Genomic DNA, 106050 nt, shown 5'->3' on the forward strand with positions numbered 1-106050 from the left:
CCCGAACTCGCCCAGACCGGCTCCTCCTCCACCAACACCTTCCTCGCCGCCTCCTCCGCCCTCCTCCTCGCCCTCGGGGCCGGCGCCCTGATCGCCGTCCGTCGACTCCGCCGCCAGCACTGACCTGCGATCGTCGGCACCGAGCGGACCCCGGCGCCGACGGTCGAAAGATTCTCGGAACCCGCCTGCAACCCCCGGCGGGGATGCACGTCCATACAGATGAAGGCACGGAGAGCGAGACCGGCAGAGCCGGGGGGCGCTTCCGCTCGTGAAGCAGCGGAGCCGGTCGTCTTCACCCACACACCACCAGCACGACGACTTTGGGGAGTCACGTCATGCGCACGTCCGTTATCACCCGTTTCGCGAAGAACGACCGCGCCTTCTCCGGCCGCCGCCGCATCGCCACCCTCGCCGCCACCGTCGTCCTCGCCGGCGGCGTCCAGCTCCTCACCACCGACACCGCCTGGGCCTGCGGGGACTCCGACAAGGCCCCGGTCACCGCCCAGGCGAAGCCGTCCGCCGCGGACGAGGAGGACCGGTCCGTCGAGCTGCACGGCCAGGGCACCAACGCCACCTTCCTCAAGGCCCCCGGCACGCTCACCGTCGGCGGCCCCAAGACGGAGTTCGACGTCCAGTTCTTCAACGGGACCGGTGCCGACTACCACCGGATCTTCCCCGGCATCGCGTTCTTCAACACGAACGGGGCCACCCCGAAGCCCTCGCAGGTCACCGCCGAGGTCATGGCGAACGGCACCTGGCAGCGCGTGAAGCTGGCGAACGGCTGCGACCCGGCGATCGGCGGCTCCCTCCCGTCCGCGGGCGGGCCGCTCGCCGACGGCCACGCCGTCCGCTACCGCTTCCGGGTCGGGCTCTCCGCCGACGTGGCCACGGGCATCGACGGGCTCCAGGTCACCGTCAAGCCCAGCGAGGGCCGGGGCGTGAGCACCGACGTCAAGGTGGTGCACCCGGCGGCGCCCGCCAAGCCGACCACCCCGGCCAAGCCCGCGCCCACCAAGGACACCAAGCCGGCCCCGGCCAAGCCCGCCGCCGAGCAGACCAAGGACACCGCCCCCGCCGCCCCTGCCCCGAAGCCGACCACCCCCTCCGCCGCCCCGGCCACCACCGCCCCCGCCGGCACCCCCGAACTCGCCCAGACCGGCTCCTCCTCCACCAACACCTTCCTCGCCGCCTCCTCCGCCCTCCTCCTCGCCCTCGGAGCGGGCGCCCTGATCGCCGTGCGCCGCCTCCGCCGCCAGCACTGACCTGCGATCGTCGGCACCGAGCGGACCCCGGCGCCGACGGTCGAAAGATTCTCGAAACCGCCTGCAACCCCCGGCGGGGATGCACGTCCATACAGATGAAGGCACGGAGAGCGAGACCGGCGGAGCCGGGGGGCGCTTCCGCTCGTGAAGCAGCGGAGCCGGTCGTCTTCACCCACACACCACCAGCACGACGACTTTGGGGAGTCACGTCATGCGCACGTCCGTTATCACCCGTTTCGCGAAGAACGACCGCGCCTTCTCCGGCCGCCGCCGCATCGCCACCCTCGCCGCCACCGTCGTCCTCGCCGGCGGCGTCCAGCTCCTCACCACCGACACCGCCTGGGCCGCCGGGAACGGCGGCACCGCCGCCGGCGCGCCCACCGCGACCGCTCGGCAGGCCACCGCGGACCACCACGGGTCGTACAAGGCCGGGTTCCACATGACCCCGGACGGCCAGACCATCATCGCGGGCGGCCCCAAGGTCGAGATCGGCGTCGCCGTCACCAACTTCACCGGCGCTCCCTACCAGAACGTCTCCGCGATGCTCGCGCTGTTCAACCCGAACTCCGGCACCGGCCTGCGGATCGAGGACCTGACGGTCGAGGTCGCCTCCGCAGGAGGCTGGAAGCCGGTCAAGCTGCGGCACTACGGCGACTCGACGCTGTTCACCGTCGAGTCCCCGGCGACGACCACCCCGCGCCTGGAGGACGGCCGGGCCGCGAACTTCATGTTCCGGGTGGGGCTCTCCGCGAAGGCGCCCAAGGACCTGACCGAGCTCGGGGTCGGCACCATCGCCAAGGCCCCCGGGTTCCCGGCCGACGGCACCGGCGACGCCAACCACACCTTCCAGGTAGCACGGTCCACCGCCCCCGGCACCAAGCCGACCACCCCGGCCAAGCCCAAGCCCACCCCCACCAAGGACACCAAGCCGGCCCCGGCCAAGCCCGCCGCCGAGCAGACCAAGGACACCGCCGCGGCCGCCCCGGCCCCGAAGCCGACCACCCCCACCACCGCCCCGGCCACCACCGCCCCCGCCGGCACCCCCGAACTCGCCCAGACCGGCTCCTCCTCCACCAACACCTTCCTCGCCGCCTCCTCCGCCCTGCTCCTCGCCCTCGGAGCGGGCGTCCTGATCGCCGTCCGTCGACTCCGTCCCCAGCGCTAGTCGAACGGGCGGTCACGCCGAAGGGGCCCTCCTCCGCACGGCGGTGCGGAGGAGGGCCCCTTCTTCGGTGCTACCGGGCTGTCAGCCCCAGGTGATCAGGCGCTTCGGGCGCTCCAGCAGCGCGGCCACGTCGGCCAGCACCTTGGAGCCCAGCTCCCCGTCCACCAGGCGGTGGTCGAAGGAGAGCGCGAGCGTGGTCACCTGACGCGGGACCACCTTGCCCTTGTGCACCCACGGCAGTTCCCGGACCGCGCCGAAGGCCAGGATGGCGGCCTCGCCCGGGTTGAGGATCGGGGTGCCGGTGTCGACGCCGAAGACGCCGACGTTGGTGATGGTGATCGTCCCGCCCTGCATGTCGGCCGGCGAGGTCTTGCCCTGACGGGCGGTCTCGACCAGCTCGCCGAGCGACGTGGCCAGCCCCGAGAGGGTCCTGGAGCCAGCGTCCTTGATGTTCGGGACGATCAGGCCGCGCGGGGTGGCCGCGGCGATGCCGAGGTTCACCTGGCCCTTGAGGACGATCTCCTGGGCCGCCTCGTCCCACTGGGCGTTGATCCCGGGGTGCCGCTTGATCGCGGTGAGCAGCGCCTTGGCGACGATCAGCAGCGGGCTGACCCGGACGTCCCGGCCCAGCTCGCCGCTCTCCTTGAGCCGGCGGACGAACTTCATCGTGCGGGTCACGTCGACCTGCACGAACTCGGTGACGTGCGGGGCGGTGAAGGCCGAGGCCACCATCGCCTGCGCGGTCGCCTTGCGGACGCCCTTGATCGGCACCCGGACGTCGCCCGCGCCGGACACCGGCGCCTGCGGCGCGGCCGGCTCGGCCACGGCGGTCTCGGCCACCGGCGCCACCGGGGCCGCCGGAGCGGCCTGGGCGGCGGCGTGGGCGTGCACGTCCTCGCGGGTGATCACGCCGTCCCGGCCGGTCGGGGTGACCGCGCGCAGGTCGACGCCGAGGTCCTTGGCCAGCTTGCGCACCGGCGGCTTGGCCAACGGCCGCTCCCCGGACGGTACTTCGGCGACCGGGGCCGGGGCCGCGGGCGCCGGTGCGGCGACCGGGGCCGGGGCGGCGGCCGGAGCCGGCCTGGTCGCGGCGACCTTGGTGGTGGTCGTCCGCCGGGCCCGGCGCTGGCTGCCGCCGGTGCGCGGGCCGTACCCGACCAGCACCTCGCGCCGCTCGGGCTCGGGCTCCTCGGCGGGAGCCGGAACCGGCGCCTGGGCCGGTGCCGCGGCGGGGGCGGCCGGAGCCGCGGCACCCGCCTCCCCGGCGACCGCGATCGAGATGATCACGGTGCCGACGTCGACCGTCGCGCCCTCGGGGAAGTGCAGCGTCTCGACCACCCCGTTGAACGGGATGGGCAGCTCCACGGCCGCCTTGGCGGTCTCCACCTCGCAGACGACCTGCCCGTCGGTGACGGTGTCACCGGGCTTGACGTACCAGCTGAGGATCTCGGCCTCGGTGAGGCCCTCGCCCACATCGGGCATCTTGAACTCGCGGAGCGAGCGAACTTCGGTGGTCATCTTCGCTCCCCGGAGTCAGTACGCGAGCGCGCGGTCGACGGCGTCGAGCACGCGGTCCAGGTCGGGGAGGAAGGCCTCCTCGACCCGGGACGGCGGGTACGGCGCGTGGTAGCCGCCGACCCGCAGCACGGGTGCCTCCAGGTGGTAGAAGCACTTCTCGGTGAGCCGGGCGGCCAGTTCGGCGCCCATGCCCAGGAAGACCGGTGCCTCGTGCACCACGACGGCCCGACCGGTGCGCTTGACCGACGCCTCCAGGGCGGCGAAGTCCACCGGGGAGAGCGAGCGCAGGTCGACGACCTCCAGCCGGCGGCCGTCCTCCTCGGCGGCCGCGGCGGCCTCCAGGCAGACCTTGACCATCGGCCCGTACGCGATCAGCGTCAGGTCGGTGCCGGGCCGGACGACCCGGGCCTCGTGCAGGCCCAGGTCGGCGGCGTCGCCGACCTCGCCCTTGTCCCAGTAGCGGCGCTTGGGCTCCAGGAAGACGACCGGGTCATCGGACTCGATCGACTGCCGCAGCATCCAGTGCGCGTCGTGCGCGCTGGACGGGGTGACCACGCGCAGACCGGCGGTGTGCGCGAAGTACGCCTCGTGCGACTCGCTGTGGTGCTCGACCGCGCCGATGCCGCCCGCGTAGGGGATGCGGATGGTGACCGGCATCTTGACGTGCCCGAGCGCGCGGGCGTGCATCTTCGCCAGCTGGGAGACGATCTGGTCGAAGGCCGGGTAGACGAAGCCGTCGAACTGGATCTCCACCACCGGGCGGTAGCCGCGCAGCGCCAGGCCGATCGCGGTGCCGACGATGCCGGACTCGGCCAGCGGGGAGTCGATCACCCGGTCCTCGCCGAAGTCCTTCTGCAGGCCGTCGGTGATCCGGAAGACGCCGCCGAGCTTGCCGATGTCCTCGCCCATGAGGAGGGTCTTCGGGTCGTTCTCCAGCGACTTGCGCAGCGCTCCGTTCAGCGCCTTGGCGATGCTCAGCTGACCGGCCATCAGTGGGTCTCCCCCGCCTCGAAGGAGGCCGCGTACTCGACGTACTCGGCCCGTTCCTCATCGACCAGCGTGTGCGGCTCGCTGTACACGTGGTCGAAGATCAGGGTCGGGTCCGGGTCCGGCATGCCGCGCACGCCCTCGCGCACCCGCAGCCCCAGCTGCTCGCTCTCGGCGTCGACGGCGGCGAAGAACTCCTCGTCGGCCAGGCCCTCCTTCTCCAGGTGGGCGCGGAGCCGGGAGATCGGGTCCTTGGCCTTCCAGGCCTCGGTCTCCTCGGTGTGCCGGTAGCGGGTGGGGTCGTCGGACGTGGTGTGGGCGCCCATCCGGTAGGTGAACGCCTCGATCAGCACCGGGCCGTTGCCGTTGCGGGCGTGGTCGAGCGCCCAGCGGGTGACCGCGAGGCAGGCCAGCACGTCGTTGCCGTCGACCCGCACGCCGGGGAAGCCGAAGCCGGAGGCGCGGCGGTACAGCGGGATCTTGGTCTGGGTGGTGGTGGGCTCGGAGATCGCCCACTGGTTGTTCTGGCAGAAGAAGACCACCGGCGCGTTGTAGACCGAGGCGAAGGTGAAGGCCTCGTTGACGTCGCCCTGGCTGGAGGCGCCGTCGCCGAAGTACGCGATGACCGCGTCGTCGGCGCCGTCCTTGGTGATGCCCATCGCGTACCCGGTGGCGTGCAGGGTCTGCGCGCCGATCACGATGGTGTACAGGTGGAAGTTCTTCTCGTTCGGGTCCCAGCCGCCGTGGTTCACGCCGCGGAACATGCCGAGCAGGTTCAGCGGGTCGACGTCGCGGCACCAGGCCACGCCGTGCTCGCGGTAGGTGGGGAAGGCGTAGTCGCCGGGGCGCATGGCGCGGCCGGAGCCGACCTGGGCGGCCTCCTGGCCGAGCAGCGAGGCCCACAGGCCCAGCTCGCCCTGGCGCTGGAGCGCGGTGGCCTCGCCGTCGAACCGGCGCACCAGCACCAGGTCGCGGTAGAGGGCGCGCAGCTCCTCGGGAGTGGTGGTGAGGGGGTAGTCCGGGTGCTCGACCCGCTCGCCTTCCGGCGTGAGCAGCTGGACGAGCTCCGGCTGGGCGTCCTTGCCCGTGGCGCGGAGGGTGTCAGGGACGCCGGGGGCCGCCTTCTTGCGGGCCCTCGCCGTGCTTTTGACGGTCACGTTCACTCCTCGGTCTGTCCGGCCGCCCGGGGTCGCCGGTGACCGGTCCGGTCACCGCCTCGCGGGGCGCGCGTGGGTGTGCGCTCCCACTGCGGGGCAGGTGGTGATCCTGTTCCGACGGCGTCCCTCACGAGAACGTTACCCAGCGTCCGCCCTCGACGCGCTTGCGCTAGGACGTCCTACTTGTTCAGGGCCTACAACCCCGAGGGTGCCGCGTTCGGCTCGCCGTCGGAAGGGTGGGGGTGACGGTCGGCGTGACGCAGCTCTCAATTCGAGCGCCTTCAGGACACCAGCGCACGTTATCCGGGCAGACGCCCGTACGTAAGGGGGTTCTCGGTATCGGTTTCGGACGGCTGTGGCCGGATCGCGTTGGTATGGAGGTCCGGGCGATAGGTCTTTCGTACGGTGTTATGGGAGGCTTTGGACGTGACTGATAACGGACAAATCAGGGTATTCCTGCTCGACGATCACGAGGTCGTCCGGCGGGGCGTGCACGATCTGCTCTCGGTCGAGGACGACATCGAGGTCGTCGGCGAGGCCGGCACGGCCGCCGAGGCGCTCACCCGGATCCCCGCGGTCCACCCGGACGTGGCGGTGCTCGACGTCCGGCTGCCGGACGGCAACGGGGTCGAGGTCTGCCGCGAGATCCGGTCCAAGCTGCCGGAGATCAAGTGCCTGATGCTCACCTCGTTCTCGGACGACGAGGCGCTGTTCGACTCGATCATGGCCGGCGCCTCCGGCTACGTGCTGAAGGCGATCCGCGGCACCGACCTGATCACCGCCGTCCGGGACGTCGCGGCCGGCCGCTCGCTGCTCGACCCGGTCGCCACCAGCAGGGTGCTCGCCCGGCTGCGCGACGGCGGGGAGAAGGAGGACGAACGGCTCGCCCAACTCACCAAGCAGGAACGGCGGATCCTCGATCTGATCGGCGAAGGTATGACAAATCGTCAGATCGGCAACGAGTTGCACCTGGCGGAGAAGACGGTGAAGAACTACGTCTCCAGTCTGCTCGCCAAGATGGGCATGGAGCGGCGCACCCAGGCGGCCGCCTTCGTGGCGCGGCACCAGGCCGACCACCAGTACTGATCCGGCCCTTCACAGAACTGACGGTTTGTCAAGGGCCCCCACAAGGGGGCCATAACCTCTGCACGTGACTTTCAGCCAGACCCTTGCCTGCGCACCGGCCCGCCCCGATCTCTCCGCACCACCGATGGGGACCCTCAGTCCCCCCGTCCCGGGGGGTGCGCTCGCCGAGGTCCTGGCCCGCTACCGGGTCGGACGGCCGCTGACCACCGAACCCGTCGCCGAGGGCCTGTTGAACCGGGGGTACCTGGTCACCACCGAGGCCGGTCCGTACTTCCTGAAGTGCTACGTCGACTCCGCCACCGCCAGCCGTCCGAAGATCCTCGCCCACCACCGCGCGATGGCCGCGCTGAACACCCTCGGCCTGCCCGTCGCACCCCCGCTGGCCTGCGCCGAACGGTCCGGCACGGTGGCCGCCTGGGGCGGCCGGCTGTTCGCCCTGTTCCCCTGGGTCGAGGGCCGGCACCGGCACGGCGACGAGCTCGACCCGTCGCAGTGCGACGCGCTCGGCACGCTGCTCGGCCGGCTGCACGGCGCGCTCGACGACGTCTGCGCCCCCCTCGAACAACCCGCCGGGTACCGGAGCGCCGACCCCGTCGACAGCGCCGCACTCGCCCGCGACCTGCGGCGCCGCGCCCGGGAGCACCAGCCGGCCGGGGAGTTGGACGCCCTCGTGGTGGAACGGCTCACGGAACGGCTGGAACTGCTCGCCGAGCACGCCCACCGCCGCCCCGCCCCGGAGGCCGCACCGCCCACCGGCTGGACCCACGGCGACTTCCACGGCCTCAACCTGCTGTACGAGGACGACCCGCGGGGCGGCCGGGTGGCGGCCGTCCTGGACTGGGACAAGCTCGGCCCCCAGCCACGCGCCGAGGAGGCGGTCCGGGCCGCCACGCTGCTCTTCAACGACCGCTCGTCCGGCGCCCTCGACCTGGTCCGGGTCCGCCGCTACTCCCAGGCCTACCGGGCCTCCGGGGCGGCCACCGCCGAGCACCTGGCCGCCGCCGTCCACCGGGTCTGGTGGGAGCGGCTGAACGACTTCTGGATGCTGCAGTGGCGCTACCAGCGGGCCGACCACCGGGCCGACCCGCTCTACCCCGCCTCCGCGGGCCAGCTGGCGTGGTGGTGCCAGGAGTACGAGCAGGTCCTGGACGCCTTCGCCAACTGACCCGCCGCCGCCGACCGGGTCAGGGGGTCGGCGGCACGACCGGGATGGACGGCTTCGGGTCCGTCGGCGGCTTCGGCGACCCGGTGCCGGGGCCCGCGGTCTGCGGCGGCGCCGTCGTGGCCGGCGCCGTCGTCGCGGGCGCCGTCCCGGTCGGCGTGTGGCTGGCCGTCCCGGTCGGCGTCGGGGTCGGGGTGTGCTTGCCCGTGTTCGGCGACGGCGACATGTTGTTGCCGCTGTTCCCGTTGTTGTTCCCGTTGTTGTTGCCGGGGTCGGTCGGCTGCTGCGGCTTCTTGCTGCCGGAGGCCGAGGCCGGCGGGGTCGCCAGGCCGCTCTGGGACGGGGGCGCGGTCGTCTCGGTGCTGGTGGCCGCCGGGGGCTGCGGCGAGATGTCCGAGTGGCCGGTGGGCTCGCTGCCGCTGAGCGCGAACGCGATGCCCGCACCGGCCGCGACCAGCACGGCGATCGCGCCGGCCACCCAGGCCCAGGGCCCGCGCCGCCGGCCGGGGCCCTCGTCGTCCCCGCCCGCACCGGTACCGCCGCCGTACGGGCCGCCGGCCGCCGGGTAGGGCGAGGAGGGGGTGTGCGGGCCGCCCGTCGAGTACGGCAGCACGGAGGTCTGGTCGGCCGGGCCCACCGCGCCGAAGGCCGCGGTGGCCGCGGACTGGTCCGGCCGGAGCACCTGGGTCGCGCCGGTATCGACCGCGGCCCCGCCGGCCCAGGCGGCCCCGCCCGCGCCGTGCATCTCGCGCAGCGCGTGCTGCACGTGGGCGCGGAACTCGTCGGCGTCCTGGAAGCGGTCGTCCGGGTTCTTGGCGAGCGAGCGCAGCACCAGCGCGTCGAGGCCGGCCGGCACCCGGCCGTTGGCCTGCGAGGGCGGCACCGGCGGGTCCTGGACGTGCTGGTAGACCACCGACAGCGGGGTGTCGCCGGTGAACGGCGGTCGCACCGTGAGCAGTTCGTAGAGCATGCAGCCGGCCGCGTACAGGTCCGAGCGGTGGTCGACCGGCTTGCCGAGCGCCTGCTCGGGCGAGAGGTACTGCGGGGTGCCCATGACCATGCCGGTCTGGGTCATCGTGGTGGCCCCGCCGGTCAGCGCCCGGGCGATGCCGAAGTCCATCACCTTGACCGCGCCGGCGTTGGTGATGCTCACGTTGGCGGGCTTGATGTCGCGGTGGACGATGCCGCTGCGGTGGCTGTAGGCGAGCGCCTCCAGCACCCCGGCGATGATGATCAGCGCCTGGTCGACCGGCGGCGCCTCCTCGTCCGCCAGCAGCTCGCGGACGGTGCGGCCCTCGACCAGCTCCATCACGATGTACGGCGTGGACTCGTCCCCGTCGTACTCCTCGCCGGTGTCGTAGACCGCGACGATCGAGTGGTGGTTGAGCGCCGCGACGGCGTGTGCCTCGCGGGTGAAGCGCAGCCGGGCGACGTCGTCCTGGGCCAGCTCGCCACGCAGCAGCTTGACCGCGACGGTGCGGCCGAGCCGCACGTCCTCGGCGGCGAACACCTCGGCCATGCCGCCGCGCCCGAGCCGGTAGGTCAGCCGGTAACGGCCGTCCCCGACGGTGCTCAGCGGCACGGCGGTGCCGCGGCCCGGGGTGTGCGGGCCGCCCGTGGCGACCGGCGGCAGCGCCGAGGTCGGGGCCTCGCCGCCGGGCTCGGGAATCCTCGGGGTTCCGCCGGTCCGGCCGACCGCCCGGACACCCGCGTCGTCGTCCGGCTGCTGCGTCTGTGCCATCGCTCCTCGCCCCGGGCGTTCGCTCGGATCGCGGTGCCCTGTCGCTTACGTATCCCCGAACGCTACCGCCTCCGGCGGACGACCGTGGTACCCCCGAACCTGCCGGAAACCGTCAGAGCAGGCCATTCCGGTCGGCCGGGAGGTCGAGGACCAGCACGTCGGCGGGACGGTCCGCGTGGCTGAACTTGCCGCCCGTCTTCTCGTCCGCCTTGTTGACCACGATCGCGATGATGATGCCCGCGAGCACCAGCACGCCGACGATGATCCCGATCACGACCACGGCCGTCGAGCAGCCGCCGCCGCTGGTGGGCGCCTTCGGCTGCTGGTACGGCGGCATCGGCTGCGGCATCGGCTGCGGCGGCGGGGTGTGCGCCCCCTGCTGGAGGTACTGCGGGTGCGGCGTGTGCGGGGCCTGCGGCCGCGGGGTCTGGTAGGCGGGCGGCGGGGTCTGGTACTGCTGCCCGCCCTGCTGGAGGTACTGCGGGTGCGGGGTGTGCGGGGCCTGCGGCTGCGGCGTCTGGTAGGCGGGCGGCGGCGTCCGGTACTGCTGGGCCCCCTGCTGGAGGTACTGCGGCTGGGGCGTCTGCGGGGCCTGCGGAGCGGCGTGCACCGAGCGCGGGCCCTCGTTGATCACCAGCGGGGTGCTGGCCTGCAGCCGGTGCCCGTTGTCGCCGCCCTTGGCGGCCGCGATCAGCCGCTCCGCCTCGTCCCGCATCGCCGCCGCGCTCTGGAACCGGTGCGCCGGGTCCTTGCGCAGCGCCTGGGCGACGAAGGCGTCCACCTCGGGCGTGATCGAGCGGTTGAGGGTGGAGGGGGCCGGCGGCTCCTCCTGGACGTGCTTGTAGGCGATCGAGAACGCCGAGTCCCCGTCGAAGACCAGCTGCCCGGTGATCATCTCGAAGAGCATCACGCCGACCGAGTAGAGGTCGGAGCGGGCGTCCACCGGCTTGCCGAGCGCCTGCTCGGGCGAGAGGTACTGCGGGGTGCCGACCACCATGCCGGTCTGCGTCATCGACGTGACGCCGGATTCCAGCGCACGGGCGATGCCGAAGTCCATGACCTTGACGTTGCCCTTGCGGTCGAACATGACGTTGCCGGGCTTGATGTCGCGGTGCACCAGGCCCATGTCGTGCGAGGCCTCCAGCGCGTTCAGCACGCCGACGGTGACCTTCAGGGCCTCCTCGGCCGGCATCGCGCCGTACTGGCCGACCGCCTCGTTGATCGCCTCGCGCAGGCCGTTGCCGTCGATCAGCTGCATCACGATGTACGGCGTGCTGGAGCCGTCCGGGGCGATGTCCTCGCCGCTGTCGTACACGGTGACGATGTTCGGGTGCTCCAGCCGGGCCACCGCCTGGGCCTCGCGGCGGAACCGCTCCTTGAACGAGTCGTCCCGGCCCAGCTCGCTGTGCATGCTCTTCAGCGCGACCTGCCGGTCCAGCACGCGGTCGTGGGCGAGGTGCACGGAGGCCATGCCGCCCTCGCCCAGCAGCCGCTGCAGCACATAGCGGCCGTTGCCCAGGGAGAAGCCCTCGACCGCCGCGTTGCCGTGCTCGCTCATGGTCCTCTGCTCCCCCTCGGCGCGGCCGTGCTCGCCGCAACCTGACGTTCGGTCTCGTCCGTGCGTGGTGGGCCCGGCCCGCTGGCCTGGCGGGCCCCTGCCGCGGCGGTTCCACCGGCCGGCGACAGGGGCCAGGGTATCGGCTCGCGCCGACGGTGATCGGTCCAGGGCCGGGGCCGGTCCCGGCCCGGGGGCCGCCCGGCCCGGCGGCCCGGGGCCGGGGAGGATCGTCGTGGTACGTCCGGTCCGACGGCGGTCCGGGCGGCCCGGAGGCGCCTACCGGCGGGTACCGCCGGGTGCGGCTACAGGTAGGGGCCGGAGCGGATGCCGCGGCCCTGGCCCGGCTCGTCCTCGTCCGGCTCGCCGCTGTGCAGCCCGGGCGGCAGCGCCCGCCGCATCTGCTCCAGCTGCGCCCGCGCCGCCATCTGCTGCGCGAACAGGGCGGTCTGGATGCCGTGGAACAGGCCCTCCAGCCAGCCGACCAGCTGGGCCTGGGCGATCCGCAGCTCGGCCTCGGTCGGGATGGTGTCGTCGGTGAACGGCAGCGACAGCCGCTCCAGCTCGGCGACCAGCTCCGGGGCCAGCCCCAGTTCGAGCTCCTTGATCGAGCTCGCGTGGATGTCCTTCAGCCGGACCCGGCTCGCCTCGTCGAGAGGCGCCGCCCGGACCTCCTCCAACAGCTGCTTGATCATGCTGCCGATGCGCATGACCTTGGCGGGCTGCTCGACCATCTCGGTCACCGGGAGCTCGCGCGGCACGTCGCCCTCGTCGTCCCCGTCCCCAGCCGCACCGGCGAACCCCTGGCCCACGGGCAGCCCGTCCGGTCCGACGATCAGCACCTTCTGGCCGTCCTGCGACTGCCCGCCGCCAGCCCGGAAGGGCTCCTGCGACGGGCGCTCGTTCATCGGATTCGTCATGAACAACATTCTCTCTCACTGGGGTTGGTCGGGCGGAAGCCCCCGGTCGTCCCGCCGTCCTGCGCCACCCGTGACGACGCTACGCCTCCGGACGCCCTGCGGGAATCCGTACGGATACTCAGTTCCCGCACCCGGTCCGCCGACCGGCCACCGGCCGCCCGGCGACGGCACCCCGGCCCCGCGCACGGCGGTCCGCCGCTCCGTGGCCGCCGAAACCCCGGGCCCGCTCCGGGCGCGCCGCGCCCCGCCGGGCCCCAGCCCTTGCGCTACCGCAGCCCCGGCCCTGGGGGCTCAGTCCTTGCGCAGCCGCAGGCCGACCAGGCCCAGGCCGCAGCCGATCAGGCCCAGGCCGACGCCCAGCGGGAGCTGGGTGGTGGAGGCGTCCTGCCAGCGGGCGGGGAAGAGCGCGGGCACCCCGGCCACGGCCGCTACCGGCTGTCCGGCGACCGCCTCGGCCGTGTTCGCCGCGGCCGGGTCCGGGACGGCGGCCGCGCCGGGGGCCTCGGCCTCCGCGGCGTCCCCGTCGGCCTCCGGCTGCTCGGCCCCGACGGCCTGGTCCGGGGCCTCTTCCGGGGTCTGCTCGGCAGCCTGGTCGGGGGCCTGCTCGACGGCCTGGTCGACGGCCTGGTCGGCGGCCTGGTCCGGCAGCTGCTCGGGGGCCTGCTCGGGGGCCTGCTCCACGGCGGTGTCGGAGCGCTCGGGCAGCGAGGCCAGGTGGTGCCGGTGGGCCTGCGGGGCGCTGCCGGCCGGGTGCGGACGCGGCAGCGGTCGCCGCGGCGGCGCGGCCACCGGCCCGGGGACGCCCGGTTCGTCGTCGGCTTCGTCGTCCTGCTCGGCGGCCGGCCCACCGCCCGGCTCGGCACGCGTCCCCGCGTCCGGCGAGGGATGCGCCGCCGGCAGGGGGAGCGCCCCCGGCGAGGGCAGCGCCACCGCCGCCGAGGCGGCGGCCAGCGGGAGCGTGAGCCCCAGCACGGCCGCCGCGAACAGCCGCTGGGCGCGGCCCGGAGAACGGCGGGACGGACGACGGTGGTGCGGCGCGACGGGCAGCGGCCCGAGGGATGCGTGCGGAGATGCGGCCACGGTCGGAGTCCTTCCGACGGCCGACGGCGCCCGGGGGCGGGATCGGCGGCGGGACTGCTCCGGACCAGATTCGCACGCGCCCGCCGTTACGGCATTTCGGGCAATTCACACCCGTCCGGCCGCCGCCCCGCCACCGGGGTCCCCGGTGCTCAGGCCCGCAGCACGACCTTCCCGACCTGCTCCCCGCGCTCCAGCACCCGGTGCGCCTCGGCCACCTCGGCCAGTGGCAGCACCCGGTCCACCACCGGCTTCACCACCCCGGACTCGACCAGCGGCCACACGTGCTCCCGCACCGCCGCCACGATCGCCGCCTTCTCCGCCAGCGGCCGCCCGCGCAGGTTGGTGGCGATCACCGCCCCGCGCTTGCGCAGCAGCGTGTTGAGGTCGAGCTCGCCCTTCACCCCGCCCTGGAGTCCGATGATCACCAGCCGCCCGTTGACCGCCAGCGCGTCCACGTTCCGCTGGAGGTACTTGGCGCCCATGATGTCCAGGATCACGTCCGCCCCGGCCCCGTCGGTGGCCTCCCGGAGCACCTCGACGAAGTCCTGCTCGCGGTAGTCGATCAGGATGTCCGCGCCCAGCTCGGCGCAGCGCGCCAGCTTCTCCGGGCCGCCCGCGGTAACCGCGACCCGGGCGCCGACCGCCTTGGCCAGCTGGATCGCCATCGTCCCGATCCCGCTCGCGCCGCCGTGCAGCAGCACCGTCTCCCCGGGCCGCAGGTGCGCGGTGAGGAAGACGTTGGACCACACCGTGCAGGCGACCTCGGGCAGTGCCGCGGCCTGCTCGGCGGACAGCCCCGCGGGCAGCGGCAGCAGCTGCCCGGTCGGCACCGCGACCCGCTGCGCGTAGCCGCCGCCGGCCAGCAGAGCGCACACCTCGTCGCCGACCGCCCAGCCGGCCACCCCGGGCCCGAGCGCGACGATCCGCCCGGCGCACTCCAGCCCCGGGTAGGGCGGAGCGCCGGGCGGCGGGTTGTAGAAGCCCTGCCGCTGGAGCAGGTCGGCGCGGTTGACGGCGGTGGCCGCCACCTCGACCAGGACCTCGCCCTCGGCGGGGACCGGGTCGGGCACCTCGGCCCAGACCAGTGCCTCGGGACCGCCGGGTACGGGAATCGTCATCGCATGCATGCCCCGAACCTACTGCGGGCGGGGGCGGTTCCACGGCGCGGCTCAACCGGTCGGCGCGGCTCGACCCGTGGGCGACGCTCGACCCGCCCGTGGGCGCGGCTCAGCCCGTCGGCGCGGCCGCGCTGGACTTGATGACGATCACCCGGTCGGTGAGCTGGAGCACGGCGGCCTCCGGCTCGGTGTAGTTGAGCACCCGTCGGCCCCGGACCACCGCGACCACCAGGTCCGCGCACTCGCGCGGGCTGTGCCCGGCCTCGGCCCGGGTGACCGGGCGCTCCACCACGTCCAGCCCGTTGCCGTACGTCAGCAGGTCCTCCATCACCGCCCCGGCGTGCGGGCTGAGCATCGACAGCCCGAGCAGCCGCCCGGCCGAACTGGAGCTGGTCACCACGACGTCGGCGCCGCTCTGCCGCAGCAGCGGCGCGTTCTCGTCCTCCCGTACGGCGGCGACCACGGTGGCGGCCTTGTTCAACTGGCGGGCCGTCAGCGTGATCAGCACGGCGGTGTCGTCCCGCTCCGGCGCGACCACCACCCGCGCGGCGGTGGGCAGCCCGGCGCGCACCAGGGTGTCGGTGCGGGTGGCGTCGCCGACCACCCCGACCAGGCCGTGCTGGGCGGCGGCGTCGACCACCTTGCGCTGCGGGTCGACGACGACGATCTCCTCCTTCTTCACCCCCTGCCCGATCAGGGTGTCGACGGCGCTGCGGCCCTTCGTCCCGTAGCCGATGACGACGGTGTGCTCGCGCACGGTGGACCTCCAGCGGTTCAACCGCCATTGCAGGCGGGTCCGTTCGGTGAGCACCTCCAGGGTGGTGCCGACCAGGATGATCAGGAACACCACGCGCAGCGGGGTGATCACGAAGATGTTGGTGAGCCGGGCGCCGTCGCTGAACGGGGTGATGTCGCCGTACCCGGTGGTGGAGAGCGTCACGGTGGCGTAGTACGCCGCGTCCAGGAAGCTCAGCCCGCCGCCGGCGTTGTCGTTGTAGCCGTCCCGGTCGAGGTAGACGATGAACGTGGTGGCGACCAGGACGGCGAGCGCCAGCAGCAGCCGGGAGCCGACCTGCCGCACGGCGGGCTCGGCCCGTCGGGCGGGCAGCACGATCCCGGCGTCCGCCCACGGCTCGGTGCCGGGCGCGAGGTTGCGTCGGATCCGGCTCATGCGCCCACCCCGGCGGCCCCCGCGCCGGACGCGCGGCTCTTGACGGTTCCCTCGTTCACGGCACCTCCAGCAGTTCGACCGTCTCCCCCGCCGCCGCCCCGCCGGGCGGCACCACGGCGAGCGCCTCGGCCCGGGCGAGCCCGCGCAGCATCGCCGGGCCGTCGAAGGCCAGCGGCAGGACGCCCTCGGCGGTCCGCCGGACCGGCTGGAGCCGGGTGTCCGTCCGGTGCCCGGCCAGCGGGGCCGCGGCCGGGGCGAGGGCGGGCGGGCCGACGGTCCGTCCGCTGCGGGCGTGCAGCAGCGGCAGGACGAGGGTGACCATCCCGGCGACGGCGGCCAGCGGGTTGCCCGGCAGGCCCACCAGGTGGCGGCCGCCGGGGAGTTCGGCCAGCAGCATGGGGTGCCCCGGCCGGACGGCGACGCCGTCCACCAGCAGTCGGGCGCCGGCCTCGGCGAGCGCCCGGTGCAGGAAGTCGACCGGTCCGGCGGCCGTTCCGCCGGTGGTGACCACCAGATCGGCGGTGGAGTGCCGCAGCGCGTCCCGGAGCAGCCCGAAGTCGTCCCGGACGTACCCGACCTCGGGCGTCCCGGCGCCGGCGGCCCGCAGCCAGGGCGGCAGCAGCGGCCCGAGCGCGTCCCGGACCAGGCCCGACCCGGGCACCCCGGAGGTGAGCAACTCGTCCCCCAGGACGAGCAGTCGGACCTCCGGACGGCGGCGGACCGGCAGCCGGTCGTGGCCGCAGGCGGCGGCCAGGCCGAGCACGGCCGGCCCGACCGGGGTGCCGGACGGCAGCAACTCCTCGCCCAGGCGGCACTCCTGGCCGCGCGGGCGGACGTCCTGGCCGGTGGTCAGCGGCCGCGGGCCGCGGTCGTGCAGCAGCGCGGCGTCCGTCCACCCGTGCTCACGGCGCAGTACGGCGGTGGCGCCGGGCGGCAGTTGGGCGCCGGTGGCGATCTCCACGGCGGTGCCGTCGGCCAGCGGCGCCGGCTCGGCCCGTCCGGCCAGCACCCGGCCGGCGACCCGCCACGGGCCGGGACCGGCGACCGCCCAGCCGTCCATCGCGGAGGTGTCGAAGGCGGGCAGGTCGGTCAGCGCGCCGAGCGGCTCGGCGAGGGTGCGGCCGAGCGCCTCGGCCAGCGGGACGGGGACCCCGGGCAGCGGGCGCAGCCCGGCCCGGCGCGCGGTCTCCCGGGCGCCGGGCCAGCTCAGCACGCCGGGACCGGTGGACGGTGCGGCCACGGTCGGCTGTCCGACCGCGCTCACGACTCGCCCGGCCGGTCGGCGGGGCCCCAGCCCTCGGCGAGGGCCTCGGTCCGCCGGGCCGCCTCGGCGACGGCCGCCGCCCCGCCGCCCCGCTGGGCGGCCGCGTAGCCGATCAGGAAGGCGGTCAGCGGCGCGGCCGGCCGGGCCACCCCGTGCGCGACCACCCGGGCCGTGTCGAGCAGACCGTGGACGTCGACGTCCAGGTCGATGCCCAGGTCGGCCTTGACCTCGGCGATCCAGTCATCCAGCGTGCGCTCCATGCGCCCATGCTGCCTGATCGGTGGTTTCCCGAAGTGTTCGCCCCGTGTGCGGGGCGCGTCGTTTCGCTCACACGTCGGTGGCCGGGGCGGTGCGATTCAGGTCCGGTCGCGCTCGCGGGCCTGCTCCAGGTCCTCCCAGGTGTCGCAGTCGTAGGCGACGTTGTCGGTGTCGGCCACCCGCAGCCGGGGCAGTCCGCCGACCAGGCGGCGCAGCGGCTGGTCGGCGGGATCGCCGAGGGCGGCCAGCGCGGCGCGCAGCGGGGCGGTGCGGTAGGCGGCGGCGAGCGGCTGGTCGCGGCCGCCCGCGTCGACCAGCACGGCGGCGTCCCCGTGCGCCCCGGCCCGGTCGAGGGCGGCGACCAGCCGGTCCACCGTCCGCCGGTCCAGGAAGGGCAGGTCGGCGGCGAGCAGCAGCACGGTGTCCGCGGTGACCAGGTCGAGCCCGGCCGCGACGGCGGCGACCGGCCCGCCGCCGGGCGGCCGCTCCCTGGTCCAGTGGACGCCGCCGCGCGCGGTCGGCCGGACCGGGCCGACCACGACGGTGGTGCGGGCGCCCGCGCAGGCGGCGAGCACTCGGTCGAGCAGGGTGGTCCCGCCGACCGTCAGCCCGGGCTTGTCGGCCCCGCCGAGGCGCCGGGCGGCCCCGCCCGCCGGGACGATCACGTCGTACGGCGTCATGCGGCCAGTATCCGCCCTACGCCTGCTCGGGCCCGCCGTCCTCCTCGGACTCCCGGTCCTCCCCCGCTGCCTCGGCCCCGGCCGCCACGGTCCCGGCCGCGCGGGCGGTGTTGGCCGCCGCGCCCAGCTGCAGGAAGGACGGCAGGGTCAGCTCCCCATACCGCTCGTTCATCGCCGTGACCAGCGCCTCCGGGTCGTCCGGGTGCTCGGCCAGCAGCCGGTCGAAGTCCTGGAGGTACTCGCCGGTGAAGGCCAGCACCCGGGCGGCGTCGTCGCCCTGGTCCGGGGCCCGGTGGCCGGCGATCACCCGGTCCGCGCCGAGGTCGGCGATCCGGCCGAGGTTGTGCCCCCAGGTGGTGCGCTGGGCCGGGGTGGTGTCGGCGGTCCAGACGTGGGTGCCGTTGTGGACGAAGTCCCCGGCGATCACGGTGCGGATGCTCGGCACGTGGACGACCGTGGAGTCCCCGCAGTCGGCCTGGCCGAGCAGCAGCACGGGGATCACCTGGCGGTCCAGCATCAGCGGCTGCGGCAGCAGCGGGGCGGGGATCAGCGGGTGGTCCGGGATGTCGTCGCCGTACACCGGCTTCCACTGCGCGACCTTGGCGGCGACGGTGCGCCGGATGCCCTCGACCACGGCCGGGGCGGCCAGCAGCTGCGCGTCGGGGAAGAGCCGCAGCACCTCCTCGGCGCCGAAGTAGTGGTCCGGGTGCTGGTGGGTGACGACGACGGCGAGCAGGCGTCTGCCCTTGCCGGCGACCCACTCGGCCAGCTCGCGCCCGGCGCTGCGGGTCAGCTGGGCGTCCACCAGGATCGCGGTCCGCTCGCCGAGGATCAGTGTCGAGGTGGCGAAGAAGGCCGACTCGGGGCCGGTGAAGACGGCGACCTCCAGCGGCCGGGCCGGCTGCCCGGGCTCGGGCGGCACCGCGCCCGCGGCCGGCCGGGCCTGGGCACGCTCCGCGCCGGCGCTCTCCTCGGACGGGGACGTCGTCACGGGCTGCTCCCTCTGGTCGGCGGTCGGATTCCCTGCGCCCTACAGCATGGGAGCACCGACGGCCGATTGCGCGGAAGGCGCGCCCGGTGGGGCGCGCCTCCGGTGCACGTCACACCGCGGCTCGGGCGGCCGCTTCCTTGGCCCGGCGGGCGGCCTGCTCCAGGGCCTGGGCCTTGGACTCGACGGCCTTCGGGACGAAGTCGGCCATCGCCGGGACGGCGGCCGCCAGGGTGAACTCCGGGACGATGAAGTCGACCTCCAGCCCGAGCATGCCGGTCAGCACCTTCTCCAGGTAGGTGGTGACGAACTCGAACGGCTCGCGCGGGGCGCCGGGCGCGTACGAGCCGCCGCGGGAGGCGACCACGGTGACCGGGGTGCCCTTGGCGGAGGGCGTCTCGCCGGCGGTGCGGCCGACCAGGATCACGTGGTCCAGCCAGGTCTTGAGGGTCGACGGGATCGTGAAGTTGTACATCGGGCTGCCGATCAGCACGGCGTCGGCCTGCTCCAGCTCGGCCATCACCTGCTCGCGCAGCGCGAAGGCGGCGGCCTGCTCGGCGCTGTGGGCCTCGGCGGGGGCGAATCCGGCGCTGATGCCGTGCCCGTCGAGGTGCGGGAGGGGGTCGGCGGCGAGGTCCCGGTAGATCACCGTGCCCTCGGGGTGCTCGGCCTGCCAGGCGGCGCGGAAGGCGGCGGTGACCTCGCGGGAGACGGAGCCGTCGGCGATCGCGGAGGAGTCGAGGTGCAGGAGCGTGGGCATGGCAGTGCCTCCAGATAATAAGTAGCTGCTGATTTCGCTGCGACTGCAATTACAGTAGCAGCTTACTTTTCTACAGTCACTAGTAGGGGTTCGAGTAGGCTGGACCCATGGCCGAGCACGAGGCAGTGACCGACGGAGTCCCGACCGCCACCGACGCGTGCGGCGCCGAGGGCCCCGGCCCGTGCCGCAACGTCGACCTGGCCCTCACCCGGGTGTTCACCCTGCTCGGCAAGCGCTGGACCGGCATGCTGCTGGGCGTCCTCACCAACGGCGGCCCCGCGTACTTCTCCGAGCTGCGCCGCGCCGTCCCGGGCATCAGCGAGCGGATGCTCTCCGACCGGCTGACCGAGCTGGCCGAGGCCGGGCTGGTCGTCCGCGAGGTCGACGCCGGCCCGCCGCTGCGGGTCAGCTACCGGCTCACCGAGGCCGGCTTCGCGCTCAAGCCCGCGCTCACCGAACTGGCGGTCTGGGCCGACCGCTACCTGCCGGAGGGCGTGCTCAGGACCGGCTGCTGAGCCCCCCGGGCGCCCGGCGCACCTCCCCCGGACATGCGGAAGGGCCCGTCCACCGGTTCGGTGGACGGGCCCTTCAGCCAGGAACGGTTCGGTCGGTCAGCGCTTCGCGGTGGCCCCGCGCAGCTTGGCCAGCCGGTCGGTGACACCCCAGGTGGTCACCCGCCACAGCGCCTCGACCACGATGCCGCGGCTCATCTTGGACGCCCCCAGCTCGCGCTCGACGAAGGTGATCGGCACCTCGGCGACCTTGAACCCGGCCTTCACCGTGCGCCAGGCCAGGTCGACCTGGAAGCAGTACCCGGCCGAGGCGACCTCGTCCATGCCCAGGCCCAGCAGGGTCTCCTTGCGGAACGCCCGGTAGCCGCCGGTGACGTCCCGGATCGGCACGCCCAGCATCAGCCGCGAGTAGGTCGAGCCGCCGCGCGAGAGCAGCAGCCGGGACTTCGGCCAGTTCACCACCCGGCCGCCCGGCACCCAGCGCGAGCCCAGCACCAGGTCGGCGCCGCGCAGCGCGCCCAGCAGCCGGTCCAGCTCCTCGGGCTGGTGCGAGCCGTCCGCGTCCATCTCGACCAGGACGTCGTAGCCGTTGTCGATGCCCCAGCGGAAGCCCGCGAGGTAGGCGGCCCCGAGGCCCTCCTTGCCCTTGCGGTGCATGACGTGGACGTGCTCGTCCTCGACGGCCAGCTTGTCGGCCAGCTCGCCGGTGCCGTCGGGGCTGTTGTCGTCGGCGACCAGGACGTGCGCCTCGGGGACGGCGGCACGGACCCGGCCGACGATCCGCTCGACGTTCTCCGCCTCGTTGTAGGTCGGGATGATCACCAGGACCTTGCCGAGATCAGCAAAACTCTGCTGGTTCACGGTCACGTACAAACCTCTCGGCCGATGACGGGGGGTCTCGGAACACCGGCGCCCGCACTCTGGAACGCGGCTCCGCCGGCAGCCCGCCGGGAGGACCTCGGTGGCGAACTGCGCGCAGGGCGGAGGCTACTGCGTCCTGGCATCCTACTACCGCGCCGGGAACCGCAGGTCCGGCCGTGGCACTCCCACCCGGTGGCCACCGTTTCCCCGTGGGTGACACCGTTCGGCTAGGGTCGTTTCCCTTGCCCGTGCCCGGACCGCCCGCACCGCCGGGCCCGCCCCGGCGATCCGGACTCGGGACATCCGGGGCCGCCCAGACTGCGAAGGAGTAGGACCGCGCGCATGGACAGGCTCGTCAACACCGTCCGCCCGTACGCCTGGGGGTCGCTCACCGCCCTGCCCGAGCTGCTCGGGCAGCGGCCGACCGGTGAACCGCAGGCCGAGCTGTGGATGGGCGCCCACCCCGGCGCCCCGTCCCGCGCCGACCGCGGCGAGGGCCCGCGCCGGCTGGACGAGCTGATCGCGGCCGACCCCGAGGGCGAGCTGGGCACCGCGAGCGTGGCCAGGTTCGGCCCGACCCTGCCGTTCCTCTTCAAGGTGCTGGCCGCGGGCATCCCGCTGTCCATCCAGGCCCACCCCACGCTCGACCAGGCCCGGGCCGGCTTCGCCGCCGAGAACGCCCTCGGGATCCCCCTGGACGCCCCCGAGCGCAACTACCGGGACGCCAACCACAAGCCCGAAATGGTCTGCGCGCTGGGCGACTTCGACGGCCTGTGCGGCTTCCGGCGGCCCGCCGACGCGGCCCGGCTGCTGACCGGGCTCGGGGTGCCCGGGCTCGCCCCGGTGATCGGGCGGCTGGCCGCCGAGGACACCTCCGAGGCGCTGCGCGGCGCCCTGACCGCCGCCCTCGCGCTGGACCCGGAGACCGTCCGGCGGACCGTCGAGGTGCTGGCGGCGACCGACCCGGACGGGGAGTACGCCCCGTACGCCCGGATCGCCGAGGACTTCCCGGACGACCGCGGCGTGGTCGCCGGCATGCTGCTCAACCACGTCCGGCTGCGGGCCGGCCAGGCGCTCTACCTGGGCGCCGGGGTCCCGCACGGCTACCTGTCCGGCGTCTGCGTCGAGCTCCAGGCCAACTCCGACAACGTGCTGCGGGCCGGCCTCACCCCCAAGCACATCGACGTGCCGGAGCTGCTGAAGGTCGTGGTCTTCGAGGCCGGCGCCCCCGAGCCGCTGGAGCCGGCCCCGGTCGAGGGCACCCCGGGCGAGGAGCTCTACCCCGTCCCGATCGACGAGTTCCGGCTCTCCCGCTTCGTCCTGGACGGCGCCGAGCGCGAGATCGACGGCCGCACCCCGCAGATCCTGCTCTGCACCGAGGGCGCCACCCGGCTGACCGCCGCCGACGGCACCGTCCTGGACCTGGCCCGCGGCCAGGCCGCCTTCCTCCCCGCCACCGGCACCCCGACCCGCCTCTCCGGCACCGGCGGCACGCTCTTCCGCGCCACCGTCACCGTCTGACCGCTCCGGACGGGGCCCGGGCTCAGTCCCGGGTCATGTCGACGAAGCGCGAGTAGTGGCCCTGGAAGGCCACCGTGATCGTCGCGGTCGGACCGTTACGGTGCTTGGCGACGATCAGGTCGGCCTCGCCCGCGCGCGGGGACTCCTTCTCGTAGGCGTCCTCGCGGTGCAGCAGGATGACCATGTCGGCGTCCTGCTCGATCGAGCCGGACTCGCGGAGGTCCGAGACCATCGGCCGCTTGTCGGTGCGCTGCTCGGGACCACGGTTCAGCTGGGACAGCGCGATGACCGGGACTTCCAGCTCCTTGGCCAGCAGCTTGAGGTTACGGGACATGTCCGAGACCTCCTGCTGACGGTTCTCGGCCCGCCGGGAACCGCCGGACTGCATCAGCTGGAGGTAGTCGATGACGACCAGCTTGATGTCGTTGCGCTGCTTCAGCCGGCGGCACTTGGCGCGGATCTCCATCATCGACAGGTTCGGCGAGTCGTCGATGAACAGCGGCGCCTCGCTGACGTCGGGCATCCGGCGGGCCACCCGCGTCCAGTCGTCGTCCGTCATGTTCCCGGAGCGCATGTGGTGCAGCGCCACCCGGGCCTCGGCGGAGAGCAGGCGCATGGCGATCTCGTTACGGCCCATTTCGAGCGAGAAGATCACGCTCGGCAGCTTGTGGTGGATCGAGCAGGCCCGGGCGAAGTCCAGCGCCAGAGTGGACTTGCCCATCGCGGGACGGGCCGCGATGACGATCATCTGGCCGGGGTGGAGGCCGTTGGTGAGCTGGTCGAAGTCGGCGAAGCCGGTGGGGACGCCGGACATCTCGCCGTTGCGGGAGCCGATCGCCTCGATCTCGTCGAGGGCGCCCTCCATGATGTCGGAGAGCGGGGCGTAGTCCTCGTTGGTGCGCTGCTCGGTGACGGCGTAGATCTCCGCCTGGGCGGCGTTGACGATCTCGTCCACGTCGCCCTCGGCCGCGTAGCCCATGCCGGCGATCCGGGTGCCCGCCTCGACCAGCCGGCGCAGCACCGCGCGCTCGTGCACGATCTGGGCGTAGTACTCGGCGTTGGCCGCGGTCGGGACGGAGTTGACCAGGGTGTGCAGGTAGGAGGCGCCGCCGACGCGCTGGAGCTCGCCGCGCTTGGTCAGCTCGCCGGCCACGGTGATCGGGTCGGCCGGCTCGCCGCGGGCGTAGAGGTCGAGGATCGCGCCGTGGACCATCTCGTGCGCGGGCCGGTAGTAGTCGACCGGCTTGAGCACCTCGACCACGTCGGCGATGGCGTCCTTGGAGAGCAGCATGCCGCCGAGGACGGACTTCTCGGCGTCCAGGTCCTGCGGCGGGACGCGCTCGAAGCCGTCCACGCCCCCGCCCCCGTCGCCGCCGCCCTCGTCCCGGCGCTGCCAGCCGCCGTCCTTCCGGTCGCCCTTGCCGCCCTTCTGGAAGCCGCCCTTCTGGCCGTCACGGCCACCGCCCTGACCGCCCTGGCCACGGCCGCGCGAGACCGGCAGCCGGTCCCCCGGGCCGTCCGGGAAGGGGGCGTCGTCGAAGGCGCCGGCCGGGAAGGGGTCCTCGGCGGGCTGCCAGTCCTCCTCCGGCGGCGGGGCGTCGTGGTCGTCGTACTGGGGGCCGGTCACGCGTGTTCCCCGATCAGCGAGTGGTGCGAAGGTGGAGCGGGCTTGCCGGTGGCTGGGTGGAGCGGAGCCGCTCCTCTTTGTACGCCACGGTCCCGACAAAACGGACGCCGGGGCGGCGGGAGTGTCGGGCGGAGGGCCCACGCTAAGGCGCCGGACGCCGTTGCGCCAAGGCGGTTATCCACAGGGGGTGTGGATGACCGGCCCCGTCCTGTGGAGAACTGCCGCAAAGCTGTGGACACCCCTGTGGACGTCCCTGTGGATAACCGAACAATCGATCCACCGTCAACCTGTTGACCTGGGATTACCTCTTCCCGGTCCTGTGCATGAGAAATTCTTCACACACCTCCGAACGGCTGTGGGCGCAGAGCGGACGAACCGCGCCGCTCAAGATTTCGAGTAATAGTCACTAGGCCCTTACATCCATTACCTGTGGATGAGTAGCCTGGAGCCCATGACCGCCTCGCCCCCGACCCCGGCCCCGAAGCCCTCGCGACGCCGGCACGACCGGGAGATCCTCGCCCTGGCCGTCCCGGCCTTCGGCGCGCTCGTCGCCGAACCGCTCTTCCTGATGGCCGACTCGGCGATCGTCGGCCACCTCGGCACCCCCCAGCTGGCCGGGGTGGGCGTCGCCTCCGCCGCGCTCTCCACCGCGACCGGCGTGTTCGTCTTCCTCGCCTACGCGACCACCGCGGCGGTCGCCCGCCGGATCGGCGCCGGGGACCGCCGGGGCGCCGTGCAGCAGGGCATCGACGGCATCTGGCTCGCCCTGGGCCTGGCCGTCCCGGTGGTCCTCCTCACCCTGGTGCTGGCCCCCTGGGCGGCCGACGCGCTGGGCGCCTCGGCGACCGCCGCGCCGCACGCGGTGACGTACCTGCGGATCAGCTCGCTGGGCATCCCGGCGATGCTCATGGTGCTGGCCGCCACCGGGGTGCTGCGCGGCCTCCAGGACACCCGCACGCCGCTGGTGGTGGCCGTCGCGGGCTTCGCCGCCAACATCGGCCTGAACGCCGGCCTGGTGTACGGCGCCGGGCTCGGGGTGGCCGGCTCGGCCTGGGGCACCGTGCTCGCCCAGACCGGGATGGCCGCCGCCTACCTGGTCGTGGTGGTCCGCGGCGCCCGCCGGGAAGGGGCCTCGCTGCGGCCGGACACCGCGGGCATCCGGGCCAGTGCCAGGGCCGGCGGCCCGCTGCTGGTCCGGACGATCAGCCTGCGCGCGGTGCTGATGACCGCCACCGCGGTCGCCGCCCGGCTCGGCGACGACCAGGTCGCCGCCCACCAGATCACCATGGCGCTGTTCAACTTCCTGGCCTTCGCGCTGGACGCGATCGCGATCGCCGGACAGGCCATCATCGGCCGCTACCTGGGCGCCTCGGACGTCCCCGGCGCCAGGGCCGCCACCCGGCGGATGGTCGAGTGGGGCGTCGTCTCCGGGCTGGTGCTCGGCCTGCTGGTGGTGGTCGCCCGCCCGCTGTACGTCCCGCTCTTCACACCCGATCCGGCCGTCCGGGCCCAGCTGGACACCGCCCTGCTGCTGCTCGCGCTCACCCAGCCGGTGGCCGGCCCGGTCTTCGTGCTGGACGGCGTGCTGATGGGCGCCGGGGACGGCCGCTACCTGGCCTGGGCCGGGCTCGCCACCCTGGCGGTGTTCGTCCCGGTGGCCCTGGCGGTGCCGGCCACCGGCACCGGACTGGCCGGGCTCTGGTGGGCGATGAACCTGTTCATGCTGCTGCGGGCCGGCTTCCTGGCCTGGCGCGCCCGCGGCGGCAAGTGGCTGGTCACCGGAGCGGTGCGCGGCTGAGACCCGAAGAGAACCGGGCCGGAAAAGACCGAGGGCCGGACTCCCGGAGGAGTCCGGCCCTCAGGCCTTGTGCTCTACGGAGCTCAGGCAGCCACGACGGCGACGTCGAGGTTGGCCACGACGTCCGAGTGCAGCTTGACCGAGACCTTGTGGGAGCCCACGGTCTTGATCGGCGAGGCGATCGCGACGGCGCGCTTGTCCACGGCCGGGCCGCCGGCGGCCTTGATGGCCTCGACGACGTCGGCCTGGGTCACCGAGCCGAACAGACGGCCGGCGTCGCCCGAGCGGACGGCCAGCTTGACCTGGACGCCCTCGAGCTGACCCTTGACCGCGGTGGCGGCCTCGAGGGTCTGGATCTCGTGGATCTTCCGGGCGCGACGGATGGCGTCGACGTCCTTCTGACCACCCTTGGTCCAGCGGATGGCGAAGCCACGCGGGACCAGGTAGTTGCGGGCGTAGCCGTCCTTGACCTCGACGACCTCGCCGGCGGAGCCGAGACCCGGCACCTCGTGAGTGAGGATGATCTTCATTACTTGGTCACCCTCTCTTAGCGCGCGGTGCTGGTGTAGGGCAGCAGCGCCATCTCACGGCTGTTCTTCACGGCCGTGGCGACGTCACGCTGGTGCTGGGTGCAGTTGCCGGTCACCCGACGGGCACGGATCTTGCCGCGGTCGGAGATGTACTTCCGCAGCAGGTTCGTGTCCTTGTAGTCAACGTAGTTGACCTTGTCCTTGCAGAAGACGCAAACCTTCTTCTTCGGCTTGCGAGCAGGCGGCTTCGCCATTGTGTGCTCCATTTGGGGTTCACGGCCCGGCGGGCGTCCGGGGACGCCGGCGGCCGGGCCGCACGAAATCTGTCAGCTCTTAGAACGGGGGCTCTTCCGAGTAGCCGCCACCGCCGCCGGCCGGGGCACCCCAGCCGCCGCCCTGGTTTCCACCGGACGGGGCGCTGGAGGCCCAGGGGTCGTCGGAGGGGCCGGACTGGCCGCCGCCGGAGTTTCCACCCCAGCTGCCGCCGCCCTGCTGGCCGCCGCCGGAGTTTCCACCCCAGCTGCCGCCGCCGCCCTGGCCGCCACCCTGCTGGCCGCCGAAGCCGCCACCGGGGGCGCCGGACCGGTTGGCCCGGGTGACCTTGGCGGTCGCCGAGCGCAGGCTCGGACCGACCTCGTCGACCTCGACCTCGAAGACCGTCCGCTTCTCGCCTTCCTTGGTCTCGTAAGACCGCTGGCGCAGTCGGCCCTGCACGATGACGCGCATGCCGCGCTGCAGCGACTCGGCCACGTTCTCCGCCGGCTGCCGCCAGACGTTGCACGTGAGGAAGAGGCTCTCGCCGTCCTTCCACTCGTTCGTCTGACGGTCGAAGGTGCGGGGGGTGGACGCGATGCGGAACTTCGCGACCGCCGCACCCGACGGGGTGAAGCGCAGCTCGGGGTCGTCGACGAGATTGCCGACGAGGGTGATGACGGTCTCGCCTGCCATGGTGGTGATGACCTCTCGGGAAGATGTCCGTTCACCGCTGTTTCACGTGAAACAGCGGACGCGAGCTACCCGAGACCCGAAGGCCTCAGAGGTGGCTCAGTGGGTGTCCGGGCGCAGGACCTTGGTCCGCAGAACCGACTCGCTCAGGCCCAGCTGGCGGTCGAGCTCCTTGACGACCTCAGGCGTGGCCTTGAGGTCGATGACCGAGTAGATGCCCTCGGACTGCTTGTTGATCTCGTAAGCCAGACGGCGGCGACCCCAGGTGTCGACCTTCTCCACCTTGCCACCCGCGTTGCGGACGACGGTGAGGAAGTTCTCGATCAGGGGGGAGACAGCGCGCTCCTCGACCGAGGGGTCGAGGATGACCATCAGCTCGTAGTGACGCATGAGTAACCCACCTCCTTTGGACTCAGCGGCCACGGTCTCTCCGTGGCAGGAGGGTTGTGCGTAGCGTCGGCACCGGAGCAGTGACGACTCCGGCCCACCGTAGCGGCCGGGTCGGACAATCGGCCCCCGCTCCGCCCGGAGGCGGATCCCACCCGGTAGAGGGTGCAAAGGGGGCACAACTACACCAGTGCAGACGGCACAGCCTACCTGCACCCGGACGGCCGAACAAAACGCATAGGGGTTGTGAGAGCGGCCCAAGCGCCGCAATCTGGACGGAACGGGATTCCTGCCCGTTCGTCTCCACGCCAGGAGGTGGGACCCATGGCACAGTCCGTCCACCGCATGCCCGCCCTCACCCTGAACACCGACGGCCACCCGCACCCCCGCGAGAACGCCCTGGTGGGCGTCACCGCCGTGCTGGGCGTGATCGCCTTCACCACCTCGTTCTTCCACAACCTGCACCTGCTGACCTCGTGGACCGGCCTGTTCGGCATCGTCACGGGCCTGTGGGGCATGTTCGTCTCGGTCACCACCGCCGAGCGCTTCGTCCTGATGATCACACTCGGCGCCGCCGCGATCGGCTTCTACCTCGGCATCGCCCGCGGCGGTCTCTGGGGCTGAACCGGGCCCCGCGCCCCCTCGCACGCCCCCGGACCGCGCCGCTGGGACCGAGCCCACAGGCCCCGCCCGGAACCCTCGCCGCCCCCGTCGCGTATCTGCAGAGGAGACAGGTACCCGACGGGGGCGCCGCCGTGCCCGCAGCGACGGGCGCCCGGACCCCGGACGATAAGGTCAGCCCGAGAACCTGGGCCACCGCAGCCCGACGACGAGGAGCACCGAGCACATGAGCCTGCGCCTGAGGACGATCACCCGCGAGGAGCACCTCGCCTTCATCAGGAGCCGCGCCTCGGCCAGCCACATGCAGGTGCCGTCGTGGGGCGACGTGAAGGCCGAGTGGCGCTCCGAGTCGATCGGCTGGTTCGACGAGACCGACCAGCTCGTCGGCGCCGGCCTGGTCCTCTACCGCCAGCTGCCCAAGCTCAAGCGCTACCTCGCCTACCTGCCCGAGGGACCGGTCATCGACTGGTTCGACCGCGACCTCGACCGCTGGCTCTCCCCGATGCTGGCGCACCTCAAGTCGCAGGGCGCGTTCTCGGTGAAGATGGGCCCGCCGATCGTCATCCGCCGCTGGAACGCCCCCACCATCAAGGAGGCCATCGCCGGCAAGCAGGCCAAGCGCCTGCGCGACGTCGAGGCCGACTGGTACGAGGCCCGCGCCTTCGAGGTGGCCGACCGGCTGCGCAAGGCCGGCTGGCTGCAGGGCGAGGACGGCGGCGCCGGCTTCGGCGACGTCCAGCCCCGCTACGTCTTCCAGGTGCCGCTGGCCAACCGCTCGCTGGACGACATCCACAAGAACTTCAACCAGCTCTGGCGCCGCAACATCAAGAAGGCCGAGAAGAGCGGCGTCGAGGTCTACCAGGGCGGCTACGACGACCTGCCGATCTTCCACCAGCTCTACCTGGTCACCGCCGAGCGCGACAAGTTCACCCCGCGCCCGCTGGCCTACTTCCAGCGGATGTGGAAGGCCCTGGTGGCCGAGGACCCGAACCGCATGCGGCTCTACATCGCCTACCACGAGGGCGAGCCGCTGGCCGCCACCACGATGCTGGTGGTCGGCGAGCACGTCTGGTACTCCTACGGCGCCTCGGCCAACCACAAGCGCGAGGTCAAGCCGTCCAACGCCATCCAGTGGCGGATGATGCGCGACTCCTACGCCCTCGGCGGCGGGGTGTACGACCTGCGCGGCATCAGTGACACCCTGGACGAGAACGACCACCTGTTCGGCCTGATCCAGTTCAAGGTCGGCACCGGCGGCCAGGCGGCCGAGTACCTCGGCGAGTGGGACTTCCCGCTCAACAAGCTGCTGCACAAGGCCCTCGACCTCTACATGTCCCGCCGCTGAGGAGGCTGACCCGATGACGCTGTCGCTCTACCTCGAGACCGAACGCTGGCGCACCCACCAGCGCTCCGTCCTCGCCGAGTTCCCCGGCCTGGTGCCCGTCGCCAAGGGGAACGGCTACGGCCTGGGCAACCACCGGCTGGCCGAGGAGGCGACGCTGCTGGGCACCGGGGTGCTCGCCGTCGGTACCGCGTACGAGGCGGCCGACGCCGCCGAGTGGTACGGCGGCGAGCTGCTGGTGCTCACCCCGTACCGGGTCGGCGAGGAGGTGCTCCCGCTGCCGCACGCCCGGGTGATCCGGACGGTGGCCAGCGTGGAGGCGCTGCGCTCGCTGCACGGTGCCCGGGTGGTGCTGGAGTGCATGACCACCATGCGCCGGCACGGCGTGAGCGCGGCCGACCTGCGCACCGTCGCCAACGAGCTGGAGGGCGTCGCCTTCGAGGGCCTGGCGCTGCACCTGCCGATGGACCGGCCGGACGGCTCCAGCCCGATCGAGGAGGTCGCGTACTGGGTGGACACCGCCCGGGCGGCCGGCATCCCGGTGCACACCGTGTTCGTCAGCCACCTCGGCGCGGCCGGCATGGACCAGCTGGCCCAGCGCTACCCGGAGACGGTCTTCCGGGCCCGGATCGGCACCCGGCTCTGGCTCGGCGACCACGCCGCGCTGGAGGTCCGGGCCACCGTCCTGGACGTCACTCCGCTGCAGAAGGGCGACCGCTACGGCTACCGCCAGCACCCGGCGCCCTCCGACGGCCACATCCTGGTGGTCGCCGGCGGCACCGCGCACGGCATCGGCCTGGAGGCGCCCAAGTACCTCCAGAGCATGGGGGCGCGGGCCAAGGGCATCGCCCGGGCCGGCCTGGCGACCGTCAACAAGACCAAGTCGCCGTTCCACTGGGCCGGCAAGCAGCTGTGGTTCGCCGAGCCGCCGCACATGCAGGTCTCGCTGCTCTTCCTGGACGGGGAGACCAAGCCCCCGGCGATCGGCGAGGAGCTCGGTCTCCAGGTCCGGCACACCACCACGCACTTCGACCGCGTGGTGGACCGCTGACCCGCCAGGCCTTTCCGACCCGCCAGGCCTTTCCGACCGGCTAGGCCTTTTCGACCGGCTAGGCCTTTTCGGCCGGCTCCGGCAGCTCGGGCTCGTTGAGCCACTGCTCGGGGCCGGCCGGCGCGTACCCGGCGTAGCTCTCCTCCTCGCGCAGCCGGCGGGCGGTGCCCAGCACGGACACGTCCGGGGCATGGTCCAGCACCCCGCCGGAGGGGTCGTCGCTGCCGTCCCAGCGGACCGGGTCGCGGTCCGGGTGGAGGACGTCGCGGACCACCAGGGCGACCAGGTACAGGGTGCCCAGCAGGTGCAGCCCGATCGCGAAGTGGTACCAGCCCTCGCCGATCCCGTGCTGCTTGGAGCCGGTGACCAGGCCCAGGTGGGACCAGATGCCCAGGGTGTAGAGCACCTCGCAGGCCTGCCAGACCAGGAAGTCCCGCCAGCGCGGCCGGGCCAGCACCGCGAGCGGCAGCAGCCAGAGCGCGTACTGCGGCGAGTACACCTTGTTGACCAGCACGAACAGCGCGACCACCAGGAAGGCCAGCTGGGCGAAGCGCGGCCGGCGCGGGGCCGAGAAGCCGAGCCACGCTATGGCCAGGCAGCCCAGCACCATCAGCACGCCGATGTAGACGTCGAGGTCGGCCAGCCCGGCGCCCCGGCGCTGCATCAGGATCAGCCAGAACGAGCCGTAGTCCTCGCCGCGGTGCTTGCTGAACACGTAGAAGGTCGACCAGCCCCGCCAGTTGGCCAGCATGATCGGCAGGTTGACCACCAGCCAGGAGCCGACCGCGCCGCCCAGCATCACCCGGAACTCGCGCCACCGGCCGGCCCGCCAGCAGAGCACCAGCAGCGGGCCGATCAGCAGCAGCGGGTAGAGCTTGGCCGCGGTGGCCAGGCCGATGAAGACACCGGCCCAGCCCGGGCGGGCACCGCTCCACCAGGCCATCGCCACGGCGGCCAGGGCGACCGCGAGCAGGTCCCAGTTGACGGTGCCGTTGAGCAGCAGGACGGGGGCGAGCGCGAACAGCAGCGCGTCCCACGGACGGCGCCGGTGGGTGCGGGAGAGCGCCACCGCGGCGACCACCGCGCAGGCCATCAGCATCCCGGCGTTGATCGCCCAGAACCACTGCTCCTGGCTCTGCTGGTCCCCGCCGCCCGGCGTCAGCCAGGCCGCGACCTGCATGAACAGGCCGGTCAGCACCGGGTACTCCAGGTACTGGAGGTCCCCCGAGGAGCCCGGGACGCGGTCCACGTACGGGTGCAGCCCGGCCGCGAAGCCGCGTCCGGAGAACAGGTGCGGGATGTCGCTGTAGCAGGCGTGGATGTACTGCGGCGAGCCCGGCTGGAACCAGGCCTGCTCGTAGCAGGGCAGCTTCTGCACCATCCCGAGCACCGACACCACGATCACCGCGAGCGCCAGGAAGCGCGCCGGGACCCACCAGGAGACGCCGAGCAGCGCCCGGCGGCCCGGGGGCCCGCCGAACACCTCGCTGCCGGCCGCCGCCACCGGGTCCTCGTCGGCCGGCACGACCACGGTGTTGGCCGGCGGCGCGGCCGTGGCGACGGCTGCCGGGAGGGGCCCTGCGGCGGCGCCGGACCCGTCCGGCCCGGCGGTTTCGTCACGATCGCTCGACGTCATGCCGGACATCCTGCCGCACCCGTCCCGCCGGGACGAGGAGGACCCCGCAACGGTCTGTACCTCTTCGCCGCGGGCGGGCGCGGTGGCCGCGACGGAAACGGCGGTGGCGGCCCTCCGAGGAGGACCGCCACCGCCGTGGTTCCGGGTTCCGGGTTCCGCCCGGCCGGGGCTACTGCCCGGCCGCCCCGCCGCCCTGGAGACCGCCCGTGCTGCTCGGCGTCGGCTTGCCGCCGCCGGTCGGGCGTCCGCCACCGCCACCGTTGCCGCCGCCCGGCGGCGTGGTGTCCGTCGGTCCCGGCGGCTGCGTCGGGCAGCCGATCACCGGCAGGCAGCTGTTGCCCGGGTTCGGCCTGGTGTGCGAGGGGGTCGGCTGGTCGCCGGGGCAGTCCACGCCGGGCACGCAGGTCTGGGTGGGCTGCGGCTGCACGGGCGGCTGCGGCGCCTGCGTCTGGGCGGCCGGCGGGGCCGTCGGGCTGTCGGTCGTGGTCGGGGTCGTCGTCGCGCTGGCCGTGGACGGCGCGCCGGAGGAGTCGACCTCGGTGCCGACCGGCTGCGGGGTCGGGAAGTCCATCTTCTTCTCGTTGGCCAGTGCGGCCTTCATGTACCGGGTGAAGACATCGGTCGGGATGTCACCACCGTGGATGGACTCCTTGCCGCCGGTGCCGTTGAGCGACTGCCGCTCGTGCTTGGTCGGGTCCTCGCGCCACATCGCGACGCTGGTCGCCAGCTGCGGGGTGTAACCGACCCACCAGGCCGACTTGTTCTGGTCGGTGGTACCGGTCTTGCCGGCCACCGGGCGGCCCAGGTCCTTCGTCTTCTTACCGGTACCGTTCACCGCCACGTTCACCAGCGTGTCGGTGACGTTGTCGGCGACGGCCGGCTCCAGCGCGACCTTGGGCTCCTTCTTGCCGAAGCCCGGCCGCTCCACGCCGCTCACCTCGACCTTGGTGACCGAGTACGGCTCGGCCTCCTTGCCGCTGGCCGCCAGGGTGCCGTAGGCGGTGGCCATCCGGATCGGGCTGATGGTGGAGGTGCCGAGCGGGAAGGTCGCCGTCTTCGGGTCGGCGAGGCTCTCCTTCTTGATGCCCATCTGCACCGCGATGTCGGCCACGTTCTGGCCGCCGACGTCCTGGTTCAGCTGGACGAAGGGCACGTTGTACGAGTACTGCATGGCCATCCGCAGCGAGACGTAGCCGCGCTTGCCGGCGTCCTCGTTCTTCTGCCGGTACGGCTTGCCGTCGTCGCCGATCACCAGCGAGCCGTCCGCCTTGCGGATCTCGGACATGTCGTCGGCCAGGTAGCGGCTGTCGGCGTTGATCCGCTTCGGCTTGCCCTTGTCGTCCTTCGCGGTCTGCACGCCGGTCTGCATCGCGGTGGCCAGCACGAAGGGCTTGAAGGTCGAGCCGACCTGGACGCCGGTGGCGTCGGCGTTGTTGTCGAAGTGGCCGTTCTCCACGCCGTCGCCGCCGTAGAGGGCGACGATCGCGCCGTCGCCGGGGCGGATGCTGGCGGAGCCGAACTGGATGTTGGTGTCGTTGTCCGGCCGCTTCTGCGGGTTGAGGTTCTCCGCCTTGACGGCGTCGACGGCGCTCTTCAGCGCGTCGACCTTGTCCTTCTCGAAGGTGGTGTAGATCTTCAGGCCGCCCCGGTCGATCATCTGCTGGGTGATCGTCTTGTCGGTGGCCATCACGTACTTGTTGGCGGTGTCGACCAGGTAGCTGATCTCACCGTTCATGTTGGAGTTGGGCTTCTGCGCGATCGGGTCCGGGAACGCGGTGCACTTGGCGCGCTCCTCCGGGGTGATGGCCTTGGTGTCCACCATCTGGTCCAGGATCCAGTTCCACCGGCCCTGGGCCCGGTCCTTGTTGGCCGGGTTGGTGGGGTCGTAGTACGCCGCACCCTTGAGCAGACCGGCCAGCATGGCGCTCTGACAGACGTTGAGGTCCTTGGCGTCCACCCCGTAGTACGCCTGGGCGGCCGCCTGGGCACCGTTCGCACCGCGGCCGAACCAGCTGGTGTTCAGGTAGCCGGTGAGGATCTCCGGCTTCTCCTTCTCCTGGTTGATCTTCAGCGTGATGAAGAACTCCCTCACCTTGCGGCTGAGGGTCTGCTCCTGGCTCAGGTAGGCGTTCTTCACGTACTGCTGGGTGATCGTCGAGGCGCCCTGGGTCTCACCGCCCTTCGCCATGTTCCAGACCGCGCGGAGCATGCCCTTGGGGTCGATGCCGCTGTCGGTCTTGAAGCTCTTGTTCTCCGCGGCGATGACGGCGTCCTGGAGGTGCGGACTGATGTCCTTGAGCTCGACGATCTGACGGTTGGTCTGCCCCTTGCGGGTCATCTCCGTGTTGTCGGCCCAGTAGTAGATCGTGTTCTGGTCCTTGACCAGCTCGTTCAACTCCGGGACCTTGGTGGTCTGGTACAGGTAGAACACCAGGCCCACGAAGCAGCCGAAGACCAGCACGAAGGCGCTCAGCCACTGCTTCCAGGACGGCAGCCAGCGCCGGACGCCGGTCTTGCCGAACCGCGGGTAGTCGATGAAGCGCTTCTTGCCGGGGCCGGCGGCCGCGGCGGCGGAGGCGGCCGCGGCGTCACCACGCCGGCCACCCCCCTTGGCGCCCTTCTTCTGGGCGGCCTTGCGCATCTCCGCACGGGTCATCCGGGGCTGCTGTGCGGTCTCCCTGACCCCCGAGGGTCGTCGCCGACCGGCGCCGTCCGAGCGCAGCTCGTCGGGTCCCGGCCCCTCGCCCTGACGGCCACCGCCTCCCGGGGGCTGCTGCCCCTCACCGCCCGGGTTGGGCGTCCTTCGCCGTCGCTCGCTCATCTTCCAGCCACTCCTCGCCAGGCGTTTCCAGCCTGAAGGCAGGGTTCACGTCCGATGCCCGCCAACCGCCCTGATCCCGGAGGTGGTCCTCGTGCACACGCGACAGCGTACGCAGCACGGATATACAACTAATCGGACATCAGTTGCCAATGCCCGCAAAACGGCAACAGATCATTACAAGCCCGTTGCCAACACCAGCCGCGCGTCGGCTTGTGATCACATTCACGCGCGCCCCTCTTGCCCGTTCCGGGGGTCGGGTTTACTGTTCTCGATATATCGAGCCGATACATCGAAGCGGTATACCGCCGGATGCAGCGGCCGATCGGACACCGAGCGGGAGGAGGGCGGCGACAGTGGGCAGGCGCTCAGGAGTGCTGGAGTTCGCCGTCCTCGGGCTGCTCCACGACGCCCCGATGCACGGCTACGAGCTGCGCAAGCGGCTGAACATCCTGCTCGGGACGTTCCGGGCGCTCTCCTACGGGACGCTCTACCCCTGCCTGAAGAGCCTGGTCGCCCAGGGCTTCCTGGTCGAGGACAACCCCGACGTCGAGTACGTCCCGGCCACCGCGCTCAACGGCAAGCGGTCCAAGATCGTCTACCGGCTCTCCGCCGAGGGGAAGCAGCGCTTCGAGGAGCTGCTCGCCGACTCCGGCCCGGACGCCTGGGAGGACGAGCACTTCGGCGTGCACTTCGCCTTCTTCGGCCAGACCGACCGGGCCGTGCGGATGCGCGTCCTGGAGGGGCGCCGCAGCCGGCTGGAGGAGCGGCTGGAGCGGATGCGCAACTCGCTGGCCCGCGCCCGCGAGCGGTTCGACGACTACACCGTCGAACTCCAGCGGCACGGACTGGAGTCGGTGGAGCGCGAGGTCCGCTGGCTCAACGAGCTGATCGAGACCGAGCGGTCCAACCGCACCGGAAAGACCGGCCCCGACGCCGGCGGCAGCGCCGCCGGACCCCGCAAGACTTCGGACGGCCGTGGCCAGGAGACCGGGTCCCCGGACCCGTCCGGGCCACCGTACGACCGCCCGGGGCGCTCCGCCCAGGAGCGCTGACACCGCGCCAGCCCTGTGCCGCGCGGCAGGAATGGGCGCCTCGCGCCCGTGCACGCAGTCATCGAAGAAGCAGGACGAGTTCCGCCTACCCCGGCGGGCCTCATGAGATCACAGGGAGCAACCGGAATGGGTTCGGTTCGCGTAGCCATCGTGGGCGTGGGCAACTGCGCCGCGTCGCTGGTGCAGGGTGTCGAGTACTACAAGGACGCCGACCCGGCCGGCAAGGTCCCCGGGCTGATGCACGTCCAGTTCGGTGAGTACCACGTCCGCGACGTGGAGTTCGTCGCCGCCTTCGACGTCGACGCCAAGAAGGTCGGCTTCGACCTGGCCGACGCCATCGGCAACAGCGAGAACAACACCATCAAGATCTGCGACGTGCCGCCGACCGGCGTGACCGTCCAGCGCGGCCACACCCTCGACGGCCTGGGCAAGTACTACCTGGAGACCATCGAGGAGTCGGACGAGGCGCCGGTCGACGTCGTCCAGGTCCTCAAGGACCAGCAGGTCGACGTCCTCGTCTGCTACCTGCCCGTCGGTTCCGAGGACGCGGCCAAGTTCTACGCCCAGTGCGCCATCGACGCCAAGGTCGCCTTCGTGAACGCCCTGCCGGTGTTCATCGCGGGCACCAAGGAGTGGGCGGACAAGTTCACCGAGGCCGGCGTGCCGATCGTCGGTGACGACATCAAGTCCCAGGTCGGCGCGACCATCACGCACCGCGTGATGGCCAAGCTGTTCGAGGACCGCGGTGTCATCCTCGAGCGCACCATGCAGCTGAACGTCGGCGGCAACATGGACTTCAAGAACATGCTCGAGCGCGAGCGCCTGGAGTCCAAGAAGATCTCCAAGACCCAGGCCGTCACCTCGCAGATCCGCGACCGCGAGCTGGGCGCCAAGAACGTCCACATCGGTCCCTCGGACTACGTGGCCTGGCTGGACGACCGCAAGTGGGCGTACGTCCGCCTCGAGGGTCGCGCGTTCGGCGACGTCCCGCTGAACCTGGAGTACAAGCTCGAGGTCTGGGACTCCCCGAACTCCGCCGGTGTCATCATCGACGCCGTGCGCGCCGCGAAGATCGCCAAGGACCGCGGCATCGGCGGCCCGATCCTGTCGGCCTCCTCGTACTTCATGAAGTCCCCGCCGGTGCAGTACTTCGACGACGAGGCCCGCGAGAACGTCGAGAAGTTCATCCGCGGCGAGGTCGAGCGCTGAGCGCAGCGAGGTTCGCGACTGTTGAGCGCTGAGCGCTGAGCACAGCGAAGTTCGCGACTGTCGGACGCCGAGCGCTGAGCCTTGGGCTCTGAGCGCTGAGCGCCGCCAGCTCGCAGGAAGGGCCCGTGGTCTCCGGATCGCGGGCCCTTCACGTTCTCGCGGCCAATGTTTCACGTGAAACAGCGGCCGGTTCCATGGCACTCTGGGCGGGTGGCGATCACCGAGAACGGCAGCACCCACCAGTCCGCGCACCGCGCCACGCTCCTCGACCTGATGAAGGGCCGCGACTTCCGGCGGCTGCTGACCGCCCGGGTGCTCTCCCAGCTCTCGGACGGCGTCTTCCAGGTCTCGCTCGCCGCGTACGTGGTCTTCTCCCCCGAGAAGCAGTCCTCCCCCGCCGACATCGCCTCGGTGCTGGCCGTGATGCTGCTGCCGTTCTCGGTGATCGGCCCGTTCGCCGGTGTGCTGCTGGACCGCTGGCGCCGCCGCCAGGTGCTCTACTTCGGCAACCTGGCCCGCTTCGGACTGGGCCTGGGCACCGGCGCGCTGCTGCTGGCACAGGCCCCGACCTGGCTGTTCTTCGCCTCGGCCCTGCTGGTCACCGCGCTCAACCGGTTCATCCTGGCCGGCCTGTCCGCCGCCCTGCCCCGGGTGGTGGAGCAGGACCAGCTGGTCACCGCCAACGCCCTCTCCCCCACCCTCGGGACGGTCGCCGCCGCCTCCGGCGGGGGAATCGGCTTCGCGCTGCACCAGCTGATGGCCCCCGGGCCGAAGGCCGACGCCGCCCTGGTCACGGTGGCCGCGCTGCTCTACCTGTCGGCCGCGCTGGCCGCCCGGCGGATGGACCGCGACCTGCTCGGCCCGGAGCAGCACCGGGACCGCCCGGGGCTCGGCCAGGCGCTGGTCCGGGCCGCCGTCGAACTCGGCGCCGCGGTGCGCCACCTGGTCCGGGACTGCCGGCCCGCCGTGCACGCGCTGGCCGCCGTCACCGCGGCCCGGTTCTGCTACGGCGTGCTGATCGTGGTCGTGGTGATGCTCGCCCGGTACACCTTCAACGACCCGACCGACAGCGCGGCCGGGCTGGTCACCCTCGGCCAGGCGGTCGGCCTGTCCGCCGCCGGGTTCTTCGTCGCCGCGCTGGTCAGCCCCTGGTGCACCCGCCGGCTGGGCCTGGCCGGGTGGATGACGGCCTGCCTGGTCGCCCCGGTGGTCTTCGTCCCGGCGCTGGGCCTGAGCTTCACCCTGGTGCCCTGCCTGCTCGCCGCCCTGCTGCTCGGGGTGGTCACCCAGGGCACCAAGATCTGCGCCGACACGGCGGTCCAGGAGTCGGTCGAGGACGAGTACCGCGGCCGGGTCTTCGCCATCTACGACGTGCTGTTCAACGTCGCCTTCGTGGCCGCCGCCCTGGTCACCGCGCTGGTGCTGCCGCTGTCCGGCCGCTCGGTCGCGGTGGTGCTCGGGGTCGCCGGGGTATACGCGCTGACGGCGGTCCTTTACCTGCGCTCCGCCCGCCGGAGTCCCCTCCCCCGCTGACCAGGCCTCCTGGAAACCCGCGGGACTCGGGGCCGACGGCGTCCGACCGACTCGCTAAGGTACTCGAACCTGTCGTAGCGACAGAACTCTGTCTCGGGGGACGAACTGATGAGCACACCGCCCAATCCGTACGGGCCGCCCTCGTCGGCCCCGGTGGGCCGGCCCGCAGCACCGCCGTACGGGGCACCCGTCCCCCCGCCGGCCGCGCCGTACGGGCCGCCGCCGGCCTACGGACAGCCCGCGCCGCCGCCCCCGCCCGGCTTCGGCCCGCCGCCCGCCTACGGGCAGCAGCCGAACGGCCAACCGCCGTACGGGCAGCAGCCGTACGGGCAGCCGGCCCCCGGGCCGTACGGGCAGCAGCCGCCCCCCGGGCCGTACGGCTACCCGCAGCCCGCGCCGCCGGTGCAGCCCGCGCCGGCCGCCAAGCGCGGCATCCGCTCCAAGCTGCGGATCGTCGGGGTGGTCGGCGGCTGCCTGGCGCTGGCGGTGGGCTACTTCGTGGCCGGGCCGAGCGTCAGCAGCGCCAAGGCCGGCGACTGTGTGCACGCCAGCGGCTCCCGAGACGTCGAGATCGTCAAGTGCACTGACACCAAAGCGAATTACCGGGTGCTGTCGAAGTTCGAGGGCACCACGGACGTGACCCGCTGCCAGCAGACGCCGCAGACCACGACCGCCGTCTCGGGCAAGAGCGGCCGCCGCTGGAACAAGAAGCGGTACGTGCTCTGCCTCGGCCCGCTGGCGCCCGCCACCACCGGCGTCCCGCCGGTGAAGAAGTCCTGAACTCTTCCGCTCTTCCTTTCCCGGGGGACCCCTTGTCCGTTCCGCCTCCGCCCCAGATGCCGTACGGCCCGCCACCGGGCGACGGCAACCCGTACGCCTCCGGCGGTTCCTACGGCGCCCCGCCGCCGCCCCCGCCGCCGCCCGGGTACGGCTACCCGAGCGCCCCGCCGCCGCCCGAGCAGCCGTACGGCGTCCAGCCCCCGCCCGGCGGTTACGGCTACGGGTACCCGCCGCCGCCCCCGATGGACGGGACCACCTGCCGGTTCTGCGGCGGCTACCCCGCGGTCAACGCCACCGTCCGCGGCCACCAGGGCCTGATCATCGCCTACCGGATGCTGCGGATGACCGGCCCGTTCTGCCGCACCTGCGGAACGGCGACGGTGCGCGACATGTCGGCCCGGACGCTGGTCCAGGGCTGGTGGAGCCTGGTGTCCTGGCTGCTGACCCCGATCACGCTGCTGCTGAACCTCGGCCCGCACAACAAGTTCAAGCGGCTGCAGCCGCCCGTCCCGGGCAGCCACGGCCCGCAGCTGAACCCGGGCGTCCCGCTGACCAGCCGGCCGCACATCGCGATGCTGCTGGTGCCGGTCTCGCTGGTGGCCGCGGTGACCCTGGCCGCCACCGGCGTGCTCGGCCCCGGGAAGACCGACCCGGCCGCCGACCCGACGCCGACCCCCACCCGGCTGACCCTCTCGCCCACGCCGCCGCCGGTCATCCCCTCGCCGACCTACACGCTGCCGGCACCGACGCTCACCCTCCCGCCGGTCAGCACCCCGACCGACTCGGACAGCAAGGTGGACGCGGCCGGGGTCGGCGACTGCCTGTACAACGCGAACGGCACCAACCAGACCAACGACACCCACCCGAAGATCACCGTGGTGCCCTGCACCGACGCCAAGGCGCAGTACAAGGTCGTCTACAAGTACCTCGCCACCTCCGACGAGAAGTCCTGCGAGAAGCAGCCGAAGTCGGACAGCTGGTACACCAGCAAGCACCCGAGCTTCCCGGCCCTGGACTACGTGCTCTGCATGAAGCAGATCAAGTAGCCCGGTACGGAGGAGGGGTGGCCCCGGCGCTCGGCCGGGGCCACCCCTCTCGTCGTGTCCGGAGCTCCCGTGGCGCCGTCGCGCCGTCCGAAGCCGGGCTCAGCCCTGCTGTTCGGCCCACCAGGCCCGCAGCGCCCCGACCGCCTCGTCGTGCTCCATCGGGCCGTGCTCCAGCCGGAGTTCGAGCATGTGCTTGTACGCCTTGCCGACCTGCGGGCCGGGCTTGAGGCCGAGCAGCTCCATGATCTGGTTGCCGTCCAGCGCCGGGCGGACGGCGTCCAGCTGCTCCTGCTCCTTCAGCTCGCCGATCCGGGTCTCCAGGCCGTCGTAGGTGCGGGAGAGCGCGGCCGCCTTCTTCTTGTTGCGGGTGGTGCAGTCGGAGCGGGTCAGCTTGTGCAGGCGCTCCAGCAGCGGCCCGGCGTCGGTGATGTAGCGGCGCACCGCGGAGTCGGTCCACTCGCCGCCGCCGTAGCCGTGGAAGCGCAGGTGCAGCTCGACCAGGCGCGAGACGTCCTCGGTGAGCTCCTTGGAGTACTTGAGCTCGCGCATCCGCTTGCGGGTCATCTTGGCGCCGACCACCTCGTGGTGGTGGAAGGAGACCCGGCCGTCCGACTCGAAGCGGCGGGTGCGCGGCTTGCCGATGTCGTGCAGCAGCGCGGCCAGCCGCAGGGTGAGGTCCGGGCCGTCCTGCTCCAGGTCGATGGCCTGCTCCAGGACGGTCAGCGAGTGCTCGTAGACGTCCTTGTGCCGGTGGTGCTCGTCCCGCTCCAGCCGCAGCGCGGGCAGCTCCGGCAGCACGTACCCGGCCAGGCCGGTGTCGACCAGCAGCCGCAGGCCCTTCACCGGGTGCTTGGCCAGCAACAGCTTGTTCAGCTCGGCCTGGATCCGCTCGGCGGAGACGATGGTGAGCCGCTCGGCCATCGCGGTCATCGCGGCGACCACCTCGGGCGCCGGGTCGAAGTCCAGCTGGGCGGCGAAGCGGGCGGCCCGCATCATCCGCAGCGGGTCGTCGGAGAAGGACTCCTCGGGGGTGGCGGGGGTGCGCAGCACCCGGGCCTCCAGGTCCTCCAGGCCGTGGTGCGGGTCGACGAAGCCGCGGCCGGGCAGGTCGACGGCCATCGCGTTGACCGTGAAGTCCCGGCGGACCAGGTCCTCCCCGATGGTGTCGCCGTAGCTGACCTCGGGCTTGCGCGAGGTGCGGTCGTACGCCTCGGAGCGGTAGGTGGTGATCTCGATCAGGAAGGAGCCCTCGGGGGTGTCCTTGCGGGCGCCGACCGTGCCGAAGGCGATGCCGACGTCCCAGACCGCGTCCGCCCAGCCCTTGACCAGCTTGAGCACCTGCTGCGGACGGGCGTCGGTGGTGAAGTCCAGGTCGTTGCCGAGCCGGCCGAGCAGCGCGTCCCGGACGGACCCGCCGACCAGCGCCAGCCGGTGACCGGCCGCCTGGAACCGGCTGGCGATCTCGTCGGCGACCGGCGACACCCGCAGCAGCTCTTGGAGGCCGAGCGTCTGGGCCTCGCTCAGCCCTGGGACGACCTGGACGTCGGTGCTGGAACGGTCGGTGCGCGCGGTGGGCTCATTGGCAGTGGACACGGCTCACAAGGGTACGTGCCCCGACAGGTCAACCGCCCGCGCGTTCTGGGCGTCTCACCCCACAGCCCGCAACACTGCGCCGCGGGCTGCATCGTTACCATGCCGGTGGACGAGTCTCGGGCACCGGACAGGGGATGCGGTGCCGCGTGCCGCCGCCGTCCGCGGGATCCCCGTGGCAGCGGTGCGGCGACGGCGTCGGGCGAAGAGCTCCACCAGAGTCAAGCGAAGACCGTCGGGCGGACCGCGCCGGACGGACAGCATCAGCAGCGAACGATCGAGAACGGCGAGGGCGAAGCGAGTGAGTGAGCCGGCACGGCACTCGGGCCTGGGGGCGCACCGACAGCCTGGACGGGCCGAGCGCCCCGCCGGGGGGCGCCATCCGGCCCGCCGGGCGCGCCGTGCGGGTCGGCGCCTGGCCGCCGCCTGTGCGGCCGCCCTGGCCCTCTTCACGGCCTCCCCGGCCGGTGCGCTGCCCGCCGGCGGCAACGTCCGGCCGGCCGGCGACTCCACCGCCACGGCCGAGTACCCGGTGGTGATGACCATCGACACGCTGAACCCGCAGGTGGCCGCCCCGGGCGGGATCGTGACGATCACCGGCCAGGTCACCAACGCCGGCAAGTCGGCGATCAAGGGCGCCCACGCGGCCGTCCGCAAGCCGTACTCGGGCAAACCGCTGGACCGGCGCAGCGACCTGGCCAACGTGGCCGACCGCTCCACGCCGGACAGCAAGGACGGCGTGGAGCTGGACAGCCCGCAGTACGCCCTGCCGGAACTGAACCCGGGGCAGAGCCAGCCGTACACCCTGAGCGTCGCGGTGAGCGACCTCGGCTTCTCCGCGAGCGGCGCGTACGAGCTCGCGGTGGACGCCTGGGGCGGGACCGGCGACAACCCGCGCGACCGCGCCCTGGGCATCGCCCGGACCTTCCTGCCGTACAACCCGGGCGGCGCCGAGGCGCAGCCGACGAAGGTCGCCACGATCTGGCCGCTGGTGCACGCGCCGGTGCTGGCCGCCCAGACCACCGCCGACAACAGCGACCAGCCGACCCCGGTGCTGCGCGACGACAGCCTGGCCGGCGAGTTCGCCCCGGGCGGCCGGCTGTACGAGCTGGTCGACACCGGCGCGAAGCTGAACGGCCTGACCTGGGTGATCGACCCGGACCTGCTGGACGCCGCGCTCGCGATGACCAAGCCCTACCGGGTGCAGAAGCCGGGCACCGAGGCCGCGGGCAAGTCCGCCAAGGACGACAACACCGTCCAGGTGCCCGCCTCGGCCGCCGCCGTCGCCTGGCTGGACAAGCTGCGGGCCGCCGTCGCCAAGCCGGGCAGCCAGGTGGTCTCGCTGCCGTACGCCGACCCGGACCTCGCCTCGATCGCCCACAACGGCTCCGACCTGGCCGGGATGACCACCGCGCTGAGCAAGGCGTCCACCGCCGGCCGGCTGACCGTCGAGGGCCGGCTCTCCGTGGACACCCGCTCGGACGTCGCCTGGCCGTACCGGGGCTACCTCGACCAGCAGATCGCCGCCCTCGCCCAGCAGTCCGGCAACGGGCTGGTGCTGGTCGACGGCGCGAGCATGCCGGAGCCGGACTCGCTCACCTACACCCCGACCGCGGTCCGCCCGATCGGCGGCGGGCAGAGCGCCGTGGTGGCCGACGAGACCGTCTCCGCGCTCTTCGACAAGGACCTGAGCAGCCCGCAGGCGCAGACCGACGCCACCCAGCGCTTCCTCGCCGAGACCTTCGCGATCACCCACGAGCAGCCACAGAACCAGCGCGGGCTGCTCGTCCTGCCGCCCCGCGAGCTGAGCACCGCCGGCGCCAAGGCGCTGGCGAACGCCCTCCAGACGGCGGACGGCAAGTGGATCTCCTCGGTCAAGCTGGACGCGGTGGCCCAGTCCGCGGCCGACCCGAAGGCCAACACCGCCGTCCCGGCGCCCACCGACTACCCGACCCAGATCCGCGCCTCGGAGCTGCCGGCGGCCGACCTGAGCCGCACCGACGACATCCAGCACGACCTGGACACCCTGATGCGGGTGCTCACCCTGCCGCAGCGGGTGCGCGGCCCGTTCAGCGCCGCGATGGTCCGCTCGCTGTCCACCGAGTGGCGCAGCCAGCCGCCGGCCGGGAGCACCTACCGGGCCGGCGTCACGGGGTACCTGAAGGAGCTGACCAAGGCCGTCCAGGTGCCGAGGAAGAACGTGGTCACCCTGGCCGGCGAGTCCGGCCTGCTCCAGGTCAGCGTCCGCAACGACCTGACCCAGACGGTCACCAACCTGAAGCTGGTGCTCACCTCGGCCCAGCCGAACAGGCTGCGGGTGAGCAAGGAGGAGGAGCTGGTCCTCCCGGCCTCGCAGAGCGTGACGCTGCGCTTCAACGCCGAGGCGCACAACAACGGGCCGGTCGCGATGACCGCCCAGCTGTGGACCACCGGCCCCGACTCCCGGCCGTACGGCGAGGCGCAGAAGTTCACGGTGGAGGTCACCTCGGTGACCAACGGCGTGCTGTACGTCTTCGCGGGCGCCGGCGTCCTGCTGCTGCTGGCCGCGCTGCGCTTCGTGCGCCAGCGCAAGCGCCTCGGCGGGCAGCCGCACGAGGACGGCGACCAGCCGGTCGGCGACGCCCCGCTCGGGGACGCCCCGGCCGCGGGCGGCGCCGCGGCGGCGGAGCCCGCCCCGCGGGCCCCGGCGGAGGACACCGCGGAGGGGGCCCCGGCGGCGGACGGGACCGACGGGACGGACGACACCCCTGGTGACGGTCCCGCGCAGACACCGCGTGGCAGCAGCCCGGATGGCCGGGATCGGGCCGCCGGTGATGAGAAGGTTGGTCCTTGATACCGCCGACCCCCTGCCTTGCCGGGCCGGCCTCCCCCCACGACAGCGAAGAGGTGACATGACCGGGCGCAGCGAGGAGCGGCCGTCGGGCCGCGGTGAGAGCCGGCCGGGCGCCGAGTCGCCGTCCGGCGACTGGTACGTGGCCGACACCTACGCCCAGGACCCGTACGCGGTGGACGCGTACGGGAACCCCCAGGACGGCCAGGACCCGTACGGTCTGCGGGCCGGTCGGCCCGCCGCGCCCCAGCCGCCGGCCGCCGCGTACGACGTGCCGCCGCAGCTGCCGCCGCAGGGCGTCGGCTACCCGACGCCGGTGCCGCCGACCCCGTACCAGGCCCCGGAGCACTTCGGGGCCCCGGTGCCGCCGGTGCAGCCCGGCTGGGACACCCCGGTGCAGCCCGCCTGGCCGCAGGAGCCGGCCCCAGTGGCCGCCGGCGGCCACTGGGGCGGCGTCGAGCAGCCCCGGCAGCAGTGGCAGCCCGGCCCGGCGCACTCCGCCTGGGACACCGAGACCACCGAGTACGTCGGGGTGGACGGCCTGTTCGGCGGCCGCGAGGCGCAGGCCGCGGTCCAGCCGCCGGTCCCGCAGCCCGCCCCGGCCCCCCAGCCCGGCCCTCCGCCCGGCCCCGCGCCGTACCCGCCGATGGGCGGCCACCCGGGGCAGCCCCCGTACGGCGCCGCTCCGGGCGGGCAGCAGCACTTCGTGCCGCCGATCGAGTTCGACCCGCCGCTCTCCGAGGCGGAGGCCACCATGCAGGTGGCCGCCGTCGCGGTGCCCCCGGCGGTCGAGCCGCTGGCGGACATCGTCGCCGAGGAGCGGGCCGCCGAGCAGGCGCCCGCCCCCACCGCCGAGCCCGGCAAGGCGGCCGGCGGCGGCAAGGTCTCCAACCTGCTGAACTCCAGCGCGATCATGGCGGCCGGCACGCTGGTCTCCCGCGGCACCGGCTTCGTCCGGACCATGGTGATCACCGCGGCCATCGGCGTCGGCATCATGGGTGACTCGTACAACGCCGCGAACACCCTGCCGACCCTGCTGTACATCCTGATCGGCGGCGGCGCGCTGAACGCGGTCTTCGTGCCGCAGCTGGTGCGCAGCATGAAGAACGACGAGGACGGCGGCACCGCGTACGCCAACCGGCTGCTCACCCTGGTGATGGTCGGGCTCGGCGGCGTGGTCTTCCTGGCGGTGCTCGGGGCGCCCGTGCTGGTGCGGCTGATCGCCCAGCCGATGATGGCCAACCCGGAGCGCGCCGAGACCACGGTGGCGATGGCCCGCTACTGCCTGCCGACCATCTTCTTCATGGGCATCCACGTGGTGATGGGCCAGATCCTCAACGCCCGCGGCCGCTTCGGCGCGATGATGTGGACGCCGGTCCTGAACAACATCGTGGTGATCTTCACCTTCTCCGCCTACATCTGGGTCTACGGCGGGTTCGGCACCACCCAGGTCACCCCGGAGGGCATCTCCCCCGAGGGCGTGCGGCTGCTCGGCCTCGGCACCCTGATCGGTCTGGGCGTCCAGTCGCTGGCGATGATCCCGTACCTGCGGGCCGCCGGGTTCCGCTTCCGGCCCCGCTTCGACTGGCGCGGCCACGGCCTGGGCAAGGCCGCCCGGCTGGCCAAGTGGACGTTCTTCTTCGTGCTCGCCAACCAGGCCGGCTACCTGGTGATCACCCAGCTGTCCACCAAGGCTGGCGCCGCCGCGGCGGCGGCCGGCCACAACGGCGTCGGCCTGGCCGCGTTCTCCAACGCGCTGCTGATCTGGCAGCTCCCGCAGGCCGTGATCACGGTCTCGATCATGAGCGCGGTGCTCCCCCGGCTCTCCCGGGCGGCGGCCGACGAGGACGCCGGTGCCGTGCGCGACGACATCTCCTACGGTCTGCGCACCACCGCGGTGGCGGTCGTCCCGGCGGCCTTCCTGTTCCTGTCGCTCGGCCCGGTGGTCGGCCGGGCGATCTACGCGATCGGCGGCAACGACACCGTCCTGAACGACGCCACCAACGTCGGTCTGATGCTCTCCGCGTTCGCGCTGGGCCTGATCCCGTACTCCGCCCAGTACGTGATGCTGCGCGGCTTCTACGCCTACGAGGACACCCGGACGCCGTTCTACAACACCGTCTGGGTCGCCGCCTGCCAGGCCGGCTTCGCGCTGCTGTGCTGGCTGGTGCTGCCCTCCGAGTGGACGGTGACCGGCCTCGCCTTCGGCTACGGCCTGGCCTACGCCATCGGGGTGATGGTCGCGATGCCGAAGCTGAAGAAGCGGATCGGCGGGCTGGACACCAAGCGGATCGGCCGGACGTACAGCCGGCTGGCCGCCGCCTGCGTCCCGGCCGCCCTGGTCGGCCTCGGCGCCAGCCTGGGCGTCCAGCAGGTGCTCGGCGGCTGGCCGGGCAGCGTGGCGGCCCTGGTCGTGGCCGGCGGCCTCCAGCTGGCGGTCTTCGTGCTCATCGCGAAGCGCCTGCGGATCGAGGAGCTGAACTCCATGCTGGGCATGGTCCGCGGCCGACTGGGCCGCTGACCGCCCGACCACCGGCCGGACGAGCGGGCGCCCTGACCGGGCGTCAACCGGAGCAGAAGGCTCCTCCGCTCGTCCGGCCGAGTGCTGGGCCACCGGTTGGTTCGGGTCCGCCCGACCGCCGGATGGCGACCAGGTGTCGGATCTGCACCACATCTCTCCACCCGTATGCAACCGAGCGGACGTCTCAGCGGTCGTACCCGGTGGAGAAGAGTGGGCACAATTGTCCTGGAGCACAGGGCCGCCGACCCTAGGGCTCCAGCGACTCTCTCAAGCCGCGGCGACACAAGGGGAGGCAGGACCACGGTGGCTGATGGCACCAAGGCGGTCGTCGACACGTCAGCAGCTGACGCGGCGACGGACGAGGCCGCGCTGGCCGCGGCGATCGACGAGCTCGCGGGCTCGGACGACGCCGGCGAGAGCACCTCCGCGGACGCCCGCGAGGGCGCCCCCGCCGCCCCCACCGCTGCCGCCGCCCCCGGGCGCCCCGACGCGGACGAGAACACCGACCAGGACGGGGAGAAGGGCCGGGGCGAGGACCGCGACGACGCGCCGGCCGCGGGCCCGGAGCCCGCCGCCGGCGAGGAGACCTCGGAGATCACCGCCCCGCTCTCGGTCCAGGAGCTGCGCGCCGAACTGGCCGCCGGGTCCCCCCGGAAGAAGCCCGCCCCCGAGCCCACCCGCCCCGCGCGCCGCCCCACCGACCCGCAGCCCACGGTCGACCCGCGCGACACCGCCACCCTCCCGCGCACCCTCCCCGCCCCGCAGCGCCGCAGCGGGGACATGATCGGCCACCGGTACCGGCTGGAGGAGTGCATCTCCCAGACCGAGACCTTCAGCAGCTGGCGCGCCGTCGACGAGAAGCTGCGCCGGGCGGTCGGCGTCCACCTGATGGCCTCCGGCCACCAGCGGGCCCGCAAGGTGCTGGCCGCGGCCAAGTCCGCCGCCCTGCTCGGCGATCCGCGCTTCGTCCAGGTGCTGGACGCCGTCCACGAGGGCGAGCTGGTCTACGTCGTGCGGGAGTGGCTGCCACACTCCTCCGACCTGGCCAGGCTGCTCGCCAACGGCCCGATGGAGCCGCACGAGGCGTACCAGATGGTCCGCCAGGTCGCCGACGCCGTCGCGGCCGCCCACCGGCGCGGCCAGGCCCACCTGCGGCTCACCCCGCGCTGCGTGCTGCGCACCGACAGCGGCCAGTACCGGATCAACGGCATCGCGGTGGACGCCGCCCTGCGCGGGCTGCCCGCCGAGGACGCCGAGGACGCCCAGCGGGCCGACACCCGCGCGATCGGCGCACTGCTGTTCGCCGCGCTCACCCACCGCTGGCCGTACCCGGAGGACCGCTACGACCTCCAGGGCCTGCCCAAGGGCCTCCAGAACGCCGCGCCGGACCAGGTCCGCGCCGGGGTCCACAAGGGCCTGTCCGAGCTCGCCGCGCGGGCCCTGTTCGACCAGCCGCCGCACCACGCCCAGCCGATCACCACCCCGGAGGAACTGGTCCGGGCGATCGCCAAGCTGCCCAAGATCCGCCAGCCCGCGCCGGAGCTGCCCGCCTTCCCGGCCCCGCCCCGGCACAACACCCACGCGCTGCCCACCGCGCCCAACCCGACCCGGGTCGCCGACACCACCGTCTCCCCGCTGCCGGCCTCCTCCCGCCCGGCCCCCTCCCGGCGCACCCGCACCCGGCGGCGGCTGCGCCGGGTGGTCAAGGCCACCGCGTGGACGGTCGCGCTGGGCGCGATCGGCGTCGCCTCCTGGCAGTTCGTCGACAGCCTGCGCCACACCGGGGCGGCCACCGCGTCCCCGCTGACCTCGGCCAGCAGCACCGCGCCGAGCCCCCAGGCGAGCACCCACAACCCGGTGTCGATCGCCATCAAGGAGGCGCAGTCGTACAACCCGCTGGGCGACGGGCCCGAGGGCACCGAGAGCATCGGGAAGGCGATCGACAACGACGCGAACACCTCCTGGACCACCGGCTGGTACGTCGACCAGCTCGGGCCCAAGCCGCCCGCGCTCAAGTCCGGCACCGGTCTGCTGATCGACCTCGGCTCACCGCAGCCGGTCTCCTCGGTGAGCGTCCTGTTCTCCGGCGGCGAGCAGTCCGCGGAGCTGCGGGTGCCCACCGCGGCCGCCGCCGGCAACCCGCTGCAGGCCAAGCCGGACGCCTTCACCATCGTGGGCAAGAAGACCGGGACCAATGTCGAGTACACCCTCGACTCCCCTACCACCACGCGGTACCTCTTGATCTGGCTGACCGGTCTGGCGAAGGATGCCGACGGCAAGTACCGGGGCCACGTCGCCGAGGTCAAGGTCTCCGGCTGACCCGGGGCGGACGGCCCCGGCACGACGGCACGACGGCAGAGGGGGGTGACGGTGGCGGACGACGACGCGGCGCTGCTCGCCCGGCACGTCGCCGGCGACCCGGCGGCCTTCGGCCTGCTGGTGGACCGCCACCGCGACCGGCTCTGGGCGGTCGCCCTGCGCACCCTGGGCGACCGCGAGGAGGCCGCCGACGCGCTCCAGGACGCCCTGGTATCCGCCTTCCGCGCCGCCGCCGGCTTCCAGGGCCGCTCGGCGGTCACCACCTGGCTGCACCGGATCGTGGTCAACGCCTGCCTGGACCGCGCCCGGCGCAGCGCCACCCGGCGCACCACCCCGCTCGACGAGGACCCGCAGCGGCTGGACACCCTGGTCGGCGCCGCCGAGCCGGCCGACTCCCCGGTGGTCCGGGCCGAGCTGCACCGGGAGCTGACCGCGGCGCTCGCCGAACTGCCCGCCGAACAGCGGGCCGCGCTGGTGCTGGTCGACATGCAGGGCTACCCGGTGGCCGAGGCCGCCGAGCTGCTGGGCGTCCCGGTGGGCACGGTGAAGAGCCGCTGCGCACGCGGCCGGGCCCGGCTCCTCCCCCTGGTCCGGCACCTGCGCGAGCCCGATGTTTCACGTGAAACACCGCCCGCCCCCGGCTCGGCCCCGCCGCGCCGGGACACCCCCGGGAACCCGAAGCGCCCCGGCTCCGTCACAGGGACGGGGCCGAGCACCGGCACAGGGACGGGGCAGAGCACCGGTCGGACGATGCTGGAAGGAGACGTGAGCACCCGATGAACGCCCATCCCTCCTTCCCCGACCCCGCCGACGACCACCCCCCGGTCGAGCAGCTGGCCGACCTCGCCGAGGGCCTGGTCGACTCCCCTTCCACCGTCGAGGCGCTGCGGCGGCACCTGGACGGCTGCGCCGAGTGCCGGGAGACCGTCGACGCGCTCGCCGAGGTCCGGGCCCTGCTCGGCGACGTCGAGACCCCGCCGATGCCGGCCGACGTCGCCGCCCGGCTGGACGCGGCACTCGCCAAGGCCGTCGCCGAAGCCACCGAAGCCGCCGGGAGCGCCGGCGAGGCCGTCGAGCGGCCGCAGGAGGCCCCCGCGGCCGACCGTCGACCCGAGGCCCCGGCCCGACCCGTACGCGCCGCCACGGCGCCCCTCACGCCGTCCTCCGCCCCGCCCTCCAGGCCCACGGGGCGTCCCGCCGGCCGGTCCGGCCCGGCCGGGGCCGCCGGCCGCCCCCGGCGGCGGCGGTTCGCCCTGCTGGTCGGCACGGCCGCCGCCCTGGCCGCCCTCGGACTCGGCGGGGCGCTGCTGCTGCAGCCCGACGACCGGTCCGGCACGGTGACGGCCAGCGCGGGCGGCGCCCCGACCGCCACCGCCGACAGCCACGACGCCCGGGCCCCGCACACGGCCGTCGGCACCGACTACCGCGAGGACGAACTCGCCACCCAGGTCCAGCGGTTGCTGGCCCGCTCGGAGAACGTCCCGGGGCTGCGGGCCACCGGGCCCGCCATGTCCGAGGGCGCCCTGCCCGCCGCCGGCGGCCGGCCGGAGTCCGACCCGCCCTCCCCCGCGGGCTCCCCCACCGGCTCCCCCACCGCGCCGGGCTGCCCGGCCCCGGCCTCCGGCACCCCGCTGGCCACCGACCGGGGCACCTTCCAGGGCGCCCCGGTGGACGTCCTGGTCTACCCGCTGCCCGGCCGGCCCGGTTTCGTCGACGTCTACCTGCGCTCCCCCGACTGCGGCCCGACCGTCCTGCACCAGGCCGTTCCCAGCCACTGACCGGCGGTTTCCATGCGATCCACGCCAACTCCGCCACGCCGCTTCCGGACTTCGGGCGGCTGGTACTGATCCGCCTGGGAATGCGAGACACTGGTCAGTCGTTGTCCCGGGCGGCGGAGCAGGACCGCCCTCCCCGCAGCAAACGCGGGTCGCGATGCGAACCAGGAGAAGCAGTGAGCGACGTCCGTAACGTGATCATCATCGGTTCCGGCCCGGCCGGGTACACGGCCGCGCTCTACACGGCCCGTGCCTCCCTCAAGCCGCTGGTCTTCGAGGGGGCCGTCACCGCCGGTGGCGCGCTCATGAACACCACCGAGGTCGAGAACTTCCCGGGCTTCCGGGACGGCGTCATGGGCCCCGAGCTGATGGACAACATGCGCGCCCAGGCCGAGAAGTTCGGCGCCGAGCTGATCCCCGACGACATCGTCGCGGTCGACCTCACCGGTGACGTCAAGACCGTCACCGACTCCGAGGGCAACGTGCACAAGGCACGCGCCGTGATCGTCACCACCGGCTCCCAGCACCGCAAGCTCGGCCTGCCGAACGAGGACAAGCTCTCCGGCCGCGGCGTCTCCTGGTGCGCGACCTGCGACGGCTTCTTCTTCCGCGACCAGGACATCGCCGTGGTCGGCGGCGGCGACACCGCGCTGGAGGAGGCGACCTTCCTCTCCCGCTTCGCCAAGAGCGTCACGATCATCCACCGCCGGGACTCCCTGCGCGCCTCCAAGGCGATGCAGGAGCGCGCCTTCGCCGACCCGAAGATCCGCTTCGAGTGGGACAGCGCGGTCGAGGCCATCCACGGCGACCCGAAGCTGACCGGCGTCACCCTGCGCGACACCACCACCGGCGAGACCCGTGAGCTGCCCGTCACCGGCCTGTTCATCGCGATCGGCCACGACCCGCGCACCGAGCTCTTCAAGGGCCAGCTGGACCTCGACGCCGAGGGCTACCTCAAGGTCGACGCCCCCTCGACCCGGACCAACATCCCGGGCGTGTTCGGCGCCGGCGACGTCGTCGACCACACCTACCGCCAGGCCATCACCGCCGCCGGCACCGGCTGCTCCTCCGCCCTGGACGCCGAGCGCTACCTGGCCGCGCTGGACGACCTGGAGGCCAAGGCCGCCGCCGTCGCGGTCTGAGCCCTTCCCGCTCCACCCGCGGGGGTGTTCCACGTGAAACACCCCCGCCCCGGCCGGGCAGAAACAGAACGGGCCCACCCGTTGTTCTCCTGGCAGCAGCCCCCTCCGTCCGAACCCCCGAGGAGTTCCCGTGGCCGGCGCCACCACCACAGTCACCGACGCGACGTTCGAGAAGGACGTCCTCGAGAGCGAGAAGCCCGTACTGGTCGACTTCTGGGCCACCTGGTGCGGCCCGTGCCGCCAGGTCGCCCCGGTCCTGGAGGACATCGCGGCCGAGCACGGCGACAAGCTGACCATCGCCAAGCTCGACGTGGACGCCAACCAGGCGACCGCCGCCAAGTACGGCGTCATCTCGATCCCGACCCTGATCGTCTACCAGGGCGGCGAGCCGGTGAAGTCCATCACCGGTGCCCGTCCGAAGGCCGCGCTGCTGCGCGAGCTGGCCGACTTCATCTAGGTCTTCCGGTCGTCGACCGCGCGGAGGCGGGGCTCCCCTCGGGGGGAGCCCCGCCTCCGTCGTTCCCGGCCCCTCGAAGGGCGTCTCCGGCCCCTTGAAGGGCGTCTCCGGCCCCTCGAAGGGCGTCTCCGGGCCCTAGAAGGGGAGCACCGGCTCCTTGCGCCCGCCGCCCAGCAGCCGCTCCAGCGCCCCCTCCACGTCGCCCCGCCAGGAGAGCGTGGTCCGCGCCTCCAGCCGCAGCCGCGGGTAGCGCGAGTGCGGGCGGACGGTCCTGAAGCCGACCGCGAGCAGGTGGTCGGCCGGCAGCACGCAACTGGTCGGCGCCCGCCCGGAGGAGCCGAAGGCCTCGATCGCCCGCACCCCGCGCCCGATCAGGTCCTTGGCCACGGTCTGCACCAGCACCCGGCCGATCCCCTGGCGCTGGTATCCCGGCAGCACCCGGCTGACCATCAGCTGAACGGCGTCGGGCGAGACCGGGCTGGTCGGGAAGGACTGCGAGCGGGGGACGTAGGCGGGCGGCGCGTACAGCACGAACCCGGCGGGCCGGTCGTCCACGTAGGCGATCCGGCCGCAGGAGCCCCACTCCAGCAGCACCGTGGAGATCCACCCCTCCTTCTCCAGCTCCGGCTTGCCCGACTCCACCGCTTCCTTCGCACTGACCGGGTCCAGCTCCCAGAACACGCAGGAGCGGCAGCCGGCCGGCAGGTCCCCGAGGTTGTCCAGCGTCAGCGGAACGATCCGCCGTCCCATGGCCGCACCTCCTCCTCCCTCTCACGGTCGAGCATTCCCCCACGAACGCCGATGGGTGCATGTTTCACGTGAAACAGCGCTCACGTGGAACACGCACCCATCGGGTCGTCGCCCTCGGCCGGCCGGGCCGGCTCAGCCCTGCGACAGCCGCAGACCGTCCTCCCCCGGGGCCATGCTGTCCAGGATCCGGTTCAGGTCCTCGACCGAGCCGAACTCCAGCACCACCTTGCCCTTGCCCAGCCTGCCGCCGCGCTGCGACACCTCGACCTTGACCCGGGTGTCGAAGCGGTCGGACAGCCGGCTCGCCAGGTCGTTGAAGGCCGGGGAGTTCAGCTTGCCCGCCTTCGGCGCCTGGCGCCTGGGCTGCTCCGGCTCCTCCGAGCGCATCAGCACGACGAGCTCCTCGACGTTGCGCACCGTGAGGCCCTCGGCGATCACCCGCGCGGCCAGCCGCTCCTGCTGCTCCGGGTCCGACAGGCCGAGCAGCGCCCGGGCGTGCCCGGCCATCAGCGTCCCGGCCACCAGCCGGGTCTGGACGGAGGGCGGGAGCTTCATCAGCCGCAGGGTGTTGGAGACGTGCGTCCGCGAGCGGCCGATCCGATCGGCCAGCTCCTCGTGGGTGCAGGAGAAGTCCCGCAGCAGCTGGTCGTAGGCGGCGGCCTCCTCCACCGGGTTCAGCTCGGCGCGGTGCAGGTTCTCCAGGAGGGCGTCCAGCAGCAGCTTGTCGTCCTCGGTGGCCCGGACGATCGCCGGGATCCGCTCCAGCCCGGCCTCCCGGGAGGCGCGCCAGCGGCGCTCGCCCATGATCAGCTCGAAGCTGTCCACGCCGACCTGGCGGACCACGATCGGCTGGAGCAGACCGACCTCCTTGATGGAGGTGACCAGCTCGGCCAGCTTGTCCTCGTCGAAGACCTCGCGCGGCTGGCGCGGATTGGGGGTGATCGCGTCCAGCGGCAGCTCGGCGAAGTACGCGCCGGCCGGCTGCGCCTGCTCGGCCCGCTTCTCGGCGGCCGCCCTGGCCGCCACCGTGCCGCGGACACTCGGCAGCGGCGTCACCGGGGCCGGTGCGGGCACGGCTGCCGCAGTCTTCGCCTCCACCCCGCCGTCCACCGGCGCGGCGGGGCGGATCAGCGCCTCCAGCCCTCGACCCAGACCAACCCTGCGAGCACTCACTGATGACCCTCCGTCGTACCGTGCTGTGCCACCGGGGCGCCGTGCCCCTGCTGGCCGTCCCGCTGCTGACCCACCAGTGAGCCGCCCGGGCCCACCGCACGCTGCGCGAGCTCGCGGGCGGCCTCCAGGTAGGAGAGCGCCCCGGTCGACCCCGGGTCGTAGGTGAGCACCGTCTGCCCGTAACTGGGCGCCTCCGAGATGCGCACCGACCGCGGGATCGCCGTGCTCAGCACCTCTTGGTGGAAGTGGGTCCGGACCTCCTCGGCGACCTGGGCGGCCAGCCTCGTCCGGGCGTCGTACATGGTGAGCAGGATGGTCGACACGTGCAGTGCGGGGTTGAGGTGCGCGCGCACCAGCTCGACGTTGCGCAGCAGCTGGCCGAGGCCCTCCAACGCGTAGTACTCGCACTGGATCGGGATCATCACCTCCTGGCCGGCGACCATGGCGTTGACCGTCAACAGGCCCAGCGAGGGCGGACAGTCGATCAGGATGTAGTCGAGCGGCTGCTCGTAGGCGGTGATGGCGCGCTGGAGCCGGCTCTCCCGGGCCACCAGGGAGACCAGCTCGATCTCGGCGCCGGCCAGGTCGATGGTGGCGGGGACGCAGAACAGCCCCTCGACGTCGTGCACCGGCTGCACCACGTCGGCCAGCGGCTTGCCCTCCACCAGGACGTCGTAGATGGACGGCACCTCGGCGTGGTGGTCGATGCCGAGCGCCGTGGAGGCGTTGCCCTGCGGGTCGAGGTCGACGACCAGGACGCGCAGGCCGTGCATGGCGAGGGAGGCGGCCATGTTCACGGTGGTGGTGGTCTTGCCCACCCCACCCTTCTGGTTGGCGACCACGATCACCCGGGTGGCGGCCGGCCGGGGCAGTCCCTCACCCGCTCGGCCGATCGCCCGGACCGCGGCCTGGGCGGCCCGCGCGATGGGCGTGTCATCGATCTGGTCGACGGTCTCCGAGTCCTGCATGGGGGTCAGTGTTTCACGTGAAACCGGAGCGGCAACAGTCGCCGCCCGGTCACGGCGGAGGATGCCCGAGAGCAAGGAGCGACGTTTCACGGGAAACACCATGCCCGCTATGCCGGAAATCTGACGTTGCGACACTCCGGTGTCCAGCCGTCGACCCCACCGACACCTGAACGACGACGGGCGGACGTTCCCCCCTCGCAGGAGGCCCGTCCGCCCGTGCTCGTCAGGTGCCCGACGTCACGCCCGATCAGCGTCCGCGGCGCCGTCCGCCCCGGCCGCGCTCGCCGTTCCGGACGCTCGCGGTGCGGCCCGCCCGGGCCGCCTTGGCGCGCCGGGTGGCCGCCTTCACCCCGCCGGGGCTCTCCCCCGCCTTCACCTGGACCACCCGGGTCGAGGTCTCCAGGGTGCCCTCGCCGACGGCGATGACGCTCCACTCGACCGCACCCAGCTTGGCCAGTCCGGCCCGCGAGTCGGCCAGCTCCTGCTCCGCGCTGTCCCCCTTGAGCGCCAGCATCTGCCCGTGCGGGCGCAGCAGCGGCATGCCCCAGCCGGCCAGCCGCTCCAGCGGCGCCACCGCCCGGGCGGTCACCACGTCCACCGCGAGCTTGCCGACCATCTCCTCGGCGCGGCCGCGCAGCACCGTGACGTTGTCCAGCCCCAGCTCCCGGACGACCTCCTCCAGGAAGGTGGTCCGGCGCAGCAGCGGCTCCAGCAGCGTCACCGAGACGTCCGGACGGGCCAGCGCCACCGGGATGCCCGGCAGGCCGGCCCCGGAGCCGACGTCGCACAGGGTGATGCCGGAGGGCAGCAGCTCGGCCAGCACCGCGCAGTTCAGCACGTGGCGGTCCCAGAGCCGGGGCACCTCGCGGGGCCCGATCAGCCCGCGCTGCACGCCCGCGGTGGCCAGCAGCTCGGTGTAGCGGACTGCGGCGTCGTAGCGCTCCCCGAAGACCTCCCGGGCGGCAGCCGGTGCCTCGCCAGGGTGCTCCAGCTCGGTGGCCGGCCCCTCAGCGGCCGGGTCCACGTCCGCCCCCGGCCGGCCGGCAGCCGCGTTCTCCGTGTCCATCTCGACCTCTCCGATCCCCGGATCCACCGACCCGCTCAACGCACTGTTTCACGTGAAACATCCCAGAAGGGACGACGACCCCGCCCGCACGAGGCGGACGGGGTCGCGTCCGGTGAAGCTCTCCGGCCGCCGCGGCGGCCGGTCGTCGACCTGTCGGCCTCAGACCGGCAGCACGACCACGAACCGCTGGGGCTCTTCGCCCTCGGACTCGCTGCGCAGGCCGGCCGCGGCGACCGCGTCGTGGACGACCTTGCGCTCGAAGGGAGTCATCGGCCGCAGCTTGACCTGCTCGCCACTGCTCTTGGCCTGCTCGGCGGCCTGGGCGCCGAGCACCGCCAGCTCCTCGCGCTTGCGGGCCCGGAAGCCGGCAATGTCCAGCATGAGGCGACTGCGCTCGCCGGTCTCCCGGTGGACAGCCAACCGGGTCAGCTCCTGGAGGGCCTCCAGCACCTCGCCGTCCTGGCCGACCAGGCGCTGCAGCGCACGGTCGTTGCCGTCGCTGACGATGGAGACCAGGGCGCGGTCGCCCTCGACGTCCATGTCGATGTCACCGTCGAGGTCCGCGATGTCGAGCAGACCCTCCAGGTAGTCCGCCGCGATGTCGCCCTCCTGCTCCAGGCGGGAGATGAGGCTCTCGTCGGCGCTGGCGGCGGCCTCGGCCTCGACGGCGGAGGTGGTGCCTTCCGTCACTGATGGACTCCTTCGGAGATGGGCCCGTCTGTCGGGCCGGGGACGAAGCTCTTCGCGGCGGTCACAACGGGCTCGGGACCGGTCAGGACTTCTTCTTCGGCCGCTGGCCGCCACCGCGCTTCGGCTGCTGCCGGGTGCCCTGCTTGGTACCGGCGGGCTTCGCCGCGGCCTGCTTGGCGGCCGCCGGCTTGGCACCGGAGTCGGACGGCACGCTGTCGGACGGAGCCGTGTCGGCGGCTTCCTCCGCCTGGCTGTCCTTGTCCGGCTCGCCGGTCGGCTGTCCGACACCGGCCTGCTGGCGCTGGGCCTTGCTCTGCCGACGGGGCTGCTGGCGGCGCACCTGCACCGACTCCTCGACCACCGCGGCGGCGCTGGCCGCCTCGCTGACGGCCGCCTTGGACGGGGGCAGCATGCCCCAGAGCGCGCCCTTGATCTCCGTACCGTCCGGACGCAGCCGGCCGGCCTTCTTCAGACGGGCCTGACGCTCCTCGAAGGCCTTGCTGCCCGGGGTCGGGTTGTTGTGGATCACGACCAGCTGCTGGCCCATCGACCAGACGTTGGTGGTCAGCCAGTAGACCAGGACACCGACCGGGAAGTTGATGCCCATCACGGCGAACATGATCGGGAAGACGTACATCAGCATCTTCTGCTGCTGCATGAACGGCGTCTTCACCGAGAGGTCGACGTTCTTGGTCATCAGCTGGCGCTGGGTGACGAACTGCGACAGCGACATCAGGATGATCATCACGGCGGTGACGATCTTGACGCTGGTCTCGGGGCTGCCCACGAAGGTCGCGGAGAGCGGGGCACCGAAGATGTGCGCCTTGCCGGCGCTCACCAGCAGGTCACCGTGGATGACGCCGATGTCCTGGCCCTTGGCAACCTTGGCGAGCACCCCGTAGAGCGCGGTGAAGAACGGCGCCTGCACGATGATGGGAAGGCAGCTGGAGAACGGGTTGGTACCCGCCTCCTTGTACAGCTTCATCATCTCTTCGGACTGGCGCTGCCGGTCGTTCTTGTAGCGCTCCTGGATGGCCTTCATCTTCGGCTGGATCGCCTGCATGGCCCGGGTCGCCTTGATCTGCTTCACGAAGAGCGGGATCAGGCAGATCCGGATGACGACCACCATCGAGGCGATGGCAAGACCCCAGGCCCAGCCACCGTCCGGGTTGAAGATGTGGCTGTACAGCGAGTGGAACTGGACGATGATCCAGGACACCGCTGTGTACAGGGGATTCAGGAAGGAGAAGGTCACCGGTCAGGCTCCTTGGACAGGTGGATTGGCCGCACGGGGCCAATGGTCGCCGGGCCCTCGGGGTCCGGACCGGCGGGGGTGGCGGTCACCGGGTCTCCGGTGGCGGACCGGCTCTTCAGCCAGTCTCGCAACCGCCGGTGCCACACCGGATGCTTGCGCGGCGGGACATGATCGACCCCGCCGGGCGTCCACGGATTGCAGCGCAGGATGCGCCACACGGTCAGCCCACCGCCCTTGACCGCTCCGTGCACCTTCACGGCCTCGTAGCCGTAGTGCGAGCAGGAGGGGTAGTAACGGCAGACCGGACCGAGCAGTGGGCTGATGGTCCACTGGTAGACCCTGATCAGACCCATCAGCAGGTACTTCATCGACCTGCTCCCGTCGGCGCCGTGGCGGCGGGCTCCGTCCTCAGCAACCGCTTCAGTGCCGCGTCCAGGTCACGTTCGAGGTCCTGGTACGAGGCGGTCGCGGCCTGGGGCAGCGCACGCACCACTATCAGGCTACCGGCGGGCAGCCTGGAGAGACGATCACGAACGAGATGGCGCAACCGGCGCTTGACCAGGTTGCGAACGACCGCCGGGCCAACGGCCTTGCTCACGACGAAACCCGCACGCGCCGAAGGAGTCCCCTCGGCGACGTGCGGGCGGGAGTCGCTGGTCCGGTCGGTCTGCCCCTGCGGGTCACCGTCTCTGCTGAGATGGACGACCAGAAGGGGCCGGCCGGCCCGGCGACCGCGTTTCACCGCGGTCGCGAAGTCCTGGCGCCGCCGCAGCCGATTCTCGGAGGGCAGCACAACAGACTCTGGCGCGGATCAGGCGGACAGGCTGCTGCGGCCCTTGCCACGGCGGGCGGCCAGGATGGCGCGGCCGGCGCGGGTACGCATACGCAGCCGGAAGCCGTGGGTCTTCGCGCGACGACGGTTGTTCGGCTGGAAGGTGCGCTTGCTCACTCGGGGGCTCCTGAGGTGAATCGTAGGATGACGGGGAATCGCTTGGCCGTCACCGTGCGTCCGCGTGATCTCCCCTGATTCGGAAATCCGGCCCATCGCCCCAGTTCGGCTGGGGTTTGAGGCAATCCACGGCGCCCGTGCTGCGCGCCTTATGGAGCGGGTGGACCCGCGGACATGCGGCAGCGGCCATCGACAACTCGACCTGGTTACGGTACGCGGGACGGGGCACGGGGGTCAAACCAGCCGTCTCTCGCCCGTCTTACCCACAGCCTGTGGACAACGACTTGATCCGTCCCTGTTCGCTGACTACCGTTGCAGAACTTGTCTGGTTTGTTCTTGGAAAGCGTGCACCAGTGGCTGATGTCAACAGCGACCTCGTCCCGGTCTGGGCCAGGGTCGTCGAGCGGCTGGTCGCCGACCCCGATGTCGGGGAGATGGACAAACAGTGGGTGCAGCGCACCCAGCCGATGTGGATGATGCACGACACCGCCCTGCTGGCGACCCCGAACGAGCGGGCCAAGCAGGTGCTGGAGGGCCGGCTGCTGCCGCAGCTGACCGAGGCCCTCAGCCGTGAGCTCAGCCGCCCGGTCCGGATCGCCGTGATGGTCGACGCCAACGCGGTGCCGACCACCCCCGCGCCCGCCCCCCAGGCCCCCGCCGAGCCCTACCCGGGCCCGGCCGAGGACGACGACACCCCCGGCTACGGCGGCCAGGGCTACCAGCAGCCGTACGAGCACGGCCAGCCCTATGAGCAGCCGCAGCCGTACGAGCAGGGCCAGGGGTACGAGCAGGACTACGAGCGCCCCCGCTACGACACCGGCGGCTACGAGCAGCGCCAGGCCCCGTACGGCGGCCCCGGCGGCGGCCCCGGCTGGCAGGGCTACCAGGAGCAGCCGCCCGGCTACCGCGACGCGGCGGAGCCCGCGTCCCGTCCGGCGCCGCGGCCCGTCCCCGGCCCGCCCGCGACCACCCAGGGCGACCTCTTCGGCGGCGCCTACGGCCCCGGCCCGAACGAGCAGCCCCGCACCGGCGCCGGCCGTCGGGCCGGCGGCTCCCGCCCCACCGGCGGCCGCCCGGCCGAGAAGGCCGCCCCGGAGCGCTCCGCCGAGCGTCCCGGCGTCCCCGGCGTGCCCGCCCCGCCCGGCGCTCCCCCGGCCGGCGGCTCCCGCAAGGACGAGCCGGCCGCCCGGCTGAACCCCAAGTACCTGTTCGACACCTTCGTCATCGGCGCCAGCAACCGCTTCGCGCACGCGGCGGCGGTGGCGGTCGCCGAGGCTCCGGCCAAGGCGTACAACCCGCTCTTCATCTACGGCGAGTCCGGGCTGGGCAAGACCCACCTGCTGCACGCCATCGGGCACTACTCGCGCAGTCTCTTCCCGGGCACCCGGGTGCGCTACGTGTCCTCGGAGGAGTTCACCAACGAGTTCATCAACTCGATCCGGGACGGCAAGGCGGACACCTTCCGCCGCCGCTACCGGGACATGGACATCCTGCTCGTGGACGACATCCAGTTCCTCGCGAGCAAGGAGTCCACGCAGGAGGAGTTCTTCCACACCTTCAACACCCTGCACAACGCGAACAAGCAGATCGTCCTCTCCTCGGACCGGCCGCCCAAGCTGCTGACCACGCTGGAGGACCGGCTGCGCAACCGCTTCGAGTGGGGTCTGATCACCGACGTCACCCCGCCGGAGCTGGAGACCCGGATCGCGATCCTGCGCAAGAAGGCGATCCAGGAGCAACTCAACGCTCCCGCCGACGTGTTGGAGTTCATCGCCTCCCGGATCACCCGCAACATCCGGGAGTTGGAGGGCGCGCTGATCCGGGTGACCGCCTTCGCCAACCTCAACCGGGCCCCGGTGGACCTGGAGTTGGCCGGGATCGTCCTCAAGGACCTGATCCCGGGCGGGGACGAGGACGCCGGCCCGGAGATCACCGCGCAGGTCATCATGCAGCAGACCGCCGCCTACTTCGGCCTGGGCGTGGACGACCTCTGCGGGTCCTCGCGCAGCCGGGTGCTGGTGACGGCCCGGCAGATCGCGATGTACCTCTGTCGCGAGCTCACCGACCTCTCGCTGCCGAAGATCGGCGCGCAGTTCGGCGGCCGCGACCACACCACGGTGATGCACGCGGACCGCAAGATCCGCTCGCTGATGGCCGAGCGGCGCTCGATCTACAACCAGGTCACCGAACTCACCAACCGCATCAAGAGCTAGCCGGAGCAGGCACGGCGGGGCCCCGGGTCCGAGGACGGGCCCCCAAGGGCGTCAGGAGCGAATCCTGACGCCCTTTCTCGTGTCCCCAGGTGTGCGTCGCGCGCCGGCTGGGCAGGGATGCCCTCGACGGACGGTCCGCCAGTCCACAGCCCGCGCCGAACAACTGACCGGTGATTCGAAACCCGGGGGCGCGCAAGGCCGTTGTCCACAGGACGGGCCCCTCCGCCGCCGTCCACAGGGTGGGGAGTGCGGAGTTATCCAGAATTCGTCCACAGGCCCGTCGCCGCTACGCTCTTCCGCGCAGGTCAGGTGCCTGTGGACTTGTGCACAACGGTTATCCACAGGGTGTGGACAATTGACGGGCCCACAGTGGGCCGTCCGGGTTATCCACCGGTTGTCCCCAGGGGAGGGCCGGTTATCCCCAGGTTGTCCACAGCGGCGTCCACAGTTCGACAACCGTGGGCTGGCGTTCATACCCTGGTGTGAAAGGCGTCACGTAAAGTTGACCGGCGCCCGTGGATAACCGGGCCCGGATCTGGGGACAGCCCTGGGGATAACCTGTGGATACCCTGCGTGCCCTGTGGGTAACGCTCGGCTGTCCACAGCGCGGCCTGCCCGTCCACAGCCGCCGTCCACACCCGCTGTGGACAAAATTCGGGCTCTGACCTGCGGAAACGGGGTTATCCACGGTTTCCACAGGCCCTACTACTACCACTACACATTTAGACCCCGGACTTGCTTTCAAAGTGGGTGGGCCCCGAATCTGTGGACAACCGGGCCCCGACAACAGTTCGGGTCGCTTCCGCCCGTCTGCCCCGTCTGTCGGCGGAGTACGTCAGACTGTCCTTGCGACTGGAAGCGGAGTGACCGAGCTCGGTGGACAGCCGAACCGACGATCAAGATCAGACGAACCAGAGTGCGAGCGGGAGCGCTCGATCCAGGAGGCGGTTACCGGTGAAGTTCCGGGTGGAGCGTGACGTCCTCGCGGAGGCGGTGGCCTGGGCTGCCCGCAGCCTCCCGGCACGGCCGCCGGTGCCGGTGCTGGCCGGCCTGCTGCTGACCGCGCAGGAGGGCAGCCTGGCGCTGTCCGGCTTCGACTACGAGGTCTCGGCCCGGGTCGAGCTGGAGGCGGACGTCGAGGAGGCCGGCACCGTCCTGGTCTCCGGCCGGCTGCTGAACGACATCTCCCGCAACCTCCCCAACCGGCCGGTGGAGATCTCCACCGACGGCCAGCGGGTCAGCGTGGTCTGCGGCAGCTCCCGGTTCACCCTCCCCACCCTCCCGGTGGACGAGTACCCGGCGCTGCCCCAGATGCCGACCGCCACCGGCACCGTCTCCGGTGACGTCTTCGCCTCGGCCGTCAGCCAGGCCGCGGTCGCCGCCGGCCGGGACGACACCCTCCCGGTGCTCACCGGTGTCCGGGTCGAGATCGAGGGCGACCGGATCACCCTGGCCGCCACCGACCGCTACCGCTTCGCCGTCCGCGAGCTGCTGTGGAAGCCCGAGCAGTCGGACATCTCCGCCGTCGCGCTGGTCCCGGCCAAGACCCTCCAGGACATCGCCAAGTCCCTGGGCAGCGGCGACAACGTCTCCATCGCGCTCTCCTCGGGCGGCGCGGGCGAGGGCCTGATCGGTTTCGAGGGTGCCGGCCGCCGGACGACCACCCGGTTGCTGGAGGGCGAGTTCCCCAAGTTCCGCAGCCTCTTCCCGACCGAGTTCAACGCGATCGCGGCGATCCAGACCCAGCCCTTCCTGGAGGCGCTCAAGCGCGTCTCGCTGGTCGCCGAGCGCAACACCCCGGTCCGCCTCAACTTCGAGGAGGGCGTGCTGACGCTGGAGGCCGGTTCGGGCGACGACGCCCAGGCCACCGAGCGGATCGAGGCCTCCCTGGAGGGCGACGCCATCTCGATCGCGTTCAACCCGGGCTACCTGGAGGAGGGCCTCAAGGCCATCGACTCCCCCTTCGCCCAGCTCAGCTTCACCACCCCGACCAAGCCCGCGCTGCTCAGCGGCAAGGTCTCGGTGGACGCCGAGGAGGACAAGGCCTACCAGTACCTGATCATGCCGGTCCGCCTCTCCGGCTGATCCCGCCCGTCCTTCGTCCACAGGCTGTGCACACCCGCTGTGCACAGCCTGTGGCCGTCTCCCCCGGCCGGCCCCGACCGCAGCCGGGCGGGGCCGCTCCAGCGCGTAGGCTCAAGGAGTGCGGCAACGGCGCCGCCGGCAGGCACGTCACCACAGGTAAGGACTTGGTCATGGAGCTCGGCCTCATCGGTCTCGGCAAGATGGGCGGCAACATGCGCGAGCGGATCCGCCGCGCCGGCCACACCGTCATCGGCTACGACCGCAACCCTGACATCTCCGACGTCGAGAGCCTCCAGGAGCTCGTCAGCAAGCTCCAGGGCCCGCGCGTGGTCTGGGTCATGGTCCCGGCGGGCGCCGCCACCCAGGCGACCGTCGACGAGCTCGCCGAGCTGCTCTCCCCCGGCGACGTGGTGGTCGACGGCGGCAACTCCCGCTGGACCGACGACGTCAAGCACGCCGAGGCGCTGGCCGCCAAGGGCATCGGCTTCGTGGACTGCGGCGTCTCCGGCGGCGTCTGGGGCCTGGAGAACGGCTACGCGCTGATGTACGGCGGCGACGCCGAGCACGTCGCGAAGGCCCAGCCGGTCTTCGACGCCCTCAAGCCCGAGGGCGAGTTCGGCTCGGTGCACGCGGGCGCGGTGGGCGCCGGCCACTTCGCCAAGATGGTCCACAACGGCATCGAGTACGCGATGATGCAGGCCTTCGCCGAGGGCTGGGAGCTGCTGGAGGCCGCCCCCGAGGTCACCGACGTGCGCGACGTCTTCCGCAGCTGGCAGGAGGGCACCGTCATCCGCTCCTGGCTGCTGGACCTGGCCGTCCGCGCCCTGGACGAGGACGAGCACCTGGACAAGCTGCGCGGCTGGGCCGCCGACTCCGGCGAGGGCCGCTGGACCGTCGAGGCCGCGATCGACCACGCCGTGCCGCTGCCGGCGATCACCGCCTCGCTGTTCGCCCGCTTCGCCTCCCGCCAGGAGGACTCGCCGCAGATGAAGATGATCGCCGCGCTGCGCAACCAGTTCGGCGGCCACGCGGTCGAGTCCAAGTAACCAGCAGGTCCTCCCCAAGAAGGCGGGCGCAGTCCACAGCCATGCACGTCGCGCACCTGTCGCTCGCCGACTTCCGGTCGTACGCCCGGGCCGAGGTTCCCCTCGACCCGGGCGTGACCGCCTTCGTGGGGCCCAACGGCCAGGGCAAGACCAACCTGGTCGAGGCGATCGGCTACGTGGCCACCCTGGGCAGCCACCGGGTCGCCACCGACGCCCCGCTGATCCGGCTGGGCGCCGAGCGGGCGGTGGTCCGCACCTCGGTGGTGGACCGCGGCCGGTCCACCCTGATCGAGCTGGAGCTCACCCCGGGCAAGGCCAACCGGGCCCGGATCAACCGCTCCGACAACGTCCGCCCGCGGGACGTCCTGGGCCTGCTGCGCACCGTGCTGTTCGCTCCCGAGGACCTCAGCCTGGTCAAGGGCGACCCGGGTGAGCGGCGGCGCTTCCTGGACGAGCTGCTGACCGCCCGGGCACCCCGGCTGGCCGGGGTGCGGCAGGACTACGAGCGGGTGCTCAAGCAGCGCAACGCCCTGCTGAAGACCGCCGCGATGGCCCGCCGGGCCGGCGGCGGCAAGGGCGCCGACCTGTCCACCCTGGAGGTCTGGGACGGCCATCTGGCCCGCGCCGGCGCCGAGTTGACGGCCTTCCGGATCCAGCTGGTGGCCGCCCTGCAGCCCCTGGTGGCGGCCGCGTACGGGCAGCTGGCCCCCGGCGGCGGCGAGACCGCCCTGGAGTACCGCAGCTCCTTCGAGGGCGAGCTGCCGACCAGTCGCGAGCAGGCCGAGGAGCAGCTGCTGAACGCGCTGCAGGCGGTCCGCAAGCAGGAGGTCGAGCGAGGTGTCACCCTGGTCGGCCCGCACCGCGACGAGCTGGGGCTCAAGCTCGGCCCGCTGCCCGCCAAGGGCTACGCCAGCCACGGCGAGTCCTGGTCGTTCGCGCTGGCGCTGCGGCTGGCCTCGTACGAGCTGCTGCGTGCCGACGGCGGCGAGCCGGTGCTGATCCTGGACGACGTGTTCGCCGAGCTGGACGCCGCCCGCCGGGACCGGCTGGCCGAGCTGGTGGCCGGCGGCGAGCAGGTGCTGGTGACCGCGGCGGTCGCCGAGGACGTGCCGAAGGCGCTGGCCGGCGCCCGGTTCGCGGTCTCCGACGGCGCGGTGCGCCGGGTCGACGCCTGACCGCGCCCCGCGTCCGCACCGCTGCACACCCCTCCACCCGCACCACCACACCGCCGTCACCGGACCGCGACCGCTTCCGCGCACCGCGCGCCCCCGCCCCGGCCCGAGGGGCCCGGCGGCTCCCGTAGGCTGGACGGCTCGGCGGGCGCGCGACCGCGACCGTTGTCCACAGGCTGGGGAAAGGAGATCGCCGTGAGCGAGCCGGCGGAGCACTCCCCCGAGCCCGGTGCCCCGGCGCCGACCGGTGCCGACCTCGCCCGCTCCGCGCTGCGCGCGGCCCGGGCCCAGGCCCGTCAGCGCGGCGAGCAGGTCCGGGAGAAGCGCGAGGCGAAGCGGCACGGCCTGCGCAGCGGCGCCCGCTCGGACGGCCGCGACCCGGTCCCGCTGGGCGCGGCGCTCAACCGGCTGCTGACCGAGCGCGGCTGGGAGTCCTCGGCCGCCGTCGGCGGGGTGATGGGCCGCTGGCCGCAGATCGTCGGCCCGGACATCGCCGCGCACTGCCACCCCTCCTCCTACGACGAGGCCGCCGCGGTGCTCACCGTGCAGTGCGACTCCACCGCCTGGGCCACCCAACTTCGCTGGCTGGCACGGCAGTTGGTGGCCCGTCTGAACCACGAGCTGGGCCACGGGACGGTCCGGACCATCAAGGTGCTCGGCCCCGCGGCGCCCGCCCGCGGCTACGGCCGGCTGCGCGCGCCCGGGAGCAAGGGGCCGGGCGACACCTGGGGCTGACCGGGACCTCGGACGGCCGGCGGGGGCGCGGATCGGATGGCGATCTTCCGGAACCCCTGACAGCCCTTCCAGGCGCCCTGGGCCCCCCGGGCGAGTATCGGGACATGTCCCGAGGGGATTCAGGGCGGCATATCTGCCCTCAAGGGCTGCCAAACGCCCATCTCTGTCAGTCGTACCGGTAGACTGAAAGCCAAACACTGTTGCTAGTGGCAACCGAGTCGAAACGCTGTGGTCGCACGCCCGCCCGTACGGGGTGGGCATGCGACCCGTGCTGTGCCAGAGAGGGCGCTTCGTGGCCGATTCCGGCAACCCCAGCCAGACCCCAGACCAGTCCGAGCAGGCTTCCTACACCGGTAGCAACATCCAGGTGCTGGAAGGCCTCGACGCCGTCCGCAAGCGCCCCGGCATGTACATCGGTTCGACGGGCGAGCGCGGCCTGCACCACCTGGTGCAGGAGGTCGTGGACAACTCCGTCGACGAGGCGATGGCCGGGCACGCCGACACCATCGACGTCACGATCATGGCCGACGGCGCCATCCGCTGCGTCGACAACGGCCGCGGCATCCCGGTGGACATCGTCCCCGGCCAGGACAAGCCCGCCGTCGAGGTCGTGCTCACCGTCCTGCACGCCGGCGGCAAGTTCGGCGGCGGCGGCTACGCCGTCTCCGGCGGTCTGCACGGCGTGGGCGTCTCCGTGGTGAACGCGCTGTCCACCCGGCTCTCGGTGGAGATCCACCGGGACGGCCACATCTGGACCCAGGACTACAAGATGGGCGCGCCGACCGCCCCCCTGGTCAAGGGCGCGGAGACCGACCGCACCGGCACCACGGTGACCTTCTGGGCCGACGGCGACATCTTCGAGACCACCGTCTACTCCTTCGAGACGCTCTCCCGGCGCTTCCAGGAGATGGCCTTCCTCAACAAGGGCCTGTCGATCTCGCTGACCGACGAGCGCCCCGAGCACGCGGACGAGGAGGGCAAGCCGCTCACCGTCACGTACAAGTACGACGGCGGCATCGCCGACTTCGTCGCCCACCTCAACTCCCGCAAGGGCGAGGTCGTCCACCCCTCGGTGATCGACTTCGAGGCGGAGGACAAGGACAAGGCGATCTCGGTGGAGATCGCGATGCAGTGGAACTCCTCCTACACCGAGGGGGTCTACAGCTTCGCCAACACCATCCACACCCACGGCGGCGGCACCCACGAGGAGGGCTTCCGCGCCGCGCTGACCGGCCTGGTCAACCGCTACGCGCGGGACAAGAAGCTGCTCCGCGAGAAGGACGACAACCTCTCCGGCGAGGACATCCGCGAGGGTCTGACCGCGATCATCTCGGTCAAGCTCGGCGAGCCCCAGTTCGAGGGCCAGACCAAGGACAAGCTCGGCAACACCGAGGCCAAGACCTTCGTCCAGAAGGTCGTCCACGAGCACCTCAACGACTGGCTGGACCGCAACCCCAACGAGGCCGCGGACATCATCCGCAAGTCCATCCAGGCCGCCACCGCGCGCGTCGCCGCCCGCAAGGCCCGCGACCTGACCCGCCGCAAGGGCCTGCTGGAGTCCGCCTCGCTGCCGGGCAAGCTCTCGGACTGCCAGTCCAAGGACCCGTCCGAGTGCGAGATCTTCATCGTCGAGGGTGACTCCGCCGGCGGCTCGGCCAAGCAGGGCCGCGACCCGCGCACCCAGGCCATCCTGCCGATCCGCGGCAAGATCCTGAACGTCGAGAAGGCCCGGATCGACAAGGTCCTCCAGAACACCGAGGTCCAGGCGCTCATCTCGGCCTTCGGCTGCGGCATCCAGGAGGACTACGACGAGTCCAAGCTGCGGTACCACAAGATCGTCCTGATGGCCGACGCCGACGTCGACGGACAGCACATCCGCACCCTGCTGCTCACCCTGCTGTTCCGCTTCATGCGGCCGCTGGTCGAGTCCGGGTACGTCTACCTCGCCATGCCGCCGCTGTACAAGATCAAGTGGGGCAAGGACGACTTCGAGTACGCCTACTCCGACCGCGAGCGCGACGCGCTCATCGCGGCCGGGGTGGAGGCCGGGCGCCGGCTGCCCAAGGACGACGCGATCCAGCGCTTCAAGGGTCTCGGCGAGATGAACGCCGAGGAGCTCCGGGTCACCACCATGGACGCCGAGCACCGCCTGCTGCTCCAGGTCACCCTGGAGGACGCCGCCCGTGCCGACGAGCTGTTCTCCGTGCTGATGGGCGAGGACGTCGAGGCGCGCCGCTCCTTCATCCAGCGCAACGCCAAGGACGTTCGCTTCCTGGACGTGTGACGCCTGCACCGCAGGCCCCGCACGTTCCAGTCCGCGTGAAAGGAAACTGACCACCAGTGGTCGACGACAACCGTCCCGAAGGCGAACAGCCCGAGACCCCCGCAGCCGAGGGCACCGCCCAGGTGACCATGCGGATCGAGCCGGTCGAGCTCGAGACCGAGATGCAGCGCTCCTACCTCGACTACGCGATGAGCGTGATCGTCAGCCGGGCGCTCCCCGAGGTCCGCGACGGCCTCAAGCCGGTGCACCGCCGCGTGCTCTACGCGATGTACGACGGCGGGTACCGGCCCGAGAAGGGCTACTACAAGTGCGCCCGCGTCGTCGGCGACGTCATGGGCAACTACCACCCGCACGGTGACACCTCGATCTACGACACCGTGGTCCGCCTGGCCCAGCCGTGGTCGCTGCGGATGCCGCTGGTGGACGGCAACGGCAACTTCGGCTCCCCGGGCAACGACCCGGCGGCGGCGATGCGCTACACCGAGTGCAAGCTGATGCCGCTGGCCATGGAGATGATGCGCGACATCGACGAGGAGACCGTCGACTTCGCGCCCAACTACGACGGCCGCTCGCAGGAGCCGACCGTCCTGCCCGCGCGCATCCCCAACCTGCTGGTCAACGGTGCCACCGGCATCGCGGTCGGCATGGCCACCAACATCCCGCCGCACAACCTCCGCGAGGTCGCCTCCGGCGCGCTCTGGTACCTGGAGAACCCGGAGGCCTCCGCCGAGGAGCTGCTGGACGCCCTGGTCGAGCGGATCAAGGGCCCCGACTTCCCGACCGGCGCGCTGATCGTCGGCCGCCGCGGGATCGACGACTACTACCGCACCGGCCGCGGCTCGGTCACCATGCGGGCCGTGGTCGAGGTCGAGGAGATCCAGGGCCGCCAGTGCCTGGTGATCACCGAGCTGCCGTACCAGGTCAACCCGGACAACCTCGCGCTGAAGATCGCCGACCTGGTCAAGGACGGCAAGATCGCCGGCATCGCCGACGTCCGGGACGAGTCCTCGTCCCGCACCGGCACCCGCCTGGTGGTCGTGCTCAAGCGCGACGCGGTCGCCAAGGTCGTGCTGAACAACCTGTACAAGCACACCGAGCTGCAGACCAACTTCGGCGCCAACATGCTGGCCCTGGTCGACGGCGTGCCGCGCACGCTGTCGCTCGACGCCTTCATCCGGCACTGGGTCAACCACCAGGTCGAGGTCATCGTCCGGCGCACCACCTTCCGGCTGCGCAAGGCCGAGGAGCGCGCCCACATCCTGCGCGCCCTGCTGAAGGCCCTGGACCTGATCGACGAGGTCATCGCGCTGATCCGGGCCTCGGCCAGCGCCGACGCCGCCCGCACCGGTCTGATGGGCCTGCTCGACATCGACGAGCTCCAGGCCAACGCGATCCTGGAGATGCAGCTGCGCCGGCTGGCCGCCCTCGAGCGCCAGCGGATCATGGACGAGCACGACGAGCTCCAGCGCAAGATCGACGAGTACAACGCGATCCTGGCCTCGCCGGTCCGCCAGCGGGAGATCATCTCCGAGGAGCTCACCGCGATCGTCGACAAGTACGGCGACGAGCGGCGCTCGACCCTCATCCCCTCCGACGGCGACCTCTCCATCGAGGACCTCATCGCCGAGGAGGACATCGTCGTCACGATCACCCGTGGCGGCTACGTCAAGCGGACCCGCTCCGACCTCTACCGCTCGCAGAAGCGCGGCGGCAAGGGCGTGCGCGGTGCCCAGCTGAAGCAGGACGACATCGTCGACCACTTCTTCGTGACGACGACCCACAACTGGATCCTGTTCTTCACCAACAAGGGCCGGGTCTACCGCGCCAAGGGCTACGAGCTGCCGGACGCCGGGCGCGACGCCCGCGGCCAGCACGTCGCCAACCTGCTGGCCTTCCAGCCGGACGAGCACATCGCCCAGGTGATGGCCGTGCGGACGTACGAGGACAAGCCGTACCTGGTCCTCGCCACCCGGGCCGGCCTGGTGAAGAAGTCCGCGCTCAAGGACTACGACTCGCCGCGCTCCGGCGGCCTGATCGCGATCAACCTGCGCCAGGACGAGGAGGGCCAGGACGACGAGCTGATCGGCGCCGAGCTGGTCTCCGCCGAGGACGACCTGCTGCTGGTCTCCAAGAAGGCCCAGTCGATCCGCTTCACCGCGACCGACGACGCCCTGCGCCCGACCGGCCGCGCCACCTCCGGCGTCAAGGGCATGGCCTTCCGCGAGGACGACGAACTGCTCTCGATGAACGTCGTCCGTCCGGGCACCTACGTCTTCACCGCCACGGACGGCGGCTACGCCAAGCGCACCGGGGTGGACGAGTACCGTGTCCAGGGGCGCGGCGGCTACGGCACCAAGGCGGCGAAGATCGTCGAGGGCCGGGGCTCGCTGGTCGGCGCGCTCGTGGTCGACGAATCCGACGAGATCATGGCGATCACCCTCTCGGGTGGGGTGATCCGCACGAGGGTTTCCGAGGTTCGTGAAACCGGACGTGACACCATGGGCGTCCAACTGATCAACCTCGGAAAGCGCGACGCGGTCGTGGGCATGGCCCGCAACGCGGAGGCCGAGGACGAGGAGACGGCGGAGGACGAGGTGGCGGGTACCGAGTCCACCGAGACGGCCGAGGGAGCGGAGACGGCGGTCGACGGAGACGTCGAGGCCTGAACCGAACCGCAGACCGGTGCCGCCGCGTCCAGAGTATGGATGCGGCGGCACCGGACGCCGACCAGTTCCGGGCAATCCCGCCGGGCGCTGGATGACGAGTGACGAAGCAGGGCGGCGCCGCCGTCCTGGTGGGAAGTGCGGGAGGACCAGGTGAGTGGAGCCACGGGTGCTGCGGGAGGAACCTCCGGCGGCCGTCCGGGCGCGCAGGGCGGGGGTGCGTACGGCGTTCCGCAGCCGCCGACCGAGCACTCGGCCGCGTCCACCTCGCTGATGCCGCCGGCCGGTGGAGCGGGCCAGAGCGGTGCGACCTACGGGGGGCAGACGCCCGCGCCGCCGAGCGGCCAGGCCGGCTTCTCGCAGCCGACCACGTACGCCAAGGGGCAGCCGACCCCGGCCCGGGGCACCCGGAGCCCGGGCCACACCCCGGCGGGCGGGACCCCGGTCGGGGCGACCCCGGTCGGCGGCACCCCCACCGGGGCGGCGCGCCGCCCCGCCGGTGCCCCCGCGGCCGCGACCGGCGGGGCCGGCCTCGGCCGGACCCGCAAGGCCCGGCTGCGGGTGACCAAGGTGGACCCGTGGTCGGTGATGAAGGTCAGCTTCCTGCTGTCGCTGGCCGTCGGCATCATCATCATCGTGGCCGCGGCCGTGCTGTGGATGACGCTGGACTCGCTCGGCGTCTTCGACTCGCTGACCAAGACCCTCAAGGACGTCACCGGCTCGGACAGCAGCGGCGGCCTCAACCTGATGGACTACGTCGGCTTCGGCAAGGTGATGACCTTCACCACGCTGATCGCCGTGGTCGACGTCGTCCTGCTGACCGCCCTGTCCACGCTCTCCGCGTTCATCTACAACGCGGCGGCCGGCTTCACCGGCGGTGTCGAGCTCACCCTGGCCGAGGAGGACTGATCCCGGCCGGATCCTGACGCTCGCTCAGCTCCCCGTCCGCGGACGGAATGCACGGGCCCCACCCGCTGTTGCAGCGGGTGGGGCCCGTCGGCATTTCGGGTGACAGCCGGCCGCTCGCGGCGTGCCACCCGGAAACCGGGCGGCCGCGGTGGGACAAGCTGGGTGCCGCCCGTCCCGCGCCTGGGAGTGCCGCAGGCCGCCCCCGGTCCGCCCGACCGGGTCAGCTGAGGTTCCGCAGGACGACTGGACGGAGGCGCGCGGTGGCGAAGCTCGCAGGTCAACTGGTCGAAGCCCTCGAAGGGCTGTTGGGGGTCCCGGTACCGCTGCGGGTGCAGGCCTGGGACGGCAGCACCGCCGGGCCGCCGGGCGCGCCCACCGTGGTCCTGCGCAACCGCCGGGCGCTGCGCCGGCTGGTCTGGCAGCCGGGCGAGCTGGGCCTGGCCCGGGCCTACGTCGCGGGGGACCTGGAACTCGCCCCCGGCACCGACCTGTACGAGACGCTCTCCGCCGTCGCCCGCTTCGCCGAGCGGCCGGAGGTCCGCACCCTGGCCCTCGGGCCGCGCGAGGCGCTCGGCCCCAAGGGCCGCCGGGTGCTCGCCGCCGCGCTGCGGGCCGGGGCGGTCGGCCTCGAGCCCGAGCCACCCCGCGAGGAGGTCCGCAGGGCCGCAGGGCGGCTGCACAGCCGCAGCCGCGACCGCGCGGCCATCAGCCACCACTACGACGTCGGGAACGACTTCTACCGGATCGTGCTGGGCTCCTCGATGGTCTACTCGTGCGCCTACTGGGCGCCCGAGGCGAAGAGCCTGGAGGCGGCCCAGGAGGCCAAGCTCGACCTGATCTGCCGCAAGCTCGGCCTGCGCCCCGGGATGCGCCTGCTGGACGTCGGCTGCGGCTGGGGCTCGCTGCTGCTGCACGCGGCGAAGCACTACGGGGTCACCGCGGTCGGCGTCTCCATCTCCACGGAGCAGGTCGCGCTGGCCCGCGCCAGGGTCGAGGAGGCCGGGCTGTCCGACCGGGTCGAGGTCCGGCTCCAGGACTACCGGGAGATCACCGACGGGCCCTTCGACGCGATCTCCAGCGTCGGGATGGCCGAGCACGTCGGCTCCGAGCAGTACCGGGTCTACGCCGAGGGCCTGTACCGGCTGCTGGTGCCCGGCGGCCGGCTGCTCAACCACCAGATCGCCCGCCGCCCCGACATCCCCGGGGTGCCGCACCGCACCAGCCCCTTCATCGACCGCTACGTCTTCCCGGACGGCGAGCTCTCCCCCGTCGGGTCCACGGTGGCCCGGCTGGAGGAGGCCGGCTTCGAGGTCCGGGACGTCGAGTCGCTGCGGGAGCACTACGGGCTGACCCTGCGCGAGTGGGTGGCCAACCTGGAAGCGCACTGGACGGAGGCGGTCCGGCTGGTCGGCCGCGGCCGGGCCCGGGTCTGGCGGCTGTACATGGCGGCTTCCGCGCTCGCCTTCGAGCAGAACCGGATCGGGATCAACCAGGTCCTCGCCGTCCGCAGCACCGAGGAGGGCGCGGCGGGCCTGCCGCCGACCCGCGAGGAGTGGCTGCTGCGCCCCTCCGTGGGTGCGCCGCAGCTGGTCGCGGGGGGTGCCGCCGCAGCCCCGGCCGACCCGGATTTGGGAGATCGGCCGTCGGTCCGCTAATCTTTCAGTGCGGCAAGGGCCTATAGCTCAGACGGTTAGAGCGCTTCCCTGATAAGGAAGAGGCCACAGGTTCAAGTCCTGTTAGGCCCACCACCGCGAAGGGCCCGGAGTGATCCACTCCGGGCCCTTCGACAGTTCTTGAGATCGGGCGGGGCCGCGGATCGGCCGGCATCCGGTACGATCTCTCATCGGTGAGGGCCTATAGCTCAGACGGTTAGAGCGCTTCCCTGATAAGGAAGAGGCCACAGGTTCAAGTCCTGTTAGGCCCACCTCCCCGAAGGGCCCGGAGTGATCCACTCCGGGCCCTTCGACGTTTCCCGCCGCGCTGCCTCCGCGCGTCCCGCCGCGTTCCCGCCGCCGGACCGGGAACCGCGCGCCCCTCCCGACGGTTCTCGGGGGAGGGACGGTGGAGGGTTGGTGACGGCATGGCGGTGTTCTGGGCGATGAGCATCCCCGGACTGGTCTGCGCCCTGGTGGTGCTGGCCGCGCTCGATCAACTGGCACTGCGGGCGCGCCGCGCCCGCTGGGTGCCCTGGCGGGGGACGGGCCGGGAGGGGCAGATCTCGGCCACCGGGTTCGAGCAGCTGCACGCGCAGTTCGCCGCGGGCAAGCAGCACGAGCTGGACGAACGTCGCAGCACCCTGATGCTGCGGGACGAGGAGGGCGAGGGGGCGCCGCCGCGGACCAGGGTGGACCTGGCGAACGGCACCGCCGTGGTGGTGGCGCCGGGCCGCCCGGCGGACGGGACGGCGGGCGGACCCGCGGACGGCTCGGCGGGCCGGGTCTGATCCGCGGGCGCGCGGGACGGTCCGGGCACGGTCGGACCGCCCGCCAGGAGGTGCGGCGTCAATCCTGGGACCGGACCGCCGGGTTGGCCGCACCGGTGGCTGGTCACGATTGGGACACCGGTGTGTATCATCGGCCGCAAGGGCAGTCTGGCACCCGGCCGCCCGTTCGCGCTCGAAACACAACTGGACTCGTCGGCCCGGTCAGTCCGGCCGGATCCGGCTCTTGAGTCCACCAACGCAAGAAGGACGAGGTCCCGCGGTGAAGAAGCTTCTCCTGGTCGCCCTGGTCGCCCTCGGCGGCTTCTTTGTCTACCGTCAGGTCCAGGCGGACCGCGCCGAGCAGGACCTGTGGACCGAGGCCACCGACCCGGTCCCGGCCGGTCGCTGAGCCCCCGGCGATCTGACGATCGACGAACTCCGGAGGCGCCCGTCGGCGCCTCCCGGGCCGGCCGGCCCGGTCGACGAACCGGACCGGCCGACCCCTTGGAACGGCACCGTTCCGGGGGGACGGCGCTGGGAATCGCGCCGGAAACCGGTACGCTAGTGCCCGTTGGCACGCGCGCGGTGCCGTCGAGGGGCATTAGCTCAGTTGGTAGAGCGCTGCCTTTGCAAGGCAGATGTCAGGAGTTCGAGTCTCCTATGCTCCACAGCCCACAGCAGTAGCGGATCGGCCGCCGACCTGGATCCTGGTCGGCGGCCGATCGGCGTTTGCGGGCGTTCGCCCGTACGGTCAGCGCGACCCGGGGCCGTCCTCGGCGGGGCCGTCCTTCCCGGCGGTCGGGGACCCGTCCGTCGACTCGGCGACGGCCTCCGGGCCGGAGCCGTTCACCGGCGTGGAGGCGGCGTGCGCCCCGGCCGGCCGGGGCTCCTGCGGGGCCGGGGGCTCGACCAGCCACTCCGGGTTGCTGTGCCGGCGCCACCACTGCCAGGCCACGATGCCGCCGCCGATCGCCAGCAGGCCGGCCACGGCGAGGCCGGTGGCCAGGCGGTTGCACTGCTCCTTCCTGGCGTTCCGGGCGGCCAGTTCGCTGATCTCGGCCGAGCTGACGTTGCCCTGGAGAGCGGTCAGCGCGGCGGCGCCGCGGGCCTGGGCCTCGTGGGCGACCGGGCCGACGGTGGCGCGGGCCTCCTCGACCGCCTGGGCGACCCTGGGGCCGACGGTGGCGCGCGCCTGGTCCGCGGCCCGGGCGGCGGACAGGCGGGCCGCCAGAGCGGCCTCCTGGGCCCGGTGGAGGGCCTTCAGGGTGTTCTGCTGGGCCTCCGGCGGCAGGTTGGCGAAGGCCTGGCCGAACTGGGGGGCGAGGTGCCGGTCGTACTGGCAGCGGAGGTGGTGGGCGGCCTGTGCGGCCTTCGGACCGAAGGCGTCCAAGGCGGGGCCGAGGCGCTGCTTGGCGCCGTCCGCGAACTGTGCGGCGGTGTCCCGGGTCCTGGTGGCCGTCTCACGGGCCGAATCCGAAAAGCTCACGAGTCTCTCCTCCTGGGTGGTGTCCTTTATGCACATATCCACCTGAATGCTGATCATGCATGCTGATTTGTCCGGAGGCATGTCGGGGTGGGCCGTACGCGGGGCTCCTGCCGGGGCGGGCCGGACGGGGCGGGCGTGAGGACAGGGCCCCGGCGGGGCGGAGAAAGCCGGGTCCGGCTGTGGGGGAGCCGGTCCGGGGGCGGGGGCGCGGCAGTAGGCTGGCGGTTTCGGAGGTCGTGTACGGGAAGGGGACCCGCTGATGCTCCCGGACGAGCCGAGGCCGTCGGTCGACCGGTCCCCGGAGGCCGGACCGCCCGACTGCTACCGGCACCCGCAGACCCCCACCGGGGTCTCCTGCACCCGCTGCGAGCGGCCGATCTGCCCGCAGTGCATGGTGACCGCCTCGGTGGGCTTCCAGTGCCCCGAGTGCGTCGGCAACGGCCACACCGGGTCGCGGCAGGCGACCACCCGGTTCGGCGGAGCCCTGGCCGCCGACGGCGGGCTGGTCACCCGGGTGCTGATCGGGCTCAACATCGTGGTCTGGGTGCTGGCCGCCTTCGTGCTCACCCCGCGGCTGGGCCAGACCTGGTCGCTGTTCAGCGCCGGGCGGGACATCCTCGGCGGCCCGGCGGGCATCGCCGACGGCCCGGACCAGTGGTACCGGCTGCTGACCGCCACCTTCCTGCACCTGGAGTGGTGGCACGTCGGGATGAACATGCTGGTGCTGTACTGGCTCGGCCCGTCGCTGGAGGAGGCGCTCGGCCGGCTCCGCTTCCTGGCCCTCTACCTGCTCTCCGGCCTGGGCGGCAGCACCTTCGCCTTCCTGGTGGCCGGCGGCTGGATGAACTCGGTGGGCGCCTCCGGGGCGGTCTTCGGGCTGATCGGCGCCACGATCGTGCTGCAGCTGCGGAACAGGGGCCCGCTCGGCCCGGCGATGGCGTTCCTGGTCTTCAACCTGGTGGTCACCTTCTCCCGCCCGGGCGTCGACTGGCGGGCGCACGTCGGCGGCCTGCTGCTCGGCTCGCTGACGGCGGTCGGCCTGATGTACGCCCCGCGCGAGCGCCGCGGCCTGGTGCAGGGGCTGACGGTGGCGGGCGCGGTGGCGGTCGAGGCGGGGATGCTGCTGGCCGGGACGGTCCTCTACGGGGCCTGACCCCTCGGACGTTTGTCCACAGCGGGTGCGGGGTTGTGCACAGGCTGTGCGACCACCGGGGTGCGGACTGGTGTTCTACGCGTGTCCTGCTGTGCGGTTCTCCCGTTCCCGGGGAGTTGTGCACAGCTGTGGACGAGCCCGCCGGGGAAAGTTATCCACAGGCCCGGGGGACTTTTCCCCAGTGTGGATAACCATGTGGATAAGCCCGACAGTCCGATGGTGGGGATAACCGACCGGATTCCGGTGCGCTCCCGCCCGGCTCCGGGCACGCCTGACCGCCGCCCCGGGACGAGCGATCCGGAGCGGCGGGAAACGGCTCGAAGCCGAGCCTCAGGACGGGCGGAGCGTCACTTCCACTGGGTGGAGACGCCGAAGCCGGCGGCGATGAAGCCGAAGCCGACCAGGATGTTCCAGTTGCGCCAGCTCTCGACCGGGTAGGTGCCGCTGGTCACGTAGTAGGTGACGATCCACACCAGGCCGATCAGGAACAGCGCGAGCATCAGCGGCGCGACCCAACCACGGCCCGAACTGATCTTCACCGCGGCCGTGGTCGGCGGGGTGTAGTCGGACTTCTTGCGGAGTCGAGACTTCGGCACGAGGAGCTCTCCTGTCGATGCGCTGTGAGACCGCGCAGGGTGCAGCGGGTGGAATCGGCCGCGGTCGGCTGTGGAGAAACGTCCTGGGGACCGCTCCGCCACATGCCACCGGCGTCCGTTAGCGTAGTGGCTCGGCGGGTCTAGAGGAGATAAGGGTACGGTGACTAATTTGTCGATTCCCCCTGAGCCGGCCCGTACCCGCCGTTCCGGCACCCGAATTGTCGGACGTGCCCTGACCTGCGCCGTCTTCGCGCTCGCCGGACTGCTCTTCTACATCAGCGCGCAGACCGCCCGCGGCACCGACCTGCGGACCGACAACTCGTTGCTCAGCCTCGGCGACGTGGTCCGCCAGCGCAGCGCCCAGAACCAGCAGGCGCAGTCCCAGCTCGCCGACCTCCAGGCCCGCGCCCAGCAGCTAACCGAGCAGCAGGGCCACGACCCCGCCAACGCCGCGCAGCTGGGCGGCCTGCGCTCCGGCGCGGCCCTGGAGCCGCTCCAGGGCGGCGGCCTGACCGTCACCCTCAACGACGCCCCGCCGAACGCCACCGCGCGCATCCCGGGAGTGCCCGAGCCCGGCGTCAACGACCTGGTCATCCACCAGCAGGACATCCAGGCCGTCGTCAACGCGCTGTGGCGGGGCGGCGCCGAAGGGGTGCAGGTGATGGACCAGCGGCTGATCTCCACCAGCGCCGTCCGCTGCGTCGGCAACACCCTGCTGCTCCAGGGCCGGGTCTACTCCCCGCCGTACGTGGTCAGGGCGGTCGGGCGGACCGACACCCTGCGCTCGGCCGTCGAGGCGGACCCGACGGTCCGCAACTACCTCCAGTACGTCCAGGCGTACGGGCTGGGCTGGAAGGTCCAGGAGAGCGGCGAGCTGAGCCTGCCCGGCTACTCCGGCACCACCGAGCTGCGTTCGGCGGGCGGCCAGCAGTAGCGGACCGGCCCCGCGGGCGCGCACGGCGGGTCTACTCTTTAACCCAGTCCGCTACGTCGAGGGAGCACCATGTACGGCTGGATCTGGCGTCACCTCCCGGGGAACACCCTGGTCCGGGCCGTCATTTCGCTGCTCCTCGTGCTGGGGATCGTCTACCTCCTCTTCACCTACGTCTTCCCGTGGGCGGAACCGCTGCTCCCCTTCGGCGACGTCACAGTGGACGGCGGCGACGGCGCCGCGACCGGCTGAGCCGGCGGGCCCGGCACTCCCTTCCCGCACCGCACCCCACGGAGACCACGCGCGCATGACGACCCGGCCGACCACTCCGCCCCGCATCCTGGTGGTGGACAACTACGACAGCTTCGTCTTCAACCTGGTCCAGTACCTGTACCAGCTCGGCGCCACCTGCGAGGTGGTGCGCAACGACGAGGTGACCGTCGAGCACGCCGTCCGCCGCTCCGGCGACGAGGGCTTCGACGGGGTGCTGCTCTCCCCCGGGCCCGGCGCCCCGGAGGAGGCCGGGGTCTGCATCGAGATGGTGCACCACTGCGCGCGGATCGGGCTGCCGGTGTTCGGCGTCTGCCTGGGCCTCCAGTCGATCGCGGCCGCGTACGGCGCCGTGGTCGGCCGGGCGCCCGAGCTGCTGCACGGCAAGACCTCGCCGGTCGAGCACGAGGACGGCGGGGTCTTCGAGGGCCTGCCCTCGCCGCTGACCGCGACCCGCTACCACTCGCTCGCGGTCGAGCCGGCCACCGTGCCGGCCGAACTGGTGGTCACCGCGCGCACCGGGAGCGGCGTGATCATGGGGCTCAGGCATCGTGAACTGCCGGTCGAGGGCGTGCAGTTCCACCCCGAGTCGGTGCTCACCGAGGGCGGGCACCGGATGCTCGCCAACTGGCTCGCGGAGTGCGGCTTCCCGCAGGCGGTCGACCGGTCGGCCGGGCTCGCCCCGGTGATCGGCCGGGGCTGACCGGCGTGACCTCGCTGCGTCCGGAGGGGCGTTTCCAGCCGGAGGCGGACCCGTACGGCACCGCGCAGCAGTACGGCGGGCCCCGGTACCCGGGCCAGGACGACGGCACCGGCGGTGCGCCGTACCGGCAGGGGATCCCGGTGCAGACCGTGCCCGAGGACGCCTGGGGCGTGTACGAGCAGGCCCAGGAGCCCATCGTGGACGGGCCCGAGTACCCCTGGCTGCCCGACCAGACCCTCCAGCTGCGGCTGCCCCTGGACCTCGGCGCGCCGGCCGCCGAACCGGCCCCCACCGGTGGCCGGGCCGAGCGCCGCCGCGCCGCCCAGGGCCGCACCTCGCTGCGCTCCGGCAGCGGCCGGCGCCGGTCGAACGGCCGCGGCGCCGGGCGGGTGCGCCCCCGGGAGTCCGTGCTCGTGGTGGCCGCCCGGAGCGTCGGCGAGCTGTGCATCACGCTCGGCGTGGTGATGCTGCTCTTCGTCGCGTACCAGCTCTGGTGGACCAACGTGCAGGCCGACGCGGCCGCCGACGGGGCCCGCAACCAGCTGGAGCAGCAGTTCAACGCGGCCGTCGCGCCCGTCCAGCCGGGGCAGCCGGCCCCGGCGCCGGACAAGCCCGAGGTGTTCGAGCCCGGCAAGGGCTTCGCCATCATCTACCTGCCCAAGCTGGGGCTGAAGTTCCCGATCGCCGAGGGCACCTCCAAGTCGGGGGTGCTCGACAACGGCCTGGTCGGCCACTACACGGGAACCGGGATGCCGGGCGACAAGGCGGGCAACTTCGCGCTGGCCGCCCACCGCAACACCCACGGCGAGCCGTTCCGGTACATCAACCAGCTCGGCAAGGGCGACAAGATCGTGGTGGAGACCGCGGCCGGCTACTACACCTACGAGGTCACCGGGGGCATCCCGGAGACCTCCCCCAACAACGTGAGCGTGATCAAGCCGGTGCCGAACGGCGCGGGGTACGCCGGTCCGGGCCGCTACATCACCCTGACCACCTGCACGCCGGAGTTCACCTCCAAGTTCCGCCTCATCGTCTTTGGCAAGATGATCGAGGAACGGCCGCGTGCCCAGGGCAAGCCGGCCGCGATCACGGGCGGGTAGCCGCCCGGCCGCCCGGCCCGGAGGGGGAGCACCGCAGATGCAGGACGAGAGCGCGCGATCGGCCGAACCGGCGCAGGAGGCCTTCGCCCCGCCCGAGCCGCGGGCCGGGCGGGGCCGGAGCCGGGCGCTGGCCGCGCTCGGGGTCTTCGGCGAGCTGCTGATCACCATGGGCCTGGTGCTCGGCCTGTTCGTGGGCTACTCGCTCTGGTGGACCAACGTGCAGGCGGACCGCTCGGCCTCGGCGGCCGCCGACCGGCTGCGCGGCAGCTGGGCCGCGGGCCCGCGCCCCGGCCCCGGGGCGACGCCCGGCGCCGCCCCGGCCCCCGGCGCGTCCGCTGCTCCCGGCGGCCCCGGTGCCGAGGCCGGGTCCGTGCCGAAGCAGTTCGCGGCCGGGGACGACGTCGGCTTCCTGCACGTCCCGGCGATGGGCCGGGACTACCAGGTGCTGATCCGGATGGGCACCTCCACCGAGGTCCTGGACGACGGCGTCGCGGGCGTCTACGAGCAGCCGTACCGGGCCGCGATGCCGTGGGACCAGCAGGGCAACTTCGCGCTGGCCGCCCACCGGGACGGCCACGGCGCCAAGTTCCACGACCTGGACGCCGTCCACCGGGGCGACGCCGTCGTGGTCGAGACCCGGGACAAGTGGTACGTCTACAAGGTCGACAGCACCCTGGCGGAGACGTCCAAGTACGACACCGGCATCGTGGCGCCCGTCCCGGCCCGCTCCGGCTACGAGGGCCCCGGCCGCTACATCACCCTGACCACCTGCACGCCGGTGTACACCTCGCGCTACCGGATGGCCGTCTGGGGGAGCCTGGTGCGGGTGGACGACATGGACGCCAAGCGCACCCCGCCGCCGGAGCTGCGGCACTCCTGAAGCCGCCCACGGGCCTCCTGGAGCCCGTACGGAACGCCCGAGGGCCCGCCGCGTTCGTCGCGGCGGGCCCTCGGGCGTGCTCCGTGCTGCTTGTTCCCCGGCTCAGCCGAACCAGGGGAATACCGGAGGCCTAGTGGTCCCCTTTGGGGGGTGTGGTGGTGGGGTCGCTCCCTTTCGGGGGCTCGGCCGCCTTGGTGTACAGCTGGATCTGGGTGTTCGGGTCGACCTGGGTGCCGGCCGGCGGGTTGCTCTGGAGGATCGTCGCGTTCGGGTCCGGGGGACCGCTGACCACGACGTAGGTCAGGCCGAGCGCCTTCAGCTGGTCCGCGGCGGCGCCCAGCTTGACGTTCGCCAGCGGCGGGACCTGGGGCTTGTCCTGCGCCTTGAAGATCGTCAGCGAGATCTTGCTGTTGGCCGGGGCCTTGGTGTTGGCCGGGACCGACTGCGAGGCGACGGTGTTGACCTTGCTCGGGTCGGGGGCCGGGGCGGTCTTCGAGACGTCCACCTGGAAGCCGAGGCCCTGGAGGGTCGCCTGCGCGTCCTCCTTCTGGGCCCCGGCCACGTTCGGGACGGTCACCTTGGCCTTGCCCTGCGAGACGGTCAGCTTGATCGGGGCGCTCGGGTCGACGGCCGCGTTGGGCGCCGGGTCCTGGGCGGTGACGGTGTCCTGCGCGGCGGTGTCGTCGTCCTTGTACTCGGTGGTCACGTTGGTGAAGCCGAGGTCGGCGAGCGCCTTGGTGGCCTGGTCCTTGGGCTTGCCGACCACACCGGGGACCTGCGCCTTGGCCGGGCCCGAGGAGACCTGCACCGTGATGGTGGAGGTCTCGGCGACCTGGGTGCCGGACTGCGGGGTCTGGGTGCAGACCTGGTCCTTCTTGATGTTGGTGTCCGGGCAGGCGATCTTGTCGCCCTCGGTCACCACGAGCTTGGCACCGGCCGCGGCGGCGGCCGTCTTGGCCTCCGCCAGGGTCTTGCCGACCAGGTTCGGCGCGGTGACCTTCGCGGTCTCCTTGGTGCCCTTGTCGGCGAACATCGCCTGGGCGACGAAGAAGGTGCCGACCAGGACCAGCACGGCGGCCACCGCCAGCACGATCCAGGAGGTGTTGCTCTTCTTCGGCGGGTCCTCGCCCCGCCGGCCCCCGCCGCGGCCGTAGCCGTCGTCGTAGCCGTCGTTGCCGCCCGCCTGGCCGGCGTAGGTCTGGCCGTAGCCGTCGTCCTGGTAGCCGCCCTGCTGCCCGTAGCCGGGCTGCCCGGAGGCCTGCGGCAGGACGGTGGTCGGGCCGCCGGGCTGCTGCGGCAGCACGTTGGTCTGGCCGTACGGGTCGTGCTGCTGCGGGTAGCCGTTCTGGTCGTAGCCGTAGCCGCCCGGGCCCATGCCGTACGCGGCCTGCTGGGCGGCGGCCACCGGCAGGCCGTCGAGGAAGCGCTCGATGTCGTCGCGCATCTCGTCGGCGCTCTGGTAGCGGTAGTCGCGGTCCTTGGCGAGCGCCTTCAGCACGATCGCGTCGACCTCGGGGCGCACCTCGGGGTCGAAGACCGACGGCGGCTGCGGCTCCTCCCGGACGTGCTGGTAGGCCACCGCGACGGGCGAGTCGCCGACGAACGGCGGGCGCACGGTCAGCAGCTCGTAGAGCAGGCAGCCGGTGGAGTAGAGGTCGGAGCGGGCGTCGACCTGCTCGCCCTTGGCCTGCTCGGGGGAGAGGTACTGGGCGGTGCCGATGACGGCCGAGGTCTGCGTCATGGTCATCCCGGCGTCACCCATCGCACGGGCGATGCCGAAGTCCATGACCTTGACGTTGCCCTGCCGGGTCAGCATCACGTTGGCCGGCTTGATGTCGCGGTGCACGATGCCGGCCCGGTGCGAGTACTCCAGGGCCTGGAGGATGCCGATGGTCATCTCCAGCGCGCGCTCGGGCAGCAGCCGGCGGCCGGAGTGCAGCAGCTCGCGCAGCGTGGACCCCTCGACGTACTCCATCACGATGTACGGGATGGAGATGCCGTCGATGTAGTCCTCGCCGGTGTCGTACACGGCGACGATGGCGGGGTGGTTCAGGGACGCCGCCGACTGCGCCTCGCGGCGGAACCGGGCCTGGAACGACGGATCCCGGGCCATGTCGGCCCGGAGCGTCTTCACAGCGACGGAGCGGCCGAGTCGGGTGTCATGGGCGAGGTACACCTCGGCCATGCCGCCGCGTCCGAGGACGCCGCCGAGCTCGTACCTGCCGCCGAGGCGACGAGGCTCTTCCATAGTTCCGACCCTCTCCCTCACCCGCCGGTGAGGTTGTGACGTAGGTGTCCCCGCACGCTCTGGGTGACGCCGCGCGGTCCGCGACCGGTTCTCCGGCCGGGCCGTGCGGTGCCTCGCGGGCGGCAACGGGCACACCCGCTGCTGGCGGATACGCTACCGGTCGGACCGCAGCGGACCGGAGTCAGCCGTCGGCCGATACCAGACCGGTATCCGGACGGGGCTGCCCATCGTGACATTCCCCTCACCCCGGACCCGCGCTCCTACTTGCCGAGTGCGGCCTGCATCACCGCCTTGGCGATCGGGGCGGCGAGGCGGCCGCCGCTGATGCCGTCGCGGTTCTGGGAGCCGTCCTCGACCACCACCGCGACCGCGACCGACTGGCCGTCCGGGGTCTTCGCCCAGGAGGTGAACCAGGCGAACGGGAGCCCGGCGTTGTCCTCGCCGTGCTGCGCGGTGCCGGTCTTGCCGCCGACCTGCAGGCCGGGGATCTTGGCGTTGGTGCCGGTGCCGTTCTCGACCACCGAGACCATCAGGTCCTGCATCTTCTGCGCGGTGGCCGGGCTCATCGCCTGGGAGAACTGCTTCTCGGTGTGCTTGGAGACGGTGGTCAGCGTGGCCGAGCGCTCCTGGTCGACCATGTACGGCTGCATCAGGCTGCCGTTGTTGGCGATCGCGGCGGAGACCATGGCCATCTGGAGCGGGGTGGCGCGGGTGTCGTGCTGGCCGATCGAGTCCTGGGCGGTGCCGTCCGGGCTCGAGCTGTCCGGGAAGACGCTCTTCTCGGAGCGGACCGGGGTGTCGATCGTGCTGTTGAAGCCGAACTTCTCGGCCTGCGCCCGCATCCGCTCCTTGCCCAGGTCCGCGCCCATCTTGGCGAAGACCGTGTTGCAGGACTGGTCCATCCCGGACTTGATCGTGGCGTTCTCGCAGCGCTCGTTCGGGCTCTCGTTCTTCAGCTGGGTGGTCGTGCCGGGCAGGACGTACGGCTCCGGGGTGTCCGTGGCGTCGTCGATGCTCTGGTAGCGGCCGTTCTCGAACGCCGCGGTCGCGGTGACCAGCTTGAAGGTCGAGCCGGGCGGATAGGTCTCCTTCAGCGCCCGGTTGAGCGTCGGCTTGTTCGGGTCCGCGTCGAGGGCCTTCCAGGCGTTCTGGTCGGCCGTCTCGCCGCCGGCGAAGGTGCCCGGGTCGTAGGACGGGGTGGAGACCAGGCCCAGGATCGCGCCGGTCTTCGGGTCGAGCGCGACCACCGCGCCCTTCTTGTTGCCCATCGCGTCGAAGGCGGCCTTCTGCACCTTGGCGTTGATGGTGGTGACGACGTCGCCGCCGCGCTTCTGCTCGCCCGTCAGCATGTCCAGGGTGTTGCGGAAGAACAGCCGGTCGTCGGTGCCGGAGAGGATGCCGTCCTCCAGGTTCTCCAGCTGGCTGGAGCCGTAGGCCTGGGAGGAGTAGCCGGTCACCGGGGCGTACATCGGGCCGTCGACCCAGGACCGCTTGTACTTGTAGCGCAGGCCGTTGACGAAGTCGGACTTCGTGACCGGCTGGCCGCTGACGATGATGTTGCCGCGCGGGTGGGCGTACCGGTCGTACAGCTGGCGCTTGTTGTTCTTGTTGGTGGCCCAGGACTCGGCCTGGACGCCCTGCACCCAGTTGGTGCGCACCATCAGGGCCAGGATCAGGACGAGGCAGAAGATCGATACCCGGCGGATCGGCTTGTTCATCGGGCTGGTCCCTCCTGGCCCTCGGTGGCCGGGGCCGGTTCGGCCCCCGGTCGGCGGGCGCTGTCGCTGATCTTCAGCAGGATCGCGACCAGCGCCCAGTTGGCGACCACGGACGAACCGCCCTGCGCGAGGAACGGCATGGTCATACCGGTGAGCGGGATCAGCCCGGTGACACCGCCGGCCACGACGAACACCTGGATCGCCATCGCCGAGGAGAGGCCGACGGCGAACAGCTTGCCGAACGGGTCGCGGGCGGCGAGCGCGGTGCGCAGGCCGCGCTGCACCAGCAGGGCGTACAGCAGGAAGATCGCCATCAGGCCGGTCAGCCCGAGCTCCTCGCCGAACGAGCCCAGGATGAAGTCGCTCTTGGCGGCGAAGGCGATCAGCCAGGAGCGGCCCTGGCCCAGGCCGGAGCCGGTGACCCCGCCGGAGCCGAGCGCCATCAGCGACTGGCCGATCTGCTCGGTGGCGCCCTTAGGCGGGTTGGCGCCGAAGGCGGCCATCGGGTCGAGCCAGGCGTCGATGCGGACCTTCACGTGGCTCGCGGTCGACGCGACCGCGACCGCGCCGCCGACCGACATCAGCAGACCGAACAGGATCCAGCTGGTCCGCTCGGTGGCGACGTAGAGCATCACCACGAACAGGCCGAAGAACAGGAAGGACGTGCCCAGGTCGTTCTCGAAGATCAGGATCAGCAGGCTGAGCAGCCAGATCACGATGATCGGGCCGAGGTCGCGGCCGCGCGGCAGGTACAGGCCCATGAACCGGCGGCTGGCCAGCGCCAGGGCGTCCCGCTTGACCATCAGGTAGCCGGCGAAGAACACGGTCAGGACGATCTTGGCGAACTCGCCCGGCTGGATGGAGAAGCTGCCCATCCGGATCCAGATCTTGGCGCCGAAGTCCTCCGCCCGGGACGGGAAGAAGGCCGGCGCCGCGAGCAGGACCAGGGCCACCACCATCGAGATGTAGGTGTAGCGCTGGAGCACCCGGTGGTCCTTCAGCAGCACCATCACCCCGATGAAGCCGGCGATCCCGAGGGCCGACCACATCAGCTGGTTCTCGGCCGCCGGGTAGTTGCCCCGGAGCAGCTTGCCCGCCTTGTCCAGCCGCCAGATCATCACCACCCCGAGGCCGTTGAGCAGGGTGGCGATCGGCAGCATCAGCGGGTCCGCGTACGGCGCGAAGCGGCGCACCAGCAGGTGCGCGACCAGTGCCAGGGCGCCCATGCCGAGCCCGTAGCCGAGCATGCCCGCGGGCAGCTTGGCGTCCATCGCGAGGCCGACGTTGGCGTACGCGAGGACCGGCAGCAGCACCGCGAAGACCAGCAGGGCCAGCTCGGTGTTGCGCCGGTTCGGCGCCTCCTGCGGGGAGATCGTGGTGTTGCCCCGCCGACGGGGGATCGTGCGTTCGGCCGCCGCCCGGCGTCGGCCGGACCGGGTGGTTTCCTGGCTCAGGTCGTAGCTGCTCACGTGGTGACCGCTCCCTGACGGCCGGCAAACCCGCTCGGGGCGGTCCTATGTCGGATCACGGACGTCACTGCTTCGGGCAGGAGTTGGCCCGGCTGAGTTCCTCTTCGGTCAGTGGGGGGGCCTGGTCGCCCTGCGCGCCGGTGGCCGGAGGGGTCGCGTTCGGTGCCGGGGCGGGTGCCGTCGGGGCGGTCGGCGAGGCCGGAGGCGCGGTGGTCGGCGTGGTGGCGGCCGGACCGCGGTTCTTCTCGGTCGGGGTGGGCGTGCTGGCCAGGTACGCGGCCTGCGTCGCCTGGGTGGCGGGCGGTACGGCCGGGGCGGTCGCCTTGGCGGCCTTCTGGCAGAGCTGGACCCAGCCGTCGAGCTCGTTGACCGTCGACTGGGCGTCCTTCATGCTGCCGACCGAGATGGTCTTCTTCACGTGGACCTGCTGGTCCTCGGGCAGCCACTTCAGCTGGATCCTGCTGTACGAGGAGTGCACCGAGGACAGGCTCACCCCGGCCAGGTTCTGGTTGATGCCCTGGTAGATCGCGACGTGGTCGTCCTGGGTGCCGACGTAGTACTGGTCCTGGGTCCACTGGTAGCCGAAGTAGCCGGCGCCGCCGAGCAGGCCCAGCGTGACCAGGGCGGCCAGCGAGACCGTCAGGCCCTTGCGCTTGCGCCTCGAGGGCCGCTCCTCGTCGAAGTCCTCGGTGCCGTACACCGAGGGCTCGCCGGAGCCGGGGCCGTACTCGCCCTCGTAGCCCTCGGCGGGACCGAAACCGTTCTGCGCGGGGCCGAAGCCCTCCGCGTAGCCCTCGGCCGGGCCGAAGGCGCCCTGCGGGCCGCGGCCGAGGCCGGCGGCGCGGCCGGCCGGGGTGTCCGCGATCGAGCGGTCGGCGGCGGCCGAGGACGGCGGGGCGTCGGCGACCGCGCCGACCACCACCGGGACGTCGTTGAACTGGCCGCTCATGGTGTCCGTGGCGCCGACGTCGATGACGTCCGCCACGATGCAGGTGATGTTGTCCGGACCGCCGCCGCGCAGCGCGAGCTGGATCAGCTCCTGCACGGTCTGCTCGGGCGCGTAGTAGCTGCCGAGGGTGTCCTGGAGGGTCTGGTGGCTGACCGGGCCGGAGAGGCCGTCGGAGCAGATCAGGTAGCGGTCGCCGGCCCGGACCTCGCGGATCGACAGGTCGGGCTCGACCTGGCCGCGGCCGTCCAGCGCCCGCATCAGCAGCGAGCGCTGCGGGTGGGTCTCGGCCTCCTCGGGCGTGATCCGGCCCTCGTCGACCAGGCGCTGCACCCAGGTGTGGTCCTGGGTGATCTGCACCAGGGAACCGTCGCGCAGCAGGTAGGCGCGGGAGTCGCCGACGTGCACCATGCCCATCCGCTGGCCCGTCCACAGCATGGCGGTGAGCGTGCAGCCCATGCCCTCCAGCTGCGGGTCCTCCTCGACCATCTGCCGGAGCCGGTCGTTGGCGCCCTGGACGGCGTCGCCCAGCAGGGTCAGCAGGTCGGGGCCGGGCACGTCCTCGTCCAGCCGGACGATCGAGCCGAGCACCTCGGAGGAAGCGACCTCGCCGGCCGCGGCGCCGCCCATGCCGTCGGCCACGGCCAGCAGCCGCGGCCCGGCGTAGCCGGAGTCCTCGTTCCCCTCCCGGATCAGTCCCTTGTGGGAGCCGGCGGCGAAGCGCAGCACCAGGGTCATGCGACCTGTGCCCCCCTCTGGGTCATGGACGGGATGCTGTCCCTCATGCGCTACTACTTCCGCAGTTCGATGACGGTCCTGCCGATACGGATCGGCATGCCCGGCTGGAGCGGAGTGGGCGCGGTCAGGCGCTGCCGGTCCAGATAGGTGCCGTTGGTGGAGCCTAGATCCTCGACCGTCCACTGCCCAGTCTGATCCGGATAGATCCTGGCATGCCGGGAGGACGCGTAGTCGTCGTCCAGCACGATGGTGGAGTCGTGCGCGCGGCCGAGCGTGATGGTCTGGCCCTGGAGCGCCACCGTGGTGCCGGCCAGCGAGCCCTGCACCACGACGAGCTGGGTCGGACCGCCGCGGCGGCGCCCGCCGCCGCCCTGGGTCTGGGCCGCCGCGGGGCCGGCCTGGGTCGGCGCCGCGGCGCGTGCGGCGGTCGAGGTGGCCGCGCCGCCGCCGGTCGTGGCGCTCGCGCCCCGACGGGAGGAGCGCGGGTTCACCTTGGTGCCGAACAGGTCGCTGCGGATCACCTGGATCGCGACGATGACGAACAGCCACAACACGGCCAGGAAGCCCAGCCGCATGACCGTGAGGGTCAGTTCTGACATGACCGTCCCGCCAGTCGGTGAGCGAGGCGCGCGAACAATTCGGACACTACCCTTCGACCTGCCGGTAGACGATGGTGGTGGAGCCCACGACGATTCGCGAGCCGTCGCGGAGCGTAGCGCGCTGGGTGTGCTGTCCGTCCACCACGATGCCGTTGGTGGACCCCAGGTCGAGCACCATCGAAGGGGTGCCGGGCCGGATCTCGGCGTGCTTGCGGGAGACCCCGGGGTCGTCGATCCGCACGTCCGCCTCGGTCGACCGGCCGAGCACGCAGGCCGAGCCGGTGATCTGGTGGCGGGCGCCGTTCACCTCGATCCAGCGGCGCGTCCCGGCGCCGCCGTGGCCCGCGCCGGGGAACGCCCGGACGTTGCCGCCCGCGGGCGCCGGCTGACCGGGGGGCATCGCGGGGGGCGCGGCCGGCGGCGGGGGCGCGTTGTACTGGCCGGCGCCGGGCTGCTGCCACGGTGCGCCGGGGGCCGGGGCGGCCGGCGCACGGTCGTAGCCGGGCTGCGGCGGCGCGTACTGCTGCTGCTGCGGGGGCTCCTCGGCGGCGAGGGTGCGGCTGCGCACCCGGTACAGCCCGGTGTCCAGGTCGTCGGCCTTCTCCAGGTTCACCTGGAGCGGGCCCATGAAGGTGTACCGCTGGGCCTCCGCGTACTCGCGGACCATGCCGGCCAGTTCGGTGCCGAGCTGCCCGGAGTAGGGGCTCAGCCGCTCGTGGTCGTGCGGGCTCAGCTCGACGATGAAGTCGTTCGGCACGACGGTGCGGTCGCGGTTCCAGATGCTCGCGTTGTTGTCGCACTCGCGCTGCAGCGCTCCGGCGATCTCCACGGGCTGGACCTCGGACTTGAACACCTTGGCGAAGGTGCCGTTGACGAGACCCTCGAGCCGCTGCTCGAACTTCTTCAGCACTCCCATGGGGCACCCCCTTCCAGGGTTCGTTCGCCTGCCTGCCGGCCGGATCCCGCCCGGGACCCGGTCGCGCCTCCTACTTGCGGTACTTCCGTACTGATCGTATCCACGCCGGGCCCTTCCGTACGGTTCCCGGACCGTGTGGTGCCCGGGGGTGGGCTCGGACACACAGGGTGACGCATGTCGGGTACGGCACGCCAGGTGTGCCCGTCGGAGCACCCTTCCGGCAGTCGCACGGGCGTGCGTCGGGCATCGGTTCGGGTGCCGTGGGCCTCCCCGGACAACGGATTCGGAGCAGCCCCCCAGGTCGTGCTAATGTTTTCCACGTCGGAAGGGCCGCCCGAAAGGGAGGCCGGTCCAGGAAGCGCGAAGTACCGATGGTACCGAGTGGTTCGGAAGACCGGTCGGCAACGAGGACAACACCCATGCGCGGGTGGCGGAATAGGCAGACGCGCTGGATTCAGGTTCCAGTGCCCGAAAGGGCGTGGGGGTTCAACTCCCCCCTCGCGCACAGCGAAGCCCCGCAGATCTACGGATCTGCGGGGCTTTTTTGTCGTCCGCTCCCCGGTGGCGTGGATTTCGGGGGCGGGCGGGATCAGCCGCGGCTGGCCGGGAGTTCGGCGCGGACCTCGAAGCCGCCGTCCTGGGTCGGCCCCGCGGTGAGGGTGCCGCCCAGCAGCTGGGCGCGCTCGCGCAGGCCGACCAGGCCGTGGCCGCCGCCCGGCAGGGTCTCGGCCGGACGCACCGGCGGGGCCTCGTTGCGGACCTCGACCCGCAGCCGGCGGCCCTTCGCCCGGACCCGGACGTGCACCGCCGCCTCCGGGGCGTACTTGGTGATGTTGGTGAGCGCTTCCTGGACGGTGCGGTAGGCGGCCCGCTCGACCGCCTCCGGCCACGGGCGGTCGCCGGGGACCAGCTCGGTGTCCGCGGCCAGGCCGCTCTGCTCGATCAGCCGGGGCAGGTCGGCCAGCCGGGGCTGCGGGGCGAGCGGGGCGTCCGGCAGTCCGCCGGTGCCGCGCAGCACCCCGACCATCTGCCGCAGCTCGTCCAGGGTCCGTACGGACAGTTCCCGGATGGTGCGGGCGGCGGTCACGGCGGCCGGGTCGGGGCTGCTCACCTGGAGCGCGCCCGCCTGGATGCTGATCAGGCTGACCTGGTGCGAGACCACGTCGTGCATCTCCCGGGCCAGCCGGCCGCGCTCGCTGATCAGCACCCGCTCGGCCAGCAGCCGGCTCTCCCGCTCCTGGCCGCGGGTCAGCTCGTCCAGCCGGGCGGCCAGCTCCCGCCGGGTGCGGGCGAGCAGACCGGTGGCGGCCGGGCCGGCCGCCAGCATCACGGCCTGGATGGCGTCCAGCGCGGTGGCGCGGCTGAGGTCGAGGACGTCCTGGGGCAGCGGCCAGTGGAAGAACTCGACCAGCGCGAACAGGACGCCGCAGGGGATCACGACCCGGGGGCGGGGGCGCTCGGCGGCCACCGAGTAGACGGCCGTGATCGGGGCCAGCCAGATCTCGTCCACCCAGCTGCCCGGCATGGTGAGGAGCAGCGCCACCACCGGGAAGCGGCGGCGCCAGAACAGGGCGACGGCGGCCAGCGTGGACAGCGCCACCTGCCACCAGGCGGCCTCCCGGGCCACCAGGGCGGCGTCCAGCAGGCCGTACAGGACGGGCAGCAGCAGCATCAGCCAGGGGGCGGTGCACCAGGCCGGCAGCCGTCGGGACGGCAGTTGGTCGGCGGTCGTCATGCCCCGTCGCCGGGCTTGGGCCGGACCAGACCGGCCCGGTGGGCCAGGACGGCGGCCTGGACCCGGTTGGCGGCGCCGAGTTTGCCGAGGATCGCGCTGATGTGGTCCTTGACCGTGCCGGTGCCGAGGAACAGCCGGTCGGCGATCTCGGCATTGGACAGGCCCTCGCCGAGCAGCGAGAGCACGTCCAGCTCGCGGCCGGTGAGGGTGCGGGCGAGCGCGGTGGCCTCGGCGTCCGGGCCGCCGCCGTCCACGTAGCCGCCGATCACGGTGCGGGTGACGGTCGGGGAGAGGATGTTGCCGCCGGCCGCGAGCACCCGGACGGCGTGCACCAGCTGGTCGGGGGCGGTGTCCTTGAGCAGGAAGCCGGCCGCGCCGGCCCGCAGCGCGGTGCCGATGTACTCGTCGGTGTCGAAGGTGGTGAGCATCGCCACGGCGGGCGGGTCGGGCAGGGCGCGCAGGCGGCGCAGCACCGAGATGCCGTCGAGGTCGGGCATCCGGATGTCGAGCAGCACCACGTGCGGGCGCAGCCGCTGGACGTGCTCCTCGGCCTGCCCGCCGGAGCAGTCGCCGACCACCTCCAGGTCGGCGGCGGAGCCGACGATCAGCCCCAGGCCGGAGCGGACCAGGATCTCGTCGTCGACGATCAGCACGCGGGTGGTGGTGATGGTGCCTCCTCGGTTCGGGCGGCCGGGTCGGGGCGGTCCGCGTGGGTCGTTTCGAGGGTAGGGGTAGGCGGGGCGGGGTGCCGAACGTGCGGCGGGCGGTCACCCCCGCCGTTCGGCGGGGGTGGGAATCCGCTACCCGGTTCACGCAATTCTCAGGCTGGGTGGGGAAACATGGAGTTGGCTGACTCTTTTCCGGCCGCTTCTCCATTTCGGGCGGTCGGCCGGGCGAGGTCGCCGGTCAGTCCGTCGGGCCCGAGCGGGCGCCCGGCGCCGGGCCGTTCGCGGATGCGCCCCACCATCTGATCGTTTGGAATTGAGCTGTGTCGTCCACTGTGAAGTCGGAGCCGTCCGCCACGTCCCCCGGGCCCCGGCCCGTCGACGAGCCCGGTCGCTGGCGTCCGAGGGCCGCCGCGGCCTCCGTCTGGTACCTGCGGCTGATCGCGCTGCTGAACGTGGCGACGGTCCTGCTGGTGCCCTTCCGGAACCAGGTCAGCGAGCACAACGAGGGTGAGTACTTCACCCCGTACCTGATGACCTCCGGGCTGGCCAGCGCGGTGCTGTCGGTCTTCCTCGCGATCGCGATGCGGCGGCGCAAGCGGGCCGCGTGGATCTTCAACACGGCGCTCGGCGGTCTCTTCGCGCTGCTCTACCTGGCGTTCATGCTGGTGCCGGACGAGCGCTTCAACAGGCACCCGCTCAACTACTTCTCCACCGTCCTGACCTGCCTGTTCGTCCTGGCGCTGCTGGTCGGGCGGAAGGAGTTCACGTCCAAGGGCGACAGCTCCAACCCGAAGACCGCGGCGGCCACCTTCGTCGGCGGGCTGGCGTTCGGCGGCGGGGTCGGGGCGCTGCTGGTCTGGATGACCAACGAGCTCTCCGGCGCCGGCTTCTGGGACCTGTTCCGGTACTCGGTCGGCCGGATGATCACGATCACCCCGACCGAGCACCTGCGCTCGGTGATCGCCGCGCCGACCTGGGTGAACGCCGCGATCAACGCGATGGGCGCGGTGCTCTTCCTGCTGGTGCTGTACGTCGCCTTCCGCAGCCCGCGCGGCAAGGAGCTGCTCACCGCCGAGGACGAGGCCAGGCTGCGCGGCCTGCTGGACAAGCAGGGCGAGCGGGACTCGCTCGGCTACTTCGCGCTGCGCCGGGACAAGGCGGTGGTCTTCTCCCCCAGCGGCAAGGCGGCGGTCACCTACCGGGTCATCGGCGGCGTCTCGCTCGCCTCGGGCGACCCGATCGGGGACCCGGAGGCCTGGCCGGGCGCGATCGACGCCTGGCTGTCCGAGGCCCGCGAGCACGCCTGGGCGCCGGCCGTGATGGGCGCCTCCGAGGAGGCCGGGGTGATCTACGCCCGGCACGGGCTGGACGCGCTGGAGCTGGGCGACGAGGCGATCGTCGAGCTGGACGAGTTCTCGCTGGACGGCCGCGCGATGCGGGTGGTCCGGCAGGCCTACAACCGGGTCAAGCGGGCCGGGTACACGGTGCGGATCCGCCGGCACGAGGACATCTCCGAGGCGGAGATGGCCGAGCTGGTGGCCAAGGCCGACGAGTGGCGCGACGGGGCGACCGAGCGCGGCTTCTCGATGGCGCTCGGCCGGCTCGGCGACCCGGGCGACGGCCGCTGCGTGATGCTGGAGTGCCACGACGGGGACGGCGAGCTCAAGGCGCTGCTGAGCTTCGTGCCGTGGGGCCCGGACGGGCTCTCGCTGGACCTGATGCGCCGGGCCCGGGACACCGAGAACGGCCTGATGGAGTTCATGGTCATCGAGCTGCTGCAGCGCGCCGACGAGGTCGGGCTGAAGCGGGTGTCGCTGAACTTCGCGATGTTCCGTTCCGTCTTCGAGCGCGGTTCGCGCCTCGGCGCCGGCCCGGTGCTGCGGCTGTGGCGCTCGATCCTGGGATTCTTCTCGCGCTGGTGGCAGATCGAGTCGCTGTACCGCGCCAATGCCAAGTACCGCCCGATCTGGGAACCGCGTTACCTGCTCTTCGAGAAGAGCAGCGAGATTCCGCGGATCGGTATCGCGAGCGCGCGCGCCGAGGGTTTCATCGTCGCGCCGAGCCTGCCCGCCCTGTTCCGCCGTCGGCACGCCCGGGCCGCCGTGGTGGCGCCGCGGGTCCCGGTGGCGGCCCGGGACGGGAAGGGGTAGCCCTCCGTCGGGGGGCGGAGGGGACCGGCCGGTCGAATTGGGGGGCTGATGGGGGGATTGCCTCCCCCCAGAGGATGACCCGACTCCCCATCCGTGCCGATGTGGCTTTGTTAACTGGCTTCTAATGTTGGAGTAGTAGAGCGTTCGGGGATTCGGAGAAACTGTTGTGATGCACAGGACCCACGCGGGGGGCGTGCGAAAGGGGCCGCTGGCAATCGCCGGAGCGGCCGCTGTCGCCGAGTGGGGAACGCTGTTCGCGACGGTCCGGGACGCGGTGGTGCGAAAGAAGTTCGCCGCCGTTCCCCTGGCCACCGTCGCGACGTTTCTGATCCTGCTGTTCAGCGTCGTCCAGCACCTGCCGGGCGGCGAGCGTTTCGTGAACAACATCGGGGTGGTGCGGGCGGCGCTGCCGCTGGACGTCTCGCTGCTGCGGACCCCGCTCTCGCTGTACGTGCCGGCGCTGGACCTTCCGGTCTGGGGGGCGCTGGCCCAGGTGTTCGTGGTCTTCTCGATCGCCGAGATCGTGCTCGGCCGGCGGATGACCCTGGTGGTCGCCTACACCTGCACCCTGGCGGGCACGCTGTTCGCCCGGGTCGGCGTGGCGATCGGGCCGCACCACCTGTTCGGCTTCCCGAAGTGGGTCGCCTACGTGCGGGACACCGGGCCCTCGGCCGCGGTGGTGGCGCTGGCGATCTGCATCGCGTTCCGCTGCCGGGCCTGGCTCACCGCCGGCCTGGTGGTGGCGGTGATGATCGGCGAGGCGGTCGTGCTGCCGAACCTGGCCGGTCTGGAGCACGTGGTCGCGGTGATCACCGCGCTGCTGATCGCCGTCTCGGTCGAGGTCTTCGGGGACTTCTGGCCGCGGGTGCTGGCCGGGGTCGGCGCCGCCGCCTCGGTGGCCGCGGCCGCCTCGCGGGAGGTCGCGGTGGAGGCCCGGCGGCGCACCTCGGCGGGGGCCGTCATCCCCTGACGGGCGCCGACCGCGCTCAAGCCGGCCGCGTACGGGTGCCCGTACACGGCCGTTCGACGTCCGGGGCCCGTCGGTGCGGCCGTCAGGCGTGCGGGAGCGGGAGCTCGAACCAGACGACCTTGCCCACCGCCTTGCGGGCGGTGCCCCAGCGCTCGGCGAGCTTGGTGACCAGGGTGAGGCCGCGGCCGGTCTCGCCGAGCTGCTCGGCCGGTTCCAGCGAGGGCAGGTTGTGGTTGTCGTCGCTGACCTCGACCAGCAGTTTGTCCACCCGGATCAGCTGGAGCTTCACGGTGTCCCGGGCGACCCGGACGGCGTTCGTCACCAGCTCGCTGACCAGCAGCTCGGTGGTGTCGCTGAGCGCCTCCAGGTGCCAGCCGGCCAGCTGCTCGCGGACCAGCGAGCGGGCCCGGCCGACCTCGCGGTGGTCCACGGTGAGGTCCCAGGTGGCCACCTCGGACGGGGCGACCCCGTCGAAGCGGGCCACCAGCAGGGCGACGTCGTCCTTGCGGTCGTCCGAGTGCAGCCGGCGCAGCACCACGTCGCAGGCCTGCTCGGGGCTCTCCCGGGGGTCGATCAGGTTGCCGCAGAGCGCGGCCAGGCCCGCTCCTATGTCCCCGCCCCGGACCTCGACCAGGCCGTCGGTGCAGAGCACCAGCATCGAGCCGTCCGAGACGTCGATGGTCTTGGCGACGAACGGCACCCCGCCGACGCCGATCGGCGCGCCAGCCGGGATCTCCAGCAGCTCGCCGGTGCCGTCCGGGTGCACCAGTACGGGCGGGACGTGGCCGGCGCTGGCCAGCTCGCAGGTCCGGTTGATCGGGTCGTAGACCGCGTACAGGCAGGTCGCGAGGTGGTCGTCGCCGAGCTTGTGGGCCAGGTTGTCCAGGTGGCGCAGCAGCTGGCCGGGCGGCAGGTCCAGGGCGGCGAGGGTCTGCATCGCGGTGCGGAAGCGGCCCATCGCGGCGGCCGAGTGGATGCCGTGGCCCATCACGTCGCCGACCACCAGGGCGACCCGGCTGCCGGGCAGCTGGATGGCGTCGAACCAGTCGCCGCCGACCTCGGCCTTGGGGTCGCCGGGCAGGTAGCGGTGGGCGATCTGCACGCCGGGGATCTTCGGCGGGCGGGTCGGGATCATCGAGCGCTGCAGGGTGGTGGCGACCCTGGCCTCGGCGCGGTGCAGCCGGGCGTTGTCCAGCGACAGCGCGGCGCGGACGGCCAGCTCCTTGAGGGTCGCGGCGTCGCTCTCGTCGAAGGGCGCGCGGTCCGGCAGCCGGAGCAGCTTGAGGATGCCCAGCACGGTGCCGCGGGCGGAGAGCGGGACGACCAGCATCGAGCGGCCGGTGACCACCGGGGTCAGCCGGGCGTCGCCGAGCGCGATCGCGTAGTCGACCGCGACGTCCGGGCTGACCACCGGGACCAGCACCGGCTGGTTCAGCTGGAGGGCCATCCCGGGCGGGGTGCGGCGGGGCATGCTGACCAGCGAGCCCTCGGAGAGCACGTGGTCCCAGACGCCGCCGGTCTCGTTGTAGACCAGGGCGACCCGGCGCAGCATGGTGTCGTCGTCCGGGCGGGCGGCCGGCAGCTCGGAGTCCGAGATCAGCCCGTCCACCAGGTCCACGCAGGCGAAGTCGGCGACCCGGGGGACCAGCACCTGGCAGAGCTCGTGGGCGGTGAAGCCGAGGTCCAGCGTGGTGCCGACCTTGCCGCCGACCTCGTTCAGCAGGGCCAGCTGCTCGCCGGCCTGCCCGTTGGTGAGGAACGGGCCGAGCCGGCCGCCGGTCGGGCCCTCGCCGCCCGCGGGGGCGGGGACCGGGACGGCGGCGGGCGGGGCCTGGTCGGTGCGCAGCGGCGGACGGCCGGTGGCGGACGGCTCGACGGTGGCGTGCTCGATGGCTGCGGCTCCTGCGGTGGGCGGGGGCACCTCCCGGCCGGAGGCGGGGGGAGGGACGGACGGGCCGGCGCCCGCCGAGCCGCCGCCGACGGCGGCCACCGGCCGGACGGCGGAGGGGGCCGCGGGCTGGGCGGCGGGGCGGTCCGGGGTCTCGCGCTGGACGGGCAGCGGGCCGGGCGGACGGCGGCCGGGCGCGCCCTGCTCGGGCTGCGGCGGCGGGCCGACCCGGGCGACCCGCTGCTGGGGCGTCGGGTAGCGGCGGCCGAGGCCGGCGGCCGCCTGCGCCCTGCCGGTCTGGGCGTCGGCGGGCAGCACCGGCAGCACGGTGGCCGGGTCCAGCCGCAGGGCGGGCAGTCCGCCCCGTTCCAGCGCGGCCAGCAGCGCCGCGCGGTGGGCGGCGGGCAGCAGCCGGACCAGCGGCTCGGGCACCGGCAGGCCGGCCGGGGTGAGCGCCGCGGCCAGGGCGTGGAAGCCGCCCCGGACGCCGGGCGCGGCGGCGAAGGGGAGCAGCCGCTCGCCGAGCGCGAGCCGCGGCCCGGTGGCGCGCAGCGGGCGGGCGTCGGCGGCCAGCGCCAGCAGCCCGCCGACCGGGCCGGGCAGCGGGTACGCCCACCAGAGCACGTCGCGCTGGTGCTCCTCGCGGTCGGTGACGGTCAGCCTTCCGATCCAGGGGCGGCCGTCGGCGGTCCGCTCGGCGAGGGTGTCGAACGCGTCGCAGGGGCGGCGGACGGAGCAGCGTTCGAGCACCCGCGACTCCAGGGCGGGCAGCAGGCCGGAGGCCGGGCGGTCGTGGGCGACGTCGGCGCGGTGGCCGAAGAGCTCCTCGGCGGCCCGCCCCCACTGCGCGATCCGGCCGGACCGGTCGACCAGGACGGGGGCGAGCCGGACCAGGGCGGCCACCCCCGTCGGGTGGTCGCCCGGCGCGGTTCCGTCGCCCGCCGGCCGCGGTGTGGAGTTGGACTCGGCCACCATGGATTCGCTCTGCTCCCGCCTGGCCGCCGCGCCCGGGGCGGCCGTCTCTCCGGAGGAAGGCACGCTGTGCGGATACCAGCGAAGCACGGACCGGGCCGGGCTCGACACCGAAACGGGGAGATTCCTCAGGATCGGTTGCGTGTCGCGCGCCGCGCGCCGGTCCGTACCCCCGGTTCACCCGGACGGGGCCCGCGATCACGGCGGTAGGGTGGCAGGCCGGACCGCCCGTACGAGTGGTCCGCAGGACGCCGCCGGCCGGACGAGACAGAGGCGAGAAGTTGAGCGCGCAGAGCCCCGCCCGCTGGACCGACCCGGAGCAGCAGGCACTGGAGGAGCGGGTCGCCGCCGCCGAGCTGGCCTGGCTCAGCATGGACGTGGACGTCCAGACGCTGCGGGTCGAGATCGACAACTTCGCGCTGATCCACCACCAGCTGCTCGGCCCGCTCTACGCCCGGCTGGACGAGCTGGACGCGCTGGTCGCCGAGGCCGTGGCGGCCCGCACCGGCCTGCCGGAGGACCTGCGCCGGGCCGCCGAGGCGCGCCGGCAGGTCGACGAACTGCCCGACCTGGACGCGCTGTTCGACTCGGTGCGGGAGCAGACCGGCCAGGACGGCGAGCCGGCCCCGCCGCCGCCCGCCGCGCCGGAGCGGGTGCGGCCCGGCAAGGAGGCCCAGCGGATCTACCGCGAGCTGGTCCGCCGCGCCCACCCCGACCTGACCACCGACCCGGGCGAGCAGCAGCGCCGGGCCGCCTTCCTGGTCCGGGTCAACGAGGCCTACGCGTACGGGGACGCGGGCGTGCTGGGGGCCCTGGCCGCCGAGTGGTCCACCGCGCCGGAGGCCGCGCCCGCCGTCGACTCCCCCGACCGCTCGGACTGGCTGCGCCGCCGGCTGGACTGGCTGACCGCCAAGATCGCCGAGACCGCCGCCGAGCAGGTCCGGCTGGAGCAGACCCCGATGGGGCAGCTGCTCGCCCTCGCCCCGCAGGACCCGGACCGGCTGCTGGAACAGCTCGCCGAGGAGCTGCTGGCCAAGGCCGCCGGGCAGCAGGCCGAGCTGGCGCGGCTGCTCGGCGGCCCGGCCCCGGCGGACGGCCCGTCCTCCGGCGCCCACGGCACGGCGCCGGTGGGCGACAATGGCACGCACCCGACCGAATCCCAGGAGAGCCACACGATGTTCCCGCAGATCCCCTCCGCCGACGCCGCCGCCGTGCCCGCCGACGCCGCCCTGCTGGACGTGCGCGAACAGGACGAGTGGGACGCCGGCCACGTGGACGGCGCCCTGCACATCCCGATCGGCGAGGTGATCGCCCGGCTCGGCGAGCTGCCGGACGAGAAGCTGTACGTGCTCTGCCGGGTCGGCGGCCGCTCCGCGCAGGTCGTCCAGTACCTGGTGCAGCAGGGCCGGGAGGCCGTGAACGTGGACGGCGGGATGTACGCCTGGCAGGGTGCGGGCCGTCCGATGGTGAGCAGCACCGGCCAGGAGGCCTTCGTCCTCTGACGGCCCCCGCCCCACGGCCCTTAGGGCAGGATGGGCGCGCGCGAGCGCGCCGGCACCGGGTCGGCGGTGCCCGCCGACCGGTCGGGGGAGGCCATGACCGAGACGACGGACCGGCCGGCTGCCGGACGGGCCTGGTCCAGGCCCGCGCAGCTGGTCCTCGGCTTCGCCGGGGCGGTGCTGGCCGGCGGCACCGGGCTGTTCCTCGCCGCGGTCTTCCTGCACGTCGCGCCCGCCAACTCGGTGTCCCGGCAGTACCGGGACGAGGTCGACGGCCTGGTGTACCCGGAGTTCGAGCAGAACTGGAAGCTGTTCGCGCCCAACCCGCTCCAGCAGAACGTGAGCGTGGACGCCCGGGTCCGCACCGCCGCGCCCGCCGGGGCCACCCGTACCGGGGACTGGATCGGGCTGACCGCGCAGGACATCGCCGCGATACGGGGCAACCCGGCGCCCAGCCACGTCGACCAGAACCTGCTGCGCCGGGCCTGGGACTTCTACGACGGCACGCACAACCCGCAGGACGAGAGCCCGGCCTCCCCGCGCGGCCGGCTCGCCGAGCAGTACCTCAAGCGGATCGCCCTGCAGCGGATCGGCCGGGAGGCGGACGGCGAACGGGTCCTGGAGATCCAGTTCCGCTCGACCGCGGTCACCGTCCCGCCGCCGTCCTGGAGCGGCGAGCCCGCGCCGGCGGCGCCCCGGGTGCGGGAGCTGCCGTGGTGGCCGGTGGCGGACGAGGACTACCGGGGGCTGCTCGGATGAACGAGGCGACGGTACGGCCCGACCGGCCCGACGGGGCGCTGCCGCCGGGTGCGGCGGTGCCGTCCGGCGGTGTGCCGCGGCAGGCCGGGGCCGGGCGGGCGGCGGAGCCCGGTGCGGTGCGGGAGACGCGGGAGGCGCGCGGGCCGCGGGCGCCGCTCGGACGGGCGGCGGAGGCCTTCACCGGGCGGGTGCTCGGCCGTCACCAGGCCGCGGTGGTGCGGATCGGCTTCGGGCTGGTCTGGCTGGCCTACCTGCTGCGCGAGTGGCCCCACCGGCGGGTGCTGTACGGCGACCGGTCCCCCTGGTCGACGGAGCTGGCCCAGCGGCTGCTGGCCGACAACGGGGCGCTCACCGTGCTGCCCTGGTTCGGCGGGCGGCTCTGGTTCGAGCTGGTCTACCACCTGGCGGTGCTGGCCGCCCTGGCCGTGCTGCTGGGCTGGCGGACCAGGGCGAGCACGGTGCTGTTCCTGGTCACCGTGCTGTCCCTGCAGAACCGCGACGTCTTCCTCGGCGACGGCGGCGACAACGTCGTCCACCTGATGGCGGTCTACCTGGTCTTCACCCGCTGCGCCGAGGTCTGGTCGCTGGACGCCCGAAGGCCCCGGCCGGGGCGGACCGGGGTGGTGCTCTGGGCGGTGCTCGGAGCCGCCCTGGCGGCCTGTCAGTTCGGCGGCTTCGCGGGCGACACCCTGACCTGGACCGACCGGGCCTTCCCGTACCTCGGCTGGTCGCCGCTGTTCTGGGGGCTCTGGGCGGTGGCCGGGCTCTGGTGGACGCTCGGCCGGCTGCGGCCGGACGGCGAGCCGCGGGCGGTGCTCGACGCGCTGGCGACCATGGTGCACAACTGCGCGATGCTGGTGATCGCCGTCGAGGTGGTGCTGATCTACGCCACGGCCGGCTGGTACAAGGTGCAGGGTTCGCGCTGGCAGGACGGCACCGCGCTGTACTACCCGCTGCACCTGGACTACTTCGCCCCTTGGCCGGGACTGTCCGCGCTGGTCGGCTCGGCGCTGCTGCCGGTCTTCCTGGTCTCGTACGGCACCGTGGTCCTCCAGGTGGCGTTCCCGTTCACACTGGTCAACCGGCGGGTCAAGAACGTCCTGCTGGCCGTCATGGTGCTGGAGCACGCGGGGATCGCGGTGGTGCTCGGGCTGCCGGTGTTCTCGCTCGCGATGATCGCGGCGGACGCGGTCTTCCTGCCGACCGGGGCCCTGCTGTGGGTGGCGGCGCGGCTCCGCCGGAGGTCGGGCCCGGCCCCGGAGATCACGCCCTAGGATGGCGCTATGTCCTGGTTCGCCGCACTTCGTGACACCGCGCGGACCGGGCTCACCCTGGACCGGGCGCTCACCGACCCCAAGCGGGCGGTGCGCGGGGCGGTCGCGGTGGCGCTGGTGCTCTTCCCGACCCTCGCGCTCGGCGGGGTCGCGCTCGCCACCTCGGCCGCGATGGGCGCGTTCATCGCCGGCTCGGCGACCTTCCAGCGCAGCTTCCGGCCCCGGGCCAGCCTCGCCGTCGCGGCCGGGGCCGGACTCGGCATCAGCACCTTCCTCGGCTACCTGGCCGCCGGCGTCCCCGGACTGTTCCCGGTACTGCTCGCGGTCTGGGCCTTCGGCGCCGGACTGGCCTGGGCGATCGGGCCCACCGCCGGAGTGGTCGCCACCAACACCGTCTCGGTGATGCTGATCGTCGTCCAGCTCCCCGTCAGCACCGTCACCGCGCTCAGCCACGGGCTGGTCGCCGCCCTCGGCGGGGTCGTCCAGGCCACCGTCATCACCGTCTGGCCGATCGGCAGCTGGACCGCCCAGCGGCAGGCCCTCGCCGACACCTATGCCGAACTCGCCGACTACGCCCGGCGGTTGCGGCAGGACCCGACCGCGCACGTGGACCCGGAACCGTTCATGACGGCCCGCCACGCGGCCGCCCTCACCCCCTGGCAGGACCGCCACCGGCCACCCGAGCTGCGCGGCCTGCGCGGCATCGCCGAGCGCATCCGGCCCACCCTCGCCGCACTCGCCGACCCCAAGGTGGGCGCCCCCGAGGAAGGACCCGAACGGGACCGGGCCCGGGAGGTGCTGGCGGCCGCCGCCGAGGTCATGGACGCCCTCGCCCGGGCGATCCGCACCGGCGACCCGGTCCGGCTCCCCCGCTCCGCACCCTCGCTCACCCTGGTCGGCTCCGACGACGGGCCGCGGCTCCAGGGCGCGGCCCGGCGCTCCGCCCGGCGGCTCGGCGGGCTGCTGCGCAAGGCCGCGGACACCCTGGACCGCAACGACGAGGACACCATCACCACGCCCGTGGTCGGGGCCGGCGGGGCGCTGCGCAAGCCCACCATCGCCCGGATGCTGCCGGTCGCGGCGCGGGCCGTCCGGCGGCAGCTGCACCCGCGCTCGGCGATCTTCCAGCACGCCGTCCGGCTCGCCGGAGTGGTCACCGTCGCCTACCTGCTGGCCCGGCTCGTCGGGTTCCACCACGGGTACTGGGCGCCGATGACCGCCGCGATGGTGATGCGGCCGGACTTCGCGCAGACCTACAGCCGGGGCGTCGCCCGGCTGGCCGGGACGGTGGTCGGAGTCGCCGTCTCGACGCTCGTGGTGCAGCTGCTCCACCCCGGGGAATGGGTGCTGGCCGCGCTGGCGGTGGTCTGCATCGGCGGGGCGTACCTCGCGTTCCGCACCGGGTACGCGCTCACCACCGTCGGGATCTCCACGTACGTGGTGTTCCTGCTCGGGCTGCAGGAGGGCAACCCGCTGGTGACGGCCTTCGAACGGGTCGGGCTCACCCTGCTCGGCGGGTCGATCGCGCTCGTCACGTACGCGCTGTTCCCGACCTGGCAGACCGCCCGGCTCGGCGAACGGCTCGCCGAGTGGCTGGCGGCCGCCGGACGGTACGCGGGAGCGGTGATCGCCTGCTACGAGAAGCCGGCGGCGCCGCGCGGGCGGGTCGTGCGGAGCGCGCTGCTGGACTCGCGGGAGGCGCGGTCCGAACTGATCCAGGCGATGCAGCGGGCCGACGCCGAACCGGGACGGCACGAGACCGGACTGGCCGGGGTCAGCCGGCGCCAGATCGACCGGGCCCGGGCGGCGGTCGGGGCCCTCGGGCGGGCGGCCGTCCTGCTGGAGGCCCACCTGCCGGCGGCGGACGCGGAGCCCGTGCCGGGGACCGGGGAGTACGCGGAGGAGCTGCGGCTGGCGACGGCGCTCGCGGCGGCGGCGCTGCTGACGGGGCAGGCGGTGGAGTTCGGGGCGGTGCGGGATGCGCAGGCGCGGTTGGAGGAGGGGTTGGCGGGGGCGCCGGCGGGGGTGCAGCGGGATGTGGTGCGGGCGGGGGTTCGGTTGGTGGGGCAGGCTCTGCGGGACTTGGAGCGGGCTCTGCGGGGGTCTTCTGTGGGGGAGGGCTCTCGGGAGGGTGGGGGGCCGGGGGCGGCGCCGGGGGGGGGGGGGGGGGGGGGGGGGGGGGGTTCTGGGGGGCGGGCGGGGGGGGGGGGGGGGGGGTCGGGGG

General features: G+C 72.9%; 87 protein-coding genes, 4 tRNA genes and 1 pseudogene. 50 read left to right on the forward strand and 42 right to left on the reverse strand.

Annotated features, from left to right (window positions below; genetic code table 11):
• The 3 genes from ACLWS4_RS29455 to ACLWS4_RS29465 form a co-directional block, all read left to right on the forward strand.
• Window positions 1-123 (forward strand): LAETG motif-containing sortase-dependent surface protein (locus tag ACLWS4_RS29455; RefSeq protein ID WP_416875748.1); only part of this gene is annotated, 123 nt, incomplete at its 5' end.
• A gap of 212 nt (window positions 124-335) precedes the next feature.
• Entirely contained in the window at window positions 336-1262 is a 927-nt protein-coding gene (locus ACLWS4_RS29460; RefSeq protein WP_416875725.1) for an LAETG motif-containing sortase-dependent surface protein, read from the forward strand.
• 211 nt (window positions 1263-1473) lie between these two features.
• Entirely contained in the window at window positions 1474-2427 is a 954-nt protein-coding gene (locus ACLWS4_RS29465) for an LAETG motif-containing sortase-dependent surface protein (protein WP_416875726.1), read from the forward strand.
• Window positions 2428-2508: 81 nt separating this feature from the next.
• Here ACLWS4_RS29465 and ACLWS4_RS29470 read toward each other — a convergent pair whose 3' ends face one another.
• From ACLWS4_RS29470 to pdhA, 3 genes are read right to left on the reverse strand one after another with little or no spacing between them, the layout of a single operon-like run.
• Window positions 2509-3945 (reverse strand): dihydrolipoamide acetyltransferase family protein, encoded by a 1437-nt coding sequence (locus tag ACLWS4_RS29470; RefSeq protein WP_387829748.1) that lies wholly within the window; start codon window positions 3943-3945, stop codon window positions 2509-2511.
• 15 nt (window positions 3946-3960) lie between these two features.
• Complete coding sequence (locus tag ACLWS4_RS29475) at window positions 3961-4935, reverse strand: alpha-ketoacid dehydrogenase subunit beta (RefSeq protein WP_049658928.1); 975 nt, start codon at window positions 4933-4935, stop codon at window positions 3961-3963.
• On the reverse strand, window positions 4935-6089 hold the full coding sequence (gene pdhA / locus ACLWS4_RS29480; protein WP_049658931.1) for a pyruvate dehydrogenase (acetyl-transferring) E1 component subunit alpha: 1155 nt from the start codon (window positions 6087-6089) through the stop codon (window positions 4935-4937). Before pdhA ends, ACLWS4_RS29475 begins: the two co-directional genes overlap by 1 nt.
• Before the next feature lie 426 nt (window positions 6090-6515).
• On the opposite strand from pdhA, the gene ACLWS4_RS29485 reads away from it, so the two are divergent.
• Both ACLWS4_RS29485 and ACLWS4_RS29490 read left to right on the forward strand, forming a co-directional pair.
• Window positions 6516-7175, forward strand: coding sequence for a response regulator (locus ACLWS4_RS29485; protein WP_074001879.1), 660 nt, complete (start codon window positions 6516-6518; stop codon window positions 7173-7175).
• A gap of 64 nt (window positions 7176-7239) precedes the next feature.
• On the forward strand, window positions 7240-8340 hold the full coding sequence (locus tag ACLWS4_RS29490; RefSeq protein WP_234348650.1) for a phosphotransferase: 1101 nt from the start codon (window positions 7240-7242) through the stop codon (window positions 8338-8340).
• A 19-nt stretch (window positions 8341-8359) separates the two neighbouring features.
• Here the strand turns inward: ACLWS4_RS29490 and ACLWS4_RS29495 are convergent, their stop codons facing one another.
• From ACLWS4_RS29495 to ACLWS4_RS29540, 10 genes and pseudogenes are all read right to left on the reverse strand, one after another.
• A complete protein-coding gene (locus tag ACLWS4_RS29495) occupies window positions 8360-10078 on the reverse strand; it encodes a protein kinase domain-containing protein (RefSeq protein WP_416875727.1) in 1719 nt (572 codons plus the stop codon).
• 112 nt (window positions 10079-10190) lie between these two features.
• Window positions 10191-11636, reverse strand: coding sequence for a protein kinase domain-containing protein (locus ACLWS4_RS29500; RefSeq protein WP_074001882.1), 1446 nt, complete (start codon window positions 11634-11636; stop codon window positions 10191-10193).
• 302 nt (window positions 11637-11938) lie between these two features.
• On the reverse strand, window positions 11939-12553 hold the full coding sequence (locus ACLWS4_RS29505; RefSeq protein WP_198959330.1) for a bacterial proteasome activator family protein: 615 nt from the start codon (window positions 12551-12553) through the stop codon (window positions 11939-11941).
• Between the two features lie 291 nt (window positions 12554-12844).
• A complete protein-coding gene (locus tag ACLWS4_RS29510; protein WP_416875728.1) occupies window positions 12845-13633 on the reverse strand; it encodes a hypothetical protein in 789 nt (262 codons plus the stop codon).
• A 149-nt stretch (window positions 13634-13782) separates the two neighbouring features.
• Window positions 13783-14760, reverse strand: a complete 978-nt coding sequence (locus tag ACLWS4_RS29515) for an NAD(P)H-quinone oxidoreductase (protein ID WP_049659602.1) — start codon at window positions 14758-14760, stop codon at window positions 13783-13785.
• 100 nt (window positions 14761-14860) lie between these two features.
• Window positions 14861-15922: a potassium channel family protein gene (locus ACLWS4_RS29520; protein ID WP_117488713.1), complete on the reverse strand. Its 1062-nt coding sequence runs from the start codon at window positions 15920-15922 to the stop codon at window positions 14861-14863.
• Between the two features lie 55 nt (window positions 15923-15977).
• Window positions 15978-17186: a molybdopterin molybdotransferase MoeA gene (locus ACLWS4_RS29525; protein WP_416875729.1), complete on the reverse strand. Its 1209-nt coding sequence runs from the start codon at window positions 17184-17186 to the stop codon at window positions 15978-15980.
• Window positions 17183-18124 (reverse strand): annotated as a pseudogene (locus ACLWS4_RS29530) (NTP transferase domain-containing protein). Before ACLWS4_RS29530 ends, ACLWS4_RS29525 begins: the two are co-directional and overlap by 4 nt.
• Before the next feature lie 16 nt (window positions 18125-18140).
• The gene (locus ACLWS4_RS29535; protein ID WP_387829738.1) at window positions 18141-19115 is read right to left on the reverse strand and encodes an MBL fold metallo-hydrolase; all 975 of its coding nucleotides are present in this window, start codon (window positions 19113-19115) and stop codon (window positions 18141-18143) included.
• 109 nt (window positions 19116-19224) lie between these two features.
• A complete protein-coding gene (locus ACLWS4_RS29540) occupies window positions 19225-19872 on the reverse strand; it encodes an FMN-dependent NADH-azoreductase (RefSeq protein WP_387829736.1) in 648 nt (215 codons plus the stop codon).
• Window positions 19873-19979: 107 nt separating this feature from the next.
• Between ACLWS4_RS29540 and ACLWS4_RS29545 the strand changes: the two genes are divergently transcribed.
• Window positions 19980-20387, forward strand: a complete 408-nt coding sequence (locus ACLWS4_RS29545) for a winged helix-turn-helix transcriptional regulator (RefSeq protein ID WP_416875730.1) — start codon at window positions 19980-19982, stop codon at window positions 20385-20387.
• 96 nt (window positions 20388-20483) lie between these two features.
• Here the strand turns inward: ACLWS4_RS29545 and ACLWS4_RS29550 are convergent, their stop codons facing one another.
• Window positions 20484-21251 carry a polyprenol monophosphomannose synthase gene (locus tag ACLWS4_RS29550; protein ID WP_074001887.1) on the reverse strand — a complete coding sequence of 256 codons (768 nt, stop codon included), beginning with the start codon at window positions 21249-21251 and terminating at the stop codon, window positions 20484-20486.
• 336 nt (window positions 21252-21587) lie between these two features.
• Here ACLWS4_RS29550 and manA point away from each other — a divergent pair, with 336 nt between their 5' ends.
• Window positions 21588-22766: a mannose-6-phosphate isomerase, class I gene (gene manA / locus ACLWS4_RS29555; protein WP_416875731.1), complete on the forward strand. Its 1179-nt coding sequence runs from the start codon at window positions 21588-21590 to the stop codon at window positions 22764-22766.
• Window positions 22767-22788: 22 nt separating this feature from the next.
• Here the strand turns inward: manA and dnaB are convergent, their stop codons facing one another.
• The gene (gene dnaB, locus ACLWS4_RS29560; RefSeq protein ID WP_079271991.1) at window positions 22789-24393 is read right to left on the reverse strand and encodes a replicative DNA helicase; all 1605 of its coding nucleotides are present in this window, start codon (window positions 24391-24393) and stop codon (window positions 22789-22791) included.
• Between the two features lie 451 nt (window positions 24394-24844).
• Between dnaB and ACLWS4_RS29565 the strand changes: the two genes are divergently transcribed.
• Complete coding sequence (locus ACLWS4_RS29565; protein ID WP_049651108.1) at window positions 24845-26191, forward strand: MATE family efflux transporter; 1347 nt, start codon at window positions 24845-24847, stop codon at window positions 26189-26191.
• An 83-nt stretch (window positions 26192-26274) separates the two neighbouring features.
• On the opposite strand, the gene rplI is transcribed toward ACLWS4_RS29565, so the two are convergent.
• The 4 genes from rplI to rpsF form a co-directional block, all read right to left on the reverse strand.
• Window positions 26275-26721 carry a 50S ribosomal protein L9 gene (rplI, locus tag ACLWS4_RS29570; protein ID WP_049651109.1) on the reverse strand — a complete coding sequence of 149 codons (447 nt, stop codon included), beginning with the start codon at window positions 26719-26721 and terminating at the stop codon, window positions 26275-26277.
• Window positions 26722-26738: 17 nt separating this feature from the next.
• Complete coding sequence (gene rpsR, locus ACLWS4_RS29575) at window positions 26739-26975, reverse strand: 30S ribosomal protein S18 (protein ID WP_030059640.1); 237 nt, start codon at window positions 26973-26975, stop codon at window positions 26739-26741.
• 79 nt (window positions 26976-27054) lie between these two features.
• On the reverse strand, window positions 27055-27669 hold the full coding sequence (locus ACLWS4_RS29580; protein WP_416875732.1) for a single-stranded DNA-binding protein: 615 nt from the start codon (window positions 27667-27669) through the stop codon (window positions 27055-27057).
• A gap of 96 nt (window positions 27670-27765) precedes the next feature.
• Window positions 27766-28056 carry a 30S ribosomal protein S6 gene (rpsF, locus tag ACLWS4_RS29585; RefSeq protein WP_049651111.1) on the reverse strand — a complete coding sequence of 97 codons (291 nt, stop codon included), beginning with the start codon at window positions 28054-28056 and terminating at the stop codon, window positions 27766-27768.
• A 321-nt stretch (window positions 28057-28377) separates the two neighbouring features.
• Here rpsF and ACLWS4_RS29590 point away from each other — a divergent pair, with 321 nt between their 5' ends.
• From ACLWS4_RS29590 to ACLWS4_RS29600, 3 genes are all read left to right on the forward strand, one after another.
• Window positions 28378-28677 carry a hypothetical protein gene (locus tag ACLWS4_RS29590; RefSeq protein ID WP_074001889.1) on the forward strand — a complete coding sequence of 100 codons (300 nt, stop codon included), beginning with the start codon at window positions 28378-28380 and terminating at the stop codon, window positions 28675-28677.
• Between the two features lie 223 nt (window positions 28678-28900).
• The gene (locus ACLWS4_RS29595) at window positions 28901-30019 is read left to right on the forward strand and encodes a lipid II:glycine glycyltransferase FemX (RefSeq protein WP_074001890.1); all 1119 of its coding nucleotides are present in this window, start codon (window positions 28901-28903) and stop codon (window positions 30017-30019) included.
• Between the two features lie 13 nt (window positions 30020-30032).
• Window positions 30033-31067 (forward strand): alanine racemase, encoded by a 1035-nt coding sequence (locus ACLWS4_RS29600; protein ID WP_049651114.1) that lies wholly within the window; start codon window positions 30033-30035, stop codon window positions 31065-31067.
• Between the two features lie 58 nt (window positions 31068-31125).
• Here ACLWS4_RS29600 and ACLWS4_RS29605 read toward each other — a convergent pair whose 3' ends face one another.
• Together ACLWS4_RS29605 and ACLWS4_RS29610 are read right to left on the reverse strand one after the other, a co-directional pair.
• Window positions 31126-32703 carry a glycosyltransferase family 87 protein gene (locus ACLWS4_RS29605; protein WP_049651115.1) on the reverse strand — a complete coding sequence of 526 codons (1578 nt, stop codon included), beginning with the start codon at window positions 32701-32703 and terminating at the stop codon, window positions 31126-31128.
• Window positions 32704-32872: 169 nt separating this feature from the next.
• On the reverse strand, window positions 32873-35359 hold the full coding sequence (locus tag ACLWS4_RS29610) for a transglycosylase domain-containing protein (protein ID WP_416875733.1): 2487 nt from the start codon (window positions 35357-35359) through the stop codon (window positions 32873-32875).
• Between the two features lie 518 nt (window positions 35360-35877).
• Here ACLWS4_RS29610 and ACLWS4_RS29615 point away from each other — a divergent pair.
• From ACLWS4_RS29615 to ACLWS4_RS29635, 5 genes are all read left to right on the forward strand, one after another.
• Complete coding sequence (locus ACLWS4_RS29615) at window positions 35878-36576, forward strand: PadR family transcriptional regulator (RefSeq protein WP_049651118.1); 699 nt, start codon at window positions 35878-35880, stop codon at window positions 36574-36576.
• Between the two features lie 126 nt (window positions 36577-36702).
• Complete coding sequence (locus ACLWS4_RS29620) at window positions 36703-37785, forward strand: inositol-3-phosphate synthase (RefSeq protein ID WP_049651119.1); 1083 nt, start codon at window positions 36703-36705, stop codon at window positions 37783-37785.
• A 210-nt stretch (window positions 37786-37995) separates the two neighbouring features.
• Entirely contained in the window at window positions 37996-39318 is a 1323-nt protein-coding gene (locus ACLWS4_RS29625) for an MFS transporter (protein ID WP_369808287.1), read from the forward strand.
• A 108-nt stretch (window positions 39319-39426) separates the two neighbouring features.
• Window positions 39427-40098 carry an LppU/SCO3897 family protein gene (locus ACLWS4_RS29630; protein ID WP_380781120.1) on the forward strand — a complete coding sequence of 224 codons (672 nt, stop codon included), beginning with the start codon at window positions 39427-39429 and terminating at the stop codon, window positions 40096-40098.
• Between the two features lie 32 nt (window positions 40099-40130).
• Window positions 40131-41144 carry an LppU/SCO3897 family protein gene (locus ACLWS4_RS29635; protein ID WP_159028681.1) on the forward strand — a complete coding sequence of 338 codons (1014 nt, stop codon included), beginning with the start codon at window positions 40131-40133 and terminating at the stop codon, window positions 41142-41144.
• 99 nt (window positions 41145-41243) lie between these two features.
• Here ACLWS4_RS29635 and ACLWS4_RS29640 read toward each other — a convergent pair whose 3' ends face one another.
• The gene (locus tag ACLWS4_RS29640) at window positions 41244-42668 is read right to left on the reverse strand and encodes a CCA tRNA nucleotidyltransferase (RefSeq protein ID WP_049659839.1); all 1425 of its coding nucleotides are present in this window, start codon (window positions 42666-42668) and stop codon (window positions 41244-41246) included.
• 367 nt (window positions 42669-43035) lie between these two features.
• Here ACLWS4_RS29640 and ACLWS4_RS29645 point away from each other — a divergent pair, with 367 nt between their 5' ends.
• The 7 genes from ACLWS4_RS29645 (at window position 43036) to trxA (ending at window position 53778) form a co-directional block, all read left to right on the forward strand.
• Window positions 43036-45567, forward strand: a complete 2532-nt coding sequence (locus tag ACLWS4_RS29645; protein ID WP_387829721.1) for a DUF6049 family protein — start codon at window positions 43036-43038, stop codon at window positions 45565-45567.
• Window positions 45568-45625: 58 nt separating this feature from the next.
• Window positions 45626-48085, forward strand: a complete 2460-nt coding sequence (murJ, locus tag ACLWS4_RS29650) for a murein biosynthesis integral membrane protein MurJ (RefSeq protein WP_416875734.1) — start codon at window positions 45626-45628, stop codon at window positions 48083-48085.
• Window positions 48086-48388: 303 nt separating this feature from the next.
• Window positions 48389-50404 carry a serine/threonine protein kinase gene (locus tag ACLWS4_RS29655; RefSeq protein WP_416875735.1) on the forward strand — a complete coding sequence of 672 codons (2016 nt, stop codon included), beginning with the start codon at window positions 48389-48391 and terminating at the stop codon, window positions 50402-50404.
• 45 nt (window positions 50405-50449) lie between these two features.
• Window positions 50450-51184, forward strand: a complete 735-nt coding sequence (gene sigM, locus ACLWS4_RS29660) for an RNA polymerase sigma factor SigM (RefSeq protein WP_375875037.1) — start codon at window positions 50450-50452, stop codon at window positions 51182-51184.
• Entirely contained in the window at window positions 51181-52182 is a 1002-nt protein-coding gene (locus ACLWS4_RS29665; RefSeq protein WP_416875736.1) for a hypothetical protein, read from the forward strand. The genes sigM and ACLWS4_RS29665 overlap by 4 nt, the downstream gene beginning before the upstream one ends.
• Window positions 52183-52355: 173 nt before the next feature.
• Window positions 52356-53321 carry a thioredoxin-disulfide reductase gene (gene trxB, locus ACLWS4_RS29670; protein ID WP_416875737.1) on the forward strand — a complete coding sequence of 322 codons (966 nt, stop codon included), beginning with the start codon at window positions 52356-52358 and terminating at the stop codon, window positions 53319-53321.
• Window positions 53322-53451: 130 nt separating this feature from the next.
• A complete protein-coding gene (trxA, locus tag ACLWS4_RS29675) occupies window positions 53452-53778 on the forward strand; it encodes a thioredoxin (RefSeq protein WP_049655857.1) in 327 nt (108 codons plus the stop codon).
• 135 nt (window positions 53779-53913) lie between these two features.
• Here trxA and ACLWS4_RS29680 read toward each other — a convergent pair whose 3' ends face one another.
• The 9 genes from ACLWS4_RS29680 to rpmH all read right to left on the reverse strand — a co-directional run bounded on the left by ACLWS4_RS29680 (window position 53914) and on the right by rpmH (window position 60629).
• Window positions 53914-54528, reverse strand: coding sequence for a GNAT family N-acetyltransferase (locus ACLWS4_RS29680; protein WP_416875738.1), 615 nt, complete (start codon window positions 54526-54528; stop codon window positions 53914-53916).
• Between the two features lie 132 nt (window positions 54529-54660).
• Entirely contained in the window at window positions 54661-55701 is a 1041-nt protein-coding gene (locus ACLWS4_RS29685; RefSeq protein WP_074001897.1) for a ParB/RepB/Spo0J family partition protein, read from the reverse strand.
• Window positions 55698-56669: a ParA family protein gene (locus ACLWS4_RS29690; RefSeq protein ID WP_234348544.1), complete on the reverse strand. Its 972-nt coding sequence runs from the start codon at window positions 56667-56669 to the stop codon at window positions 55698-55700. The genes ACLWS4_RS29685 and ACLWS4_RS29690 overlap by 4 nt, the downstream gene beginning before the upstream one ends.
• Window positions 56670-56916: 247 nt before the next feature.
• Window positions 56917-57735, reverse strand: a complete 819-nt coding sequence (gene rsmG / locus ACLWS4_RS29695; RefSeq protein ID WP_079271995.1) for a 16S rRNA (guanine(527)-N(7))-methyltransferase RsmG — start codon at window positions 57733-57735, stop codon at window positions 56917-56919.
• A 159-nt stretch (window positions 57736-57894) separates the two neighbouring features.
• A complete protein-coding gene (locus ACLWS4_RS29700; RefSeq protein WP_049655854.1) occupies window positions 57895-58425 on the reverse strand; it encodes a protein jag in 531 nt (176 codons plus the stop codon).
• Window positions 58426-58507: 82 nt separating this feature from the next.
• On the reverse strand, window positions 58508-59680 hold the full coding sequence (gene yidC, locus ACLWS4_RS29705; protein ID WP_049655853.1) for a membrane protein insertase YidC: 1173 nt from the start codon (window positions 59678-59680) through the stop codon (window positions 58508-58510).
• Complete coding sequence (gene yidD, locus ACLWS4_RS29710) at window positions 59677-60048, reverse strand: membrane protein insertion efficiency factor YidD (protein WP_049655851.1); 372 nt, start codon at window positions 60046-60048, stop codon at window positions 59677-59679. The genes yidC and yidD overlap by 4 nt, the downstream gene beginning before the upstream one ends.
• Complete coding sequence (rnpA, locus tag ACLWS4_RS29715) at window positions 60045-60473, reverse strand: ribonuclease P protein component (RefSeq protein WP_049655849.1); 429 nt, start codon at window positions 60471-60473, stop codon at window positions 60045-60047. Before rnpA ends, yidD begins: the two co-directional genes overlap by 4 nt.
• A gap of 18 nt (window positions 60474-60491) precedes the next feature.
• Window positions 60492-60629, reverse strand: coding sequence for a 50S ribosomal protein L34 (gene rpmH, locus ACLWS4_RS29720; RefSeq protein WP_030305394.1), 138 nt, complete (start codon window positions 60627-60629; stop codon window positions 60492-60494).
• A 353-nt stretch (window positions 60630-60982) separates the two neighbouring features.
• Here rpmH and dnaA point away from each other — a divergent pair, with 353 nt between their 5' ends.
• The 14 genes from dnaA (at window position 60983) to ACLWS4_RS29790 (ending at window position 76826) form a co-directional block, all read left to right on the forward strand.
• Entirely contained in the window at window positions 60983-62842 is a 1860-nt protein-coding gene (gene dnaA / locus ACLWS4_RS29725; RefSeq protein ID WP_388047238.1) for a chromosomal replication initiator protein DnaA, read from the forward strand.
• A 954-nt stretch (window positions 62843-63796) separates the two neighbouring features.
• The gene (dnaN, locus tag ACLWS4_RS29730) at window positions 63797-64927 is read left to right on the forward strand and encodes a DNA polymerase III subunit beta (protein ID WP_074001900.1); all 1131 of its coding nucleotides are present in this window, start codon (window positions 63797-63799) and stop codon (window positions 64925-64927) included.
• Between the two features lie 170 nt (window positions 64928-65097).
• On the forward strand, window positions 65098-65973 hold the full coding sequence (gene gnd / locus ACLWS4_RS29735; RefSeq protein WP_049654622.1) for a phosphogluconate dehydrogenase (NAD(+)-dependent, decarboxylating): 876 nt from the start codon (window positions 65098-65100) through the stop codon (window positions 65971-65973).
• 41 nt (window positions 65974-66014) lie between these two features.
• Window positions 66015-67148: a DNA replication/repair protein RecF gene (gene recF, locus ACLWS4_RS29740; RefSeq protein ID WP_049654621.1), complete on the forward strand. Its 1134-nt coding sequence runs from the start codon at window positions 66015-66017 to the stop codon at window positions 67146-67148.
• A 192-nt stretch (window positions 67149-67340) separates the two neighbouring features.
• Window positions 67341-67880, forward strand: a complete 540-nt coding sequence (locus ACLWS4_RS29745) for a DUF721 domain-containing protein (RefSeq protein ID WP_049654619.1) — start codon at window positions 67341-67343, stop codon at window positions 67878-67880.
• 259 nt (window positions 67881-68139) lie between these two features.
• Window positions 68140-70164 (forward strand): DNA topoisomerase (ATP-hydrolyzing) subunit B, encoded by a 2025-nt coding sequence (gene gyrB / locus ACLWS4_RS29750; protein WP_369808323.1) that lies wholly within the window; start codon window positions 68140-68142, stop codon window positions 70162-70164.
• 56 nt (window positions 70165-70220) lie between these two features.
• Window positions 70221-72830, forward strand: coding sequence for a DNA gyrase subunit A (gene gyrA / locus ACLWS4_RS29755; protein ID WP_049654618.1), 2610 nt, complete (start codon window positions 70221-70223; stop codon window positions 72828-72830).
• 150 nt (window positions 72831-72980) lie between these two features.
• The gene (locus ACLWS4_RS29760) at window positions 72981-73736 is read left to right on the forward strand and encodes a DUF3566 domain-containing protein (protein WP_416875739.1); all 756 of its coding nucleotides are present in this window, start codon (window positions 72981-72983) and stop codon (window positions 73734-73736) included.
• A gap of 260 nt (window positions 73737-73996) precedes the next feature.
• Window positions 73997-75391: a class I SAM-dependent methyltransferase gene (locus tag ACLWS4_RS29765; protein ID WP_416875740.1), complete on the forward strand. Its 1395-nt coding sequence runs from the start codon at window positions 73997-73999 to the stop codon at window positions 75389-75391.
• Window positions 75392-75407: 16 nt separating this feature from the next.
• A tRNA-Ile gene (locus tag ACLWS4_RS29770) sits at window positions 75408-75484 on the forward strand.
• A 102-nt stretch (window positions 75485-75586) separates the two neighbouring features.
• Window positions 75587-75660: transfer RNA gene (locus ACLWS4_RS29775), tRNA-Ile, on the forward strand.
• A 156-nt stretch (window positions 75661-75816) separates the two neighbouring features.
• Window positions 75817-76179, forward strand: a complete 363-nt coding sequence (locus ACLWS4_RS29780; protein ID WP_117488751.1) for a DUF6191 domain-containing protein — start codon at window positions 75817-75819, stop codon at window positions 76177-76179.
• A gap of 259 nt (window positions 76180-76438) precedes the next feature.
• Complete coding sequence (locus ACLWS4_RS29785; RefSeq protein ID WP_014137031.1) at window positions 76439-76567, forward strand: DLW-39 family protein; 129 nt, start codon at window positions 76439-76441, stop codon at window positions 76565-76567.
• Window positions 76568-76753: 186 nt separating this feature from the next.
• Window positions 76754-76826 (forward strand) — tRNA-Ala (locus ACLWS4_RS29790).
• A gap of 83 nt (window positions 76827-76909) precedes the next feature.
• Here ACLWS4_RS29790 and ACLWS4_RS29795 read toward each other — a convergent pair.
• Complete coding sequence (locus ACLWS4_RS29795) at window positions 76910-77644, reverse strand: DUF5324 family protein (RefSeq protein ID WP_049656800.1); 735 nt, start codon at window positions 77642-77644, stop codon at window positions 76910-76912.
• Window positions 77645-77903: 259 nt separating this feature from the next.
• On the opposite strand from ACLWS4_RS29795, the gene ACLWS4_RS29800 reads away from it, so the two are divergent.
• Window positions 77904-78797 (forward strand): rhomboid family intramembrane serine protease, encoded by an 894-nt coding sequence (locus ACLWS4_RS29800; RefSeq protein ID WP_416875741.1) that lies wholly within the window; start codon window positions 77904-77906, stop codon window positions 78795-78797.
• A gap of 347 nt (window positions 78798-79144) precedes the next feature.
• Here ACLWS4_RS29800 and crgA read toward each other — a convergent pair whose 3' ends face one another.
• Entirely contained in the window at window positions 79145-79393 is a 249-nt protein-coding gene (crgA, locus tag ACLWS4_RS29805; RefSeq protein ID WP_049656797.1) for a cell division protein CrgA, read from the reverse strand.
• A 169-nt stretch (window positions 79394-79562) separates the two neighbouring features.
• Between crgA and ACLWS4_RS29810 the strand changes: the two genes are divergently transcribed.
• The 5 genes from ACLWS4_RS29810 (at window position 79563) to ACLWS4_RS29830 (ending at window position 83277) form a co-directional block, all read left to right on the forward strand.
• Window positions 79563-80327 (forward strand): DUF881 domain-containing protein, encoded by a 765-nt coding sequence (locus ACLWS4_RS29810; protein WP_380745407.1) that lies wholly within the window; start codon window positions 79563-79565, stop codon window positions 80325-80327.
• 69 nt (window positions 80328-80396) lie between these two features.
• Window positions 80397-80576, forward strand: coding sequence for a hypothetical protein (locus ACLWS4_RS29815; protein ID WP_049656795.1), 180 nt, complete (start codon window positions 80397-80399; stop codon window positions 80574-80576).
• Between the two features lie 55 nt (window positions 80577-80631).
• Window positions 80632-81297 (forward strand): aminodeoxychorismate/anthranilate synthase component II, encoded by a 666-nt coding sequence (locus tag ACLWS4_RS29820; protein ID WP_074002166.1) that lies wholly within the window; start codon window positions 80632-80634, stop codon window positions 81295-81297.
• Between the two features lie 5 nt (window positions 81298-81302).
• Window positions 81303-82397: a class E sortase gene (locus ACLWS4_RS29825; protein ID WP_053112322.1), complete on the forward strand. Its 1095-nt coding sequence runs from the start codon at window positions 81303-81305 to the stop codon at window positions 82395-82397.
• A gap of 37 nt (window positions 82398-82434) precedes the next feature.
• On the forward strand, window positions 82435-83277 hold the full coding sequence (locus ACLWS4_RS29830) for a class E sortase (protein WP_416875742.1): 843 nt from the start codon (window positions 82435-82437) through the stop codon (window positions 83275-83277).
• Between the two features lie 130 nt (window positions 83278-83407).
• On the opposite strand, the gene pknB is transcribed toward ACLWS4_RS29830, so the two are convergent.
• From pknB to ACLWS4_RS29860, 6 genes are all read right to left on the reverse strand, one after another.
• A complete protein-coding gene (gene pknB / locus ACLWS4_RS29835; protein ID WP_416875743.1) occupies window positions 83408-85525 on the reverse strand; it encodes a Stk1 family PASTA domain-containing Ser/Thr kinase in 2118 nt (705 codons plus the stop codon).
• 260 nt (window positions 85526-85785) lie between these two features.
• Window positions 85786-87243: a peptidoglycan D,D-transpeptidase FtsI family protein gene (locus tag ACLWS4_RS29840; protein WP_074001951.1), complete on the reverse strand. Its 1458-nt coding sequence runs from the start codon at window positions 87241-87243 to the stop codon at window positions 85786-85788.
• Window positions 87240-88643, reverse strand: a complete 1404-nt coding sequence (locus ACLWS4_RS29845) for an FtsW/RodA/SpoVE family cell cycle protein (RefSeq protein ID WP_074002167.1) — start codon at window positions 88641-88643, stop codon at window positions 87240-87242. Before ACLWS4_RS29845 ends, ACLWS4_RS29840 begins: the two co-directional genes overlap by 4 nt.
• A gap of 133 nt (window positions 88644-88776) precedes the next feature.
• Window positions 88777-90396 carry a PP2C family protein-serine/threonine phosphatase gene (locus tag ACLWS4_RS29850; protein ID WP_074001952.1) on the reverse strand — a complete coding sequence of 540 codons (1620 nt, stop codon included), beginning with the start codon at window positions 90394-90396 and terminating at the stop codon, window positions 88777-88779.
• Between the two features lie 53 nt (window positions 90397-90449).
• On the reverse strand, window positions 90450-90995 hold the full coding sequence (locus ACLWS4_RS29855; protein ID WP_074001953.1) for an FHA domain-containing protein FhaB/FipA: 546 nt from the start codon (window positions 90993-90995) through the stop codon (window positions 90450-90452).
• A gap of 46 nt (window positions 90996-91041) precedes the next feature.
• A complete protein-coding gene (locus ACLWS4_RS29860; protein WP_074001954.1) occupies window positions 91042-91911 on the reverse strand; it encodes an FhaA domain-containing protein in 870 nt (289 codons plus the stop codon).
• Window positions 91912-92332: 421 nt separating this feature from the next.
• Between ACLWS4_RS29860 and ACLWS4_RS29865 the strand changes: the two genes are divergently transcribed.
• Window positions 92333-92416: transfer RNA gene (locus ACLWS4_RS29865), tRNA-Leu, on the forward strand.
• Between the two features lie 84 nt (window positions 92417-92500).
• Here ACLWS4_RS29865 and ACLWS4_RS29870 read toward each other — a convergent pair.
• Both ACLWS4_RS29870 and ACLWS4_RS29875 read right to left on the reverse strand, forming a co-directional pair.
• A complete protein-coding gene (locus tag ACLWS4_RS29870) occupies window positions 92501-93646 on the reverse strand; it encodes a sensor histidine kinase (protein ID WP_049657015.1) in 1146 nt (381 codons plus the stop codon).
• The gene (locus ACLWS4_RS29875; RefSeq protein ID WP_234348583.1) at window positions 93643-94296 is read right to left on the reverse strand and encodes a response regulator; all 654 of its coding nucleotides are present in this window, start codon (window positions 94294-94296) and stop codon (window positions 93643-93645) included. Before ACLWS4_RS29875 ends, ACLWS4_RS29870 begins: the two co-directional genes overlap by 4 nt.
• A gap of 338 nt (window positions 94297-94634) precedes the next feature.
• Here ACLWS4_RS29875 and ACLWS4_RS29880 point away from each other — a divergent pair, with 338 nt between their 5' ends.
• Entirely contained in the window at window positions 94635-96464 is a 1830-nt protein-coding gene (locus ACLWS4_RS29880; RefSeq protein WP_079272003.1) for a phosphatidylglycerol lysyltransferase domain-containing protein, read from the forward strand.
• 169 nt (window positions 96465-96633) lie between these two features.
• Window positions 96634-97434, forward strand: a complete 801-nt coding sequence (locus ACLWS4_RS29885; protein WP_159028583.1) for a hypothetical protein — start codon at window positions 96634-96636, stop codon at window positions 97432-97434.
• A gap of 82 nt (window positions 97435-97516) precedes the next feature.
• On the opposite strand, the gene ACLWS4_RS29890 is transcribed toward ACLWS4_RS29885, so the two are convergent.
• Entirely contained in the window at window positions 97517-100360 is a 2844-nt protein-coding gene (locus ACLWS4_RS29890) for a SpoIIE family protein phosphatase (protein ID WP_416875744.1), read from the reverse strand.
• 215 nt (window positions 100361-100575) lie between these two features.
• Here ACLWS4_RS29890 and ACLWS4_RS29895 point away from each other — a divergent pair, with 215 nt between their 5' ends.
• The 4 genes from ACLWS4_RS29895 to ACLWS4_RS29910 form a co-directional block, all read left to right on the forward strand.
• A complete protein-coding gene (locus ACLWS4_RS29895; RefSeq protein ID WP_416875745.1) occupies window positions 100576-101796 on the forward strand; it encodes a rhodanese-like domain-containing protein in 1221 nt (406 codons plus the stop codon).
• Window positions 101797-101889: 93 nt separating this feature from the next.
• Window positions 101890-102552, forward strand: coding sequence for a DUF5819 family protein (locus ACLWS4_RS29900; protein WP_049660264.1), 663 nt, complete (start codon window positions 101890-101892; stop codon window positions 102550-102552).
• Window positions 102549-103826, forward strand: a complete 1278-nt coding sequence (locus ACLWS4_RS29905) for an HTTM domain-containing protein (RefSeq protein WP_416875746.1) — start codon at window positions 102549-102551, stop codon at window positions 103824-103826. The genes ACLWS4_RS29900 and ACLWS4_RS29905 overlap by 4 nt, the downstream gene beginning before the upstream one ends.
• Window positions 103827-103835: 9 nt before the next feature.
• Window positions 103836-106050: FUSC family protein (locus ACLWS4_RS29910; RefSeq protein ID WP_416875747.1), on the forward strand; the 2215-nt coding region annotated here is incomplete at its 3' end.

The sequence above is a fragment of the Kitasatospora sp. SC0581 genome, assembly GCF_048159585.1.
Taxonomy (GTDB): Bacteria; Actinomycetota; Actinomycetes; order Streptomycetales; family Streptomycetaceae; genus Kitasatospora.

Excerpts from the sequence above, each read along its gene's own strand:
- ACLWS4_RS29780 (WP_117488751.1), top strand. The coding sequence starts at position 75,817 with ATGGCGGTGTTCTGGGCGATGAGCATCCCCGGACTGGTCTGCGCCCTG.
- ACLWS4_RS29540 (WP_387829736.1), bottom strand. The coding sequence starts at position 19,872 with ATGCCCACGCTCCTGCACCTCGACTCCTCCGCGATCGCCGACGGCTCC.
- ACLWS4_RS29595 (WP_074001890.1), top strand. The coding sequence starts at position 28,901 with ATGAGCCTGCGCCTGAGGACGATCACCCGCGAGGAGCACCTCGCCTTC.
- ACLWS4_RS29460 (WP_416875725.1), top strand. The coding sequence starts at position 336 with ATGCGCACGTCCGTTATCACCCGTTTCGCGAAGAACGACCGCGCCTTC.
- ACLWS4_RS29590 (WP_074001889.1), top strand. The coding sequence starts at position 28,378 with ATGGCACAGTCCGTCCACCGCATGCCCGCCCTCACCCTGAACACCGAC.
- ACLWS4_RS29580 (WP_416875732.1), bottom strand. The coding sequence starts at position 27,669 with ATGGCAGGCGAGACCGTCATCACCCTCGTCGGCAATCTCGTCGACGAC.
- ACLWS4_RS29840 (WP_074001951.1), bottom strand. The coding sequence starts at position 87,243 with ATGAACAAGCCGATCCGCCGGGTATCGATCTTCTGCCTCGTCCTGATC.
- rsmG (WP_079271995.1), bottom strand. The coding sequence starts at position 57,735 with ATGGACACGGAGAACGCGGCTGCCGGCCGGCCGGGGGCGGACGTGGAC.
- manA (WP_416875731.1), top strand. The coding sequence starts at position 21,588 with ATGGACAGGCTCGTCAACACCGTCCGCCCGTACGCCTGGGGGTCGCTC.
- ACLWS4_RS29900 (WP_049660264.1), top strand. The coding sequence starts at position 101,890 with ATGACCGAGACGACGGACCGGCCGGCTGCCGGACGGGCCTGGTCCAGG.
- ACLWS4_RS29860 (WP_074001954.1), bottom strand. The coding sequence starts at position 91,911 with ATGGGAGTGCTGAAGAAGTTCGAGCAGCGGCTCGAGGGTCTCGTCAAC.
- ACLWS4_RS29505 (WP_198959330.1), bottom strand. The coding sequence starts at position 12,553 with ATGACGAATCCGATGAACGAGCGCCCGTCGCAGGAGCCCTTCCGGGCT.
- ACLWS4_RS29815 (WP_049656795.1), top strand. The coding sequence starts at position 80,397 with ATGTACGGCTGGATCTGGCGTCACCTCCCGGGGAACACCCTGGTCCGG.
- ACLWS4_RS29565 (WP_049651108.1), top strand. The coding sequence starts at position 24,845 with ATGACCGCCTCGCCCCCGACCCCGGCCCCGAAGCCCTCGCGACGCCGG.
- murJ (WP_416875734.1), top strand. The coding sequence starts at position 45,626 with ATGACCGGGCGCAGCGAGGAGCGGCCGTCGGGCCGCGGTGAGAGCCGG.
- ACLWS4_RS29850 (WP_074001952.1), bottom strand. The coding sequence starts at position 90,396 with ATGACCCTGGTGCTGCGCTTCGCCGCCGGCTCCCACAAGGGACTGATC.
- ACLWS4_RS29885 (WP_159028583.1), top strand. The coding sequence starts at position 96,634 with ATGCACAGGACCCACGCGGGGGGCGTGCGAAAGGGGCCGCTGGCAATC.
- ACLWS4_RS29905 (WP_416875746.1), top strand. The coding sequence starts at position 102,549 with ATGAACGAGGCGACGGTACGGCCCGACCGGCCCGACGGGGCGCTGCCG.
- ACLWS4_RS29680 (WP_416875738.1), bottom strand. The coding sequence starts at position 54,528 with ATGGGACGGCGGATCGTTCCGCTGACGCTGGACAACCTCGGGGACCTG.
- rpsR (WP_030059640.1), bottom strand. The coding sequence starts at position 26,975 with ATGGCGAAGCCGCCTGCTCGCAAGCCGAAGAAGAAGGTTTGCGTCTTC.
- ACLWS4_RS29690 (WP_234348544.1), bottom strand. The coding sequence starts at position 56,669 with ATGCAGGACTCGGAGACCGTCGACCAGATCGATGACACGCCCATCGCG.
- ACLWS4_RS29475 (WP_049658928.1), bottom strand. The coding sequence starts at position 4,935 with ATGGCCGGTCAGCTGAGCATCGCCAAGGCGCTGAACGGAGCGCTGCGC.
- rplI (WP_049651109.1), bottom strand. The coding sequence starts at position 26,721 with ATGAAGATCATCCTCACTCACGAGGTGCCGGGTCTCGGCTCCGCCGGC.
- pknB (WP_416875743.1), bottom strand. The coding sequence starts at position 85,525 with ATGGAAGAGCCTCGTCGCCTCGGCGGCAGGTACGAGCTCGGCGGCGTC.
- ACLWS4_RS29610 (WP_416875733.1), bottom strand. The coding sequence starts at position 35,359 with ATGACCCGTGCGGAGATGCGCAAGGCCGCCCAGAAGAAGGGCGCCAAG.
- ACLWS4_RS29545 (WP_416875730.1), top strand. The coding sequence starts at position 19,980 with ATGGCCGAGCACGAGGCAGTGACCGACGGAGTCCCGACCGCCACCGAC.
- ACLWS4_RS29470 (WP_387829748.1), bottom strand. The coding sequence starts at position 3,945 with ATGACCACCGAAGTTCGCTCGCTCCGCGAGTTCAAGATGCCCGATGTG.
- gyrB (WP_369808323.1), top strand. The coding sequence starts at position 68,140 with ATGCGACCCGTGCTGTGCCAGAGAGGGCGCTTCGTGGCCGATTCCGGC.
- ACLWS4_RS29600 (WP_049651114.1), top strand. The coding sequence starts at position 30,033 with ATGACGCTGTCGCTCTACCTCGAGACCGAACGCTGGCGCACCCACCAG.
- ACLWS4_RS29820 (WP_074002166.1), top strand. The coding sequence starts at position 80,632 with ATGACGACCCGGCCGACCACTCCGCCCCGCATCCTGGTGGTGGACAAC.
- ACLWS4_RS29870 (WP_049657015.1), bottom strand. The coding sequence starts at position 93,646 with ATGACGACCGCCGACCAACTGCCGTCCCGACGGCTGCCGGCCTGGTGC.
- recF (WP_049654621.1), top strand. The coding sequence starts at position 66,015 with ATGCACGTCGCGCACCTGTCGCTCGCCGACTTCCGGTCGTACGCCCGG.
- ACLWS4_RS29855 (WP_074001953.1), bottom strand. The coding sequence starts at position 90,995 with ATGTCAGAACTGACCCTCACGGTCATGCGGCTGGGCTTCCTGGCCGTG.
- ACLWS4_RS29620 (WP_049651119.1), top strand. The coding sequence starts at position 36,703 with ATGGGTTCGGTTCGCGTAGCCATCGTGGGCGTGGGCAACTGCGCCGCG.
- rpsF (WP_049651111.1), bottom strand. The coding sequence starts at position 28,056 with ATGCGTCACTACGAGCTGATGGTCATCCTCGACCCCTCGGTCGAGGAG.
- ACLWS4_RS29630 (WP_380781120.1), top strand. The coding sequence starts at position 39,427 with ATGAGCACACCGCCCAATCCGTACGGGCCGCCCTCGTCGGCCCCGGTG.
- ACLWS4_RS29800 (WP_416875741.1), top strand. The coding sequence starts at position 77,904 with ATGCTCCCGGACGAGCCGAGGCCGTCGGTCGACCGGTCCCCGGAGGCC.
- ACLWS4_RS29830 (WP_416875742.1), top strand. The coding sequence starts at position 82,435 with ATGCAGGACGAGAGCGCGCGATCGGCCGAACCGGCGCAGGAGGCCTTC.
- ACLWS4_RS29515 (WP_049659602.1), bottom strand. The coding sequence starts at position 14,760 with ATGCATGCGATGACGATTCCCGTACCCGGCGGTCCCGAGGCACTGGTC.
- ACLWS4_RS29605 (WP_049651115.1), bottom strand. The coding sequence starts at position 32,703 with ATGACGTCGAGCGATCGTGACGAAACCGCCGGGCCGGACGGGTCCGGC.
- ACLWS4_RS29465 (WP_416875726.1), top strand. The coding sequence starts at position 1,474 with ATGCGCACGTCCGTTATCACCCGTTTCGCGAAGAACGACCGCGCCTTC.
- ACLWS4_RS29520 (WP_117488713.1), bottom strand. The coding sequence starts at position 15,922 with ATGAGCCGGATCCGACGCAACCTCGCGCCCGGCACCGAGCCGTGGGCG.
- yidD (WP_049655851.1), bottom strand. The coding sequence starts at position 60,048 with ATGAAGTACCTGCTGATGGGTCTGATCAGGGTCTACCAGTGGACCATC.
- ACLWS4_RS29500 (WP_074001882.1), bottom strand. The coding sequence starts at position 11,636 with ATGAGCGAGCACGGCAACGCGGCGGTCGAGGGCTTCTCCCTGGGCAAC.
- ACLWS4_RS29495 (WP_416875727.1), bottom strand. The coding sequence starts at position 10,078 with ATGGCACAGACGCAGCAGCCGGACGACGACGCGGGTGTCCGGGCGGTC.
- gnd (WP_049654622.1), top strand. The coding sequence starts at position 65,098 with ATGGAGCTCGGCCTCATCGGTCTCGGCAAGATGGGCGGCAACATGCGC.
- ACLWS4_RS29665 (WP_416875736.1), top strand. The coding sequence starts at position 51,181 with ATGAACGCCCATCCCTCCTTCCCCGACCCCGCCGACGACCACCCCCCG.